Raw genomic sequence first — 115343 nt, forward strand, 5'->3', positions numbered from 1 at the left:
CACTTCCGGCAGGATAAAAAAGACCATAAACAGAGTAATGACGATAGGCAACCCGCGAAACAGCTCGGCATACCCCCTGGCGATGGAGAAAATCACCATTTGCTTGGAAGTCTGCATCACCCCTACCAGCACCCCGACAACCAGAGCAATCACAATACAACTTACGCTAAGCTGAAGTGTCTTCATCAACCCTTCTAACAGTAAGGGGAAGCTTGCTACTATGGTTTCCAGCGTTCTTCACCACCTTGTCTTTACTTTTTTTATTAAAATCCAGTTTTCGTTCAATTCTGCTAAATAGGAATGAGGTTCCCCAGATCAGAATTAAATAGATCGTCGCAATCGTGAACAACATTTCATAAGTTTTGAAATCATACGCGATCCGGTCCACGGCCATGAACGTCAGTTCCGCCACACCAATACCGGTCATATAGGCGGAGTTCTTCAAAACGGACACCGCGGTATTGGAGAAGGCAGGAAAGCTGATCCGAAACCCCAGCGGCACGATAATGTGCTGCACGATTTGCCGGCGGCTGAGACCCAAGGATTGCCCGGATTCAATGAGGGCTTTGGGCACGTTATCCGTACCGCTCCTGAAATTCTCTACTGCAAAGGCTCCGCCCCATAGGGATAAAGATAATATCCCTACCGTAACGGCTGACAATTTAATCCCGATCGCCGGCAACCCAAAATATAAGAAGAATACATGAACCAACAGCGGTGTATTCCGAATGACTTCCACATAAACCGTCACCAGATGGGACAAGACGGGAATCTTCAGGGTGCGAATCACCGCACCGCTGATCCCAATCACAAGAGACAGGATCATACTGATCACACTGATCCATAGGGTCATTTTCAGACCGGTAAGAAGCAGAGGCAGCGTCTGCAGGATATAAGCGAAATCGAAACTCAAATCACCTTCCTCCTTTCTTTTTCCTCATTACATCGCATTCCGGAGAAATTGTTTGGTTCGATCTTCCTTAGGATTCCCGAAGATTTCATCCGGGGTTCCCTGCTCGACAATGACTCCCTGGTCCATAAAGATAATCCGGTCTCCCACTTCACGGGCAAACCCCATCTCATGGGTCACAATCATCATGGTTGTACCTCTCGCAGCCAAGTCCTTCATCACATCCAGTACGTCTCTCACCCGCTCCGGATCAAGCGCGGAGGTAACTTCATCAAAAAGAATAACTTCCGGATTCATGACTAGCGACCTGGCGATTGCGACACGCTGCTGCTGTCCTCCCGATAATTGGGAAGGATAGCTGTTCTCTTTATCAAGTAAGCCCACTTGCTCCAGCAGCGCTCGCGCCTGGGGAAGTACTTCGCTTTTCGATTTCTTTTGAGCCTTCATCGGAGCAAGAAGCAGATTTTCCATGACCGTCATGTGAGGAAACAAGTTATAGCTTTGAAATACCATTCCGATTCGCTGCCTCACCTTTTGCAGCGCAGAAGGCGTGTTGAACTCGATGGGCTGGTCGTCAATGGAAACGGAACCCCCATTAATTCCCTCCAACCCATTCAGACAGCGGAGCAGCGTGCTTTTTCCTGATCCGCTCGGACCGATGATCACGATCACTTCGCGGGGAAACACATCAATATCCACACCTCGGAGGATCTGTTGATCTCCGAAGTGTTTTTGCAAATTGCGAATGGCTAATTTAGGTTTTGCTGCCATACAACGACCTCCTACGGAATTTATGGGCGAGGAATCATCTGCATCGGATCCAGATCGCCAGCTTTCGGCATGTACTTTTCAATCAAGACTTTGAAATGGTCCTCTTTTCTCATTTTTTCAAGCGATGCGTTCAAGAAGTCCAGCATTTCCGCATCATTTTTACGAACACCCATGGCCATCGGAGCAAAAGCCACTTGTTCTCCCACCACCGCATATTCCGGAGAAGTCTTCGTGAATTCGGACATCAGGACCGCATCATGGAACATCGCATCCCCTCTTCCGTCCTTCAGAGCCCGGAAGGCATCGGCATTGCTCTCGAGCTTGATCTGCTCAGCCGTTGGAACATTCTGTTCGAGGTAAGTGGATCCGGTAGAACCTTTAATGACAATGACTTTCTTACCGGCAAGGTCCGGGATCGCCTTGATCGGGCTGTCTTTCGGAACGACGGTCACTGCGCCTCCGTCAAAGAAGTTGGTCGTGAAGTCAATGACCTTCTTGCGCTCCTCCGTTACGCCCAACGTAGCGGAAATAAAGTCGATCTTTTTAGAATCCAGATAAGGAATACGATTCGTGGCATTGACAGGTACAAACTCAACTGCCTCAGGGTCACCGAAAGCATACTCGGCCATTCTCCGGACCACATCCGGCTCATAGCCGGTGTTTACCCCTTTTTCATTCAGGTATCCCAATGGGGGATAATCTATTTTTACCCCCACAACCAGCTTCCCTCTCTCCTTCACTTCGGCAGGCAGCGGAGGAAGATCACTAGCAGCCGTTGGAGGCGCATCCGGTGCCCCCGTCGAACTGCCTGTGGTTGGATTGGAGCCGCATCCGGCAAGCATCGCTACAATTGATGACACCATGACCATCATGGAAAGCTTTTTCTTCATTTCTTTTTTCATTTCTAATCCCTCGCATTCGTCTAATATTTTCCTACAAGACTCGTTTACGCTGAATAATGCAACCCCCGTTAGCACTTGAAAATGAGTTGATGGTCATTCTTTCCCGGTGAAATCCCCCCTTTCATTCTGTCGCGAATGCTCTTTCCAGTTTCTTGATTGATATCATTTTAAATAAAATATTTTTATTTATCTGAAAATATGGGATAGATCTAAATCTCTTAGCTTCCAAGCATCCTGAATAGGATTTAGAATCCATTATATCTAAATAATCATTTAGCGGTAAACTACCAATTCCTTTACTCACCAATGATCTCAATATAAACTTTCCGACTTTTTGGACCGTCAAATTCCGTGAAGTACACATCCTGAGCATCCCCTGATACGAGTTTTCCATCTTGGACGACAAACATACAGCTGTTGCCCGACAGCATCGATTTGAGGTGGGAAGGCGAGTTGCTGCCTGTCGCCCCATAGGAAGGCAGAAAGTGAGCATGAGCATATGGCGCGTCTTTCGGTATTAAACGTTCTAAGGTTTCTTCGATATCGGTTTCTACGCATGTCAGACCCTCGTTGACCATGATTCCTGTTGTTGTATGGGCCGTGATGACGGCCGCCAATCCATTCTGAATCCCCGACTCCTCCACAAAGCTTCGAACATCTTCCGTAATCTTGATCATTTGAAATTCTTTTCTTGTGTTTAGTACCATCACTTTGATTTTGACCATATCGACTATCCTTTCCATCCTAAGAATCGTTCCGCATTTCCTCCCAAGATTTTCTCTAGCGTTTTAGGCCGTAAATTCAGACTCCTTAAAGCAGGCAGCATCCTTTTCGCTTTAAAGCGCGGACTGTTTGTACCAAACATGACTTTGTCATTCAGGTTTCTCTCAATCCATAGCGGTCCCATATTCTTCGTAAACACCTGGTCGAAAAAGTCATGGGCATTATCCATGTGCAGCAAGGAGGTATCGGTATAGACGTTTGGATATTTGAGTAAGAGCATGATAGTTTCATGGATCCACGGCCATCCGAAGTGAGCCAGGCACATGCGCAAGGTTGGATAAGCCATTGCCACCTCCTCAAAATGTAGAGGGTGCGAATATTTGGCGGGAGCATCCGGTTCCCAGGTCATGCCGGCATGAAACATAATCGGCTTATCGTATTCGATGCATTTTTCATAGAGCGGTTTCAGGATCTCATCATATGGATAAAACTTTTGCTTCGAAGGGTGAAGCTTCAATCCCATTAACCCTAGTTCTTTAAACGCATAGTCAAGCACATCTACTGCATCACCACGGTACGGATCCACGCTCGCAAACCCGATAAACCGATGAGGCGCAAGATCGACGAGTGTCTTGATCTGTTCATTGGATACGATGTGTCCCCCTTGTTGAGTCGTAATGTCTTCTGGAAGGAGGATCGATTTATCTACGTTCATGTAATCCATTTCAATAAAGACCGATTCTAACGAATAAGGAGACTGTTTAAAGATTCCGAATTGCTCTTTGCGAAAACTCAGCTCCTCTTTATCCTCGCAAATATCCTTATAAAAGATCGGGTGTGTATGTACATCAATAATCATTTAGAAAACCACCTTCCGATGTTTCAACCTAAGTTTAATAAGGCTCAAATTTCATGACCACTTGGGAAGCCACCTTAGCCCCATGGTGCAAAGACTCCTGGATGGACCAGTTTTGGAGGATACCATACATGAAACCAGCACAGAAGGAATCTCCCGCCCCAACGGTATTAACCACTTCCACCTTGACAATGCCCTCCCTGTAGTACGATTCACCATCATAGGCAATACTGCCTTTCTCTCCCAGCGTCGCGATGACAACCTTGGGTCCTAGATCTTTAGCCCATTTCAGGTAATCCAAGATAAACTCATCTTCTCCCTTGTCATAGGAGAAAAAGGCATAATCAACAGAAGGAAGGATGGATTCAGGTATCTCATTTACCCTTACGGAAAAATCGAAAACAGTCAAAATTCCATGCTCTTTAAATTGCGGAAGAAGCCCCATAATCTTACCCGATAAATTGGTGTGTAGGACATCATGCTCCTTAATGAAGGCAATATCCTCATCCGTCAAGGAAAAACTACTCATGACCCCTTCGACCATTTCCTTATGCACCCGATCATTCCCATTCAGATCCATCTTGTAGATCGCGGTACTTCCCTTTTTAACATGAAGATGGGAGATGTCTATTCCCTCATTCTGTAACAGGTCTGCCATCTGCCCCCCATACACATCATCCCCAATGACACTGATCATGGACGTGTCTACACCCATTCGACTGAGATGGATGACAAAATCGACACTATTACCTGTAGGATAATGCTTGTTCAAATTTTCATAGAGATCAATGCAATTAAATCCCACACCTGCAACCCTCATAAAATCCTCCCTTCTTTCCATAAATGAACCAAAACACTAAAGCCAATTCACCACTTGCCATATGTTGTTATCATATCTTGTTATATTATAATTTATATCATCAAAACCAAGAGGCGTCAATCTATTTTTTAAATTTAAAGCGCTTGCAGTTGTTAGCTAATATAACATAACTTGCATTTTTTATTATCAAATCAAAAAGAACACCTATTTTGTAAGATAATCTCACAAAATAGGTGTTGACCCTAACGTCTATTTCTTTGTTCCATATCCGAACGCACCATAAGTCTGACAAGTTTGCGCTGCAGATTGGGCAGCCTGAAGTAACGCCTTTCTCATGTCCTGATGATCATGATACGACACGAGAAAGCCAGCAATAAACGAATCCCCCGCTCCCATCGTATCCACTACTTGAGCAGGCATTGGTGATTGTTCAAACCTCTCGCCCTTTTCTGAAAAAATTGCACTCTGCGCTCCACGGGTTACCCCTACGACTTGGACACCCCATCCATGGACTTCCTCGATTAACCTCTCAATATCCTCCAGTTCCATCTCACTGCCAGAAAAAAAAGCGTAGGTCAAATAAGGACAAACTTGCTCCAAGTAAGCCCTTGTCCATCGTTTAGGCGTAGAGAAATCATAAGAAATAGGTTGCCCAGCCAATCGGATCAACTCATGTTCGATATCACTATTGACACTCGTATGAATCAAATCATAGGTGCGAATATAATCGAGATCCTCCTCTGTAAGCTGAAGTTTCAAAAGGGACTGTACACGTTTCCCCCTATTGGTCCCTACAAACACGCGATCTCCTTCTTCATTGAGGGAAACGACAGCCTCTCCCGTAGGACCAAACACACGACGAACGCGTGTCATATCAATCTCTTCGAGGCTGGCCGCATGTATGATCAAGTCCGCCGCTTTATCATTTCCTATCATCCCAAGATAGGCACAAGCCTGAGCTCCATTGCGTTTAGCCAGCACACCTACATTAAAAGCGTTCCCACCTGGGTAAATCAAGCCTTGATCTTGATAATAATCCACTACACTGTCTCCAATACCGATCAACTTCATAAGTCACCCTCCTTTTTTAGAAAAAAGTTGTTATATCTTATAATATACTAATATATACCATCTGAAAAGATAGAAAATCAAGAAAATTTTCCAACAAAAAATCACATGCCTATAACCATCCGTTACAGTCATGTGATTTTTCAACCCTATTAAGTTTTCTTCCTCTTTACTTCTCCGTGCTATCAATGGTAAAGATGACTTTATTCGACATATATAACGAATAAGACAAATGAATCGGCCGATCCTCTTGATCATAGCTCAGTTTCTCCGTTGCAAAAAGTGGGGAACCGAGATCACAATGGAAAATATTCGCTTCATAGTCCGAGGCAAAATTAATCTCAAGCGTTCTGGAAGACCGTTTAATTTCGATGTTATATCTGTTTTTTAGAATACTATAAGTGGAAGGGGACTCCCAAATATGTTTTTCAATATTCGGTAAAAATTGGAGAGGGTAATACGAAGTTTCGATAATGAAAGGCTCGTCGTCAATAAACAGCAAACGATGCAGCTTAAGCAGCGATTCCCCTTCGAATAACTTAAACTTCTCGGCTAACGTTTCATCGGCTTGGATAATCGAACTAGATAAAATTTGCGAACCTGGTTTTTTCCCTGAATTCAACGTTAGGTCAGAGAAACTTCCAACAGAAATCAGTTCGCGTTTTTCCTTGGCTTGTTTGACAAAGGTGCCTTTCCCCTGATGACTGAAAAGGATTCCCTCATCAACCAAATCCGTGATCGCTCTGCGGGTCGTAATTCGGCTAACCCCATAGGTCTTGCACAACTCTGATTCGGCAGGCAATTGCTGGCCAGGCTTATATTTACCACGAAGGATATCTTCTTTAATAATTTGCTTTAATTGAATATATAAAGGATTTTGGCTTGAGTTGTTCAGTTTCATTATAAACCCCTATTCACCCACCTGGATTTTTTAAGAACCGACTCGTTTAGTCTGTCTCTATTAAGGATATGGTATATCTTGTATTATGTCAAGTTAATGAATTTGTAATATCCCCTTGTTACATTATTCGTTATCGGTAATGACTTTCGTTCTTTATCTTAAGAAAGGGTCGAGTAGAGTCAAGCCTTTCGATTCACGGGTGGAAGGAAGTGGTTCTCTCCTAGCAGGACTGTTACCAGTTTTCATTGGCTCGGAGTTCCTCACTACTGATACCTCTGACGGGAAGACCATGCCAAAAGATGGGAAGTCCACATCGCCGACAACTGACCTAGAGCGTTAAGAAGGTTGGGATAGGGTGGAAGTATAGTAGCGTGACCCAAGGAGGTCTCGTGGCTTCCTTGGAATTTTTTTCTAGGTATTCCATCACCAAGATCAGTCAAGGGATGGATGAAGAGGTGCGAGAAAAATAGCTATGGCGTAATAGAGAACGTTTCAGAAATTTGATAGTTTCCATCGTACACTCCATTCCATTCCATTCCACTACACTACATAACATTACATAACAGTACACTAAATGGAATGAAAAAAGTCCGCTTGGGTTCTTCCCCAAGCGGACATTCGACAAAATCCGGGGAGTGACAGGCACTCGCATTATGCACTAGTGCTTTTCAGGTACTCCTCCTGAGTATGCTCGCCCTTTTGAATCGCAGCGATGACTTTTTGCGTGGAAGGGCTCGTATGTTCTTCAAAATAGGGTTCGTAAGCTTCCAATGGGGGTTTTTTCGTTGCATAAACGGCAATTAAAACGCCTACAAACGCTACAGCTAAACCAATAATAAAAGGATTGGTTGCCCCCATTACCTTTGCGATGACATACACGGTGGAACCCAGGATAATGTTGGCATATGCACCCATACGATTCATGCGCTTCCAATACAAGCCTAAGTAGACGACAAAGAAGAAGGCTGCTCCAAACCCGCCATAGACGTAAGTGAATCCCATGGCTAGTAATACGGGCGGTTTAATCGCACTGACCACAGCTAAGATCCCAAGGGCATAAATGCAGAATCGAAGCTGTTTTCTTTCTGTCTCTTCACTTACTTTCTTATTAGGAAAAATGTTTTTATAAATATCATTGTACAGAGAAGTACCGCAATGCAGAAGCATGGAATTCGCCGTAGAGATGGCCGCTGCACATAAGGCGATCAAGGTTAAAGCACCAACCAATGGATGGGCGTACTCCATGATGACGATCGGCATGATATAATCCGTGGTTCGTCCCGCAGGAAGACTCGGAATGAGCGACTTCGCTCCTAGCCCAATCACGATTAAAGGAAGGAAAATCGCGATTAAAACAAGAACAGATAACATCATTTGCATAACCGCCACTTTGACACTTTTCGGCGCTAACATCCTCGTTACCCAGTGAGGCGATACGGCTGCCCCTAGCGAATTGGAGATAAAGATGGAGAACAGCGCTCCAATTCCAAAGGTACCCACCGGCGATAGAAGCACTCCTGCACTTAAACTTTCTCCCCCTTCGATCGTTGGAGCCGTTGTCGTGGCCAGGGTGTTATAGATATTTTCGAACCCTCCTGTAGCGGTCAAGACCGCTCCGGCTCCTAAGACTACCCCTAACACGATTAAGACCGAGTTTACTGAATCCGTAACAGCAACAGACCAGAATCCTCCAATGCTGGTGAAAAGTAAAAAGATGAGGAAGGCAAAAATAGCAATTTTATAATCAATCCCAGTGATAGTGGAGAATACAATCCCGAAACCGACAACCTGTAAATGGGTAAAAACGAAATATCCAATCAACATTAATGCTGCTACGAGAGACCTGATCGGACTGCTTTTCTTAAAAGGCTCATATCGCATTTGAACGTATTCTGGAAAAGTCCTAGCTGGTGTTTCCGGTCTTCTAATTTTATAGGCAACCAGCGGAATCAATGCCGTTCCAAAAAACCAGCCTGCTACCCAGCCAATGATCGCCGCTACGCCAGAGCTATAGAGATATCCAGGGACACCCATAACGGAAGCCACACTGACCCAGGTTGCGACCGAGGTCCCCACCCCGATCCAGAGACCCATCCGATGCCCACCTGTTGTAAAGTCAGACATCGACTCGACATTTTTCAAGCTTTGCAAACAGGTCCAGATGAGAAAGACCATATAAAATCCAAAAACAGCGAGATACCAATTCATGCTTCTTCCCCCTTTTATGACTTAAATAGTTTACCGGTTGCCCCCCAGCGCTTGACTCCCTTCTTTTCAATCCGATAGCAAAGGAAGGTTCCAAACCCGATGGAAAATAATATCGTAAATAGCCAGATAGAAAACGCTACCAGCATCATGATCACTCCTATTAAAGGGATAAAAGACTATTTTAATACAGCACCATACGATTTAAAACGGGCCAGGTTGGTGGTAAAATCAGGGACCGTTTTGGTATTTTCAGCTTCTTTTACGAACTGAACCACCAAATCGTTAAAAGGAGTTTTCACCCCACATTCTCTCCCCTTCTGACTAACGAAACCATTGATATAATCAATTTCCGATTTTCTCTGCTTTTCTAGGTCTTGCAGCATGCTGGCTTTGGTATTACTATGCGGTCCCCAAACCTCCTGGTAAAAATCCATTTTATTGGGGATATCCTGTTCGTCTTCGAGTTCAAGAAATCCAAAGTCTTTCCCTTGCATCAGTTCGAATTGAATGCCATGAGCACGGGCAACCTTTATCGTTTCATCGGCAATATGGGCTAAACTAAACATAGCAACTTCATTGGATAAAACCTCGCCAAAACGGCAGCCTAAAGCAGCTGACATCCCGCTAAAGGTAGCATTCATTAATAGCTTCGACCATTTGATTCCCATGATGTTAGGCAAGATTTCACAATGGCCAACTAAATCCAAAATTCTTTTGACCTCCACCAGGCGAGGAGTTATCGATCCATCCAATTCCCCGATGTCAAAGGCATAATTTTTTACCGTTTCCATTTCGGTGGCGAGCTCAGAAACACCCGGCCCGATCCACGCCGCACCAAATCCGACGACACCGCCAATGGTTCTGTCTCTTCCGATATAAGAAGCAACAAACTCCTCCGGAATGCCATTTTGCAGCGTACAAACGATACTATCGGAGTGAAGATGTGGAAGCAATTGGTCTAATGAAGTTTGGTTGTAAACCTGTTTGGTCAGCAAAAAGACCAAATCATACGTCCCCTCCATTTCATGGGGCAACAAGGCTTTTACCGGTACGCAAAGATCCATAAACCCCGTAATGGTGGCACCGGAACGATTAAGTGCCTCGACATGTTCCTGATTGATATCAATTAAATCTACGGCTTGCCCTCCTGCCGTAATCAAAGCACCGATTATGGTACCTAAGGAACCTGAACCCATTATCGCAACTCTCATGTGTGCTCCTCCTTGGATGTAATTAATTACTTAACACGGCACGGCTTGATTTGCCCAGCCCCAAAATCTCTCTTGCTTCGTTTGGCGTAGCCACTTCTCTTCCTAAAGTTCTAGATAAATCTACGATTCTTTCAACAAATTGTGCATTGGTTTGAGCTAATTCTCCCTGTCGATAGTAGACACTGTCCTCCATGCCGACTCGAACATGCCCCCCCAAAATGATGGACATGGTATTAATCGCTAATTGGTCTTTACTGGCCCCAATCGCTGACCAAGTAGCATCAGCTGGAATACTTTCGGCCAAATACATCAAATTCTTAGGGGTAGCAGGCATGCCTCCATGTACGCCCAGTACAAATTGGAAATGGAACGGCGGCGCGAGGAGGCCCTTTTTGACCATCCGCAAGGTATTGTGAATCATTCCAACGTCAAAGATCTCAATCTCAGGTTTGATCTGATACTCTTTCATCTTGATCGCTAATTGTTCCAAAAAAACAGGTGAATTTAGAAATACTCCGGATCCAAAATTCATGGAGCCCGCATCAAAGGTCGCCATCTCAGGCCGCAATTCGCACACGCGAAGCCGATCTTCATCCTTCATATCGATGCCGCCGGCCGTGGTCAAATTCAGAATGATATCACATTTATCCTGTATTCGATCCACCACTTCCGTATAGGTATCTAAGTTAAGGGTATTGTTTCCGCTTTCATCTCTCACGTGAATATGGGCGATCGCAGCCCCTGCTTGCCACGCTTCATAAACCGAATCGGCGATTTCCTTTGGGGAAAGAGGCACATAAGGGGTATGTTTACGAGTAGTTTGAGCTCCGGTGGGAGCAACCGTAATGATTAGTTTTTCCACGTTCATTCCTCCATTTGATCAATGTAAGTTCACAGTTTAGCGAAACGTTTCGATAAGGATTAAAAAAATATCGATAAGCTGATGATAACTATCCGTCCATTTTTTACTAGTTAACTAGTATTCTAGTCGTTTTAAACGGTAGAAACTAGTTAACGGAAGAATCGTTAGGATCATTCCACCTTTCACCCCAGCGAAACGTTTCGTTCATATCTGCTGTTATTATAAAATAGACCCGCTTCCAAAATCAATTGTTTTTTTTAAAATTTTCCCAAAAATGTATTGGTAAAAATAGCAAATAGTACTTCGGAAAACTTTCTTTCCAAGTACTATTTCCCACAGCTTTCACGAACAACTAAGGATGGAGTAAGGATGATTTGTCTAGCCCGCATTTCATTCTTTTCCTTGATCATCTCTAAAAGCAGCTCCATGGATAATTTACCCATATCATACGTGGAGTGATCGATACTCGACAAGGGAACAAGAAAATTTTCGGAGAAAGAGCTGTTATCATTTCCCATGACGGCAATGTCCTCTGGAACACGAATCCCCGCATCTCTTAGACCCTTGATCACCCCGAAAGCGACTATGTCACTTACAGCACAGATGGCTTCCGGTAACTTTTTCACTTGTGCGAGCATCTTTTTTACGTTGGCGTATCCTGACTCTAAGGAGTATTCCCCATCAAAAACGAGCATGGGATCCACATCCAATCCATGATGAGCCATACAGCTGATAAATCCGTCTTTTCTTTCTCTCGCCGTGTTGATTTCCAAGTTTCCTCCAAAATACGCAATTCTTTTGTAGCCTTGGGTTACTAAATGGTTCACAGCTAATTCAGAGGTGAGCGGATTATTCACACCAACAAAATGTTTATCATAGAATGGTGGTTTTCTATTAATCAACACATATTTTAATCCTGTTTTTTCAATCTCGATTAAATCCTCCGCTTTCGCGATATTGGCTAACAGAATACCGTCCACCTGTTTTTCCAGCATGAGTTCGAGGTAAGTCCTAATTCTTTTATGCTCATTTGAGGTATTACACAGGATGACATTGAAGTTATGGTTAAACGATACATCCTCTATCCCTTTGATCATGGGCGGATAAAAGGGATTTAAAATATCCGTCACGATCACACCCACCGTGTTCGTGCTCTTCTTCTTCAAACTCCGTGCTACGGCATTGGGCCTGTAATTAAGTTCCTCAATGGCCTGCATCACTCTTTTCGTAAGTTCCGGACTGACATAGGCCGATTGATTAATAACAGCTGACACGGTAGAAAGTGACACATTAGCTTTTTTAGATATGTCTTTCATCGTAGCCATTTAAAAACCTCCGTGCAAAACGTTTCGATAACTGTATCTATCATATATTTAGAACGATGGCAATTCAATGATCTTATCTATTTTTAGTAAGAAACTTAATGTAGATCTGGCTGCCTAAGCTCGGTTAAACTAGTTCCTTCCCCCTTTGGGAACTAGTTCCTTCACATCCAACCATCCTTCTTCAGTTGAATAAAATACAGGTTCAAACTCGTCCCCCCATTCTTTTAATAACTTGTTAACAATGTACTTCTTTGTTTCATTTTGAACCTTTCTGTTATCCTCTTTGGTTAAATTTCCGCTATGTTTAAGAATATTGTATAAATCTTCATTTACATAATGAAAATTACTTTGAGCAATCAATTTAAGAAGCAAATAACGATCCTCGTTTAATCGCCCACCTAGAGGGTCATCTGACTCAAAACCATTTACTTTTCTCACACTATCTGTTCTAAAAAAACGAGGGCTTAACATAGGCCCATAAAATAAAAAGTCATATTTATCTCGAAAAGGCCGATGGATTTCACGATGCGTAAGTATTAATTCGCCATCTAAAGATTCTCTCCATACCAATGCGTTAGCGCAAACAAGGGAGGTAGAAAGTGGTTGATTCTCCATTTCCTTTAACAAAATGGAAAGTGTGTCCTTTTCTATCCAGTCATCACTGTCTACCACGGTAAAGTAAGGTGTGTCTATAAGTTGAAGGGCCAAGTTTAAACTCTTTCCTACACCTTGGTTAATTGGACTTGAAATAGATCTAATCCGTTTATCCAACAAATAGTTCTGAATTACTTGCTCCGTATTATCAGTAGAGCCATCATTCATAATCAACATTTCCCATTTTTCAAAGGATTGTTCTTGGACACTTTCAATGGCTTTACTTATATATTTTTCACGATTATATACTGGAATGACGACGGTTACCTTACGTTGTTGCACTTTATTCCACCTCACTTTGAGATAATGTGTAGCCCAAACCTTATGGCACGATACTCAGGAACGAAACTATCAGGTTTGCCAAAGTTTATTCAATCAAGAATTGACACTCCATGAGCGAAGGTTCGCCATGGGGGAAACCAACTCTATCTTATCAAGAGAAACTGGTAAATTATATCGTTTTATGTAATTTTCAAAAATATATTGCTGAAACATGTTAAAAATTTAAGCAATGATGCTAACTCTCCCAAGAAAACTAATGTTGAATGTTGAGGAGACCCAGAAGAAAATTTGCAGGAATAATTATTATTCCAACCCGGATACTATAATGTTATTATACAAATCTAAAAATATAAAAGAGGTGTATCAGCATGATTGCCAAAAAAGATATCTTAGATAATGGTCCTTTTTTTCATGGTACTAAAGCAGAACTAAACATTGGAGATTTATTAGAACCACAACACATATCAAATTACCAAGATAAAAAATCTAACTATATATATTTTACTGCAACATTAGATGCTGCTAAATGGGGTGCTGAATTAGCAACCTCCAAATCAAAAGAAAGAATTTATATTGTAGAACCATTAGGTGAATTTGAAAATGACCCGAACGTAACCGACAAAAAATTCCCTGGGAACCCAACACGTTCCTATAGGTCTAAATCACCATTGAAGATAATAGCTGAATTAGGTACATGGGAAAGACATTCCGATGAACAAATAAATCATATGATTGCATCTATAAATAAGTTGCGTGAAGAAGGAAAATTTGTAATATACGATTAAACCATATCCAGGTTCCCGGCTTGAATCTGCTGGATTTCATCTGCTTTACTAAGGTAAAGCGCAGGTTCGCTATTTTCTTCAGTTTTCCTCTTTCAGTCCCCCTGTTCCAATGTGGCGTGAATTAAAAACTATGGACACAACTTGCCGAGGAGTGGCTGATTCAGGCATAGCCCCCTGCTCTTTTACAGCCGTAATTGAGCGTTATCAACAGATACAGGAGGATGACCCTGTACCCTAAACTTCCCTTCACGAAAAAAAAGGCAACCCATCTGACGGCCAGAAGGATTGCCCTTTTATGCGTGATTTCTGTTTTGCAACCTCAATGGCAAACGCGCTACTTGCGCTTTCGATGATCAATTATCCACCGTTTCGTAATGATGATTTTCAGGCCTTCTACCATCGTTTGGTGAGGCAAGCTGGGCAAGGCCTGCTTTTCAACGGCCATGGCCGTTGACGCCGGAAAATGAATGACCCCCCTATGATAGACAAATCGTTCCTCCGGATGTAATCTAAAACCGCGTATAGGGTATTATTGCAGATAAACGTACCAGCCGTATTTGGAGATGAACGATGGGATTTCTTGCTTTAACAAATTGTAAGTAATTTGCCGATTGGGAAGCGTAGAAAACAACCCATCAGGCCCCTCTTATATAAGTTTGCTCTACGAGCCTGGCGATCTAATATCTGTCCAATTCTACTTGGTGTAACAATAGCCTCCTCTTAAGAATAATACTTTGATGCAGGAGGTTTAATTTCACACTTTAAACTTTAGCGGAGTGAGGGACAGTCCCTAAGTAACTGATAAAAAAAGCGCGTAATCCACCGTACACCACTATGTTATAATAATGGTGTTATCGACTATCATAATAATAATATTGTAAAGGGTGGTGTGGACATGCTTACAAACATCTCTGAACTTGAAAAAATAGCAATACAGAGCTTATATCAAAAAATTAAAGATGAATTAAAAGTAAAAAAGATCATATTATTTGGATCAAAAGCAAGAGGAACCGATGAAAAGTATTCAGATATTGATTTGTTAGTCCTCACAGAAAAACCTAAAACAATAAATGATAGAGCAAAATTGTCTGATATATCGGCCGATATTAGTATTGATTATGGCGTTACATTAAGTTGCCTGTATTTTAATGATAAAGACTGGGAGTCCGGTGAGCATGTAAATCCCTTACTGAAACTTAATGTTGAAAGAGAGGGAGTAGAAATTGTCCTACAGTGAACAAGCAAGCAAGGCTATGCTACGAAAAGCAAAGGAGAAATTAGCATCAGCTAAAGATGACTATAAGAGTGGCAGGTATGATAGCTGTATTAGCAATTTATATTACTCTGCATTTCAAACGGTATCTGCTCTCTTAATTATAAGATGTGAATACGTAAATAAACATACGCATGTTAGAGGTTTTGTGAATAAAGAATTAGCTAACAAAGGGTTAATAACCAAAGAATCTGCCAAATTATATAATAAATTAATGGATTATCGATCAGATGCAGATTATAATAGTGAGGTTTTCTTTGATAGAAATTTGGCTGAAGAAGTATTAAAGGGTGTAGAACAGTTTAATCTTGAAATTGAGAAAATGATAGAGAAAGAAATAAGGACGAACTAAACTAAGAGATACAAAATGCAGGTTTAGTTACGAAGTGAATAATCCCCCTTCGGGTGTATACCTGGAGGGGGATTTACTTTAACATTTTAAAGAATCGTCCCCTTTAGCAAGGTGAAGCGTAAGCTTCACCTTCGCCCGTCGTCAAAATGATCTACTCTCTTTCCACCAACTCCAATTTCTCGCCGTTCGGGCCTTTCATAAACGCAATCTTCACATTGCCTAGTATGGTTCTCGGGGCCCTGTCCACTAATTCTGCCCCTAACTGCTCTAAGCGATTTAACTCGGCCTCAATGTTCGTAACACGGAAGGCTAAATGATTAACAAGCCCTTCAGAACTCTCGATGGATGGACCGCAGACGAGTTCCACTTCTACTTCCGGAGACTCCTCAAAATAAAGAAAGCACAGCTCCACCTGAGGCGAAATAAACTCCCTTCTCCTCACTAGCAACCCAAAAGCCTCTTGATAAAAATGGATGGATCTTTCCATATCCTGTACAAATACCCCTACGTGTTCTAGTCTTTTTATCATCTTCATTTCTCCTTCCATTCAGATCGTAACCAATGCCCAAAAGTGGTATGTGGAAGAAAGACTTAAGGGTACAGAACTGTCCGAGCTGCCTATCTTATCCGTTGGACTGGACCGATTGCCCTCAAAGATGCAGCTAGCTTGTATATTTACTCCAATACAGTAAATATGACAATAATACCCATCTTACCCTTCCCTTTCCACTAACTTTTCCTTATTATACAATAATAAGATGACATGCTCCATCTTGGACTAGCTATTATGTCTACCCTTGGAATCGGCATGGAATATGTTTTATTTTCATTTTTATGTTTCATTAATCCGATCCTCGCGATTATATTGGGGTATACCGGATTGGGCCTTAAACGACTTGACTCATAAACTTTAATGAGAGAAAGCGTTAATCTCTTCCATTGCTAGAAGATTCTTTAGAGCTTATAATCTCTCAACGGAAAGAAAGAATAGAGTTTCAAGAAAGGCGGAATAGGGGTTGGGAGTAAATCATGAAAGAGAAAACCTGCAACGCGGTTTAGAAAGCAGGCACATCCAGTTCATTGCACTGGGTGGTGCGATTGGAGTCGGCCTGTTTTATGGTTCAAGTGCAACCATTCAAATGGCTGGTCCATCCATTTTGTTCTCTTATTTGGTTGGAGGATTAGTTATTTTCACCATTATGAGAGCACTGGGAGAAATGGCGGTAGATGAACCGGTTGCAGGTTCATTTAGTTCATACGCGAATCGATATCTAGGTCCGTTTGCGGGTTACTTAACCGGCTGGACCTATTGGTTTATGTGGGTTATCGTTGGAATGGCAGAAATAACCGTCGCGGGTGTCTATGTGAACTACTGGTTTGCGGATATTCCCCAATGGCTAACCGCACTGGCTGTCCTGATGATCATCACCATGATAAACCTTGCGAATGTAAAAGCATTTGGAGAGTTTGAATTCTGGTTTGCGCTGATTAAGGTTGTAGCCATTATCGGAATGATTCTGCTTGGATTAGGAATCATCTTCCTTGGAATAGGAAACGACGGCCAGCCCATCGGTTTCGACAATCTCTGGACTCATGGAGGATTCATGCCCAATGGACTCTACGGTATTTTCATGTCCTTGGTTCTCGTGATGTTTTCCTTCGGCGGGGTAGAACTGGTTGGAATTACGGCAGGCGAAGCCAAAAATCCCCGAAAATCGATTCCAACAGCCATCAATAATATCGTCTGGAGGATCTTAATTTTTTATATTGGTGCATTAGCAATCATGATGATTTTATATCCGTGGAATGAGATCGGTACAAACGGCAGCCCCTTTGTGTTGATTTTTGATAAAGTTGGCATCCCTAGCGCGGCTCATCTCATTAACTTCGTTGTCTTAACAGCAGCCTTATCTGCTTTTAATAGTGGATTATTCAGTTCGGGAAGAATGCTGTACAACTTATCGCTGCAGCATAACGGTCCGACATATTTCGGACAGCTTCACAAGAATGGAAGTCCGAGACGAGGTATCCTGTTCTCGTCCGCATTTTTATTAGTGGCTGTCGTTTTGAATTACCTTGTGCCTGAAAAAGTGTTTTTGTATATTTCTTCCGTCGCCACGGTTGCGGTGATCACCAGCTGGACGATCATCCTGCTTGCACAATTGAAGTTCAGACAATCAAAAACAAAAGAAGAAATAGAAAAACTAGCATTTAAAATNCTATCCCTGCAGCTAACGGTCCGAAATATTTCGGACAGCTTCACAAGAATGGAAGTCCGAGACGAGGAATCCTGTTCTCCTCCGCGTTTTTATTAGTGGCCGTCGTTTTGAATTACCTTGTGCCTGAAAAAGTGTTTTTGTATATTTCTTCCGTCGCCACGGTTGCGGTGATCACCAGCTGGACGATGATCCTGCTTGCCCAATTGAAGTTCAGACAATCAAAAACAAAAGAAGAAATAGAAAAACTAGCATTTAAAATGCCGTTTTATCCTATTTCCTCCTACTTGGCCCTCGCTTTTTTAGCGCTTGTCACTGTCTTAATGGCATTTATGGCGGAAATGCGAATAGCCTTAGTTGTAGCGCCTATATGGTTTATTATCCTTTATATAGGGTATCAAATGAAAAAAAAGGATTAAACAGAGCGTTCCATGGAAAAGAAATCGTGGGATAAAGGGGATTCATGAGCTGAGGGGCCGATTTTCATCGCGACCCTTCTTTTCTTTGTTTATTTGATCTTTATTTCTACGCCTCCACTGACGAACGCATCACGATCCGTTGTGCTAAGGGTATACAACTATTGGCGCCTGCATCTCGGAACCAATTCTGCGTCGGTACCCGGTCTCGCCCAGCTCCATAAACCCTCCGGGACCCTCCAATCTTTGTATCACTGTGAACAGTATTTTATCGAATACTGCAAACCCGAGGTAGGCGCATTGTTTTCCTTTCGTCGAGAACTTTGAAGTTAGAGTCATCCTTAGTTATTTTCGTCTATCTCTATCAAACCAATCAAGTGCCTTGTCGTACCCTTCATAGGGATTGTGACTTTCATTACGAATCATTTGAAATAAATCCGAGATAGTCTTATCTAATAATTTCCCCTTATTCTTTGAAAACCATCGTTCTCTTTCCTTCATTAAGATTCTAAGTATTAGTCGCTTCTGCTCATGGTTAAACATATACTCTCCCCCACTCCTGATTCTTCCGATTAATAAAAATTCACTCTAAACCTCGCATAATACACTTCTCCATGAGCATTAATTCGAGAAGTAAAGTTCCATGTCCTCCCTCCACTTAGAGATTCGTAGAGATATCTAAGCCCCTTCCAAGGAAGGCTTACATCAGCTGCTTTTCTAATATAATTCACCTGTTGAGCGAAGAGGAAGAATAGACAGTTTCGTTAGCAACAGAAGTGTCTATGTGGAACTTCATTACTGTAAATAGCTTTACTAAAGGTATCCTGGATAATGGGGGATTCAACAACCCATCAACGAAAACATTGCTTATGGAGCCTGAACAGCAAATTCCTTTATTACAAGCGCATTAAATATCCCAAGGGAGGCACCATGAACATTTACCATAAGCATGACTACACTATAGGGTTATAGATTACTTTTTAGTTAACAACAAATTTTTACTGTAACTATTAATTGAGAAAATTTTTTTAATATAGTTTTTGGAGGGATCTATTAGATGTTTACTCAATGTGACGCTATAGTTGATGCTTATATTAAATTAGGCGGTACAAGATCTATCGAGGAGATAAAAGAGTGGGTTAGTCAGAATTATACTGAGAGCTGGAAAGATTTTGGCACTACTGTTCCTAATGCATCACAATTCAGAGAGGAAATCAAACAACTAATTAACAATGCCAAAGCAGAAGGCAAAACCTATATTGATATTATTTCTGGTGAGGTACATCGAAAATTAGGTGGGTATCCATCGAGCAACCATAGGATGGCTACTTGCTGTGAAGTTATGTATTCTATGATGAAACCTACTGATCAAGTTATATATGCAATTCAAAAGGGTAAAGGAGCTCGTTTAGTTATTAGATATAACTCCATGTGTGAGATGAATTTTTAGTTGATCAAGTAACTGACAAAAAAAACGCGTAATCCGCTCCCTCACCTCCATTCTAATTAATCAGTATTTTTACCAATAAAAATGTTTTTTCTTTCAAAATATTCATCTATGATTTATTCAATATCTAAAAATCGTAAGGGATGCCCCATTTGATTTTCCTTTGTATCATTATAAATCAATCGAAGCTCGTCTAGATCTTCAATATGATCCATGATTCCTGAATCTAGAACATCCTAACGTGTAATTTTAGGTGTTTATTTTTTGCAACAATAAACCTTCCTTCCCATAAGACTATTAATCTACTATTTCTTTTAAAATAAATAACCGCCTCCACTAATAGGAAGCGGTTTTGGTTATAAAACTTACTTATTCTTTGCAGCAGCTACTTCTCTCCAACTGGCAATACGTTCTTGTTGTTCTGCAAGAATTTGACGCATATAGTCAATCGATTGACGTGTAATACCATCTGGATTTCGATCACGACGTGGGAATCCAACTTCCATAGATAACCAACCATCGTATCCAATCAAAGCAAGCTCATCTACAGCACCTCTAAAATCAGTATGTGTACCAGGTGCATCACGGTTAACGTCTGAGATGTGAATGTAAATCAAGCGATCTCCTGCTTCGTTAAATTGTTCTCTTACGTCATCACCTCTATAGAAAATATGGATAGTGTCAAGCATTACCCCAGCAACATCTGATTCTACACCTGCATCTTTTATTAAACGCAGGGAATCACCTGCATGTTCAATTACATCCGAAACTTCAGAAGTTGGTTCTATTGCAAGTTTAACTCCAAGAGGACGAGCAACATCAGCACATTTTTGAAGTGCCTCTACTGCATAGTTCCATGCTTCTTGACGAGGTTGTTTATAACGCTTCCAACCTGGTAACCAAATTACATTTTCACACTCGAGATCATGCGCCATTTGAATACACTCAGAAATGTACTTAAAGCTTGCATCACGTTCTTCTTTATCCGGTGAGGCTGGATTATATCCAGGTCCACCTCCCAGTGCTGGACATAAAGCCGAAACTTCCATGCCGCGTTTTTTTACATACGATAGAATTTGTTTTCTTCGAGCTGGACTTGTTTGTTCTGGGAATCCATGAGGAGCGGCAGCACCAATTTCGATTCCATCGTAACCCATTTCTGCCAACGTATCCACAGTATCTTCTAATGAACGACAAGGCATCCAACCAAAAGCAGAACCATACAACCAACTGTTAAAAGAAATTTTCATAAATAATTCCTCCTCTATAATTTAATGTTTTTATTATAAAATTCATTGAAATCAATCTGATTTCCACCATTTTTGGTAGACTCAACTGCAGCTAATACTAATCCCATACTTCGAAGGTTGTCTTTACCATGGGTTTCAGGCTGTCTATTTTCCTTAATGGCTGTAACAAATTCTTTTACTGTACCCCATCTTTCTTCTTCATCAACGGCTTCAAGAGGAACTTCTAAAATATCATTATCTTTTTCCAATGTTCTTGCTCTGAATACTGTTTCACCAATAATGTTACCCTGAGGATATAAAAGAACACGATTGTTGTCCCATAAAATCGAGGCATGTGTCCCATGAATTTCCCATGCTCCATCCCATCCAGTATGTGGTCGTCGAGAAGTCCAAGATCCTGTATAGGAGATCATTGTGCCGTCTTTGGTTTCAAATTCTACGAATGCTGATGCATTTCCCTTAAACCAAGTCCAACTAGAATTGAAGCTGCGAGCTCTAACATAATCTGGTTCAATTCCAAATATACCGCGTATATAGTCAAAATGATGTATCGACATATCTACAATGAGAGGCTCTTCCATTTCTGCGCGGAATCCATCGAATGGAGGGGCTTTTCTGAAACGACCATAAATGGCTTCAATTTTTCCAACAGCTCCCTCTTCAATTAAGCGTTTTACAGTACGAGGACCTCGTCTGAAACGAAAACTTTGTGTTACCATGACAAATCTATTGACTTTCTCTGCTACTTCAACCACTTTGTTAGCGGCGCTTAAAGTTGGGGCAAAAGGCTTCTCTATCATACAATGGAGACCCGCTTCAAGCGCTTGAATAGCTACTGTCTCGTGCGCAGGAGGCGGAACAACCACAAGCGCTGCATGTGCATCCACGACTTTCAGAGCCTCTGTCAAGGATGTAAATCTTCGCTCTTTAGGAAGTCCGACTTGATCGCCCACGGTATGCAGTGTTTGCTCATTTAAATCGACTAGTGCGACCAACTCAGTCCAAGGAGAATTTTTAATTACACTCGCCCATCCGCCGCCCCAAAAGCCAGCACCAATTTGGATAATTCTCATCGATTTCCAACTCCTTTCTAATGGTGTTAATAAGAAAAGTCTTATAATAATTAGGAGAACAGTAGATAGCTCCCCTAAAAACTATCAACGGTAAAACTATTATTTTTTCATTTTTGCGGCCATGACATTGCCCCATAGATTTGGATCATCGACGTTATTTTTGTCAATGATCTTTGGTTCAAGTTTTGTATCTTTTGGGTAAGACTTATCCCCATTAAAGTACATGGCCATTCTTTCCATTCCTAATTTGCCCATTTCATTGGCGTCTTGGTTCAACGATACGTCTTGAATGCCCTCGCGGATACGTTCCAAGCCAAGCGGAGTTCCATCAACACCAACCATGACGATATGTCCGGGTTCTCCAATCTTTTTCAATTTGTCCAGCTTTTTAAGAGCGGAGACGACACCTCGCAACATTTCATCATTCGCTGAGAAAGTACCGACAATATCATTGTGGGCAGTAAAGGCGTCAAGTGTATTAGAGAATGCCTTGTCGGCAACCCATTCATTGTTCAACGTAACCACTTTCATATTAGGATATTTCTTCATGGCATCATTAAAGCCTGAGCTCCTTAGGTCCGCACCGGTAGCTCCAACCATTCCACGCTGTTCCAGAACCGTCCCTTTTTCACCGACCGCTTTTGCTATATAGTCTGCAGCCATTTCTCCAGCCTTGTAGTTGTCATATCCGACCCATGTTTCATATCCCCCATCCAACGGCTGAGCTTCTACGGCGAAAATTGGAATTCCCGCTTTATTTGCAGCCTTAACAGATGGACTGATTAATCTGCCGTCAACGGCACTAAGTAAAATCGCATCAGGTTTTGTAGCGATGATATTTTGCATTTGAGTCGCTTGTTTGTTGGCATCAAGATTTGCGTCAAACACCTGCAACGCCATGCCATTTTTGTCAGCAATTTCCTTAGATGAATCACTCAGCATCACCATGAACTCAAAACCTAACCCCATTAAGGAACTGCTGACCTTTTTGTCATTCGACGTTTGTTCAGCGCTAGGCTGCGTTTTCGTATTGGATTCGCTTTGAGCTGTACTCTGTGCTTGCTGTTGAGTGTTTGAAGTCGATTGCTGTGATCCACATGCTGTTAGAGCCAACGTAAAACTTAATAAAATACCGGTAATCCCTGAAAGCTTCCTCATCATTTGTCCCCCTATATTTTTAATTTTGTGACTTACACTATACTGCGTTTTTTTGTTCAGACTTGGAAGGAACATTTGTAGTTGCTTCACTTGTATTTCTTTTCATTCGGCTCATGTTTTTTGTGTTTTTCCGCTGGCGGTAAATATCGAGAGCGGCCGCGATCGCGATGACTACTCCTGTGAAAACTTTGTCATAGTTAGGTGGTATAGAAAGAAGGACGATCGCATTAGATGCCATGGTCAACAACAGAACTCCTAACACTGTCCCTATTACATTTCCTTGTCCACCAAACAAACTTGTACCCCCTATAACCACAGCAGCGATTACAGTCAGCTCCATACCTGTGCCAATAATCGGGCTTCCTGATTGTAGACGAGCTGTCATCATCAGTCCACCGATGGCCGCGGATAGACCGGAAATAATAAAAGCAATGATAATGACGCGATCTGTCGGAATTCCGGCCATACGGGCAGCCATTTGGTTTCCACCCACTGCATAAATCTGCCTTCCTAAACGAGTTCTGGTTAATGTAAAATAACTGATTATCGTGAGTACTATGGCAAAGGGAATAAATACCGGAATCCGGTCACCAAAAATCTGTGCATTTCCGACTGTTTCAAAAATTTCAGGGACTGGGATAATGTTTGTCCCTCCAGAATATACATAGGCCAGGCCACTAGCCAAACTTAAACTTGCAAGTGTGACGATCAGCGGCGGCATTTTCAATTTGGTGACAGCAAGCCCATGCACAAGACCGAATGCGATACCAACGAGTAAAGTAAAGAGAATGCTAAACGATGCGGGTAATCCACTATTTACTGATAGCCCTACAGATAAACATGAAGTAAGCGCAATCAAAGAACCTACTGATAAATCAATCCCGCCAACAAGGATTACAAACGTTTGACCTAAAGCCACTACAGCCACAATGGTCGATTGGTATAAAATATTTACTAGGTTATCGCTTGTGAAAAAATTATCAGACGAGATGCTTAATGCGATTCCCATGACAAGAATGGCAATCAACAAACCTTGCAATTCTACCAACTTACGCACAGAATTCGCCAACACTCCCGAACTCTTATTCATTTATATGGTTACCTCCTCTGCCGTTGCATATCTTATCACCTTTTCTGGAGAAAGATCAGATCGTTTTAATTCGCCAGAAATCCTTCCCTCTCGCATGACTAAAACGCGATCACTTAACAAAAGAACTTCCGGCATTTCAGATGTTACTAATAATACTGCTACGCCAGACTCCGCCAAGTCCCCAATTAATCGATGGATTTCAGCTTTAGCGCCAATATCAACCCCTTTTGTCGGTTCGTCTAAGATTAAAACTCGGGGCTCTCTGGCAAGCCATCGTCCAATCACAACTTTTTGAGCATTGCCGCCCGACAGTGTCATAATGTTAGCTTCTATGGATGGAGCCTTGACTTTCATAGCTTCACTATGCTTGTTGGAAATCTCCACCTCCATGTCAGATTTAATGATTCCTTTAGGCGCAACTTTGTCTAATAGACTTAAGGTAAAGTTTTCTCTCACCGTCAAGTTTCCAGCAAGGCCTTGCCCTTTCCGGTCCTCCGGAACAAATCCTATTCCTGCTTTAACGGCGGCACCTGGATCATTTCTAGGAAGCTGATCTCCATTCATTAGAACCTCTCCAGAGTCATAATCATCGATACCAAAGATACATCGTACGAGTTCGGTACGGCCCGCTCCGACCAGACCGGCTAGCGTTAATATTTCTCCCTCACGCAAATTGAAAGATATATCTTGTAAAACCCCTTGTTTGAAGAGGTTTCGCACTTTTAGAATTTCTTTGCCCGGTATCCTTTCTACGAGAGGTAGCTCAGGCACGTCCGTATTGACCATCATCCGCACAATGGTGTTTTCATCAAGATTTTGGATATCATCGGTTCCCACATAGCATCCGTCTCTAAAAACAGTTACTCTGTCGCAAATCGCAAATATTTCTTCTAGCCAATGTGATACAAATATGATGCCAATCCCCTTACTCTTAAGATCCCGCATTACATTAAACAATCTTTCAATTTCTCTTGGGGATAACGATGTTGTAGGCTCATCCATGATGATCACTTTGGCATTTTCAGACAACGCCCTCGCGATTTCGACTAACTGCCCTTCAGCTGGAGTTAGTTGATAACCCAATAAATCTAAATTCAGGCCAGGAACGACCGTTTCTATAGCACGAATGGCTATTCGTCTGCATTCATCATCCGAAACAACACCATATCTCCCTACCCATCGACCCAGCATAATATTGTCAATGACATTCATATGAGGAATGAGATTGTGTTCTTGATGAATCGTCGCTATGCCAGCATCGTGTGAGGATTTTGGATCATGGAGACGAATCGGTTCGCCGTTCATTCGGATTTCACCTTCGTCAGGAGCATGATATCCGGATATAATTTTAATTAAAGTGGACTTTCCGGCGCCATTTGCTCCAAGCAGCGCATGTATTTCTCCTGGCTTTAGCTCAAAACTTACACCATTTAATGCGACGACCCCTTGAAATCGCTTATGAATGCCATTGGCTTTTAATAAAGCCATGAGATCACCTCCTATTCATCATAATTTATATGTTCCTTCCAGTCTCCTTTCCTTTGTCATTTTAATATCACATCGTTTTTTTGTTGTTTTCTTCTCTTCTATAAGATACCTCATTTTTTGTATAATAAAAATAAACAAAATTGCTGTAATTATTACACTTTTTTGCTGTATCTGTTTTCCATAAAGTCTGATCGCGAGAAATGATAAATATGCCTAAACAAGCAAAGAAGAAAGTAAAAAGAGCTCTAATTTTAGAGCCCTTTCAGACAGTCAATTTTTATTAAGTTCCAGTTTCATTTCATCCTATAGCATATTTTTTTCAATTAGATATTTACGTCGATAAACGTCCAGCAGAGCTGCAATAAGGATTAGGGATGCGGTCACAAATGTTTCCCATGCAGGAGGAACACCCAGCAAATTTACTGCATTTGCTACCAGCGAAATCAGAAAAGCCCCCAATACGGTTCCAGCAACATTACCTTGACCTCCAAATAAACTCGTTCCCCCAATAACAGTTGCCGTAATAACGGTCAATTCAATCCCTCTGCCGGCATTTGAACCCGCTGATTCCAATAGTGCGGTCATAAATATACCCGCAGTCGCTGCCATCAATCCTGAGATTATAAAAGAAAATATAATAATTAGTCTTGTGCGAATACCTGCAAGTCTTGCTGCATCTTCATTACCGCCTGTAGCATAGACCGCTCTTCCAAATACCGTATATTTCAATATAATATGTGCCATTAATACTAGTACAGCCACAACAATGATCAAAATCGGAATACCAAATAGCCTGTCATTAGCAAGAACCACGAAACTATACGGTACCGGTGTAATGTTGGAGCCATTGGTATACATGGTTACAATTCCCCTGGCCATGCCCATTGTAGCTAAAGTGACAATCAGAGGAGGAACATGAAATCTGGATGCCATGATCCCATTGAATAAACCAAATGCAGCACCGATTAAAAGTGAAATGAAAACTCCTAAAATGACAGGAACGTCATGATATACAATAGTTCCCAAACCTATTGCCGCCGAAACGGCCATCACCCCGCCTACAGATAAGTCGATGCCTCCTGTCAGCATGACAAAAGTAACTCCAACTGATAGCGTGATAAGAATAGCAGATTGAATTAGCAAATTAATCAGATTCGTTTTCGTTAAAAATACTGGAGACAAAAAACTAAGAATAACACAAAAAACGATGATGATGAAAAATAAACCCAGGCTGCCTATATACTGTTTGATCATTCGATGAACATAATTTTCATTATCTTCAATTGGTATAACATCTGGTTTTTGACTGCTATGGTCGTATTCAAGTTGTTGATATCGCAACCCTTAACACCCCTTTTCCCATGGCTTCTCTCCTTTAAAGATTATTAAGCATTGCCTTAAGGCGCATTCATTAACTGGACAATCTTTTGTTCAGTCAGATTATGATTTGGCAAACTGCCAATCACGCATCCTTGATTCATGACTAAAATGCGATGACACAAGCCTAATAACTCTTGTATATCTGAAGAGATGATGAGAACTCCTTTTCCTTGTTCAGCAAGCTCATGAATCTTAAGATATAAATCGCTCCTGCTGGCAACATCAATTCCTTTAGTGGGCTCATCCAGCAAATAGATTGCGCTGTCTGCCATTAACCATCTGCCCAACATCACCTTTTGCTGATTACCGCCACTTAGATACTTGACCTTTTGGTCCACATGGCTCAATTTAATGTCTAAATCGATAACGTTCTGCAATGATTCATCCATTTCTTCGTTGACTTTAACGAACTGCCATCGGTTTAATTTTTTCAAACTGGATATGGATAGATTGTTTCTTACGCTCATGTTCATCATCAAACCAGAAGTTAATCGGTTTTCATTAACATATCCAAATCGTTCATTGACCGCCTGAATGGGATGATTAAAAACAACTTCCTGTTGTCTCCAAAAAATATTACCAGAATCTCTCTGCTTATGCCCAAAAATTGTCTTTGCCAGTTCCGATTTCCCAGATCCGGCCAATCCAGCAATACCAAGAATTTCCCCTTCATACAATGTGAAATTTACATTATTAAAAAGTGGCCTTTTTGTAAGATTTTCCACTTTCAACAATTCGTTTCTGCTAGATTTCAAAATAGGGGGAAAATATAATTTAGCGTCCCTACCGAACATCAGCTTGACCATATCCTTTTCGGGCAAATTTTGGACATCGCTTGTGACAATATGTTTACCGTCCCGCAAAATCGTTACCCGGTCACAGATTTTTGAGATTTCATCTAGCCGATGAGAAATATAAATGATCCCTACTCCTTGACTTTTATACATGTTAATCAGTTTAAACAAATTAATTCTCTCATTTTCAGTTAAACCTGCCGTAGGCTCATCCATAATTAGGATTTTGGATTTCTGGCAAATAGACTTTGCAATCGAAATTAAATACTGCTCATGTTGAGAGGTATACCTTACAAGCTTGTTTGGGTTAATAGATACGCCCAGCAGTTTGAGAATTCTCTTTGCTTCCCAATTCATCTTCAAAGAATACACGAATATTTTTAGTAATCTTGGTTCCGTTCCCAAAAAAATATTTTCCGCGACACTCATGTCAGGTATTAAGCTTGGATTCTGGTGAATTACAGAAATCCCCAATTTCTTGGCATCTAAAGGCGAATGAATGGCAACCTGACGATCATTTAAATAAAATTTCCCATTATCTGGTTCAAGCATGCCAGAAGCAATATGCACTAGGGTTGATTTCCCTGCTCCATTTCCGCCAATTAAAGCATGCACTTCCCCAGATTTCAGTTCAAAATTGACTTGATCTAATACTTTATTACCAAAAAATGATTTACTGATATTCTCCATTTTAAAAATCATGTTGGAACCACCCATTTTAATATGAGTTATTATATCCTTAAGTTTAATCAATAAATATAAAAAGTAAAATTATATTTATTGTTAAAAAATTATGCATTCTTGCTATGTTTATAGTTTTCCCTTGAATTATTCTCATAATTTATTATATTTAATACTAATGAACTATCTCAATTATTGATTGTGGAGGTATAGCAATGTGCAACAATTACCAATATTGTTAGATACTCCCCGATTAGAATCCATTATCGAATTAAATAACAATAACCAACAGACCAAAAATAAAACAATCCATAAACATGAAAGTACAGAAATTTTTTTTATTCAAGAAGGAAAAGGTCAATTCCTAGTAGGCCAAGAAATTATTTCAGCGAAAAGAGGAGACCTGGTTCTGATTCATCCTTTTGTAGAGCATGAAACAATCTCATCAGTTAATGATTCTATTAAAGGTTTCTCACTCACCTTTACCCATTTACATATTTCAGAACTTCCTAAAGGCCATTTTAACCTTGAATCTTCTCCTGTTCTACTTGGAGCTCAAACCAACCACATGGCGATCAGTAAATATTTGGAGGATATTCATACAGAACACCAGGATATGACATTTGGTTCACAAGAGATTATCAACTCTCTGTTAACTGCATTTATTATATTAATTCTCCGCTCCCTGAATGATAATACGAACAATCATTCGAACATATCAATATCAGAAAAAGCAATAAAATATATCTCCCAAAACTATAATAAAGATCTGTCACTAAGCGAGTTAGCCGATGTCATTTTTGTAAGCCCTTACCATTTAGCTCACACATTTAAAAATGAAATCGGTATTTCTCCAATACAGTATCTGATTCAATATCGCATAGATGAAGCCAAGAAAATGCTGCTGCACTCTAATCTATCAATACAAGAAATCTCTTACAAAGTTGGTTATCACAATGCTACCTACTTTAATTTAATATTTAAAAAAACAACAGGGCTTTCACCTGGCAAATTCAGAAAAAACAATAGATAAAATAGTTTTATGAATACATTTTACCAAAAAATCTTCTACTCGTTAATTCATAATATGGACACTAAATAAGACCCGAGTTTCCTTAGCAGTGGAATTTCGGGTCTTTAACTTGTCTTATTTATCCCTTTACAAATACGGTTTTAATAGCAGTAAAAAATTCTTATTTGCTGGGTTAATGCTTGGATCCACTTAATTTGTGGATGAACCAACCCATTGACCGTTAATAAAGTTTTGGTACGTCTTAACCAAAACATTTTTACAATATAAAACAATGTTCTGTATTAACGCTAGGAGATAGAATCCATTCAACTAATCCTGCATTTCTCAACTTGACTGAAGATCTACTGGCCCAGCCGTCCAACAGCGAAAAATATTAAACTGCAACGGACTGACTTACCTGGCTCTTAACCGGATTCTTCAGGATACCAATACCATTAATTTCTATTTCAATGAGATCGTTATTTTTTAAGGTGAACTCATTAGGAGGAACGATGCACGTTCCTGTTAGCAATACCGTACCATCAAATATTTCATTATCCAGTACCAAGTAAGAAACAAGTTCTTTGAATTTACGCTTTAATTGATTTGTATTTGCTGTTCCCTCGACAACTCGCTTTCCATCGCGATAGATACGGCAAGTGATTTGGAAATCATAAGGATTCTCTACCGTTTCTGCCAAACGAATAGATGGTCCAATAGAGCAAGAACGTCTCCAAATTTTTGCTTGAGGTAAATAAAGCGGGTTTTCTCCTTCAATATCTCTGCAGCTCATATCGTTTCCTATTGTATAACCAACGATCTTCCCTGTTTTTGTAATAACCAAACCAAGTTCTGGTTCAGGTATCTGCCAGTTAGAATCACTTCTAATATAAAGATCCTGGTTCGTACCTACTGTACGAGCTGCAGTTGACTTAAAGAATATTTCCGGACGTACCGCATCATAAACTTTATCATAGAACGTGGTCGCATCTAACTTACCTGCTGTGGCTTCATAGTTTCGTGCATCACGACTTCTTTCATAGGTTACTCCAGATGCCCAAACTTCAGGTGCTTCAATTGGAACAAGAAGCTGCAGCTCTTCGGCATTAACATCCAATGGATTCGAAACAGCGATAACCCCTTCGATAAAAGCACGCGGTGTCGTGTTTAGTTCTTCAGCTTGATTTACTAGCTCCATAAAATCTTGTTGAGGAAGTACATAAACTTTAGAGTCATCAGTTAGAGCAGCAAGGATAGGAATCAATTTTTCATTAAGAAAACGAATAATACGCATAGTAAACCTCCCCTTTCTTTCATATAAAACTAAGTTTTGTATAATAGATAGATTTATTAGGATAGTCTAGAACCATACCCCATTTGTGCTGAGATTTGTTCGCCCGCTTTTATAAATAGTTTAAGAAGCTCATGCAATTTATGGTCATCCACCCGAGAAACAAGGGTTGACATACCAATTGCCGCGATAACTTCACCATTCCAATCTCTAATCGGTACAGCAATACAATAAATGCTAGGTTCATTTTCCTGGTTATCTATAGCATAACCCACTTCACAAACGTGATTTAATTCTTGTAAAAACTCTTCTTCACTCAAAACAGTGTTCCCTGTCAATTTTTGATATACATACCCATCCAAAATTTTACTACGTTCCTCCGGTATACGAAAAGCAACCAAGACCTTCCCCGCAGCAGTGCAGTGTACTGGAAAACGGCTTCCAATACGCGAATACAACATAACCTCCATCGTTCCTTCCACTTGATCCATATATACAACCTCTTTACCGTCTAAAACAGCTAGGTGCGTTGTTTTACCAGACTTTCTAGATAATTCCACGAGATAACTCTTAGAAATCTTTTGAATATCCATCCCATGGATAACAAAATTCCCTCTTTCAAACAATTTCAGGCCAAGCTTATATCTACCGTTTTTTGTATTCTGTTCAATATAGCCCCTCACTTGCAAAGTTTTCAATAGCGAATGCACCGTACTTTTATTCAAATTCATCCGTTGGCTGATATCTGTAATTTTCAGTTCTGTTTCATGTTCTTTAAACAAGTCTAAAATATCAAGTGCTCGCTCAACAGCTTGTATAATCGGCATATTCCGCCTCCTTTACCTATTGGACTTTTTAACCTAGTCCTAAACCAGGAGGAATCGTTCACACATGGCAACTACATTCATAATATGAAATATTTGAAAATTGAAAACTCCAGTGGGGAATTTGTATTGTAAGGAACCCTCTTATGAATGAGCTTTGAACCGCTATCTTCTCTCACTGTAGAAATATCCTTATATTAATAATTCATTTCCTAATCGGCATATCTGCATTTTATGCAATCGAACCATCTGTCAACGGTCATTCAGATACTCCATCAACGGAATCGGGCAAGCTGGCACCGCCAAGCCAGGCGGATAGCGCAGCGACCAGTGGCGTGTGCTTATTAAACAGATTGGCAAGAACGCTCATGTGATGTGCGCCACGCACAACAACCATCGATGCGTGGTCCCGCTGGGCTAACTTGCGCGACAGATCATGAAACACGGCTGTCTCCTTCTCACCGACGATGAGTGCTGTCGGCACGCGATGCGCTATATCATGGATCGTCCAGGCAGAGATTTCGGCTTCGGTCAGTGCCAGTTCATCCTGCAGGAAAGACATGCTGACCAGGTTCAGATCGAACGCCCCGCTCACAGCAACAACGGCAGCACAGTAATCAGCCACGTCACGCGATTGGATCGCGGCCAGTGCCAATTGTGCGCCTGCGGAATGACCAACGAGGCAGACCTTTGTTCGTTCTGGCAAGAGAGTCAAGAGGTGGACAATTGCCGTCCGCACATCGCTGACTACATCTGCCATTCGGACACCTGGCATCAGTCGGTACTCCACGTTCGCAACCGTTGGGCCGAATGCCGTTAGGCCGGGCAGCACACAACGGTGATCCTCTGCTCGCAGCGCACGCCAGTACCCGCCATGCACAAAAACGGGGACTACAAGCCCTGAGTTGCTTATCTCCCCAACCTCCAGCCATTGGCGCGGATCGTCGCCATATACATGGCTAACTAATGGCGATCGCTCCGACACCGCCCGACTCCGACTTTCCAGGCATTCGAGCCACACTCCAAAGTCCGGCAGAATTTTCGCCATCCGTAACTGGCCATCCCAGTAATCCCGGCTGTGCAGCACGTTCATCGTCCCACTCCTGTTGGTAAAACCCGCCGCGGAGCGGCGGGAAATGCGATAAGTCTGTACATTGTTTCCTCCCTGACATGTTTGATATCTCTTGATTATTAAGCTATGGAGATCAAGCCCTGACGTGTCTCTACGTTGTCGCGGGGGTCCTTCCATATCTTTCCGTCCTTCATGATCATGGCCAGGTTGCTGCGATCTTGGAGAAGTGATACATCCTTGGTGACATCCCCTCGAATAAGGAGCATATCAGCAAGAAACCCTTCCTTTATCTGTCCCAGTTCTTCTCCCATGCGCATAAGCTGTGCGCCAACGCTTGTAGCACACTTCAGCGCTTCGACCGGCGAATAACCAAAGTACCGAACGAAATGTTCAATGTCCTTGGCATTTTGCCCCATAGGCGTAATTGTAAAGCCGTAGTCACCACCTACCACGACTCTGATACCGCGCTTACGAATTTCATGATAAGTCTTACAGGTGGCTTCAAACTTACGAAACAGCCCCATGCTCTCAGCCACTTCTACCGGCATACCGCCCATAGTACTGTTGTGAACGAGACCAAAGGCTGGCCCTACAAAGACGCGATCCTTCACAGACTCAAGCATGTCGAGAGCTTCTTCATCGGCGAAATCACAGTGATAAATACAATCTACTCCGTGACGGACAGCCATCTTAACACTCTGCGAGGAACGGGCATGGGCTGCAACTATTTTGCCGAAGCGATGACCGACTGAAACAAACGCAGCCAATTCCTCATCCTCGAGAGGCGTGATCTCTGCCCGGGCATGGCTGACGAATTCGTCACCCGAGATATTGATCTTTAGAACATCGACACCATCACGGATGCATTCCCTGGCCACGCGGCGAAATTCGTCCGCACCGTTTGCAACCATGCCAAAGCTCTCCTGATAAATGTGCCTCTTGCGCTCGTCACCCAGACCTGCTGTGGTCGTAATCTCGGGGCTTCCAGCCAGCATCCGGGGTCCTTCGATTATGCCCGCATTGATTGCATTGCGGGCAGTGACGCCCAACATTGGCTTTGCCGAAGCGGCTTCAAAAATCGAGGTAAATCCATGACTGAGAAGCAGCTTCAGGTTCTGTGCTGTCAACAGCATGTGCTCCTCTGGGCAAATCAAGCCCAGTTCTACATTCGTGCTGATACCGGTAAAACTTGGGTGGCAATGTCCCTCCACCATACCAGGCATCAATGTCATGCCAGTTCCGTCTATGTGATCAGCGGGCAGATCGGAAGGCACTTCACTTCCGCGGATTACCGATTCGATTCGGTTGTCTTTAACGATGACGGTGGCAGGGTAGGACGCATCAGAAAGCCCGTCCCAGACTTTTGCTCCGGTAATGCAAATGTAGTTCATAGTATTCATTCCTCCTCTATAATTTTTTTGTTAATCTATTCCAATCTACTGTAATAACCATTTGATTCTTCTATATATAAAATACCGCATTTCCTATTTAATAAAAATAAACAATATTGCGATAATTATTATGTATTTTGCTATTCTTTTTTAGTTAGTTCAATAGCTATTAGATCTGTCTTCTCGATACTAAAAAAGAAGCACCTCCTGCGCTTCTTAAAATCGGAATAAATCCGTTAATGAACTGCGGTCGAGTAGAGGCAAGCCTCTCGACTTGCTCCCCCTCTCAGAACCGTACGTGAGTCTGTCTAACAATTAGTTTGAAAATCACTAAAAGCATGAAATTCTAGGGGATATTCTATAAAAGTAATTCATTCCACTTAATATAGATGCCAGATCCCCTTTTAATTTCCTTATTAATTCCTTAACTCCAATAATTTTTATTAATCTTTTTATATTGTAGGCAAGACAAATAAAGCTTACCTCAGTGCTTACTGATTCAAGCCCTCTAGTTAACAAATATGTATAACCAAAGTGTCGTTTAATGGTGCCGAAAGGGTGCTCTACAATGGATCCCCTTTTTAGGTAAATATCGTTTTTCTTCAGGGTGTTTGCCGTTATGATTTCAATAACTTCTTCTTCCTTAAGCCTTGTAACAGATCTCCCACCTTTAGAGGAGGTGCAAGAATCTTTTTTCCCACAATTCATGTAATCTTCACACGTATAACGTTGGTGGTCTTTATCGTTCTGCTTTCCATTCCATTTAAACTTCAAGGTATAACCCATCGGGCATGTATATACGTCATTACATTTGTCATACTGGAAGTTTGTTTTATCAAAACCATTTTGTACTTTTTCTTGCTTTCCTTTTTGGGCTTTTATCAAGAGTTCTGTTTGTTCATCTACTACATCAAGAATTTCAGAGGCATTTTACGTGGTCGGTCATGTATTCTATGATGAAACCTACTGATCAAGTTATATATGCAATTCAAAAGGGTAAAGGAGCTCGTTTAGTTATTAGATATAACGTCTAATTTACTTGCTAAAATGCTGTACCATAAGAAATCTACTCCTTCCCTATGTTTAGTGACAACAATAAATTATGGGGAGGTGTGGCATATGAGTGCGAGCTATATTTTGATTTAACAAGCGGTTCTATCTCAGTACCACTAACTTTCACCCTGTACCGGTCCCCTATCAGAACCGCTATTTCTTTTTGATTTAACAAGCGGTTCTATCTCAGTACCACTAACTTTCACCCTGTACCGGTCCCCTATCAGAACCGCTATTTCTTTTTGATTTAACAAGCGATTCTATCTCAATACCGCTAACCTTGACCCTGTACCGGTTCCCTATCAGAACCAATGCTATTCCTTATGATTACAAGCCGTTCTAATTCAATATCGCTAACTTTCACCCTGTACCGGTTCCCTATCAGAACCGCTATTTCTTTTTGATTTAACAAGCGATTCTATCTCAATACCGCTAACCTTGACCCTGTACCGGTTCCCTATCAGAACCAATGCTATTCCTTATGATTACAAGCCGTTCTAATTCAATATCGCTAACTTTCACCCTGTACCGGTTCCCTATCAGAACCGCTATTTCTTTTTGATTTAACAAGCGGTTCTATCTCAGTACCACTAACTTTCACCCTGTACCGGTCCCCTATCAGAACCGCTATTTCTTTTTGATTTAACAAGCGGTTCTATCTCAGTACCGCTACCTTTCACCCTACACCCGGTTCCCTATCAGAACCAGTGCTAATTCTTATGGATTGACAAGCCGTTCTATCTCAGTACCATTAACTTTCACCCTGCACCGGTTCCCTGTAGAACCAGTGCTATTTCTTGTGAGTTACAAATAGTTCTATCTTAGTACCGATAACTTTGATTCTGACCGGTTTTCTATCAGAACCAGTTCTACTTCTTGAGGATTTACAAGCCGTTCTATCCCAGTACCGATAACTTTGATTCTGACCGGTTTTCTATCAGAACCAGTTCTACTTCTTGAGGATTTACAAGCCGTTCTATCCCAGTACCGATAACTTTGATTCTGACCGGTTTTCTATCAGAACCAGTTCTACTTCTTGAGGATTTACAAGCGGTTCTATCCTAGTACCGATAACTTTGATCCTGACCAGTTTCCGATCAGAACCAGTTCTATCTTGTGATTCACAAGCGGTTCTATCCAATACCGCTATGCTTGGTCCGTCCCCCACCTTCTGCCGCCCCAGCTTTAAACCAGTCACCCAACAGAACCAGTTTCCAATCAGAACCAGTCTCAATTAATCATTAAAGATCTTTATTTATTATTGATAATTAATAAATAAGATAGATAGATATCATCTTCCTCTTTCACCACTCGACAAATTTCGGGTGGTGACAGGCACTCTCCAAAAATGTGCATTTTGGTAATGTAATGCACATGTTCGTGTATGGATTGAGTCGGGCTTCTCACGTATCTTAGGGTTATCGGAAGGCGGGTGACGAAGGTATGGACACGGTCGGGCAAAGGATTCGCAAACGGAGAGAAGAGTTTGGATGGAATCAGGAGAATTTGGCAGAAGAGGCCGGGATTCATCGGAACACGATTGCCAAATATGAAAACGATTCAAACGTTCCGACAGATATTTTCATTTTATGCCAATTGACGATAGCTCTTCGAGTTCCCCTTGAATACCTCCTTACCGAGGAATGTTTGGACATTCTGTCAAAGAACCCCGCTCACCTTGCATCCAGAAGGTTTGCAGAGCAGCTTAACACGGCCGAGAAGATTGCTGCTGTCGAGCAGATCATACAAGCCACTACCGCGTTTCATCCCCCGAAATAACATCCTATCAAACCATTGGAGGCCTCATTATGCTAACATCCCCCGTAATCCCCCAAATCCACTCGATTATGGTGAGTGATTGGCTCCCTAAGCTGGGTGAAAAAGCCTTTCTCACCTGGCTTCGCTTACACAGCTGGAAAAAGGAGACAAGCTCCCCTGACACCCCTTTCTCCCTTTCCCTTTCTCTCAACAAGATTATTAAGCAACTGAAAATGGGAAAAAACACCTTCTATGAAAAAGTACTTCGCCCTTTGCTCCATTTTGGCCTGATTGAACTCAAACCCAAAAATGAAGCTCAAAAAGAAACTCATCTCATTATCTATTCCTACCCAGAAAACAATCCAGAAAATGCGCATTCGGTTTTACAGGCATCCCATAACCTTGAACCCGAAGCTCCACAAGCGGTTCCCTCCGATTACACCTCTGACCATGATCATCAGCCATATCCTCCTGAAGATCAGGAGGACCCTCAGGAAAACAATGAAACCACACCTGTTCTACCACCCGAAGAATTCCCATCTGAAGAACTTCCACTATGTATCGAAGAAGCCATGAATCAGGACCACCGACTTCGAGAAAGGTCAAACGATATCATCCAGGTCTACCACCAATGTCGAGCAGATCCCCGATTTGACCTTCAGCTCTTCCACAAGAAATTGATCACCTGCATTAATTACTCCCATGACCCTAAACGATTTGGCGCCTATCTGTTAAAAGCCATTCATAACGAATGGAAACTCCCACAGCATTCTATATCTCATCCCATCGTTCCTTTTTCCCCATCCCCCTCCACCCAACAACGCCCCCGTGATGTTCCGGAATGGGTTTGGAAACAGCAGCAGGGTCTAACCCCGCCGAATACGGATAAGCTCAGTCCCGAACAACAGGCTATTGCAGACCGGCTTCTCCGCGAGTTGGGGGAGTTGGGTTGAGACCGTATCATTCTCATTTTTTATATAACGGTAACTATCCATTCAAATTTTTACACACAAAAAGGAGGAGCTTTCATGTTTAACTCATTGAAAACCATTAAACCAGCCATTACCACTATTCTGATCCCAGACTGGGTTTGGAACCATCAAGAAGGGAACACTTTGCCCAGCCTCGAACCACTAAGCCCAGATCAACAAGCTATCCTTAATCAGCTTCTTCTTGCATTGGAGGAAATCAAATGAACACACCCCTAACATACGGCATTCAATGTTGTCCGTACTGCTTCTTAACGGTTGCTGAATTCCTAAATGGAAGACAATATGTCCTATCGCCCGATCACATGGATTTTGTCCATGATTATTGCTTGGCGCCTTTATTACAAACGGAATGGAAGGTTATCTGCATAGGAAAGGATGATGCTGCATGCTAATCGAATGGAAAGGAAGCCCTCACTTTACCCCTCTAGTTCGTCCCCACCGTAATTTACCCGAACCTCCTCTAATCGTCCTTCACACAATGGCTGGCTCATTAGCTGGAACACTCGCCCATTTCCAAAGTCCTCATTCTCTCGTCAGTAGCCACTATGGAGTCGGCCGGAAAGGGGAAATTCATCAGTATGTGGATGAAAAGGATGGCGCCTGGACGAATGGAAGAGTGAACAAGCCATCCGCAGACCAGATTATCCAAAGAGGCGGCAACCCTAATCGATATACAATCACGATTGAATTCGAGGGAAAAGACCGAGGCGGTGCCATTGATGAACCCCAGTACCAGGCAGGACTGTGGTTGATCAAACAGATCGCAGCTCGGTGGAAGATCCCTTTAACCCGAGATTACATTATCGGTCACTACGAAATTGATTCGGTGAACAAGCCGAGCTGCCCCGGTCCCTTTTTTCCATGGAGCCGTCTTATGAAAGATTTGGAGAGTACACTACCAATGGTGAGCATCTGTCACCAAGGGACGCCCATTGCCATGGGATACTTAGACAGCGGAACCACCTATGGTCCCATCCGGAAAATTGCTGAAGCCCTGGGGTATACGGTGAAGTGGGATGAGCTTAGTAAGAAGGTGGATTTGAGTAAGTGACTTCTGAACTTGTAAACTGATCATCTGGATAGTTATTGTTGTATTCACGACTGGTGTATTCACGACTGTTGCATTCATGATGGTTGTATTCACGACTGTTGCATTCATGATGGTTGTATTCATTAACATTGTATTCATGAAATTTGTACTCAAAAACAATAAAATTTATAAATTTATTGTTTACAAAAAGCGTTGAACATGCTATTATAGAATTATCAAAGAAAGGAGGTGAAACAAATGCTGATAACCAAAGACGTTAAGGAAATCAAGTTGATCTTCATCAGCGGAATGGATGAAGATGGTAAAGCCATCCGCAAGTCCCGCACTTACAGAAACGTCAACCCCGCTAACGCCACGCTTGAAAATGTCCACCTGTTCGGACAAGCCATGGCTGCTCTTTCCGAATGGCCACTCGACCAAGTTATCCTGACCAACTCCCAAGAGATCATCGAAATCATGTAGAGTGCCTGTCACTCCCCGAATTTCCCCGGAAATTGTCGATGACTCCCCAGACAGTGCCCCGCTTTGATCCCCCCATGAAAGGAGGTGTACATAATGCCTCGTGAACTCAATGAATCTCTCATCTCCCTGTACTTCAACAAGACAGATGGCAAGACCTTGAAGCTCGATGTTCCAGCTCCAAAAGCTGACTTAACATCCGCTTCTGTCAAAACTCAAATGGAAGCCGTCGTAGCCATCGGTGGATTGTTCGATATCACATCCATTAAGGATGCCGGAATCACTCAACGATCAGTCACAGACTTCGCCGTAGAAGAATAATAGAGTGCCTGTCACTCCCCGAAATTTGTCAAAAGCCCCTAAAGGGACTACAATTGCTTCTGAGCACGAGTAACTCGACAGTTCAGAAGCAACAGAAGAAGGAGGGAAACCCATGGAACAGTTGGACATCATCCCACTGATCGGTAATCTGGGTTTCCCCATTTTTGTTTCCTGGTACTTACTCACAAGGGTCGAGAACAAGATGGATAACTTAACCGCCTCTATCGCCGAGATGACCAAGGCGATTCATAGGTGGAAGGAAACATAGAGTGGTGGAAACCCTAAACACGAAAAAGGCCTGATCTACATCACAAGAGGATGTGAATCAGGCCTTTATAGCATACATACGTTTATCGACTAGCTTTGTTTTCTTAAGGCAGTAATTTAATTGAAAAACACAGCTCTAAGTAAGGCCATTTCGGATTAATATGAACAGGACTTCTGGGAGCTACCCTTTTGCAAGGTGAAGCGTTAGATTCGCTGTCGACGGGCGATTACATATTTCAACCGTAATTTGAACTGAATTAAGTTTCCATGAATAATATAAGTAGATAAAGTATAAAAATAAGAAAGTCAGGTGCTCGCTACACCTGACTGTGCAATTACAGGCCGCATGAAGAGCGGCTGAGCTAAGTTAAGTAGTATTTTAAAAGAAGTAACTACCCCATTATCCTTTGGTCGAGGTCAGGGCGGTTACTTATTCTTTTTACGACGATCATTACAACAATTGTTAAAACTCCTATCAAAACTAAATTTGATGTGAGTGCTATCATTATTGCTTCATACGCCGTCATGTTACCACCTCCCTTCTATAGGGAAGTGGCCAACCGCCCACCCTGCATTATGTAATTGCTTCTCTTATCCTAGCAAATTTCTGCAGTCTATCTGCTCCTTAAATTAAATAGATCGTGACATTTTTTAGAGTAACAAATATCGGTTTTGAAACGATATTAGAACGACAATAACCTCCCCAATCAAGAAATTAATCTTGATTGGGGAGGTTTACTTTCATACTTTAGCGGAGTGAGGGACAGTCCCCTACCTGGGGGTATCACCCCCGAGCCGGACATTAAAGAACAGCAGGACTGTCCCTTTTCCAATGTGGCGTGAATTAAATTCTTATTAAAAATTACCTATCAAACTATGGACACAACTTGCCAAGAAGTGGCTGATCATTTAGGATTTATCAAGGAAGAAACCCCCGGAATTAAATTTTAAATCCTATATTAAACACAATTAACTTATAAAAGAAAAAGATTTTAGGTAACTCTTAAAGAGGTCTCCTAAAGTCTTTTCTTGTAAAGCCTTTGCTTGTTGAGCATAGCCCCCTGCTCTTTTACAGCCGTAATTGAGCGTTATCAACAGATATAGGAGGAGACTCCGTACCCTAAACTTCCCTTCACGATAAAAAAGGCAACCCTTCTGATGGCCAGAAGGATTGCCCTTTTATACGTGATTTCTGTTTTGCAACCTCAATCGCAAACACGCTACTTGCGCTTTCGATCATCAATCACCGTTTCAATGATGATTTTCAGGCCTTCTACCATCGTTTGGTGAGGCAAGCTGGGCAAGGTCTGCTTTTCAACGGCCATGGCCGTTGACGCCGGAAAATGAATGAACCCCGCTATGATAGACAAATCGTTCCTCCGGATGTAATCCAAAACCGCGTATAGGGTATTATTGCAGATAAAAGTACCAGCCGTATTGGAGATGAACGAAGGGATTCCTCGCTTTAACAAATTGTAAGTAATTTGCCGATTGGGAAGCGTAGAAAACAACCCATCAGGCCCCTCTGGATTAATCCTTTCATCAATGGGCTTTATCCCTCGATTGTCGGCAATCGGGTCTTCCCCCATGGTGTCCTTCATATTGATTCCAATTCTCTCTGGGGTGATTGCTGTCCGGCCTGCATAGAGTCCGCATGAAATGACAGCATCAGGGGAAATTCGCTCGATCTCTCCTATGATTTTTTCTGCACATTCATCATAATTTACAGGAAGCAAAACGGTATAAATTTCCGCTCCTTCAAATTCCTCTTTCCCAATATCCTTTAGAATTGCTTCGGTGGGATTCAATCCCATCCCGCCAAACGGCTCAAAGCCAGTCACTAAAATTTTCACAATGAACACCTCACTTTTTCTTAGTTAGAAATATGAAAGGAAGGACAACCACCATACCAAGGCTACCTAAGATTGCATAAATGAACAGCAGGTACATCGTCTCGGCAGGGATAGGCATAACGGCATCTTGGTTAAAAGAAGCGACGATATAAAACACGGAATAAATCAAAACAGCAAGAATCGTTCCTTTTACAACTTTAGGCACTTGTTTTCCCTCCTCTTTCGGATAGCCCGGCTTCCTGATTTTTTGCCATGTAGGAAACACCAACAATCACAACGACAGAAATAAGCAATGAGAGCAGATTAGCTAACGGGCCGGATTGATTTAAGATCATAAACCCACCAATCCCGATGCTTAAGAGCATGGACCAGAAAGCCCCGTTAGAAGTAGCTCCTTTCCAGACCAACCCGAGGTAAAGTGGCAGGATTAGCGCAATGTTCACGGCACTGTTAATGACCAGAAGACCTAGAATGCTTGTAAACTTTAGGGCGCCTACGATCCCGATCACACCGAGGAAAATCTGCAACCCAAAGCTTAAGAACAGATTTTGTTTGGATGTCAAAGGTTTTTTCACATATTTGTTAATGATATCAAACTGTACGATCGATGCTACATTATTAACTGTCGCATCACCGGAGGAGAATACCAGGGCCATCCCTCCCAAAAGGAATAACACGGCTGCCCAAGTTGGAAATAGATCCATGACCAATCTGGTGGCTGCTTGACTCGGGTCAATGCTCGGCATCAGCATGAACGCTGCCATCCCCATGATTCCGGAACCTACGGCAAAAGGAGCCCAGGTAGGGCCGAACCACCAAATGGCCCGTTCAGCAGACTTGCTGTCTCTAGCCGAGAAAATTCTCTGCCAAATGACCGGAGATGCAATGGTCAAGGCAGTTAGTACAAGGAAGAAGTCTACCATATTTAAGGGACCCCAAGCTAACATGTTTAACTTTTCTTGGGGCAATCTGGAAACAAAATCGGTAAATCCGACATTTTGAATCGTAAGGATAAGAGCTACGATGACAGACAAACCAGCCAGTACGAGCTGATAGACATGTGACCATACCATCGCCTCGAAACCGCCCAGGGCAGTATAAAGAACGAGGACAATTCCACCTATGATAGTCGCTGTGGCGGTATCAATATTTAACAGCGAAGAGAGAACAATCCCGATCGCCATGACAACGGAAATGATGTAGAGAATGTTTGAAATAAGTACAATAACCAAAGATGCTAAACGCGACTTCTCGTCATACCTCTTGCCTACATATTCTACAATCGTGACACCGTTTGGCATGGATTCCCGAATTTTAGAAACAATATTGACTGGCCATACAAAGAAAATGACTGGAACAGCAACCCCGATGGCATACCAGATCGGCCCTGAAATTCCATTCCGGAATCCACTTTCCGCTGCAGCCAACAAGGTATAGTTGCTCGCCCATGCTGCAACAAGTGTTGCCAACAGGTGCCCGACACCAAAGTTTCGGGTTCCGACATATTGGCTTTCCTGCAAACTGTTTCCCTTATTTAGATTCTTAATAAAGTTAATCAAACCCCAACCGATTAATATGGAAAAATAAATCCCAACAACAACAGCGACTTCTGTTCTCATGCCTCTTCTCCTTTCAATTTCTACTCCATTTTAGACGGAATCCAACTGGCTCACCTTGAAGCCAAATGCCTAGATTTCCTGGCTGAAATAACCGGGCAAAGTCCAAAACATAGGGACTATTCACATGGATGCAGATGGTATCTGCTATCGCCTCGGACAAGCCATTTTTTAACGTTTCATCACCAGTAGAGAAGTTTTTAACGAATATTCAAACACTTCCCCACCATAGGACCCCTTTCGTTTTTATCAAAAAACTCTTCCAAGGATTGAACCATGCGGTAAGCCTATGTTTTGGTCATATCGCTGACTTCCACAACTTGGTGAACACTCATGATTTTCATTGACTTTGAAAATTTCTCAATCCTCTTTGTTCCGAATTACGGAACTGCTATTCTGAATTTTATTTTGTTTGTTGGATTTATTATAATAGTGAAAAACTAAAATGACAACGCTTTTTTTTAATTTGCTTGAAACTAACCCGAATGGCCCCCTGACAAAACAAGATCATTCCCTTTCTTATGAATAATGGATAGTACTCACAAAAGAAAAGAACAACCTGGTGTAAAGCACCTAGTTGTTCTTAGACTATGCTTGTAAAAGCTATTGTTTATTTTTGCTATCATGAGGGACTACAACTAACGCACTTTTCGTTACAGAATTTGGCTGTATAGGTTATGGTATAAATTCTACCATTTCTTCTTCAAGCTAGCGCAAGGCTGATCATGCTAATAGTCACTCCATAAGATATACCACCAAATGGTTCTCAATAGTATTAGATAATTACATTCGTTGAAGAGAACAGCAATACCCAATCTTTGTTCTTCACCGATCGACAAAATTCGGGTGGTGACAGGCACTCACACTAAAACACGGGGGGTGAGTTCTTGTTTGATGACGTCGGCGATTCCGTTTACGTATTGCTTGAGGTCATCTTCGTTGGGACCTTCGGCCATGACACGGATGAGGGATTCGGTTCCTGATGCGCGAACGAGGACTCTGCCACTCTCCCCTAGTTTTTCTTCAACGGAGCGGATGCTTGCTTGAATGGATTCATTGGTGTCCCATCCGGTTTTATCTTCTACCTGTACATTAACCAAAAGTTGAGGATATTTTCGCATCTGGGAGGAAAGCTGGGATAGTGACTTTCCCTCCGCCTTGATGACATCTAACAGTTGGATTGCCGATAACATGCCATCTCCTGTGGTATTATAGTCCAGCATAATGATATGACCGGATTGTTCTCCACCCAGGTTATATCCTCCGCTCATCATTTCCTCCATCACATAGCGGTCTCCTACCTTGGTTTGCTTTGCTTCTAATCCGTTGGTTTGCAAAGCCTTAAAAAAGCCTAGATTACTCATGACCGTAGAAACGACGGTATTGTTCTTTAAACGGCGATCTTTGGACATAGCGGTAGCCAGGATAAATAGGATTTGATCCCCGTCGACGATATTCCCCTGCTCATCTACGGCAATGAGACGATCCGCATCCCCATCAAAAGCCAGTCCCAAATCGGCCTTCTGCTCTACAACTACTTTCTGTAGGTGTTCAGGATGAGTTGATCCACAACCTTCATTGATATTAAAACCATCCGGTTGATGAGCAAGAACAACCGTCTCCGCTCCCAAATCACGAAAAAGCTGGGGAGCAAGAGCATAAGCTGCACCATTTGCACAATCCAGTACGACCTTCAAACCATGAAAAGTATTGTTAACGGTAGTTTTTAAATACGAAAGATATCTCTGTCCACCCTCACGATAATCCGTAACCGTACCAATGGCCGCTTCAACCGGACGAGGAAGCTGATCCTCTTCCGCATCCATTAATGCCTCAATGTCTGCTTCAAGTTCATCCGACAGCTTAAATCCATCCCCACCAAAAAACTTAATTCCGTTATCTTGGAATGGATTATGAGAGGCCGAAATCATCACTCCTGCATCCGAATCTAATGAACGAGTCAGAAAAGCAACACCTGGCGTGGAGATAACACCAACTCGAATGACGTCAACTCCAATTGAAAGTAACCCAGCTGCTAAAGAAGCTTCCAACACGTGTCCGGATATACGCGTATCTCGACCAATAATAACCGTTGGTCGTTTGCCCTGATTATCTTTTGTAAGAACAAATCCTCCACATCGCCCCAATTTAAATGCTAATTCTGGAGTTAATCCTTTGTTTGCTACGCCTCTTACTCCATCCGTTCCAAAATATTTGCCCATTTTTTCTCTACTCCTATCTATCTATTATCTAACATTGGTTTTCCAAAAAGCTTTAGAATCTCTCATCAACTACATTACATCATAAAAAAGTTATAACATTATTAAAATTTAAAGACTAAAATTGGATTTTTTTAATCTCGCATAATTTCTGTATCCGTGAATAAAAATTTGAGCCATGGTCAATAATCTCCCACTGACAACACTCCGTCCATTTCGAAATATTTGCTCATTTTTTCTCTATTCCCTATCAATTCAGGTCTGTACCGTGGCCGTGAACAGTTACTAGAGTGATCAAAACTGAAACTATATTCCATAATCAATAAAGGAAAGAACGCTATTTGTCCTTCCCTTTGTTTAAAATGAAATTCAACTCATTATGCACTAGAGACAGATCCTCCTCCGGTATTACTGTCTGCAAACGATGGCTGTCCCAATAAACATGAGGAGTTTCGATACTTTTCAAATGATTGAGGTCGAAAGATTTCAAACTCCACATCAAATTTTTGATTTGATCCTTTGCCAAGTCAGTTTGAATATGCTCAGCCATAGTATCCATCAGATCAAAAATTCTTGTAGCACTCGACCAGCCCGCTAATTTTTGGACAATTGCTTTAATCGCTTCTTGTTGTCTTCGATTCCTATCAAAATCACTGGAATAATAGTCAACTCCCCGATCATCATGCCGATGGCGGATCCAATCCAACGCATTCTCTCCATCCAACTGCTGTAGGCCGGCACGCAGATTGATATGGGTATGATCTGTCGGATCATTATAAATCAAATCTCTTTCTACCTGGACCGTAATTCCACCTATTTCATCAACAATTTCTACAAAACTATTGAAATCTACTACTATGTAATGGTCAATGGGGATCTTAAAAAGGCGTCCAACCGTTTGTTTGGCCAAGGTAGGACCGTCCGTATCGGGAATCTTTCCTAATCTCTCTTCTTTCCTTCTTAATTGATCTCCCACATTAAACACGCTGTTCACTTTGAGCTCCCGGCTAACTTCCGGTACCATGACTTTGGTATCCCGAGGAATTGAAACCATCGAGACCTCTTTTTTCGCTGGATCAATGGCAGCTAGTATCATAACATCGGTAAGATTCGTTCTCGTCTCCGGCCGAGAATCCCTGCCCATGATTAGAACCGAAAAGGATTTTGTTTCGTTCGGTTGCTCCATAGCATGTTTTGACTCATAGGAAAAAGATCTTCCTTCCGTTTGATAACCCGGCTTTAAAGAAATATGATCCAATGCTTTATCGACCCGCCAAGCTGCATATCCGAGGGTGCTGGTGCTCACGATGAAGGAAATAAGAATAAAGTTAAAAATGAAACTCCGGATCCCCTTCTTTTTTCTCCTTCTCTTTCGTACTCTTCTTCTTTCACCTCTTACCTCTATAGGTAGTTGATTGATGTCTCTCGTTAGGAAATCCACATTAGAAAAATTCCTTTCATATATTTTGGGGAAGGAGGTTATTTCGCGAAAACATGGTTACCAATGGTGGCCGTTGCTGTTCTAGAACGCATCCATTGACTCGTAGATATTTTGGGATTATAAAATAGCGTAGCTCCCCGAGTAGGGTCATTCCCCTTTAAGGCCTCTTGTACAGCCTTGATTGTATCCGAGCTCGGTGATATACGGTAAATTAGTTTACTCGCAACCGGTGAAAATTGGTAGTGATCAACCCCGTTTTTATTTGTAACCTGGAAAATCACATCCTTAATCGTATCAGGCCAATCCGGACTTTTTACGCGATTGAGTACAGTGGCTGCAACCGCTACTTTTCCCTCATAGCTTTCTCCCCTTGCTTCCGCCTCGGTTATTCGATAAAGCCAATTTAAATCACTGTCTTCAGTCGCATGGGACGATCTTGATGATGCTGTTGGATATTGAATGGACACCTGAGAGAGCTTCGGATTATAGGATACTTTCATGCCAAGCTTCTGAGCAACATAACGAAGAGGGATATAGGTTTTACCATTTCGGTTTACCGTTGGTACAGCAAGATTGTCCCGCTGCCATTTGTCCGTTTCCTTGACGAAGAATTCGGCATAACTTTTGCCCGATGGGAGGGTAAGAATCCTCCCATTCCGCTTTAATTGAACGGATTTAGACCGATCACTCCAGTTTACCGCTACACCGGTATGTTCAAAAAACCTGGAATGTACCATAGTACGACCTTTTTGGATAAAACTCACCGTTTTTACAGGGACTCCATTGATCATAATAGTAGCTTGAGCTGAATCGGCAGCCTGTGTCATACTTGGAACAAAAAAAATGGAGAAAACAAAGGATAGGAGGAAAGTAGATCTTTTCTTCATGGTAGAATCCTTTCTAAAAAACTGCACTATGTATGAATTTACGGAAGATGTGAAAGAAAGTGCCTAACGATCCATACAGTGATAAGAGCACATTTCCTGCAAGCGTCTTCATAATATCAAATAATTATGACCATTCTATTAACTTTTTTTAAAAACCTTTGACCTTGTCTGAGAAAAAAAGATGACTAGTCCTATTTTTGAAAAAAAAATGAAGACGTTCATAGAGGATTGTACTCTGACAGAGAAAGATGAGGAAAGATGAGGAAATATGGGATTGTAGAATGGGTTAAAAGCAACTTACTACCCATTAACAGCTATTTAATGGATATCAATATCCATATTTAAAAAAATTCCTCGTTATCAAATAACGAGGAACATCGAGGAAAATAAATAAAGGTTATGAACTTGCAAAAACAATAATAATATACCGTTAATTTTTGACCTTTCTGTTATCAATAGTTTAATAATTTTAGGTAATTTCACTTCACATTTTGGAAATCAGCTTGGTGCTGACCAGACATCCCTTGCGAATGGATCGGTTGGTTGCTATGCTGAGCAATCCCTAAGTGGAAGGATTCAATAAGTTTCGGAAGTTCTAGTACCTATAACATACAAAAGCCTTGAGAAAAAGCAAATTCTCAAGGCTTTTGTGTTTTATTAGGCTGTTTCTTCTCCGTTAACGGAACTCTTTAAACTCTTACCGGCCGTGAAGGCAGGGATTTTGGATGCTGCGATCTCAATCTCTTGACCTGTTTGTGGGTTGCGACCTTTACGTGCGGCACGTTCACGAACTTCAAAGTTACCGAATCCGATTAACTGTACCTTTTCTCCCTTTTTCAAGCTGTTTTCAATGGCCTCGAATACCGCATCCACCGCTTTTGTGGCATCTTTCTTGGTGATTTCAGCGGTTTCTGCTACGTAGGCTACTAATTCCGTTTTGTTCATTTTTAACCCTCCTTATGAAAATATGGTTATTATTATCAATATAATGAAAACTAGTATTCGAGAGCAAGGGATTCTTAAACGAAATTCCTTTTCCTTCACTGGATTCCAAGATAAAGGATCTTCTACAATTAAGGTGGGTATTATCATCATCCCTCCATAGTGCAGCTTCAGCCCCCTATTTTAATACCTACTAGATTATGTATTACTATTATGGACAAATCAATAGTTTTTTAGACATATCAACCGGCTTAGTCCATTTGCTTCGAGCCATTTTTTATATTACACTTTATGCAAGGCATTACATCTAATGAACAGACATCAACTACAACCGATAAGGAGTGAAGTTCGATGCAAGCTGACATGAAGATGGAAGATGTTTTGGCGAAGTTGAGGCAGTTGAAAGCAAAAGGGGAATCACTAAGTAAAAAGAAAGTAAAGCAATCTGATCCTGTATTAATGAGAAATGCACTGTTTTACTTTCCGTCATGGGAACATGCATTAGAGAAAATTGACGCATAGATTAATATAAATAAAGGATACCCATAGCTCAAAAAGCTAAAGGTATCCTTTATTTGTATTTTGGTAACCCTTTATTGTCTATATCGAATTTTTTAGTTCCGATTGAGTTTATCTACAATTATCTTGACAAATTACTAGTTATTTAGACATGTCAACCGCAGTAATTTGTCTAACTGTTCTATCTATTCATAACGAATTTGGTGCATTATAATAAAATTTCCTACGCATGTATTCCAAGAGAATCATGGTTGCCTGCCAGGAATGGCGGGTTAATTTTTTCATCTTAAGTACCCGAAAGCTCAATAGACATGTATAAGGGGGTTCTATGCGTAATCTGAAACAAGAAACCGTAAACTTACTTTTAAGAAATAAGGGATTTAAAAAGATCGGGGAAAGTGATGATTTGATAACTGTAACCTTTAAAGATAAAGTTACTTATTATATTGGGGATCTAGGCTGGTCAGCCTACATGGTACATTCGGGAGAAACACATTATGGATTAAATAGCCAACCTGCTAGAATATATGAATTAGCTTACCCCTATTGGGATGAATAGAAGAGGGAATTCAGGAATCGTTATCGGTAGTCCCGAAAATAAGTTACTTTTTAAAACAAAAAATAATAGAAAAGATGCAAAGGGATGAGATCTCTTTGCATCCTTATGACGCTCGGCGCTAGCCATCCCCATCTATCAAGAATTTCTCCTAATAGCATGGTTATCGTTGTTTTTTAATAAAACATTCTTTGAAACGGTTTATGTCTGTTGGAATTTTGGCTGCTCTTTTAATCACTGTCATCTTAGAGAAATAGGCTAAGTATATAATTAATGGACCATTCTAGAAGGAATTCTACCATGGGACCGCTCATTATACTTACCCATTAACGTATGGCGCTTTTAGTGGGGACAAAATATATCCTTTATATTTTTTATCTGTCCATCTATTAACTGAGCTCCTCTTTTACTATGGGTCTGGGTTGATAATGATGTTGCAAAATCTCATACACCTTTCCGCAATAATGACATTTAACTACATATAATGTGCTTCTGTAGGCCTCTAATATATCTGCGTAGACTCCATCTTCACAGAACCTACATTGTATGACCAAATTGATTCCTTTCAACGGTGATCACCTCATTTTTCCTATCCTTGTAAACATATCATTAAGATTCTGAGTGTTTCCATACTTCAAATGACAAAGCTGATGTTCTTATATGTTCCTTATCTTTAATGCCACATTGTGGGATTATTTTAAAGATTATGCATATAAGTGTAATTTACACCTATATGCATAATCTTGTCAATCGTTTCCCCTATTTATCTCATACCTACATCTCTGCCCTTTGTAAGCGAAGGGTCTATCCGAAGCCACAGTAGATGGCAGGAGGGGAGAAAACTCTTAATCAGGAAGAGCAAGCTATGCGTGATTTGAAACAAAAAACCGTAGATTTATTGGGCTCTTCGCTATTTAGTATGGGTACACCAGTTTTGGAGAGTAATTTGCTAGGCGGCTTGACATGGAGCCTCTGCGGGCATGATTCCTTATGAACGCAGGCAGCTATTGGCTTCATCAGACAGACCAGCCTATCATGCCCGCCACTCCATGTAAAGCCTTAAAAACTAGCTACCCACAGCGAATAGCGAGGAGGCAGAAGTTAAAACACATCAAATATATCAATGAGAAAACGATAATATAATAAGATTACAAAACAACGGTTTTGTAATCCTAGTTGAATGACAAATAACCTCCCGCATCAAGAGTTGTATTCTTGATGCGGGAGGTTTACTTTCATACTTTAGACATTAGCCGAGTAGCGGAGTGAGGGACAGCTTCGCCTTCGACGATTATTTGAACGCTGCTAAGTTTCCGTGTATAATATAATTAGATAAAACCAAAGAATAAAAAGAGTCAGGTGCTGGTAACACCTGACTGCGCAACTACACGCCGCATGAAGAGCGGCTGACCCGAATTGAATAAGTTTTAAGCAACCGAAAAAAGTAACCTATCCTATTCCATTGGCCGTGGCGGGACGGTTACTTTTTTCTTAGTACGACGATCATTACAAAAATTGTTAAGACTCCTACCAAAACTAAATTTGATGTAAGTGCCATCATTATTGCTTCGTACGTCGTCATTTTACCACCTCCCTTCCATTAGGGAAGTGGCCAACCGCCCATCCAGCTATATGTAATTGCTTCTCCTATCCTATCAAATTTCTCTCCCTTAGTCTATCCGTACCCAATCCTCCTACCATTTATTAAAATAGTTTTGATAAGGTGAAGTTTAAAATTGAGTTACAAAAGATCGTTTTTGCTTCTCTGTCAGAACGGCAAATAGCCTTCCACATCAAGAGTTGTATTCTTGATGCGGGAGGATCTACTTTTACGCTCTAAACTTTAGCGGAGTGCGGGACAGTCCCAATCACGAGGTAAAGCGCGAAACGCTTTGCCGTTGGCGATCACTAGTCAGTTTATAACTAGTGTTTATCTATCATTTCTTTGGCTTAACGAACACTAGCCTTTAATATGATTTCCTCTAATTTCTCAAGTGGAATGTTATACTGAATTGCTATTTTACTCATAACATCTTTTTCGTAAGCATCAGAACGATCTCGATTTTCCTTAATCCACTTTATTACATCTTTTGTATCCAAAGGCATTTCTTCATGTATGGGACTTTCTTTACTATCCATTAATACCTTATAAGCAAAATAAAGATCTAATTCTTCTTTCGTAGGGTAGTTTTCGTTATCCTTAGGAAGTTTTCCGGTAAGTGCCGAACCCATATGATAAACAAATTTATGTTTCGAATAATCTCCTGTCTTAACATGAATAGCGTCTTCCCACACACCATTTGGAGAATATTCAACTTTTGCTACCGTATAACCATTATTTATCTGCCTTCCATCATCTATAAACCAAAGAACCATTGCATTAAACTTTTTTTCTTTCTTAGCCTTTTCCACAACCTCATTAGCGATCTTTTTAATTTGTTCTTCAGTTATCATTGGGTCCGTAACAATCCAATACTCTAACCGAACAGCATTACCCACGCTTAAATCACCAATTTTTCCAATCTTGTATTGGAGCATTTCTGTTTGTGGTGGAGTTTCTCTTTCTGGTTGCTTTACGGCTTCTTTGTCTTGTACATCAGATTGTTGTTCCTTATTTGCATTAGCTTCTGTTTCCGCTTTTTGATTAGCAGGAGCAGAAGCTAATATCGCATTTTCCTGTTGAGGTTCACTACTATTGGTTGAAATAGCTATGAGAAGTACGAATAAAGCCCATAGCGTACCCAACCCTCTACCTACACTACCTAATTGCTTCCATTGAAACATAATCATTATGTACGGAATAGATAGCCAACCTAAAATCTTTAACCATTTCATAGGAATCATCCTCTGCTGAAAGAATCTAGTTGGTATAGTAAATCATATCATCCACTGCACCTATATACTATATCTAAAGACATTGTTACACAAACTTTGTTTATAATAGAGATTCTGTCACCATTCGCGGAAGCCAGGTAATCTTGCTGGCATAATTTATATACTTTCCACATTACCAAGATAAAATGGAATAGAAGAAGGTACTCTATCCCCGCCTGGTACATAAAATGGGCCTATCAGAACACCCTTAGTAAATATCTCACATCCTTAGGACAGATTGGAAAGAGCATTAATAAAATCTGATAAGTCCTTATCGTTTCTTTTCGCCCTATTTCCTTTTTTTCCTGTCACAAGTTCATGAACAATAAGAATGGCTTGTGTTGCTCCATACTTTTTAGCTTCGATTAATGTGCCAGCCATTGCATGAAGCAACTGATACCTAAGATTAGAGACTTCAGTATGACCGAAAACGGCCAAAGAGAGTTGATTTATCCTGGAACTTCTGCTATTGCTTTTTACGCGCACCAAATATTTACCTATAAGCTCCCCAAAGGGTTCATCAGTCTTAGCTTCGATTGATATTACTATACGATCTTGCTGAGTTTTACCAATCAAAATCATGTCATGATTCCGACCATTCCCTCTAAAGTTATCAAGGACAGTCTTCTTTTCAGGAATCGCCTCTTCAACTTCTAACCTTCTTGTAACTTGATGGGATTCGAGTAAAGTTAATAATTCATCAGGTAAGTGTGCCTTACCAGTTCTAAACCAAGCCTTCGCAAACTCTTTTGCGCTTCTTCCATCTTGCCATTGAGTCTTCTTTGCTGGTGGTGAATATTGTAACCAGGCCTCAATACTATCTATTAGCTTTCCTTCACTAGATTTAATGATCATTGTAATCACCCTTTATGATCCATAGACTCTAGAAGTCTAGCACCACTCCATAAAATCCGATTTATTTTCAACACTTCTGCTAGTGAGTTAAGATCTATGGTGTCCTCCATTATGGAATGTACCAAGGGTCTTGTACCCATTCTCCGCATACCTGTCTTTGACCTGGCCCTAAGTCAACATGAAACCAGATAACACACCGTTTATTATTACTTATTAAAGTCTCAAACGTTACTTTTTGATGATGTAAAATGGTCGGCTTAATATATTCCTTATTCATGGCATCTCCTTTGATAAAATTCATTTAATTCTTATTATAGAACAAATATTGTTCTATTAAAAGAATAAATGAACCTAGAAAAGTTATCCATATTCCTGTACCTCTCACAGTAAATGGATATCAATAAACGACTGCGCTTCAAGTAATGGAACATCGCATACGTTATATTGATATGTTAAGACTCTCAGTATCTACTTTCATCTAAGATCTGATTTATTCTTTTCTCCGGGAACGACGTCATCTTCATATGCAATTGTCGAAAAGAAAGTTGGATTTGATTCTAGTCAAATCCAACTTTCTCTCTTATAAGAAGGAGGGGGTGCCTAGGCCGAGCTCTTCTGAGATGTCTTTGGTGAGTTTGGAGAGTGCTCTCTTGTCCAGGTCGTTTTCTTCAAGGTAATTGGTAGCAATCATTTGCTTGATCTCTTCTTTGCTGCTAAAAAGTGTACCCTGGTAGAGGTCATAAAGTTCATTTATTCTATCTTCATTATAAATGATTGATTTTTTTATGATATCACTTACGTAATCCTTGTGTGTTTGGTATAGTTCGGTTAGTTTAAAAACCTTGACGTTATTAAATGCTCTTTTGAGAAATGCTTTGTTCTGTCTAGCTTCTTCCGATACTTTGAATTTAATATTATATTTTTCTGGCTTTCCTAGTATAAAGTCCATTGCATTCTTTTGGTTACCGCTATACAGCTTAATTGTAAATTTAATTTTGTCACCGAAGCCCTCCATATACGGATGCAAGTGTGTGTCTAACTTAAACATCGTCTTGCCTTTTAAGCTAGAGTTACATGTATTGCAACTAGGGACTAGATTATACAAGGAAACACCTAAATAAGGGTACGTTGCTCTGTCAAAGAAATGGTCCAATGCTGGACGCGTTTTTCCACTCTCAGTAAGAATGGTAGAAGTATACATCCTATTACAATATGGACATACCTGTACTTTCAATTCTTTGACCAATTGGTATGCCCCCCATTTTTCCGGATCATTCTTAGAGGGCTTTCGATCCCGAAAATTTTCGTACTTAAATAACTTCTTCTTTAAAGTCTCTTTGGCCAATTTAACCTCCCTTCCGTAATATTGCTCAACATAAAGGATAATATCATTTAAGACTGACGGCTCCCCTATTACCACTTTGTCTATGTTAGCTCTAAGATATCTATATAACGCTCGTACTGGAAGATCAGGCTCATTCTTTGATAGATCCTCTAGCTCCGGAAAGAACGTATCCTTATAGTAGCGCAGATGTTTCTGCGTTAAACTTGCAAGGTTTGCCCTTCCGTCTTTATTGATCTGAATCACTCGGCTTCCCCTCCTTTTCTTTTCTTAGAAGCTCGACTTGCCTTTCCAATTCTTCTATTCGTCGGTTTATATCCATCATCTCAAAAGGTATTTTATCCTTGACCATCTGCAGAAGTTTATTCCTAATAATCGGTTCACCTATAATGTTTATCATTTTTTCCACTTCATGCCGCTTCTCAATTAATTGCGATCGGCTAGAATTTATGATGAATTCAATCAAACGATTAATCTTCTCTTTTGCAAATTCACCTGATAAACCATTCTGCATGAAAAAAGAATCCACAAGCAAAGTATGAATGTTGGCAGCAAAAGTTTGTTTATGTTCCTCAAGACCAGCAACTACAGTCCTTCCTTCTGCATCTTTTTTTAGAAATATCACATGGGAGCGAGGAAGATCCGAGAGAATAAAAGGGGAGTTAGAAGTAATAATTACTTGGATACTTTTGCAATTAGTAAATAGCTTTGGAAGAAATGAAATCAATATTTGTACAAAACTCTTCTGCCATTGAGGGTGAAGGTAGAGCTCCCCTTCATCTATCAAAACAGTTACTGAATATGTAGAATTTTTATCCTCACTTATTAAGTTTGAAACAGAATTGAATCTTGAATAGATATTTAATAATGCGTTTTCACCTGAACTAAGATTACGCCATTGAAAGTCTAGAAATCTGTTGAAAACAAAAGACCTTTTATAGTTTGCTATAAACTTTTTAAACTCTCCAGGGCTTTTCGAACTGGCATCATTTAATAGCATTTTAAACCCTAGCCCTTCCATATCTATATCCTCTTTTTTGACAGAGACCCGAATAAAATCTATAATCCCTATAATTCCCTCGATGCGACGTATCACCGATTCTCTGTCGGCACCTCTTTTTTCCTGACCATAGAGAGACCTAAAAAAAGAGTTGATCTTGTAATAGATATTTCGGCCTCTCAACCGCTGAACCTTTAATACTTTACCCTTTAATTTGAGAGCCTTAATATAGTGAGTATGTTCATATAAAAAGTTAATAATCAATGTCCTGTAAAAGTTATTTAAGAACCAATTATATGGGTTTCTTTGAGAACTCTCCTTCTTAAGCGCTGCAAAAATATTCACGAGTAAGTTCAAATAATCAGGATAATCCCTTTTAAGCGTTTCTATCAGCTTGCCTTCTATTGGAAGTCTTCGTGGAATAACATAAAGTTCATTAGGTATTTTAAAAGGAAGAAGATTATCTTCCCAATAGAATTTCTCTATAAATTCTATTTGCCTATATAGTTCACTTAACTTATGGATCTCAACTTCACTTGCTCCTGGATCAGCAATATTCAAACGAATATCTTCCTTTAAATCGGATTGAACGAGATGATTCGTGGATATATTAGCTAAATTCCCACCTTCACTTTCTTTACGGTGATCAAATACATTTGAAAAAAAGACAAATAAGCAATTATTCAGCTCTGGAATGAAAGGATAAGTAATAATACCATCATTCTGCGTCTCTTCGTACGTATGGATTTGAAATCCATACTCTGCATAATTTCCTTTTTCTATGGCTATCCCTGTATGATGGTATACGAGATGTCTACCAATGTTATCTGACAAAATGATAATGGCTTTATGTTGAACTCCTCCCATATCAGTAACCAATTCATTCTTTATAAAATCTAATATAGTCGACTTACCACTTCCGTTTTCCCCTACAATACCTGTAACATTAGAGATCTTTCCCTGAAAAAAACCTTCAATATAATGTGGATTTTCCTCCATGGAAAGCTCCTTTAAATGAACGTCATAATTAAAAGAGTACTTACTACTAAAGTTGAATCCTTGTTTTCTGATAACTCCATAATAATCCTGAATCCATAGGTATAATAGTTCCATAAGTTGCCCCCCAACTCTATATAGATATAAGGAATATTTTCAAAAATAACTGAATATGAATTCAAAAAAGTGGAGCCGACGTACAAACTAATATAAATAACCACTACTTGCACATTGTAGTGGTTATCCAATCTTAAGTATAACTGTTTTGTTTCCTGTTAAGTATGTAAAATCACTATCTAAAGTTGCTAAATATGAATATCCATGCTGTTCTGCAATTGCTAAATGTAGCGCATCATATATATCTAACAAGAAATTAGTAGATAGTCTACTCGCACCAATTTGAGATATAAAATCTGAATTAAGAAAATCAGTTTCAAAATTAAATGACTCTTGCAGATCACGTACAAATGATTCATATGCATTAATCGCACTATCATAATATATACTTAAATTTACCCTATGTTTGTTGGATACTTTTACAATCTTAATTATTTCCATAACGTCTATATGATAAGGTTTTTTCTTATTGACAATCCGTTCTAACTTATCTTTACTAACCAAGCCTCTAAGATAATTTGCAGTTGAGATGTCGCCAATCTCCAACGCCTCTTCATCTGATAGAACTTTTCTTCTGGTTGCCATTAAATGGGAAAGTTCTAGAACACGGATTATTCTATTTTTAAAAAGGTTAAACACAACTTCAGAATAAATATGATTACTTAGTCCAATTTTATCAATTCCCATATCATACCACTGCATTACAAGATTAGATACATCATTACATCTAGGATGCTCTTCATCTAAGAAAGCCAAAATAAAACAAGCATCAAGGTAAATAGACGCTTGTCGGAAATTTCTTTCTAGACATTCATCGTAGCTCAAGATAGATTGCATGTTTTATTTTCCCTCTTTGTATATATCGGTTAACAATATACCTTTGGATTTAACAATTCCTAATGACTTTCTCCATTCAGACAAAGTCATTTCTTTTCCGTCTTTTATAATTTTCCGATCATTATTAGTAAAAGACATAGGTGTAGCAACCATATTTTCTTCCTCCCTTTGGTTCTTATCGTCATTATTTCCATCCACTTCCATCACCCCCAATCTATTATTCTATGAATATCATAGATACAATAGGGTGTCGAAGTCTTACACAATATGGAAATGATGTCGTCTATTTAAGTCGATTTATAGTATCATATATCCCCATAATAGCATATATTGCCAAATTTGTCGTTAAATTTCGGAATAAACTGTTGAAGATATGGATATGATCAGATACTTCTACCTTACTCCAAGTTTTCATATTCTCACCTCTCCGTTAAGATCTGAGTATCCTAGCCATCTCTGGAGCAAGGAAGTGTCAAATAACCCTCCTATCCCAAAAATAAGGCTCTACATTCATGTTACCGGATATTTAGCGAATATTCGTTCCTAAATGATCACTGCAAAAACTATTTAGTCATTTAACTAACTCCTACTTTTCGACCAAATTCGATCTAAAGGAGTCCAGTCTCTTTAGTTTAGTCCTATTCTTGTTGGTAACATCTCCATTCTCAATCAAAAATTTCCAAGTAAATTCTCTAGATCCTTCACAAGCTGCTCATATACCTCCTTATATAGTAAATCTTCCGTTCCTAAGTAGCTCCCAATAAGTGTACCCCCACCAGTAGTTATTAGGTCAAAATCACGTCCAAGTTCTCTCAATTGTCTTCTAATTCTTTGGAACTCTTCTGTATGAGCTTCATAAGACTCTTGGAGCTCTTTATTATTAAACTGGACATATGTGGTATTATCCTCACCAACAGGTACTGGCTCCCAAGTAAGATTCACATATCCTCCGGCATTACCATCCTCATTATCTCTTTTTAGATAAACAGTTGCATGAAATCTAACAGGACCTACCTGGTAAAAATATAATTGATGCTTTAGATTAGGAAAACAAGATTCCACAAGCTGTCGGTATGACTGCTGAAAATAGTCATAAAACTTTCCCACTCTAATACATAGTTGTTCATCACTCCAAATACTCCAAACATAGCACTCGTTATCAGGAATGTCTTCCCAACTTATGTTAGGTGGTGGAAGCAAACAATCTTGGATATTAACTCTTTGTTCTTTCATACGAAAAAGATAAAACAGCATAAGTGGAACATTTATTTCTTTGATAACACCACTTGGGTATTGAAATCCTCGAATATTTGAGTACTTCTGCAAAACAGTAATAATTTCTTCAATTTTGTGGGTATATAAAGATAATCCGACCATATCTTTCGGGATGGGAAGCAATTTCATTGAAGATAAGTTATTTAGTACATTTTCCACATATTCACAACCGAGAGCATGATCTTCCCCCCAAAAGATCATGCGTCCTTTAATAATTTTGTTAAGCTGCCTTTTGACTGCAGCTAATGCCACTTCACGAGCAGAATCAATCCCTAACGCAGACTGTCTAAGATCGTAAAACATATATTCATCATTAAATGCTAATGAAATGGGAACAATTTCGGTCACCCCATCTTTAGACGGAAAACCAATCCTAGGGCTTCCTCTAAAAGTACTCACCTGAATAATTGGTTGTTCCGAATCAGAGGGAAGAAGAAAAAAATGATAGTATACTGCCGGTATAGTTGGATCCATGCTTCCTTCAATTGCCAGATTATAAGCTGAATCTTCACTATTTTCAGTTACTTTCCAAGGATTAAATGCGTCCATCAATAGACTGAAATGGCTTTTGATAATTCTATAATAACTAGTTTTGACCTGTTCTAAATATTTCATCACATAATCACGTGGCCAGTAACATTCAATCTGTTCATCTCTTTTAAATCTTCCTTGTAGACAGAGTCTAAACAAGTACAAATTATTTTCCTCAAGATAATCCAAAAGGAGAGATTGGCGATCCTCTTCACGAAGTATACCTGCCAAAAATACAAAGGATTCCTTATAAGACCTATTATTATGGTGATTTTGAATAAACTCCATTATTTCTTCTTCAGGCTGGTTAGCATAATATAATGCCACATAGTATTCATGAAAAGATGGGTGGTAAAACTCCGGCCCATAACGATCAAGACGTAAAATACCGGAATTCAGTAAATACTCATTTACATCCTCAAGTCGATCGAGTGAAAAATAGGTGCAGATTATTTCGTTAAAAATATGATGGTCTCCCCCTTTTCTAAAGGTTCTTACTGCATATCCACTAAGGATTTTTTCCTTAGTAGCCTGACCCAGAAGATTGTCAGATAGAGCCTTAGACTTATTCCATTCAGACAGAAGAAATCTAGTATAAATTGAATAAAGTTCGGCTCGGTTATTCGGCAATTCGCCATTTGGAGAGTGCTTCATCACCTGTACCGTCATATAAAGAAATAAGGGATTTTGGACTAAATTGGCTATGGAAGACCCCACCCGATATAAAAATCGGTTTTCTCCTAATACATCCTTTGCATAATTCTCAACCTGGTCATTCGTTAAGGGATCAAGAGTACATGTACTGAAACGTTCCCGTAATTCTTCGTGGTATCTATGAATTCTGCATGTCACTATTATATGTATTCCTGGAATTTGTGCATATTTCAATAACTCTTGGTAAAGAGTATCAGCAGAATCCATAACCTCATCCAATCCGTCAACTAAAAGAATATAGGATCCTTTTCTAAAATCTTCTGCCACTGCCGAAATCGTTATAGTGGGTAAAAGAGGATACAATTCATTATAGATTCCCTCAATAATACTTTTAAAAGATCGATTCCAGTACTTTGCACTAAGAAAAACAGGAATAGGAGAAGAAGATTTGACCACATGAGAATTTAATAACTCCCTAGCAATCATCTGTAGCAAATAAGTCTTTCCACCTCCTGGTTCTGCAAGTACAACCACTGGATTTTGGGCTTGAAGAAGCCTAGTATAAGGCTCTGACCAGAAGGATTCTCCATCTATCTTTCCGCTTAATTTAATTGGAAAGGCGAAAGAGGTCCTATTCTGATTATTACTCAGAGTTCGAGCCAATGCGTCCTGGAGTTGGGCCCCCAACCCGATAATTGAAACATTGATATAGTCTTCATAAATCCATTCGTGATCCAAAATTCTTTGATGCTTTTCACAGTATTTCTCTACAACCTCTCGATTTAGCCATTGATTCATAACGTGCCAATACTTCGGCAATTCCTCTACTCTACATTGCAGTATTAAAGTATCGTTAAAATTGCTTTCAACAAGATATGCAGCAAATTCATTTCCATTTGTAATTACGTAGAATGGGGCTCTTGCCCACATGGAATAGAATTCCGCCTGACCTTGTGCTTCCATTGACTCTGTCGGTTTCTTCAATTCAACAATTAAAAGGGAATGATCTTTGACCCAATGCCGTTCTTCTCTCGAGCGATGTTTATTATATTCACTACTGTTAAAATATAAAAGATCAGCAAATTTCGTGTTCAGTTGTTTACGACCATCATAACCATAGATAGGGAATTCTTCAGCCCTATTGTAATCCGAATACCCTAAAGCTTGAAAAATAGGAATAGCCACTTTGGTTCTGACTTCTGTTTCTGAAACAATATGATGTTTTTGAATTTCTTTGATAAGCACCTCTATATCCATGGTAAAGCCTCCTACTGAATATTAGAATCGCACTATACGTAACCCTAAAACACTGTTCGTAAAATCTTTATCAAATACCCCTAACAAAGACTAATGCCCTTATTCCATAATACAAAATTAGAAGGGTATATGTTCTCTTTCTACTAAGCGGTCTCTTCAAGTTATGTGGGCGCTACTAAGAAACGATCACATTCCATGAATTCAGTATCACTAAGATATTGTCACAATAGGATGTCGTCACAGAAAAGTCCAATCCCAACTTCACCACAAACACTCACTAGGCATACAACTCACCTAACCTTCTTCAACCTTTCCTTCCTCCAACTTGCTATCATGTCTTGTGTATGTGCACCATTTATCAACCGGATATTTAGAGCTTTCGCTGCTTCTTGAGCAGACTTCGTGAAATGACTAGTCGTTACGATCCATGCATCATAACACTTATGTACCTGCTTACCTGCCTTTAAGCGCAAAACAATGTCGTTACCAACATCCTGTTTCCACCTTTTGCATTGAACGGCAATGGTATAACCTTTTTTATCTCTCAATATTAAATCTACCTCATGATCACCAGAACCACCTATTCGCTTTACTTCATATCCTTTATCTATGTAATACATCTCCATTAATCTCTCAAAGTCTGTTCCAGATAAATCATCAACTTTTGCAATTAACAACTCTTGATCTGTTAACGCTTTTTTCAACAATTTCCCTGAGGCCTTTTTTTGCTCTTTTTTTTTCTTTGATTTAGTTCTTCTATTTCTAGTCCAAACTGCCCCAATCAATTCGGCGGCAACCATACATAATAACAAGAGTGTTAACAGGACGAAAAAATTATTACTTTCTAATATGTAAAAGTAAAAGGATAAGGATGCAATTACTAATAAGCCCCTAGATAAATTAACAACATTTCTTCCTTCACTCCGGTACGTTCTCGCCATAGCTAACCTCCAACAAAGTGGTGAAAATATAATGCTAAATTTGTTCTCATTAATGCCCGTATGACTTCCACTTCATTTTTTTTGCATAAATTCAACTTAACACCCTACAATACTGAAAATCATTCTCTTTCATAAACCAAAATAAAAAATATCACCGCCCTCGACAAAATCCGGGTGGTGACAGGCACTCTCTCAAAAACCGAGGGCTTGCTTGACTTGGGACATGGCTTGGCTTTTGGATTTGTTTAGTTCTGCGTAATATGAACTCCTTAGACTATCTACGGTATCAACGGGATAATGATGTGTCTTGAGTTCGTTTTTCATTGCCTGTAGGACTTGGTTGACCTTAGCCTGTGATTCTTCTTCAAGGGTGGTTCCCCGCTGGGCATATTTGTTATAGATAGCGGTTTTGGATTGGGCGTTGGCTTTAATATCGGCAAGTGCACCTTGATACAGTACTTGTAATTGACTCTTGTAATATCCTTGTAAGGCTACAAGTTCTTTCGTGTATTTGGCTTTAATTTGCTCTTCCGTTGGCTGATTAGATGCTGCTTGGATTGCACCACTAGTTTGTAGAGCTACCTTGTTAATAGATGTTGCAGGGGGTTGAGCTTCTGTAGAGCCCCCCATAGCAGGTACCTGATTGGAAGACTCCACTTTTCTTGATGTCTCAGTCTCTTTTGGTTTCAACTCCACTACTTCCTTTACTGCTCCTCTTGTTTCTGGTGGATTATGCTTTTCCGTTGCACCCATACCTTCGGCCTTCTGCAAGGAAAGGGATGGTTTATCCCCATCCGACGAACAGCCAGTGATCACTAACATCATAGACAATAAAAGAATTCCTATTCCATTTCCTTTTTTCATAGGCTCTCCTTCCTTTACTCATACCGCAAAGCATCAATCGGCTTAATCCGCATGGCTTTCACCGCTGGGATAACCCCAAACACTAACCCTAAAGCAACAGAAAAAACTAAGCTAATGCCCACCATCTCGTAAGGTAACTCAGTCGAAATCACAGGAAAATAAGCATGAAGCATCTGCAAAAGCCCATAGGTTGAGGCCAATCCGATCAGACAACCGAAAAAGCTGATATAGGCTGCTTCCGCTAAAAATTGAAGAAGAATATGCCACCACCGGGCGCCTACGGCTTTCCGAATCCCAATTTCACGCGTTCTTTCCTTTACCGTCAGCAGCATCACATTCATGATCCCAATGCCTCCAACCAAAAAGGAGATACCGGTAATCCCTATTGTAATTGCTGTGACTAGTTTCATAATGGTATCGATCAGATGTAAGGCCTCATCTGGCTTCAATAAATTAAAATCCTTTGTTCCGTGATTTTTCACGATAACCCCGTCTATTTGCTTTTCAACCTCCTCTATTCTCTCGGTCGTAGTCGATTTAAAGAAGATCATCGAGGCGTTTTGCAAATTTGCCGTATCGCTCACAACCTTATAAGGAGCATAAGCGCGCTCATTAAAATTAAACCCGATTAGCTGTTTTTCCTTTAATACACCGATCACGGTGAAGTCTAATCCTTTGATGTTTATCGTTTGGCCTACAGCCGGGTTCTCGCCAAACAGGGCACGCTTCGCTGTTTGGCCCAAAACCACAACCAAGGCTTCCTCTTCTTCATCTTGTGCGGTAAAAAATCTTCCTTCCTCCAGCTCCAGCGTAAAGATCTCGGCATAATCAGTCGTTGTTCCTGTATAAATCACCTCACCATGAGCACCCGACATCCTCGCCGCGGTGATGGTTTCAATTTGTGGAGCGACGGCTTCCACATCCGGAACTTGCTCTTTCACATCTTGGGCATCTTGATACGTTAAGGTGCTAGAAATAGAGGTAAAGGAGAGAAAACTAGACAGATCTGCCTCCATTGCCCGATTGTTTAGCAGCTTCCCTGGTACAGCAACAATCTGCTGAACGCCTACTCCCTGAATTTGTCCAACTAAGCTTGTTTTGAAATTGTATAATACCGTCACCAAAAAGATGACCAACAAAGAACTAATCGCAATCCCTAACATAGCCAAAAATGTACGAACCCGATAATTCCATAGTCCACTCCACGCCATCCCTAACGAATGAAAGAAGCTCATCGAACCGAACCTACTTTCTGCTTCAAATTCGGCTCAAGCCACTGTCCATTCCTCATCGTCATCACTCTTTGAGCAACCTGGGCTACCTCCAAATCATGCGTAACCAGAACGACCGTTTTTCCTCTTTGATGGAGCGACTTGAAAATCTGCAACACATCTTCCTTAGATTTTTGATCCAGGTTTCCCGTCGGTTCGTCAGCTAAAATCAGATCGGGATCCGTGACAATCGCACGAGCGATGGCGACCTTCTGCTTCTGTCCACCGGATAAATTGATAATAGGCTCCTTGGCCTTTTCCAGCATCCCCACTTGCTTCAATGCCTCTTCCATTCTGTTATTCCGTTCTCTTCTGCTCACATTGGTATAAAGCAGAGGCAAGATCACGTTCTCTTTTACACTCATCCGAGGGATCAGCATAAACGACTGAAAAACAAATCCTATTCTATCATTGCGAAACATGGCTTGCTTATTGCTGCTAAGATTATTCACCTGAGATCCCTCAAAACTATATTCTCCAGAAGAAGGTTCATCTAGCAATCCTAGTATATTTAATAACGTCGATTTTCCCGAGCCTGAAGGCCCCATAATGGAAATAAACTCACCTGCAGCAATATGTAAGTCTATCGATTGAAGAATCGAAACAGGAGTGCCCCCCTGAGTAACTTCTTTCGTGATACCGGATAATCGAATCATGTTGGTCCCTTCTACTACATTTTGTTATTCGTTTATTATACCAGAATGTACTAGAATGCTAAGCTCTTATGCATAAAAGGGAATTCCGGTGACGAGCACCGGTTTTTTCTTAGGCTCTGCTTGTTGGTGCGGCCGAGTTTAAAATTTAGAATATCGCCAACATTTTCTGCGAGTGGCAAGCTACTAGCCTCACTACTTGCATTACTAGCTAATTTTGTCGTTAAAAACAATGAACTTGATGACAAGCTTCGTCTAACTTCTCCTTCACATTCTGTTAGAATGATGAAAACTAAGATTGAGGTGATAGCTATGTTAAGGGGTTTTCATGACTTACTTGATGAGCATTTTGGTCCTAGAAAGGCATTGCATTCTGTGGAATGTCCTGTTTGCGGAGCTGACGAGGTTTACTATCTAAATGAACAAACTGGAAAGCAAATTGGTAGAGCATGTGAAGGCTGTTACTTTATTCAAAAGTTTAACTTTTAACTTATGCTTTTCTTTTATTGCCGGCAATAAAGCACCTTATCCAGGTGCTTATTAAATCTCAATATCCATCACAATACTGTCCACTCTTCCTACTTCTCGAATGAAAGACGCAACGGCTCGATGTTCCAGATGAGGCCCATAGTTCTCTAAAGAAGCCTTATCTATGAACCTAGCAGTCAACATTACTTGATAGCCCTGATGATGAACAGAAAACGTACGACCCGCTTGAACGTCAATAATCCCAGGTATTTTCCCTTTTAATAACTTAAACTTGTTACAAACTTCGAGCATCTGTTCATCCGTTGTCGAATCACTAAATTTAACTATTACGACATGATCAATCATTTTCATCCTCTTTTCATCAAAAGTGTTACCTTAAGCTTCATAACCTTTTATGGTATATTAAGGTAATGAATAACAACATCCAAACGCGCAAAAGAAAACATCCTTCCCGTCGACAGTACTTTCGCCAATTACGTTCCACCTCGCAAAAACGACTAATCCAAACCTTGTTGTGGATTATGCTCTTGTTTCTATTAACGTGCGTAAGCAGCCTAGAGCAATTCCTTACTCACCAAACCCTTTCCTTTACGTTTAATCGCAACCCAAATTTCCTAGAATTCTTCAACATTGACTTTCGTATTACCCATCAAAAGTGGATCATTATTAAATTGGGCCATTTCACTGGTTTTGCCATCCTCTATTTCTTATTATGGAAGTGGAATCGGAAACCAGGTATTTCCTTAATAGCAGCTACAATATTAGCCATCCTCACGGAAGTCCTACAGCTCTATTTTTCTCGGGATGGGCGGTTACTTGATATCGGAATAGACTTCGCAGGGATCATGCTTTCTTTTTTGGTCATAAAAAATTTTCACAACGCAAAATCAAATAGTAGAGAGAAGTCTCCTTCACACAGTAGTTAAATAGGTTATTTCTTTATGAAGAGCCCTGATTCCTTGTCAGGGCTTCTTCATGATCATTAAAATGCCTTCATCCCATCGACATAATTCGGGTGGTGACAGGCACTCTATACCATAACGGGAGGAGTGAGTTGTTGTTTGATGACTTCGGCGATGCTGCTAACGTATTGCTGAAGGTCTTCCTCATTAGGACCTTCGGCCATGACGCGAATGAGGGATTCGGTTCCTGATGCCCGGACGAGAACTCTGCCGCTATCCCCAAGTTTTTCTTCCACTTCGTGGATGGCTGTTTGGATGGTTTCATTGGTATCCCACCCCGTTTTATCTTCCACCCGTACATTGGCTAAGAGTTGAGGATATTTACGCATCTCAGAGGCTAGCTGGGATAATGACTTTCCTTCCGTCTTAATGACATCCAACAGCTGAATGGCGGATAACATTCCATCCCCTGTAGTATTATAGTCAAGCATAATAATATGACCGGATTGCTCCCCACCCAAATTATAACCACCGCTAATCATTTCCTCCATGACATAGCGGTCTCCTACCTTGGTCTGCTTTGCTTCTAAACCGTTCGTTTGCAAAGCCTTATAGAAGCCTATATTACTCATTACCGTGGAGACGACAGTATTATGCTTCAAGCGAAGATCTTTGGACATCGCCGTAGAGAGGATAAATAGAATCTGATCTCCATCTACAATATTCCCCTGCTCATCCACTGCAATCAAACGATCGGCATCGCCATCAAAAGCCAGTCCCAAATCTGCTTTTTGCTCCACAACGACCTGCTGCAGGTTCTCAGGGTGAGTAGATCCGTAACCCTCATTGATATTGATCCCATCAGGCTGGTAAGCAAGAACAACGGTCTCCGCTCCCAGGTCACGGAAAAGCTGCGGAGCAAGCGCATAAGAAGCACCATTTGCACAATCCAAAACGACTTTCAAACCATGAAAAGGATTTTTCACCGTTGTCTTTAAGTAAGAAAGATACCTTTGTCCCCCTTCACGATAATCCATAACCGTACCAATGGCAGATGCAACAGGCCGAGGAAGCTGATCTTCTTTTACCTCTATTAACGTCTCAATTTCAGCTTCCATCTCATCCGACAGCTTAAATCCATCCCCACCAAAAAATTTAATTCCGTTATCTTGGAATGGATTATGAGAGGCCGAGATCATCACCCCTGCATCCGCATTGAATGAACGAGTTAAAAACGCAACACCCGGTGTAGAAATCACCCCTACTCGTATGACGTCCACACCAATAGAAAGCATTCCCGCTGTTAAAGAAGCTTCTAACATATGTCCGGATATCCGGGTATCTCGACCAATAATGACCTTTGGTCGTTTTTTCATATTGCTCTTGGTAAGAACATATCCTCCACATCGCCCCAATTTAAATGCTAGGTCTGGGGTTAACCCTTTGTTGGCTACACCTCTTACTCCGTCTGTTCCGAAATATTTGCCCATGTAGACTCTACTCCTATCTGTTTATTTCCTATCATTGGTTTTCATAAAACACTAATAAAAAAGAGCCTGACAGCTTTTTAAACTGTCGGGCTCTTAAAAAATACACTCTTAAACCTCATTATCTTATGGTGTCGTGACAGGCACTCTTACGTCGTCATATCCGTTAGGATTTTTGGATTGCCAGTTCCAGGAGTCTCGGCACATTTCTTCGATTCCTCTTTTAGCTATCCAACTTAATTTTTCTTTAGCTTTAGATGGATCTGCATAGCATATGGCGACGTCCCCAGGTCTTTTATCCACGATGCTATAGGGAACCTTTCTTCCCGATGCTTTTTCTAATGCTACAACCAGTTCTAATACAGAGTATCCTCTTCCGGTTCCTAGATTATAAGCATCAACTCCACTAGTTGATAGAACCCTCTCTAAGGCTTTCAAATGTCCATCCGCCAGATCTACAACATGGATGTAATCTCTTACACCTGTCCCATCCATAGTTGGATAATTATTACCAAAAACCTTTAGTTCATTTAACTTTCCAACTGCTACTTGAGTTATGTAGGGCATTAAGTTATTTGGGATACCATTAGGATCTTCTCCAATAAGACCACTAGAGTGAGCACCAATAGGATTAAAATAACGTAAAAGAGCTATACTCCATTCATTATCAGAACGATGTAAATCTCTCAGAATCTCCTCGATCATCTGTTTGGTTTGTCCATAAGGATTGGTAGCATTCAAAGGAAAGTCTTCAGATATTGGAACCCGTTCTGGTGTTCCATACACAGTTGCTGAAGAGCTAAATACTAACTTTTTCACGCCATACTTCTGCATTAATTCACAAAGAATAAGAGTTCCTGTAATATTGTTATGATAATACCTCAAAGGCATCTCCACCGATTCACCAACAGCCTTTAGCCCTGCAAAATGGATAACAGCATCAATATTATTTTCTATGAATATATTTTCTAGATCTTCACGATTTAGAAGATCGTATTTATAAAAGCCAAATTCCTTACCTGTAATTTCTTTTACTCTATTCAAAGATTCAGGCTTACTATTCGTAAAGCTATCTACTACAATTAGATCATATCCTGCATTTAACAATTCCACACAGGTATGACTACCAATATAACCTGCTCCTCCGGTTACTAATATAGCCATATTTCACCTCAAATTGATTAAGTGTAAACATTTCTAATTCGTTTCTCTTTAAATAGAAAAAGCAACCCTTAAAAAAGAGTTGCTTTCGCGCTTTACACTTTAGCAGAGTGAGGGTCAGTCCCCTTTCACGAGGTAAAGCGCGGAGTGCTTGCCGATTATTGATCAAAAATAGAATCAACCACTTGTCCATTCGTTATATCAATCCCCAAAAAAGTTACTTCTTAACCTGCAATGTCTATTATTTTCTCAACGGTCTAACGTTTGCTATTACAAAGGTAATCAGCAATTATTACTGAATGCCCTGCTTCCAAAAGATCAACACTAGTGTGTGATTCTATATAGCCAGTTACTAATATATTCATAGTTAAGTATCTCCTCTTCTGTAAATTGCTATATAAAGACTTACTCTACATTATTATAATCTACTAACATCTGAAGACTATCTTCTTGCAGTCTCTGGTTTAAAAACCAACAGCTTTTTGCAGTTGATCTGTTGAAGCATATGTAGCTTGTACATCGCCTGGCTTAACCAGTGTTCAAAGATCTTTTAAAATTGCTCTTCTTTGCCTAGAGCTTTAATCAAAGTCTGTTTTAACGTTTCAATATACACCATCAATTTCTGAATACTATTATTTAAAATATTAGAGACTTTATGTTGAAACAACAGGTGTGCTTTGTTAAATATCTACTCTTATTTCTAACGGCTTATTTCTTTTACGTACCTCGATTATTTCCTGTTCTCCTGGAGGGCGGTTGTCCTTTTCTTTAAAAAAATCAGATTGACGGAATTGTGTAATCCATTTATCTACTGCAGAAGCTGTAAGATCACATTCGCGGACAATCTCTTAGAGGCTTTTTCAGTTTTCATATAGAGCTACCACTTGTTTTTTGAACTCTGTTGAAAACGTTCTTCTTGTTTGGTACATGGTAGTTTCTCCTAAACTTGTTTTGTGTTAGTCTACTTGCCCTTAATTTGATTCTCCTCTAAGTGTAATCTATCCACTTACATTGAGATCTGGAATAACAGAATTGTTATGATGGTGTTCAAGAAGAAGTAAAGAAGAAAAGAAATGAAGTTAATTACAAGTGGTTTTATGGTATAGAAACAAAAAATATCTACCTCTTTCCTTTTCTACAAAATATTCAAAACTTGCAAAGCTGCAAAAGAAAAGGAAATGAGCAGCAACCAAAGAAACTGCTTCACTGCTCTACCTAAGTTCCAGGGAGTCGCTGTGTGACCGGGAGTTAATTATTCTGGCATTGTTCCCTTTTCAGTCTTTTCCTGATTAACAGATAAATTTCTTTAACCTCTTCTACTTTCATAAAGTATATTAATAGTAGGTACATTATAATACTAAAACAAAAAGTCAATAGTAATGTAATATTTACTTCTATCTTATTTACGAGTATTTCATAAAATAGATACGATAACAAACCTGTAACACTGGAAGCAACCACTATTTTAACAAATGAATAAAGTATTTTTTTCATTCCGAAAGGACCTACTTTTTTTCTTAAATTGTAAAATAATAGCATAGTGCAAACTATTGCTGATATACTGGTGGCTAGTGCAAGTCCACCTATACCTAAAAACTTGGAAAGCACTATATTTAATATTATGTTCAAAACTAAAGCAATAGCTGCATTAATCATTGGAGTTTTCGTATCATGTAAAGAGTAAAAAGCCCTTGAGAGTATTTCTCTAAGACCAATACCAATCATGCCAATTGAATAAAAGAATAATGCACTGGCTGTTAGTTTTATTGCATTTTCATCGAATGCCCCTCTACCTAACAATAATCTAATTATTGGCTCAGCAAAAATCATAGACATAACGGTTGCAGGAATAACTAATAAATTAATATATCCTATTGCTTCTAACATCGATTTTTTTATCCCAGATAAATTACCTTTGTTTGCCATTTTCGATATTATAGGATAGATAGCTACTGCTATGGTAGAAACAAATAAACCTTGAACAAAGCCATTTAGTCTATATGCATAACTTAATGCTGAAATTCCTCCAATTGCAATATGTGATGCTAGAGTCCTATCAACTAAAGTATTAATCTCTACTATTGACATACCAATAATAATTGGCATCGCAGATCTTGCCATATTTCTGATAGATTCATCTTTTATATCAATTCTAAAATTATATTTATATCCATTCTTATATATAAACGGTATTAATAATAATAATTGAGAAGCTGTTGCTATAACTGTACCTATTGATAGTAATAATATATTTGTTTTTGAACTAACAATAATTGACGTTATTATTATAAGATTCAATGGGAAACCAATCATCCCAGTTATGAAAAAACTTCCTCTTATTTGCAGAAAACTATTGAAAATGTATATTAAGAAAGTAAAATATACACCAATCAAACTTATTTTAGTAAATTTAATTGCTAAAATAAGAGTCTCACCTTGAAATCCTGAAGCAAATACTTTTACAATTGTATCAGTAAAAGTTAACCCTATTATTATGATTAGAGTACAGAAAATTAGAATTATATTTATTAAGTTATTAGTAAGCCTGTTGGCTGCTTTAATTCCATCTATACTTTCAACTTTTGTATACATTGGAGTGTACCCTGAAGATATACCTGTACCAATAATAGAAACTAATATTGTTGAAATAGTTAATGATATGAGGTATGCATCACTAATATTAGAGGCTCCATAGAAATAAGATAAAGTAATGTCTCTAATAAGGCCAAATGATTTAGAGATTATTGTTAATACCATTAATACTAGTGCTATCTTTTTCATTTCTAAAACCTCTTTTTATCCATGACAATTAATTTTAGATAACGTATTCAATTAATTGTTAAAATTTTATATATTTTATATTACTATCATCAAGAAAAAAGCCACATCTATAGCGAGAGCAAGTCATTCATTCTTTGTATATTCTATACTATACCTATATAACAACAGTAACATCAGATAAAATACCTCATTTAATAATATTGATAAAGAGAGCATTTGAATAAAAGTAGCAACAAAAGTTGCTAAAAGAAATTTTGTTGCTTTATTATATTTAAATATTCTTATACAGAAAATTAGTATTAAAATCCACAATAAGATAAATACACTGAAACCCATTAACCCTGCTTCGGAAAGTACCTCGAGCATAGTATTGTGTATATATACTGAGTTTCCATAATTTATTGCATTATAATCTAAAGTTCCATTTAATCCTGTACCCATTATTGGATTATTTATGAAGGTTTCTACTGCATTCGTCCAGAGAGTTATCCTGCCACTCCCTCCATCATTAGAAATATTTGAAAATCTACTTCCAATAAAGTCCATGTAATTTACACCAAACAAAGTTATAACATAACCTATTCCAATGAATATGAGAGATATAGCCAAGAAACTCTTAAACTTCCCTTTGCGTTTATCTCCTAAAATAAACATTAATAGAGATGTGATGAAAATGGCAATATATGCCCCTCTTGAAAAAGTTAGAATAATACACATTGTGGTCAGCAAAAAGCCAATTTTATTTCTTGTAGTGGATATGTTATACAAATAGTAAAAAAAGTATAGGGTCATAAAAAGCACAAATATATTTGGATCCCCTGATGCTGTACCAATCAATCTCGGTATTGACCTATCTATCATTAATCCATGATAAATTACGCCATTCCCAAAAAAGTTCATCCCAGTCTCTACTATTCCGATAAGGTAATATACTAGGGAGGCAGAACTTCCAATTATGCCAGAAATTGATATCATCCTTTGCAAATCCTCAATTTTACATAGGATTATTAAGCCTCTTGTTGAAAAATAAAACAATAATATAATAAAAAAGGCAAAAATAAAACGCAAATGTTTATCAGGATAATTAAACTGTAAAGCAGAGGCACAATAAACCAAGATAAAAAACATCATTAACATTTCGAAAGGTAATAATTTACTAAATCTTGCGATACTAAATAGTAATAGAATATTTAAAAAGGTAAGCATTATATATGGTTTTAAAGCAAAACCTATATTCAAATAGAATCCCCCAAAACATAGAGAGACTATTATTAATTGAACAAAAAAAGGGGCTATTTTCGTATCCCTCAATTGATACACTTTTTCCACTCATTTCTTTTAAAATAGTACACGGAAGATAAGAAAAATTAATTTACTTAATATTAATTTTAAATTGTATAACCTATTAGACTATTACGAAATAATAATAACGGTTTTACTATTTTTTTAGATTTATAATTCATAGCCCCTTGATACATAAACACGCATTAGAAAGGACCAGTATTACGCTTTTCAATAGTTATATTTCTTTCCATGTAAGATGTAGTAGCATCCTTTCAATTAGCTCTATATAATATTAAGCTTAACTCCTTCCTCAATAAAAAAATTAACCAATTACTATAGTTTCCTATATACTGCTATTCCTTCTAGCATCCACTGCATAGCTTGTTGAAAGGACACAGTATTTGAATATTTCTTTTTATGACGAAATGCGAAATATAGACAATATCCTATTGCAAAATATTTTGTCATTGCTGCATACACAGCTCCTTTATCAACAAAATACTTCTTATTATACCCACTAAACCAGGAAGATGTTCCGTCCTCATCCTCAATGTCTGCTATTACTTCTGTCCAAGCATATACTCTCAATCGCTTGTTAAAGCAAGTTGATAAAAATATTGAGTCCTCACCACTACTAAAAAATGATGAACCGGCACCAAATAATGTTGGAAATCCGATCTGCTCTTTTATAATTTTCTGTCTCCGAAAAGCAATACGTGCAGAGCCATACCTCATTGAATTAAATCTGTGTAGTCGTTTATTTTTTTTGTTGTGATATCGATTACTTTTGTTTCCTATAGATGCAATATTAAATGCAATAATAGCTGCGTCAGGATAAAAACTGAAAGCATTTCTTATTATGTCAGGATACCCTGTTCGCAATTGTTCATCATCATCCACAAGAATGCAAATATCACCACTAGCCTTTGAAAGTGCCAAATTTCTGCTCCTAGATAATCCCCTCTCATTAACGCAAATCCATTCTACGCGATATCCATTATAATCAAAAACATCATACGCATAATGATCATCTTGGTTAACTATAACTGCATCCGACTGAATATTTAATTTATCCAACAATGAGTAATCCTTTTGATTCATTGTTGACACAAGAATCTGTACTTTCATTTCTTCCTCCTCTTACTTCCTTAGTGTATTGAACTATTCGTAAGCTATTTTTGTAAAATGTCATTTGTATAAATACGTTAACAATAAAATACAATTGGACTACCTAGTAGTTTCACAATCCAATGAACTTTTCCAACTGATAAATACTAATCACCAACACTATTAGCAGAAATATGTCTCCGTCTAGTTGTGTCTAACTTCATCATAAGCCATGGACTTAAACATCCTCCAAAGAGCATTAACTTTCTATAAATTGATATTTCTCCATTAAATGTGAATTTTAAAGAATTATGTCTTATATATGATTTCCACCTTTGATAATCCTTCAAATACTCTTTTTCTAAGCGATTAGACTTGATTTTTACTAATGCGCCTAAACTAAAAAGACATAAATGTAAGTTAAGCATTGTATTGACTTTTGGGCTGTTTATTATAAGTTGCTTCCTAATGTTTTTAAGTGCTTTCTCACCGTTATATAGTTTATTAATATCGAATTTTGTTGTTGCGGAAGCTTCATTGTTTCGTCTGTAATAGTAAACTTTACGATTTCCAACACCAACAGATTTAGATATTTGTGAAACAGTGGTAATAAAAGTCAGTCCTTCGCCATAAAATAAATTAGTCGAAAACCATATATTGTTGTTAACAATTAAACTTCGTTTAAAAATTTTATTCCAACAACCCACAATAACATCTGGTGATATAAGTAGTGCTGTCGCATCTTCTGGTTGTAATTTCTCTATATATTCACTTTGAGTTTGCTTTTCACCACTCTTGGTATAGCAACATTTTGAAAGGCAGAATTCTGAGCCTGTATTTTCAATTAGACTAAGCATGTACTCAACATAATCCTGTGCAATAAAATCATCTCCATCCACAAAAACCAAATAATCTCCCGTCGATATTTCAATCCCAGTATTTCTTGCAGCACTAACCCCGGCATTTTTTTTGTGTATAACACGCACTCTGCTGTCTTGTTGAGAAACATTATCTATAAGTTGTCCTGTTTTGTCTGTTGATCCATCATCCACAACAATTACTTCAATATTTGTATAGGTTTGCTCTAATATGGATGAAAGACACTTTTCTATATACTTCTCCACATTATATGCTGGAACGATTATCGAAACCAGGAACTTTGAAGTTTCATTAATTAAATTACCTATCATTTTTTCCCCTCCATCTACTGCAGCGCATTTTTAAGGTACTCCACAGCTTTCTTCCTTTCTTTCTCAAGGACAACTTTACTTTTACTGTAATCAATCGGTGCATCTAATAACTCCATGTTTGGATTAAATCTCTCTTCTAATGACACCAATTTCAGGAATGAATCCAATCGAGATGATTGTTTTCCAGCAGAGCCATATTGTCTTTCAAATGTATAAAAAGGCACTTCATAATTAACTGCAAATGCAGTCCCGTGAAACGAATCCGTGCAAACGTAAGATGCATTTTTAACATACTGGACAAACTCAACAGGTCCGGCATCTGGCGCAATATCCAACCAATCAGTCACTTCTCTTTGATAAGGAAGGGCTATTACCTTCAGTTTATTTTTTTGAGCTAATTTCTTGATACACTCTTTTGCGTAATCAGATGGCTCATTCAAAAAGTACGCCAATATATACTTTTCACTGTCTGACACAGCTTCTTGTAATTCTAAATATTTATCCCACTTTATTCCATCTAGCAACAGCGTAGGATCAATCAAATGAGCAGCATCCTTATTAGTCAATTCTTTAATTATAGAAACACCAGATTCTTCCCGCACTGAAAGATTCGGGATATCCATAATGTATTTTGTGATAATATTCTTATTGTAATCGGCAACTTTATCTCTTCCAAAACTTGGAGCAAAAGCAATTCTTTTCTCTTTAGGCGCAAATCTTAAGTAATACTGCGGATCTACATATAATGCTTCTGCATTCCAAATCTGATCACTCCCGCACAAAAACGCCTTAAAATCATCACTCTTTGCAAGACGCTTTAATTGATTCCATGTACAGTGGTATGGTTGGATTTTCTTTAGTCTAAAATTTTTGAATAATTCTTTTGAATGTTCGGAATAGGGTTTGCTCATATTATCACTATAAACGTTAACTCTTTTTTTAATATTATGCGGTTGTCTCAAGAGCCTAACAGCAATAACAGCGACTTTCTTTAGTCTTACATCCCTTCCTTTGATAAGACTGCCTTTTAATGAAATATTGATTCCCTGATATCCCAGTTCATTCAAAATCACCTTACTTGCATATGCCTGCAATGCCGATCCATAATTAAATCCAGTGTGTACAGTAGATATTCCAATTTTTTCCATAACCTTCTCCTCTTGACAACCGATTCGTCGAAATTTTTTTTATATTCAAATAGCTGTTTATTGCCTCTATTTTTTCCATCTTCGCTTGATAGAGTCTGCCCTCGCCAGTATGCAACATCACATTCCGAAAAATTAGATAATTTAGCCTTTGTCTTTATAGACCCTAACATCAAATCAAATTTATCCAGAACGTCATTTGCATCAATCACCAATTCCCGTCAGATAATTTTCTATTGCTAAGTGTAATGATGAAAATTAGGTTATTTTTGCTACTTCCTATTTATAAATAGATTTATAAATTTTGTAGGTGAAGACATTAAAGAAAGACATGAGTTTTTAATCATGGAAAAATACTTTTTCTTCCGAAACTCTGCATAAGCTATAACAGCATAGTGTCTCATTTTTACATATCTTTGTTCTTTTGGTGTTAATTTATCGAAGTATTTCTTTTTATATTCATATAGTTCATTCTCGCCTTTTATTTTTCCATCTCCACTAGATAACCCGTCTGTTTCACTGTGAACATAAGCTTTAACCTCACATCCAGGCAAATAACTGAAAATCCCTTTCCCTGCTATTGCCTTCTGCATTAAATAGAACTCATCTCCAACATTAATTGAAGAAAACAGCCCAATATCTATCAGATATTTCTTTTTAAACATCATCACATCTGTTCCTGTCATATGATACATTAGATGATATCTCATTAAACTTTCTGATGAGAAATCTTTAATATAGTCTCTAATACGTTTTTCAATTAGCTTATCCTTTTCATCATAGAGCCATAAGTCTGTGAGTGAAAAATCTGAACCTTCCTTAGTCATATGCTCAACTTGTTTCTTTACTTTGTCAGGTAAATAAATATCATCATCATCTAAAAAAGTTACATACTCTCCTGTAGCTAGCTTAATTCCAATATTTCTAGTTTCTGCAGACCCTTTATTATTCTTGTTTTGGGTATAGATAATTTCAAAATTGTCTAAGTTCTTCATACTGTTAACAATCTTATCGATTTCAGTATTCCATTCAGCATCAGCGTTGTCATCAACTACGATAATTTCAAAATTAGAGTACGTCTGTGTAATTAATGATTGTAAAGCTCTTTTCAATGTTTCTTTTCGTCTATATGTTGCTACAATAATTGATACCTTAGGGGAGTTATGCGATGACATATCTTTCTCAATATGAATCATAGTTGTATCGTTCATTTTGAAATCCCCCCTATTGTTTCACTGATTCTGTATTAGCTTTTTTCGTTCCTGTCCCACCTTCAACAACACCATCACTTTTAACAACACTTATGATGGTTCCAAAGAAGCACTTAACATCCATCCAAAGACTAATTCTCTTAACGTACTCACCATCTAACTTAGCCTTTACCTCAATCGGAAGTTCATCTCTACCATTAATTTGTGCCCAACCTGTTAGTCCAGGAGGTACGTCATTAGCATCATATTTATCCCGTTCAGCGATCAAGTCATACTGATTCCAAAGAGCAGGGCGTGGACCTATAATACTCATTTGACCAACAAAGATATTCCAGATCTGTGGAAGTTCGTCAAGGGAAGTCTTTCGAAGAACCTTGCCAACCTTGGTAATATATTGCTCTGGATTTTCCAATAGATGAGTGGGTTTATCCTTTGGTGTATCAATCCTCATAGTTCGGAATTTTAATATATTAAAGTGAGTCTTGTTAATCCCTACACGTTTTTGTTTAAATAAAACCGGTCCTTTTGAGTCTAGTTTAATTGCTATAATTAGAACAATAAATACTGGAGATAATACTATCAAACCTATGAAAGATAAAACAATATCGATTAATCTTTTAATTGTAAAGTACATTTTTTTTACACCCCAACCTTTACAAAACTATATTCTACTAATTCCAATTCATTTGAATATACAATACCAACGTCAACTTTCTTAAGTCGTTCCACTTTGCACCTTGCTTTTACAATAGCACCAGAATTAATATGTACGCCTTCACAAATATAAGCGTCATGATCTACTAACGCATATACTAATAATGCACCCCTTTTCTATAACTGCACTGGTATTAACAACAGCCCTTGAACATAAGATTGAACCTACTCCTATTTTGGCTGATGGGCTTACATATGCAGTAGGGTGGATCAATACTGGAAGTTGGAACCCTGCCTCGGTTATTTCTTTTATCCATTTCATTCTTTGATTATTGTTGCCAAAAGCTACAAAGGCATATGAATAATCATTAATGTATCTCTTTAGATCCTTGCATCTTCCAATTGCCGATTCTGAGTTATCATCTAGAGATTCGATTCTTTCAAAACAGCCCATTGCTTCCGCAGTCTCTCTAACTACTCTCCCGTGGCCACCCGCACCAAGTATTAAAAGATTATTAATCATCTTTTCCACTCCATTTATTATGAATATACTTTAGTCGCTTAGCACTTATCTGGATCCCAACCTTCTTTCCTCCAACCAACTACTAACCCACTAAATCTTAATGAAGTAAAAAAAAAGAGCCTCCTCCATAAAGAGGCTCTTCATCCTTACTTCACCAAACTTTCATTTACAAGTCCTTGTAAATACTCTATTAAATCTGCTCTTAGATCATCCCTCTTCAAAGCAAACTCCACCTGCGTCTTAATAAACCCTAACTTCTCCCCTACATCATACCTCGTCCCATCAAAATCATAAGCATAAACCGCCTCAATCTTATTCAACTCCGCAATCGCATCCGTGAGCTGAATCTCCCCACCAGCACCGGGCTTCTGATTATCCAAAATTTCAAAAATCTTCGGACTCAAAATATACCGTCCCATAATCGCTAGATTCGAAGGAGCAACTTCTTTCTTCGGCTTCTCCACTAAATTACTTACCGTGTAGAAACGGTCATGAATGACCTTAGCATCCACAATGCCATATCTCGACACCTCATCATCCGATACATGCTGCACACCGATAACCGAAGCTTTATAACGATCATACTGCGCAATCATTTGCTTCAAACAAGGTTTGTCCGATTGTACGATGTCATCCCCGAGCAATACGGCAAACGGTTCATTGCCAATAAACTTCCTTGCACACCAAATGGCATGCCCTAATCCCTTGGCTTCCTTTTGACGGATGTAATGAATATCTACCATTTTGGAAGATTTCTGTACTTCACTTAATAAATCCATCTTCCCTTTTTCCAATAGATTCTGCTCTAACTCAAACGAGTTATCAAAATGATCTTCAATCGCACGTTTTCCTTTACCAGTCACAATAATAATATCTTCAATACCGGATTCCACGGCTTCTTCTACGATGTATTGAATCGTGGGTTTATCTACAATCGGCAGCATTTCCTTGGGCATAGCCTTGGTCGCTGGCAAGAACCTTGTTCCCAAGCCCGCTGCGGGGATAATGGCCTTTCTTACTTTCATCGAAAACTCTCCTCTTAAATCTATTTATTTCATCACACTTACAAGCTTCTTCTTCACTTCCACCCGATTATTCGCCAAATCCAACAACCGCTTCTTCAACTCCTGGGTTTCCATATGAACATTCTCAATGACTTCGTGTATTTCTTCTATATATAAGTTCGATGTTTTTCCTATGTAAATCTTGGGGTAGACCTGATGATCATGGACTTCGTTTTCATTCAACAGCTCTTCAAACAATTTCTCTCCTGGCCGGATCCCAGTAAAGCGAATCGGGATTTCTTCCTCGGTATACCCCGACAGCTTGATTAAATTTTTGGCTAAATCGACGATCTTCACCGGTTCCCCCATATCCAAGACGAAGATTTCTCCTCCTTGGGCAAGGGCTCCGGCTTGGAGCACCAATCGAGAAGCTTCCGGTATGGTCATGAAGTAGCGTTTCATTTCGGGATCGGTGACCGTTACCGGCCCACCTTTTTTAATCTGCTCTTTAAAAAGAGGGATGACACTTCCGCGGCTTCCTAGGACATTTCCGAATCGAACGGCCACGAAGCGCGTAGCACTTCGCTTATCGAGGTCTTGGATGATCATCTCGGCTAAGCGCTTGGTCGCTCCCATGACATTAGGTGGATTGACGGCTTTATCCGTTGAGATCATGACAAAGGTCTGAACTCGATGAGTATCGGCGGCATCGGCGACATTTTTCGTTCCCATGATATTGTTTTTCACGGCTTCTTCCGGGTTTCGTTCCATTAAGGGAACATGCTTATGAGCCGCGGCATGGAACACGACTTGTGGTTGATGTTTAGCCATGATGCTGAACATCTTGTCACGGTCCTGAACATCGGCGATTTCGGTGATGTACTCGATATGATGGACGTTATTCCCTTTTAATTCTAATTCAATAGAATGAATACTGTTTTCTCCATGCCCGAGCAAGATCACGGTTTTGGGAGAGAATTTGGATACTTGTCGGCACACTTCGGATCCGATGGACCCTCCGGCCCCGGTGACAAGGATGACGTTCCCTTGGATATATTGTTCAATCGCATCGGTATCGAGCTCGACGGGTTCTCTTCCCAATAAGTCCTCGACCTGGACATCTCGGACATCACTGACGGCGATTTTTCCGGTCATTAAGTCTTCCAGCATGGGAACGATCTGAGCTTTGGCACGGGTTTTATTGCATTCTTCTACTATGCCATTCAAGGACTTCTTGCTTAAGGATGGGATGGCGATAATAATGTTCTGAATCCCTAATACCTTAACCGTTTCTTCGATCTTTTCTCTTCCTCCGACCACGGGAAGTCCGAGAATTTCTAACCTTTGCTTAGTCGGATCATCATCGATAAAGGCCACCGGATAAATCTCGACATTCGGGTTGTGCTTGAGCTGTCTGGCGATCATGGTTCCCGCGGCACCAGCTCCCACGATCAAGGCTTTTTTCTTATTCGTCTGGTCGGTTGCGACATAGCTATCCCGGTACAATCTCCAGGAGAAACGAACCCCTCCGATGAAGATGATGTGCATCATCCAGGTGATGATCATGGCCCGGTAGTAAAGTTCTTGTACGAGGATCAATTGGATAAGCAAGGCAAGAAGAATGGAAAACGTCACACCTTTAAAGACGGAAATTAATTCTCCGACACTCGCGTACTTCCATACTCGTTTATACAGCTTATACCGATTGGCAAAGAAGTGATGTCCAAAGAAAAGCACGAGGGAGCTGACGCCGATGACGAAACCCGGTCTTTCTCTGGGAACTAGAATATAATGGCTTACATAGATTGAACTTAATACGATCAATGAATCGATCAATATTAAGGTAAGCAGACGTCTCTGGTAGGTCACACTAACCTTCCTCCTCACGAAAAATCATATCTATTTCTTTTTTTCTGTCGGAATCATAGGGTTCACAAAGCAGTTAGAATCGCGATAGAACCCTTAATTCCACCATCTGACTTCCATGACAAATGGCCTAGCTAAGGACTCTATCGTAAAAAGAGTTAAAACATTGAAAAAACAAACAACTTTAAGTATAATGATAAAGAAAGGGTTTTCACACCCTTTCTTTTCTGACTTATTATGTATAGGGCATCTAACCCAACCTCACACCACACCTTCGACAATCCAAGTCTAAGGTAGAGGATCTACCCACAGCGTGATCGAGTGCCTCTCTTGATAACGGTAAGGAGACATCACCGTAGCTATAAGGCTAAAAAATTCCAAACCACTTCTTCTTATACTTCTGCACAGGAATGAGCTCGCAGTCCTTCCCCGCGACCACCTTCTCTGCGTATTCGCAATACAGATCCACGTAATCCGCTCCGAATCGCTTCGATAGCTCGTTATACGCCTCGCTTAAAATCACACCACGGCTGCCGGTGTTATGAGCATCACTGGCAATAAAGTGGACCATATGGTGCTTGATCATGTCTTGGCTCAACCTTTGAATTTTCTTTCCAAACTTTCCGACAACACTGGCTGCTGTCAATTGAGCCATGGCACCCTGTTTTACAAGCCGATAAAGCAAGTTAATATTTTCACTAATCTCTTTATTTCGCTCCGGATGCGGGATGATCGGGATGATCCCTTGCATCTGAAGATTAAAGACGAGTGATTCCATATACCGCGGAACATGATCTCGCGGCAACTCTAGTAATATGTATCGTTGACCTTGGTTGTAAGTTAAAATTAGTTCTTGCTTGAGATCTTCCACTTCACTGCCATTTACCCGAAGTTCCATGCTAGGGAGGATGGTCAAATCGATCCCTTGTTCCTTTACTAACGCTTGAACTTCTTGGCAGCGGGCTAAGATCCGCTCCGGAGGATTCGTATACGTGCCATCCTTATGATGAGGAGTGGCTACGATGGTTCGGATTCCATCCGAAACGGCTTGCCTGGCCATCGAGAGTGTGTCTTCTGGAGTCTGTGCCCCGTCATCAAGACCAAATAAGATATGGGAATGAATGTCGATCATGGGTATTCTCCTTAGAAAACTGGGTTAGCGTCAAGCCTTATGAAGGCGTTGGCGGCATCCTATGAAAATAGTCCTATCAAAGTCCATTATATCGACAGCAACCCTGGTTTACAACTACTATTTTTTCCATTTCGTGTCAGTCCTTGTCGAATAAAACAATAAAAAAAATAGAAATGTCGAAGCATTTCTATTTTTTTCGGGCACCGTAGTAATAGTAGTAGTAACTATCCCCTTGCATCTTTTTGTTATTCAACACAACGCCAAGAATATTGGCTTTAACATTTTGCAGCTGGGTCTTGGCCTTTAAGGCTACATCCTTGTTGGTGGTGCCTGAATCCACGACAAGAATCACCCCATCGAGCTTCGATGCTAGGATCTGCGCATCCGCTACAGCAATGACCGGTGGTGTATCGAATAAGACTTGGTCGTATTGTTCAGAGACCTCTTGGATAAACCTTGTCATCGCCTTGGAGTTTAATAATTCTGCAGGGTTTGGCGGAATCGGACCTGCTGTAATGATATCTAAGTTCGGAATTAATGTTTTCTGAACGACATTGGCCATGGATTCTTGTCCGGCTAGGACTGTAGTCAGCCCCAAGCGATTGGTTAGGTCAAAAGTATGATGAACCGTTGGCTTACGTAAATCCGCATCGACGAGAAGCGTGCGTTTTTCGGTTTGGGCCGTGACCACAGCAAGGTTCGCGACGGTCGTTGATTTCCCCTCAGAAGGCCCGGTACTCGTGACCATGATGGCACGAAGATCGGTATCCACTCCAGCAAACTCGATATTCGTACGAAGGGTCCGATAAGACTCAGAGATGGGCGACTTCGGGTTCGTTAGGGATATCAGACTTCGTTTGACTTTTTCGATGATCTTAGACTTCAACTTGCTTCCCTCCCGCTGGCGACAAGGCGGCCTCTTTTTCCTCTTGACGATAATCAATCTTGGCAATAGCCCCGAGAACGGATAAGCCTAATACTCGCTCAATGTCTTGTTCGGTTTTTAGTGTGTTGTCTAGGTACTCCAGCAAGAACACCAAACCAACCGCGGTCATCAGACCGACAACAAACGCAATCACCATATTCAATAGCGGCTTCGGCTTCACCGGGGAAGGATTGACTCCTACTTTCGCCTCAGCAAGCACTTGTACGTTATCGACATTCATAATCTTAACAATTTCTTCTTTAAACGTATTCGCAATTCCATTTGCTATATTCGCCGCAGCCATTGGATCCGGATCACTGACCGTAATCGCCATGACTTGAGAGTTTTGCACTGCGTTAACCTTAATCTTTGCGCCTAGTTGCGATGCCGTCATATCCAGTCCCATATTGGTAATGGTCTGCTCCAGGATTCGCGGACTTTTAATAATGACATTATAGGTCTCGATTAACTTGAGATTCGACTGGATATCATTCATCGTAGGAACAAACATCTCATTCTTGCTCTCACTCTTATTCACCAGCAATTGAGTCGATGATTCGTAGATGGGCGTAATCACAAAAAAACTAATCACCCCACTCGTCACCGTCGCAATAAACGTAATCCCTATAATAATCCAAATCCGCTTCATGAGAATCTCAAATAATTCTCTTAGTTCAATGGTAGTTTCCTGCTGATCCATCGGTTTCTCCCTTACCTATGTATTATTTAGAGTGCCTGTCACTCCCCGACTTTTGTCGATTGGAGTACCAATTATTATAGCTTTCATTATACGACTTTAATAGAGTGCCTGTCACTCCCCGACTTTTGTCGATTGGAGTACCAATTATTATAGCTTTCATTATACGACTTTAATAGAGTGCCTGTCACTCCCCGACTTTTGTCGATTGGAGTGCCAAAAAAACCCTAACCCTCTCAAACTCTAGCCCATAAGACCTACTCTATTAAACACCTTCCAAATTATATCCTAAATAGACAATTGTATCCATAGGAAAATAAAGAGAGTGCCTGTCACTCCCCGATTTTTGTCGATGCCGTGACTTATTAGAGCTTCTTATTTCTTAAACGATTATGCTCTGTTTTTTTTGATATTCAACCATATCCTTAGTCTGAGAATTTCTCTCATACGCAACTGTTAAGCTTAATGATCACGGTAATGAAATAGGAGGCACCTATTATTTTCACAGGTGCCTCCATTCAACATGTTGCCTCAATATGGGTCTATCCTTCAGCCGGCTATCAACAAGGCCAACAAAAAAAGCTTACATAATAGAACCGTTTCTGTTAAGCCACGAACGAATCCCTTACGTCAAGGAACCAGCTTTAACAGAAACTGCGTGCAGAGGATTTCGAACTTGACCAAACTCAGAGGCATGTGGACGATCATCATCGTCATCATAGCCGTAATCGATCATCCGATTGCGGTTAAGGCATAGCTTCGTGAAGCTAGGTTTCAGGAGGTCAAACAGGCGGAATCGATCTTGCAGTTGCGGGAATCTCGCTTGATAGTGTTCAATCGATTCTCTCAGTTGCTTCCAGAACTCTACTTCGGAATACTCATAATAGGTATGCAGAATATCTGCTAGATAACGCAAATGACAGACAAAGAGGCCGGTAAAAATAAACTGGCACAGCCCTTCAGGAGCCTCGCTGCGAAGGACGGGCTTCAGCGCTTCAGGTAGGGATTGCAACTCCGGCAACGGCTCCTGACTCACATTCACATCGTCCACAAAGTCCTTCATGGCCAAGCGATGCGGGGCAGCGTCCTTTAAGATGAGAACCGTATTCTGCCCGTGCGGTGAAAAAACCGTGCCATATTGATACAAATAATGAAGCAGCGGAGGCATCACCACTTGAAACAGCTTTTCTACCCAAGCCTCTGGACGTAAGCCCGAACGTTCCATGAGCGAAGCGATGAATGGCTTTCCTTTCCCATCCACGTGCAGCAGCGAGGCTAACGTAATCGCCTGTTCTCCCTCTTCCAGGAAGGAGTAGATGCTTTCTCTCCATATGCAGCCCAGCATTTCCAAGTATTGATAAGGGGCTCCCTTCAGCTTCGAATAATACGGATGATCAAAGTTGATGCTGGCCACCTCACCCGGCAGGATGACCCGGCATTCATCCCGCAGAAACGGATCGTTGTCGCGAATGGAGTGAATGTATTCCGTAATGGTCGGCGCCACCACCGTACGCTCTCCTGGCAATCCGCGATACACCAGGGTATTGAGAATGCTCATCGGCAATTTCACATGATGCTTTTCCTTATGGGACAGGTTGACAAAGGTTCGAACCGACTGCTGAGGCAAATAAATATCCAATCCGGCTCCAAGCGGCACCATCGCCTTCTTCGCTAATTCTCCCGGGAAAAAGGGAACCAGGATATTTTCCCACTGCCAACGATGCACAGGCAGGAAGAAATACTCCGCGTGATTCAATCCTTGCGTTTCCAGCTCTTCTTTAAATAAACGGACCTGCTCCTCTCCTAATTCCTGATGAACCAGTTTTTCATGGTTTAAGCCCGCCACCGCCTGATAGCTTGCGAAATCGTGATGAACGGCCACCCAAAAAAGCTGAACCGGCTTCTTTTGCTCCGGTGCATAAGCCAAGTAATCGGGGTAGCTAAATCCAATCCGCCCCTTATTATAGGTAATCCACGGATGACCCTCCATCTCCCCTTCGAGCTCTGCATAGTCGAGCTCGGCCAAATCCAGCTCCTGCTTTTGCTTCTTGGCGAGAATGTGCGCATCAGCCAGCAGCGTATTGTTATATTCCTTAATCAGATGCCCGGTGGTCAGCGGCTTCATTCCGACGGTTTCCTGAATATCTAGAATAAACTGCAGCGGATCAACCGCCGTTTCCCATTTGCCTTCCGCATAACGAAGGATGGTTTCAGGGTAAACATGATAGCTGTCCATCAGGCGATCTTCGGCCTCAAATTGATATTCGACCCGCTCCTCTGCCTTCAGTTCAAGCCGGTACACCTTGCGTTTCCCTTTGACTTCCATCACTTCCGGGTGGATGATGTCTTCGTACATAAACTCGGACAGCATTTTGGTTAACAGCCTTACCCCCGCTTCCTCCCAGATTTCCGGTTTCAACGCATCGCGCAATTCCTTCATGTTTTGCATAGGTTACACTCTCCCTTTTTTATTCATTAAGTACCTTCCTATCTTGAACCGCAGGCTGACGCTCCCGGCCAAAAAGGATCCATCGGGCCAAAACGAGATTGATCAAGCCGATCACGGCCGCAAAGATAAGCGGAGCCGCCAGGCTATAGGCGGAAACCCATGATGAGGCCAGCAAGGGCGCCGACAGCAGACCCACATTCTGAAAGGATGTAGCCACGGTATAATTCAAGTGCAATCGATCTTTGCTTTGCTGAAACAAATAAATCTCTAATGCCGCTTGCGAAAGCGCAAGGACAAAGCCGTATAGCACCCTCCCTGCAAAGAGAAGCAGCAAGCTGTGGGTGATTCCCTGCAAAAACAGACTTCCCGCCAATACGCAGCCAGCCAGAAGATAAACCAGGGGCAGCCGCTCCGGGATGCAAACCGTTCGGATGAAAGGATAGGCCACCATCGCCATCACGCTGGGAAGCAGGAAAAACCAGCTGCTTTCCGCTAAAGACAAGCCAAAATCGTTTACGATATAAGTGGTAAAGTAAGGGCGGACCACATTATTGGCGGTGTGGAAGGTGAACATCACCAGCCCTATCGCCAGCATGAACCCGATCGAGCCACCCTCCACTCCAGAAGAACGGTTTTCCTTTCGCTTTTTGAAGGACACCTCCCGCAAGGTCAGCCAACAAAGGAGCCACAGGGCAAGATCACCTGCCGCCAACCCATAAAACAGGTGTAACGGGTGTTCCAGCTTCATCAGCCAAGCCCCTGCTAGGGTCGCCAGGATGATCGCAGAATGAAGAACGGCATAGTAACAGGCAGCAATCGAAGCACGCTGCTCCTTTCCTCCCCATTCGATCAGCAGGGGATAGATCAACAAGAAGCTGCTTTTGCCGATGAGCAACAGTACGGTAAACACCAAAAATTGCTGGGCGTTCGCAGACGCCCCCATGCCGATCAGCATGAACACAGAGATCCATTGACCCGCGTAAAGCAGGTGCTTCACTTCATAGTGCTGAGCCAGCCATCCCCATAAGGGCGCTGCGATAACGACGGTCAGACGGGCCGCAAAAATATAGGTCCCTGTATATTCCAAGTCCTTGATATCAAATACTTTTTCAAAAAACTGAGGATAAAACGGTGACAAGGCCACTTCCGCAAAGACAAAATAAAACAGGCAAAAAAACAAGACGACTTGAATTCTTTGGGTATTCCTCATCGCTTCCTCAGACCCCAAATTGGGTAAATACATGGCGGCGACGGACGGGGTATACCTCCCGGCCTGCCAGCTGATTAAGAATCACGGAGTTACGATAAGCACCCAGTCCAAGGTCAGGAGCCCCTACGCCATGCGTGTGCATTTCCCCATTCTGAATAAAAATCTTATTCGCAATCTCCTCCGTCAATTGGAGCTGATAATCGCCTGATACAATATACCTGCCGAATTCATCCCAACGAATCAGAGATCTCAGATCCCTCAAGCACGCGGGCACCACATGGCGATAACCGGTCGCGGCCACGATGACCTCACTCTCAAGCTCAAACCACTCATCCTGTTCCCGCTGCAGGCAAGTCAGCTGATATCCTTCTTTCCCCTCCAAAGCTTGAACCTCAGTCACCTCGGTCAAGGCCATCAAGCGAACCGGCGGCTTCGCTCCCCCCACCGAACCTTCATAAAGAACATCATAGATGTCCGCAATGGTCTTGGCGCTTATCCCCTTGTAGAGCAGATCCTGCTTCGGCAGCAGGCAGTCTTTTTTCTCTTGCGGCAACTGATAGAAATAACGGGTATAGTCCGGCGAAAAGTGCTCGAGTCCCAGCTTGGAATACTCCATCGGGAAAAACCCCTTGGAACGCGTGAACCAGTCCAGCCGATACCCGTAGGTCGACTGCTCCTTGAGCAGTTCCAGAAAGACCTCTGCCGCGCTTTGCCCTGAGCCGACCACTGTAATCGACTTGGCGAGTTGGCAGCGTTCTTTGCGGGTTAGAAATTCCGCTGAGTGGAAGACATCCTCCGTAGGATGCGAGGAGAAGCCATCGGGCAAATACGGCACACTCCCCACCCCTACAACCAAATGCCGGGCCTGATAATACTGCCTTTCTCTGCTATGGATATCCAAAGCCTCTACTTGAAAGTAGCCGGATCCATCCGCTTCCTTTTTCCGCTGCACCCCGACCACTTGCTGGCCAAAGCGGCAGCAACTCAATTGTTCCGCTACCCATTGGCAATAATGATTGTATTCCCTGCGCGGGATGTGGAACCGTTCGAGAAAATAAAATTTGTACAGCCGCTCCTGCTCGTGCAGATAATTCAAGAAGCTGTATCGGCTCGTCGGATCCGCCATCGTCACGGCATCCGCAAAGAAGGGAACCTGAAGGGTGGTTTCTTCGATTAACAGACCGGCATGCCATTGAAAATGCGGCTTCTGTTCCAGAAATAAGGCATCCAGTCCTTCCACGGGTTCAGCTAAGGCGGCCAACCCGAGATTAAAGGGACCAATCCCAATGCCGATTAGATCATACATCCTGCCACCTCCGTTCAAACGTTTCTCGATGGCAAAACATCAGCAAGCCTCGCTTATCTGGCAAACGAATCTCTTTTTCCGGCTGGAATCCGCACTTTTTGAAAATGTGGATCATTTTTTCATTGCGAATATCGGGCTCGGTCACGATCTTCTGGGTAGCCGGGTGACGAAATTGAAAAGCTGTCATGGCTCTTAATAGAGGCAGGGCATAACCTTTCCCGATAAACTCTGGTGGCCCGAGTAAAAGATGAATCCCTTGGTCTCCCTCATCCGTCTCATAATGACCGGCGATAATGTCATCCTTGGCCCAATAAGATTCCCAATAGCTCATCGGTTCGCCGTCTAAGCAGCCGATATACAAAGTTTGATGAGAATCGGCCAGCAGCTTTTGCAGATGCTGCTCGTATTGTAGAAGGGGCATGTTTTGCCTCCAAAAAGGAATCACATGCTCTTGATGATGCCAAGAATGAAGCCTGTGCAGGTCTTCCTCTAAGGTTACTGGGCGAAAAGCAATGTTAATGGGCACTGCCGATCAGCTCCTTTTGCTTCAAAGGATTATCGATGTGGACATAGACGGATTGCGTTTCCAGCGATCCCACCAGTTCATCCATATCATGAAAACGGGTAAGCAGATTCGCTTTGCAGGGAAGCTGGTCTTGCGTGAGTAAGCTGGTTACTAAGGCAGAGGACGCGGCCCCTGGAATCTCCAGCGTCTCCAACGCCTTCCTTAGCTCCTGAAGCAGCTCTTTTTCATCGGCGACCCCGCCCGTCCCCAAGGCATTAATTAAGCCAAACAGATGATTGAAAAAGAAGTAATAGCGCAATCGCTCATCGGCAATGGCATCCGAGCAAACCGTATTGCTTTTTTCGCTGATGCCGGGCAAGATCGCCTTCAGCTGGTCATGATACGATTGGCAGTAGTAATACCCCTGATTATCCCGATAGTAAAACTCCGCCGGATAGCCTGCTCTCAGCTGAATAATGCTGTTTTGCTGATGGGCTTCAATGGCAATTCCATAGGTGAAATACAGCCACATGATGGGCTTTAGCGAGAGCTCAAGGTATTTCTTGAACCAATCCCGGCTGACTTCTTCGGTTGATCGTCCCTCTTTTTCCGCCAGCTGCTTGATGATTTGGGCCAAGCGGGAAGTATGGCCCTCGATGGAATCCTGGCACAAGGCGGCAATGGGCGTCGCATTGCTTTCTTGACCCCTTTTGAAGGGGTTCTCCCGCAAAATCACTTCAAATCCCGTTTCCTTTTCCCCCTCGATCTCTAACGTCATGAACGCCGGATCCCCAATAATCCGAAAATGAGGATGGGCCGCGTTCAGCTGCTTTCCAATTTCACTTTCCATAAGCTTCTTGATCTCTACGCCCCGCTCGAGCTCCTGGTATTTATTCACGCGGATAGAGTTGGTGATTTTGACGTTCAATGAAAATTTGATCATATAGTCCGATTCCGGATGGTACACGGTTCGCACGGAAGAGGTCGGATAAAACCCTCTGCCCTGCAGCCCAAGATCTTGCAGCAAACCGTCTTGCAAGAGCTGTTGCACCTTGGGCTTTCGTTTCACATACTCTGCCTGCCAAGGATGAAGGGGAATCAGGGCATAGGCATCGTCTTTGCTATACGCCTCTTTAAAGTCATCTGCTATATCCGGATCCTGCTTCACGAGCTGCTTAATGATATCGGAAGTCTGCTGCTCTGATGCCGATCCCTGACATACGATCGAACGATGAGCCCGAAAGTAATACAGGGGGAATTTCCCTTTAAGCTCTGGGGAGTAAGCGGGAACGTCCCAGTCCGCTATCCCCTGACGACTTTTCGGAGTCGGATGCATCAGATGCCCAAACAGCAAACTCTGTTCTGCCTCAATAAATTCCAGATCCCATTCATACAGCTGCTGGGCGTCCGTGATTCGTTCACGAATAAATTGCTCGATACTCTGGCAACTGAGAATTACGCGCATCAGGAGCTCGTCTTGATGAGACGCCTTTTTGTTATGAATAATGCTCAATTCCTTATTCACCAAGCAGACTAAAGTCATATAATCCAACTCGAGGAAACGAGGCTGCCCGGCGACGGAATAGAACATAGGAAACCCAAAAACATGTCTCCCCGTCATGGACCAATAGCGCAGCGGGAGATAGAAATCTATCCCTTGGTGGGGCAGCGGGCTATGCAGCCATTGCTTGGCCAGCGGCAGATGATCCCTGAGATCATCTGCGATCCTCTCGGCCTCCAGAAGCTGGGTTTGACCTGCTTCTCTCAGATAGCAATTCAGAAAGCTTTGTATCGTGGCCTGTTCGGCAATCTGCTTTACATTCATGTTCATTCCCCCATTCCTGTTTCTATCTGTTCGCCTATTTTCTTCACCCGGCTCAGGATATCTTGAATGTCCTGGATCGACGTACGCAGATTCAGCAGCGTGAATTTCAGGCAAACCCTTCCGTTCACCCGCGTCCTGGCCAATACAGCACGGCCTTCCTGCAAGAGGATGGAACGGATGAGCTCATTAACCCGATTGGATCGCTCCTCCCTCTGTGGGACGTAACGAAAAACCAGCGCATTCATTTCTGGTTCATTCACCAGCTCAAAGGCCGGATCTTCTTTGATTCGTTGAGCGGTCTGGGCCGCTAGGTCGATGGTATAGTCAATCATTTCACCAAAGAGCTTTCTTCCTGTCGCTTGAAAGGACATAAATAATTTCAAGGCATCAAAGCGCCGCGTCGTTTGCACCGACTTGGTGACAAGGTTCGGGATGCCGGTTTCCTCATCATCCTCCGGATTCAAATAATCGGCATGGAGCTTGATATATTCGAAATCATTGCGATTTTTCAAAAGGAAAGCTCCGCAGCTGATCGGCTGATAGAATAATTTGTGAAAATCCACCGTCAGCGAATCCGCAAGATGAATGCCCCTAATCTTTCCGCGATGCTGTTGGCTTAACACCAAGGCTCCCCCATAGGCCGCATCCACGTGATACCACATCTGGTGCTTCATCGCCCGTTCCGCCAATTCCTCCAGCGGGTCAATGCTGCCAAAATCGGTGGTTCCCGCCGTAGCGACCAAGGCAAAGGGTTGCAAGCCTTGATCCCGCAATTCCTGCAGGCGAGCATCAAGGTCCTTTACGCACATCCGATGCCGCTCATCGGTTTCCACTGAGATCACTGCCTGATCCCCCAACCCTAGCAGGAAGGCGGATTGGCGAACCGTAAAATGCGCTTGTTTAGAACATAGAATCCGAAGCTTTCGAGCTTCCGGCGGCAGCCCATCACGCTGTGACTGCCAGTTGAACCGATGCTGGAGGTACCGGTCGCGCGCCAAAAGCAAACCCATAAAATTCGATTGGGTTCCCCCGCTGGTAAAGACGCCGTCTGCCCGTTGGCCATAGCCAAACCTTTCGCACAGCCAATCCACCATTTTTTGCTCCAACAGGGTTGCCGAGGCGCTTTGATCCCAAGAGTCCATGGACTGGTTGCTCCCGCTGATCATGACTTCCGCAGCCAAGGCTGCCGTCATGGGCGGGCAATGAAGGTGAGCCAGGCAGGACGGATCGGATACGACGATCGAATGCTGCAGCACCACTTCACCAATTGCGCGGACCAAGGTCTGCATGTCGCTTGCTTCTTCCGGCAATACCTCCCTAAAGGCGCTGTCGAGCAGCTCGGATAGATCTTGGGGAGACACCCCGCTGAACGGCCGATGGCGGTTCGAAAACTCACGCAGCAGAGCTTCCTGCGACCACTTCATCGCATGGCGATAGTACGCTTGACTTTCTTCCCCGCCATGCAAAAACAAACGGGTAAAGGCTGGCTTTTGCGGGGTTGAAATGGCCATCGATTCCAAAGCCATCAGCGCACCTCCTGAACGGCTTTTTGACTGTTGCCAACCGAGGCTTCTGCTTCCTTTACGGCTTCACAAAAGATCTCACTTATGGTATCGACCTGTGCAGGGGTGACGATCAAAGGCGGCAAAAACCGAACGACACTCCCGTGGCGGCCTCCCAGTTCAAGGATCAAGCCTCGCTTGAAGCATTCCTTTTGGATGGAGCTGGCTAATTCGGGATACGCGGGATAGCTTCCGAGATGATCGGCTGGCTTCTCTTTATTCACAATCTCTACTCCTATCATCAATCCTCGGCCCCGAATGTCACCTATAGATCGGGATTGCTTTTGAATCTCCTTTAGCTGGCGCATTAATCTCTTTCCGTTCAAATCCGCCTGTTCCGCCAGATGATTTTCTTTGATGAACCGAATCGTTGCCAACCCTGTCGCCATCGCCATTTGATTCCCGCGAAAGGTCCCTGCGTGGGCACCCGGGGTCCATTGATCCAGCTCTTCCCGATAAACCACGACAGCTAATGGAAGGCTGCCTCCTATGGCTTTGGAAAGGACTAGTACATCCGGTTCGATCCCCGCCTGCTCAAAAGCAAACATCTTCCCCGTCCGGCCCAATCCGGTCTGAACCTCGTCAATGATCAGTGGAATCTCCTTTTCCTCGGTGATTCGGCGAATCTCTCGCATCCATTCATCCGGTGCCGGAATGACTCCTCCTTCTCCCTGCACCACCTCCATTATCATCCCCGCCGGCGCAACGACCCCGCTTTCCGGATCGTTCAGCAGCCTCTCGATATAGGAGCTCCCTATCCGTGCCCCCTCTTCCCCACCGATCCCGAATGGGCAACGATATCCATACGGATAGGGAAGGAAATGCACATCTGGCATCAGGTTCGCAATCGCCTTCTTGGGTCCCAAATTCCCCATAAGACTCAATGAACCATGGGTCATGCCGTGATACCCGCCTTGATACGTCATGATGCTCCTTCTACAAGTTGCCGTCTTCACCAGCTTTATAGCAGCCTCGACCGCATCGGAACCGGAAGGGCCGCAAAACTGGATCCGCGCCTTTCGGCTGAATCCAGCCGGCAAGCTGGCGAACACTTCTTCCACAAATTCCTCTTTGATCGGCGTCGTCATGTCGAGGGTATGCAGCGGCCTCTTGTCGTCCAGCACCTTCTTGATCGCTTCGATTACAACAGGATGGTTATGACCTAGCGCTAATGTACCTGCTCCCGCCAAACAATCAATGTAGGTCTCCCCTTCCACATCCTTCACATGAATCCCATCCGCTTCACTGATGGCAATCGGAATCCGCCGAGGATAGGACCGCGCATTGGACTCCCGCCTGGCTTGGCTATCGAGATACTCCCTGTTTGTTACATAAGGAATCATAAACTCTTACCTCCTTCGAATTTTTTTTAATAATAATTATCATTATCATCCATTGTTGGAAGGACTAACCCATTACTCTAGTAAATTGCACGCAAAGCATACATCAGATAGATAGAGTTGGATTTATGATGTAGGGTAGACGGCCTTAGAAACCGCGTAACTTCCCCCTGTACGATGATTTTGTAGCTCTCTAATTACGATAATGATAATTAATATCATAATCACGTTAATAATATTGCATGTAATGATAATCATTGTCAATATAAATGGAGAAAATTGGGCCCTTTTTACTAGTGTAGGAAGAGTGCCTGTCACTCCCCGATTTTTGTCGATGCCGTGCAGGATAGAATAACGTAAGCCGAACTCCTAAAGGGATGTTCGGCTAACGAAACATTGTCATTGATTCTTCAGTCCAATGGATTCGTTCAATCCAATAGATTCATCGATTCTACACAACCACTTATCTCCGCAAACCTGCTCCTTAAACATCCTAACAGAGGTATGGCTTTGCTTAATCCTTCATCCGTGGGGGCGGGCATATTTTCATGTTTGATGGAATTGGCTAAAAAGAAGCATCCAAACTCCTAGAAGGATTGCTTCTTCTGAACATTTTATTTCTTATGTAAAAAAATCAAAGGAATTTGAATTGACTTTATTTATGTATAGCTCTATGTTAAAATTATGATAATAATAAAAGAGCTACAGATGCGGGAACATCTGTAGCTATGTACAAATCGATACCCACAAAAAGGGATCGGCTCAATTCTTGGAAGTAAGACCTCCTAGCTGTCAGGCTCAAGGGAGGTCTTACTTTTTGTCTATTGACAGCAGTGTGATAACAACTAAAATAATCGTTGCGATCAAATGACCAAATCCGTTTAGTAGATTCAGCGCTTCATATACTGTCATAATTCCCACCTCCTTCCACCAAATGATGGATAACAGGAAGTGAGCCACCTCACCTTGAGTGAGCTATTCGATTATGTACAAGTGAATTATACCACAACAAGCTTATGTGAGAACATACATTCTCGCTTTCGATCATGAAATGGCCGTAGTGCTTTATATCCAAAACACCATTTAGGCTAATATTCGTGCAAGCCAAATAGAGAGACCACTGTCACTCCCCAATTTTTGTCGATGCTGTGCAGGCTAGAATAACACCAAAGAAAGATGCGCTTAATTCCACATGTTTCTATTCATTTATCTATGTTTTTACACATTGTTTATACAAACCTCTTTGAAAAATGTGGTAATCTAGACTATAAAACTAGCTAACTTTACGAAATGAATAGCCCTATCCTGTAGTATTTACACTTCCCTTATTTCCTTTAATCAGATTTTCTAATGAGAGGAATTTACTACCTGCCACGGCTAAGATTAAAGATAATCCTAAAATGGCTAAATTATATGAATATCCACCTTTACCTGTACCTAAGAAACCCATTTGATAACGAACAAATAGAATGGCTCCGATCATTAGTATTGTGGCAATCATGGCAGACCCCTCTACAAAAATGCCCAACAATAACCCGATACCTGCTACAGTTTCCATAACGGCTGTAACATACGCCATAAAAGCTGGAAGTCCAGCAAAATCAACAAATATCTTTTCCGTTGCTTGCATGTTACTCCATTTTTGAATTCCGTTTGCAAGTAAGATTGCTCCTAGTATAATTCTTCCAATGAATAACATCCATTCCAAACGATTTTTCACTCTCTCTACAACTCCTTCTCTATTCATTAAATTATAGCTTGGATAATATTAACATAAATGGAATGTTAGGCAAATTAGTAGAAACCCTTGTTTGATGATTAAGTATTACAGTATACTCCCTCTATGACGAATCGGATCTCCATTTTCCTCTTGTTTTCTTTAATTTTCAATAGGTTTATTAAGAACCATAAAGTTCAATTAAATTAACCAGGAGCCGGCAACCAAACTAAAAACTCTAAAAACATGGTTACATCACAAATAATAAGGAGCGTAAACTGGTCATATCACCTTCGACCATCATCACCTCCCTCACGCATAAAAAATAGTAGAAGACAGTTAAACTCTGACCACCTTCTACTATTTTTTCTCCCTATTTTGCCGTCACAACCTCCGTCTATGAAACAAAGTAAAGTCAATAATCAACGGCTTGTATCGCTTACGTCTTCCGATTTTGAAGAGGAAGCTTAAAACGATATCGATCCCTTTGGTCATAAACTCCAGCACCACTCATTCATCCGCCGATAAAGTCTATAACGACGTAAATAAGACCACATAAGGAATTACTATGAAGTAGCCTTACTCGCGTCATCTTTAGCCGAATGAGACCAAACTGCCCAGCCAAGTCTAATGTAGATTAGACCCCATATTAATGCGAGATAATCCCCAACGAACGGAATAAATACCATGAAGACAAATAGGATCATCAATCCCGCGGCCCAACTAGGCAACATTTTAGCGCGTAAAGTAACATAGCCCAATAAAACATAACCTACTGACATGCTTATCATCATTAGCATCCGAATGAGGACAATTGGACCTGTAAATTCTTGATCCAAAATCTGTGGATTGTTCAACTCGGTATTAACAAAAAGAGCTACGGCTACCATCGTGCACACGAGAATATTTCCTAATACGCTAATAAAAAATGCGATAAAGCCCAGCAAACCCGTTTTTTCCGCTTGGTAGAGATAGATTCCGACTGTACCAAAGATGATGAAAATGGAACCTGTAATTCCTCCAATGAGGAGTGCTGGCGTATTATCCACCCCCCACGCTAACTCTAACGGAGTCATGGCGGCCCTGCACAAACCTCCCAATACAGCAAATAAACCAAGCCAACGAATGCAAGTAGTTAACGACATGGTTCACCTCCTTATCCATTCACTACAAGCATATTCCTAAGACCCGGATAAATTCCTAGAGAGTGCCTGTCCTCCCCTAGAGAGTGCCTGTCACTCCCCGATTTTTGTCGATTCAAAAAACCTTTGATAGCTATTTGAATATGAATGCAGTGATTTATTAGCATAGACGAAAAAGAACCCTGGGATATCCCGGGTTCTTCTTGCATTTCTATTCGTCTGTATTCTCATGATCTCAATATGCTTATCGTTTTCATTGATGCTTTGCCCGCGCTTCCCCTTCCTTCACATTGCTCTCCCCACAGATTTTCCTGCAAATCGCTGGTAAATGGCATCCGCATACTTATAGCGGCTAGGATAATCAGGATTACCAGCACGTTCAAATGATTTCTCAAATACTCTTACTGCTTCATGAGTATTCATTTTCTTGAATTTTTCCATACCACCGAGACGATCCAAAAGTTTCTTTTCATAACCCCTATTTAACTCATACCAGATGTACCAAAGTTGAAAATTTAACGACCATGGGTCCTTACCTTCAGACTGAGCTTTGCTCACTAGTTGATTCCAACGTCCCCGCGGTCCCTTTTCCCACTGAGCAAGTCCTCGTCCAGGTCCACCTCTGAGTTGTCTTTTAGTCGGGTCCATTCCAGACTCCTGTTGTAGGTTACCCATGATACCCGCTGTTGCTCCATCTGAAAATCCTAATGATTTAAAAAAGTTCCAAACTCTTTGATGGTTACTATTAATCCAAGATACGTTACCAGGACCATTGCTTGGTTTGGGCCCTCTGGCACTAGGGATCTTAACCTTAGATCGAACGGGCAGATTCTTTGGGTTAATCCCTGGATTTGCTTTTTGGATCGCACCTAAACTCACTTTATATTTTTGCGCTATCGTCCAGAGGGATTCACCTGGTTGTACCAAATGCTCGAGCACTTGAGGAGCGGGTGCAACAGGCCCTCTGGCACTAGGGATCTTAACCTTAGATCGAACGGGCAAATTCTTTGGGTTAATCCCTGGATTTGCTTTTTGGATCGCACCTAAACTCACTTTATATTTTTGCGCTATCGTCCAGAGGGATTCACCTGGTTGTACCAAATGCTCGAGCACTTGAGGAGCGGGTGCAACAGGCCCTCTGGCACTAGGGATCTTAACCTTAGATCGAACGGGCAGATTCTTTGGGTTAATCCCTGGATTTGCTTTTTGGATCGCACCTAAACTCACTTTATATTTTTGCGCTATCGTCCAGAGGGATTCACCTGGTTGTACCAAATGCTCGAGCACTTGAGGAGCGGGTGTAGCAGGTCCTCCGGCACTAGGGATCTTAACCTTAGATCGAACGGGCAAATTCTTTGGGTTTATCCCTGGATTTGCTTTTTGGATCGCACCTAAACTCACTTTATATTTTTGCGCTATCGTCCAGAGGGATTCACCTGGTTGTACTATATGCTCGAGCCCTTGAGGAGCGGGTGTAGCAGGTCCTCCGGCACTAGGGATCTTAACCTTAGATCGAACGGGCAAATTCTTTGGGTTAATCCCTGGATTTGCTTTTTGGATCGCACCTAAACTCACTTTATATTTTTGCGCTATCGTCCAGAGGGATTCACCTGGTTGTACTATATGCTCGAGCCCTTGGGCCCCTCCCCCTCTAGCCGTGGCGTATACAGATGCTCCTTGAGTAGGTGTGGAATCAACGAAGCCAGCAAATCGTCTAAAATACTCTTCTCTCTGCTTTAACCCTCTTAGTGCCGGATTTATCACTTTAGTTACAGCTCTAACCGATGCTCCGGAATCAATTAAAGCATTGATATTGTTTGCTTTCCAAAAATGTCCTGCGCTGGCCCAAGGATATTTTTTCGAAACATACTCGACCCCTTCCATAACGCGTGGGTCATTCAATTCATTTGCAAGTTGTTGATAATTCCATCGCCCCGTAAGTTGAAGATAGCCGGCACCTTTATATTTGGGTCCATCTCCAGGTTTTACATTGCCAAGTTTCCTTCTGTATTCGTACAGCGTTCCATCAGCAAGTTCTTTAGTCCATTTCCCCAGTCCAGATTCATGAGCGCATTGACTAAGAAAATGTCTTATTCTTGCTGGAGTATTGATTTGATATTTCTCTAAAGTTAGGTTTAAATCCCGTACCATGTCCTCATTTACATTTACCCATCCAAACTTTTTAAGCTGCTCTGCTGTTACTCTTATTGCTGTAGCAGTTGCCATTCATCCATTCCCACTTTCCGCTTTGTATATGGATCGACTCCAACTTGACTCAACCATCCATATTTTTAGTAATGATGAAAGAAATATTTAGGCAAATGTAACACCAGTTATGTAAATTTTTGTAAAAAAGATTAAGATAACGAATTTTTCAAAACAAAATAGAAACAATAGTAACATGAATCCTCAAGGACAAAGGAGATATGGGGTTATGTTGGAGGGAGATAATAAAAAGTTAGGGCTGGCACTTTCCGGAGGGGGATTTCGTGCCTCATTCTATCATCTCGGGGTTCTTGCAAGGATGGCTGATCTGGGTTTGCTTCGGCACGTGGATGTAATATCCACCGTATCGGGGGGGTCCATTATCGGGGCCCTTTACTATCTTCATGTTAAAAAATTGCTCGAGGAAAAGGAAGATAGCCGTATTAAAGATGAGGATTACCAGGATATTATTGGAAGGATTGAAGTTGACTTTCTCCGGGTTGTTCAACGGAATTTACGTTTTCGCACTTTTCTCAATCCCTTAAAAAATTTAAAAATGAGTCTGCCCAACTACTCCCGGAGCGACTACATTGGAGAACTTTATGACAAATTTTTGTATCGGCATGTTCTGGACCCTGACAATAGAGAGCCGATAAAAATGAAGGATCTAAAAATAATACCTCTCGGTGAGGGACCTTCCTTCGACCCATCCGAAAGAAACAAAACGAGAAAAGCAAAAGTACCGGTTCTTCTCCTAAACGCTACAATCTTAAATAATGGACACAACTGGCGTTTTAGTGCAGAAAATATGGGTGAATCAAACGAGCCCAATGAAACAATCGATAAAAATTTTAGACTTAAAAAAGCGGAATCCTATGAAGATCTTTACAAACATGAAGATATTGAACTGGGTTTAGCCGTTGCTGCCTCGGCATGTGTGCCAGGCATTTTTGCTCCCCTGGCTATTAGCGATCTTTACGATGATGAGGTCCGTGTACAGCTGGTTGACGGCGGTACACATGATAATCAAGGGATTGTTGGCCTGCTGGATAAAAAATTAAATTGTACGCATTTTATTATCAGTGATGCATCATCACCGATGAAAGACGAAAAGGAACCTGGGGTACAAGTACCTCACGTTATAAATCGAACGAGCAGTATCCTCTTTGATCGCATTCGCGATCAGCAGCTGACAAGACTTATGAAGGAACACTCCCAAAATGTAGTCCTTTTGCATCTGAGAAAAGGATTACCCGTAAGGGAAATTTCCTATTTTGATAAATACCATAAACTTCAAAGTGAGACCGTACTTAATAAAGCCGAACCGCCTTGTCAGGCTTTTGGAGTCAATGAAGAGGTCCAGGATCTTCTATCGAGGTTCCGTACGGATCTAGACTCTTTTTCGGAGATCGAAGCGTTTTCTCTCATGTTAGATGGCTATAAAATGAGTGATTATGAAATCAACCAGACGAATATCAACCAATTCGTCACCAATACATCCTTAAGGGCAAAGCATTACCAATTTTTTAAGATCGATCAGTGGATTTCCTCTCCCATCGTTGACCCCCTTTATGAGAGACATCTCGAAGCCGGGAGTAAACCATTCTTTAGAGCTGTAAGATTAAGTCGATCAGTAAAGATTATCATTACTGTAGTTGTTGCCCTTATCTTTGCAGCCTTAGTTGCCAATTACCATTTTGGATTCACTCAATGGATGAATGAGCCGATTAAAAAGGGAAATATACTGCTATTCCTCTTCCTTATCATGATCGGTTTTAGTTTTTATTTGAGCAGAAATGTTTCTTACCAAAATTCCATTGCCCAATTTTTGTTAAACGGATTGCCAGCCGCACTCATTTCGTTGATATGGTCTGTCTTTATTGGATTTCATCTTCTTACATTTGACCGTCTATTTTTGCGCTCAGGGCGTCTTGAAGTGTTGGAGAGGGCACAAAAAAAATCAAAGGATTCACTGCTGAACCATCTGGGTAATCCACCTACTCCAGCCTATGTCAGCAACCCTTTATTATTTTCACAGAAGCCATTCAAGGAGGAATTCGCTATGGACCCCAAGCTCCTAACCCAAATTATCAAAGTAGGCGTTAAATCTAAAGGCATAGATACAATCGAGAAATTATTTGCAGGAAAGGGAAAGGAAGAAATTGCCGAGGAACTAACAGCATTAAGAAACCGGGTAGAAGATGTTTTAAGTCAACTCGACACAAACAGTCAAGTTAAAATGAATACTTCAAATGAACCAAGTCAAGAAAATATAAGTTCAACTATTGAAGCTAATGAATTTAATATGAATTCACCCATGGATCCAAGCCAAGAAAATATGAGTTCAGCTTTTGACCCAAGTGAAAATAGTATGAATCCACCCATGGATCCAAGTCAAGAAAATATAAGTTCAGCTATTGAAGCAAATGAAAATAATACGAATCCACCCATGGATCCAAGTCAAGGAAATATGAGTTCAGCTTTTGACCCAAGTGAAAATAATATGAATTCTTCTAGTGAACCCAGTCAGCAAAAGATGAATTCATCAATTGATCCAATTGAACATAATGAACTTTTTGATCAAATGCAAGATGTTATTATACGTGCAAAACTGCAAAAATCAAGAACAATCGTACAGCTCCAACAAACAGTTCAGGAAATGGCAGATATGTTAGTTAATGTAGAACAAACGGTTCATCAAACCAAACAAATATTAAAAAATATGGAACAAGCACTTGAATCCATTAATACCTTAAATCGTATTACTTATCAAATTAATGAGTCACAACAGATGCTGCAACCTTATCCGCCTATACAATAGCAAATTGGAATGAAACAGCACCCTAGGTTAGGGTGCTGTAAATATTTGGACCTATTTTCTTATCTCACCACTCATAGGTAGGTATTCACCCAATTGTATATGGACAATTGTCTAGAAAGTATACATCTAAATATAATAACTTAGAAACTAAGGTTACTTAGGAGGAATCTACATTGAATCGAGACAGTTCTGAGCAACAACCCATTATTAATCAAGTTCAATATTATCCAGTTCCTGGACCTGGACCTCAACCTTGGGCTCTCCCTTACCAACCTCTCTCTTATCCCTATACCCTTCAACCTCAGCCGCTTCTACCTCTCCCTTATCCCTATGCCATACCGCGACCTTATTATCCATTTTTTGCTGGTTACTGTGGTCTTCCTGACGATGACTGTACTAGAGAATGCATGCAATTTCGAATCCCTTGTTTAAACTGCTGCTTTAGATGCGGATATTGCTAACAGAAATGTTGAGAAAAACAGGTCCCGGGCATTTGGCTTAGCGAATTTGGGGTGCGTAAAGAATTCATTCATTTGGTGCACTATATCAACTACTGGTCTCATTAGGACAAACGTTACTTTCATAATGACTGTGGAGGTATAATCCTGTGAAGCAAAAAATGGCTTCTAAATTACAGAGGGACTCCATACTCTTTGGTAACGGGAGAATGTCTCAAACTGAACTAAGTGACCTATGGAGGGGTGTTATTTGGGATTAAAATCATACCTTGCTAGCCAATCTCGAAAACCAGAGGGCTTCATCGGTAAGTTAATGGGAAAATTGATGAGCAAAATCAATTCAGAAATGAACGAAAAGACGATTCAATTGCTCGGTATTGATGAGCAAGATTATGTGCTAGAAATCGGCTTCGGAAACGGTAAGTATATTGCAGAAATTGCACAAAAAGTCAAGGGGACTCATGTTTTTGGATTGGACTTTTCCGAAACGATGGTACTGGCTGCAACCAAACTCAACAAGGCTTTTATAGAGCAAGGGAGAGTTCGTATCGCACAGGGGGATATTGGAGAAATTCCATACAACGATATGATCTTTGATAAAATATTCACAGTTAACACGATTTACTTTTGGCCTGACCCGAATCTAGCACTGCGCGAATTAAAACGAGTGCTTAAACCAGGGGGCAGATTAGTCATTACATTTCGTTCCAAAGCCATAATGGCGCAAAGAGCATCCGCTGAATATGGGTTTTCTTTGTATACACCTGAAGCAGAGGAAGTTGAAAACTTACTGAAAGAAGTAGGTTATTCGAGTGTCAGCATCGAACATTTTAGTAACAAGTCAATAGAATATTATTGCGTAGTGGCTGAGTATTAATTTACCCATCTCCTTTGGTTGAAAGCGTTAACAAAACTATTAATTCATGTTATACTAATAAAGCAGTGAATTCTTGAAGGAGGAACTCCAATGTCAAAATGGAAAATTCAAAGTACAAATCCATCTCTGCCATCTGACCTTGAAGAACTACTTCAGAAATTCGATTCTATTAAGATTGAAGAGTTTGCTAAGGATCTTCTCAGAGGCCACTATGAAGAGCAATGGGAAGATGCGGTTTAATAGATCATTTCACCCTCTACTTTGATAGAGGGGTTTTTTAATTTTGATTGGAATGGCTACGATTAAAGCTAACTGAAAAGGAAAAGTATCAGTATTTAAGCATTGAAAAAGGCTATGAAGGAGAGCTGAAATTTGACACTTTCAAATTGAAACATTATTTATACTGGGGTGTAATCACCTTTACGGATATAAAAAATAATGAAGGTGATTATTATGCCGAGAAAACGGGTCGCGAATACAAGAATCCCCATTTCCCAGCTAAAGCGCAGCGAAACTCTATTCCGCCAACTGCTCCAAAACCTCTAGCAAAATTACATTGTCGAAGCATCTTATATCAAGCCCCCACGGATCTCCCTATTATTTTATAAACCCAAGTCAATCACTTCTTGAAAGATTTAAATCAAACCCTTCCATGTTGAATGATAGTCACAAAAAACTAGCTGCGAGGCGGATGTAAATAAAAGGACAGTTTGCAGGATTTTAAAGAAGAACTATAAGGCATGGGGAAAAACAAGAGATACTTATTATGAATAATCTGGATGGATTCGGACTCCCCCACACCTTTTTCTCTCTCCCTTGTCCGTATCACCCCTTCATTCGGACTCCCTCCCCGAACATTAGCAGTATAGTATCAGTTCGTGTAAGTAGAGAAAGAGCATTAGACCCAGCTACTCCTCCAGAGATTCAAATCCCTCGGTAACAACGTGCTTCGTGTCGTTATTGAAGGTGATACAGATAAAAATACGAAACGCATTGTTGTACCGTTTAGCACCGTCGTTGGTAGTTAAACATGAAGAATCTATCAAGGTTAAATAATAAACTAAGTAAATATCAAAAGTCCTCAACTGTACACCAGCTGAGGACTTTTTTACTCACAGTCTTGCGATAAATGATAATGTTCAGCTAATATAGCAAACCCGATTAACCATTTTGGCCCGGTAAGGTTGTGTTTCCGTTATAGCGCCCTGTGTTCTCATTATTCTCAACGCTTCTATTTATGGTTGCACGATCTTCTGTATCACCGTCGCTGCTTCCGCCCGTGTCAGTACACCCTTCGGTCGGAAGGTTTGATCTGGGTACCCGTTGATAATAGAGGCTTGGACGACGGCGCCAACTAAGCCATTGTTTCCTATCTGGGCTTGATCGGTAAATCTCACCAATGCCCCTGCCGCCGGTGATAACTTCTGCGCCCGAGCCAGCATAATAGCCATTTCTTCTCTGGTAATGGGCTTGCGTGGCTCGAAGGATCTCCGGTATTCACCAGATAGGATGATCCCCTGTGCTACAGCTGTCTCCACAAATGGGTTGGCCCAATACCCCGGCTGCACATCCTGGAACGTCGCTCCCCCAGCAGCTAACGAATAACCCTTCGCATTCACCAGCATCGTCACAAACTCTTCGCGATTCACCTGGCGTTCCGGGAGAAAATTCCCATCCTCATAACCATTTACGATGCCTCTCTCTAGCAGCTGGTTGATCGCTGGCTTAGCCCAATGAGAGACAATGTCGCCTAAGGTTAAGGACACATGCTCCATATAACGGTTGTTGATATAAACCGAGTAGTCTTGGTTAGGGGCAACGTTTCGAAAAGTAGCCCGCTGATTACTCGATGTCGCTGTATGAACGGCTACCCCATCTTTCTTCAACACCACCTCGACAGGCCCGGTGGTTCCACTCCAGCGAAGCTCGATCGTACGCTGTGGCAAGTTTTTAGCAGCGGAAAAGTTCGTCGGCTTATTCTTCATCTCCGTACGAACCGTTTGGATAAAGACTCCATTAATATACACCCGGTATTCCGTATCCTCTTGCAAGCTGGTAAACGCGATACTGCTGCTCGTCGTCGACTGATCGAACAACGTTTGATTCGCTGCATTCCGCAGTTCTACACGCGCGGTGCCGGTGGTTCCCTGCCAGGTAAACTCGGCAGTCGAGTCCGTCCGGCTCTTCACCGTGAAACCGCGAACCGTTTGCCCGGTGGTAAAGCGATCCACATAAACGCCCGCAATATAAACGTTGTAAGTGGAGCTAGAAGATAAGCCGGTAAAAGTTACGGCTCGATTAGACGTACTTTTGTAGTCATCCACCGAATCTCGGTCGCTTCGCATGAGCTCCACGCGAACGCTTCCGGAGGTTCCTGTCCAGGTTAACTCCGCACTAGTCGGACTGAGCACCTGGACTTTAAAGTCCCGAATGGTGGCGGTACCCGTTAAATCGCGAAGTCGGAAGGAATCGAGGTACCGATCATTAATATAGACATCGTATCGTGTATCATAGGATAAAGCGTGAAAAGAAATCGTTCGGCTACTCGTCCATTCGCTTTCCTCCACCGTATTCCCCCGTTTAAGCTGAACCAAAGCACTACCGGTTGTCCCGGACCAAGACAGTTCGACTTGAGATAAGCTGCTTCGTTTCATGACTAAATCTTTCGCTTGTCCTGATCCCGAGATTACCGTGACCTCACAGGTGGCGGTCTTTCGGCCATTGTCTACGGAAGCCGTAATCGTGGCCCGACCGGCAACCACAGGGGTAAGCACCCCATTCACCACCCGTACAATAGCCGGATCACTAGACGTCCAGGTGACGGTGCGATTCGTCGCATTCGCAGGGGTCACCGTCGCTGTCAACGTCGTAGTGGCCGTCCCCGTGTTCAGGGTCAAACTCGAGCGGTTTAACGTAATCTGACTAACCGCGACGCCCGTTACCGTGACTTCCGAGGTTTTGCTAAAGCCCCCATCCGTACTGGTCGCTATAATGGTGGTTGTGCCCGCAACCAAAGGCGTCACGTTTCCTTGCTGGTCTACTTGAGCCACCTCTGGCTTGGTACTCACCCAGTTTACTCCTTTATGGGTGGCATTCGCTGGTTGAACCGTTGCCGTCAACGCTTGAGGAGAAGCTCCTGCTGTCAGGGTGAGCGTCGCTGGGGTCAGTTGAATCCCCGTCACAGGCCCATAAACCTCCACCTCTCGAAAAGCCGTCTTTCCCCCATCCATCGTACTCACAATAATCGTCGCCTTCCCCGGAGCAACTGCTTCCACCACACCAAGGTCCACCCCGTTGACGGTCGAAACCGTTACCTTCGCTACATTCTCATTCGTCGACGACCACCGTACCCTTTGATCCGCCTCAACCGGTAGCACCTGCGGCGTCAACGCAAACGAACTCGGCCCTGAACCCTGCCCATTGACATACAGCATTGGCACCGTCGCCGCATCCAACCTCACCTCCGACACCGCCACCGCAGCCGAAGCAACCGAAGAAAACAACGAACCCCTCAACCCTATCAAACTCGCATCCTCACCCCTCAACCCCGAGGGCTGAAACATCCAACTAAAACACAACACCACCACAACCCAACATCCTAACCACCAACACCTACCAACCCCCATCCCTCTCACCCCCACGTTTTTAGAGAGTGCCTGTCACTCCCCGAATTTTGTCGATTCCACTTTTTACTTTATTTTACCATATTCTAGAGGGGGTGGACGACAAAAACACCCGATCTCCCTCGAGAATCGGGTGTTTGGCTTCTCATTTAATTAGACCTAGCCATGCCTCAAGTCGGTCGCTCGAACACGTAAGCACCTTTAGTAATATAAACGAAAGTTTAGATCTGAAATAGGAGAAAAGCGCATAGATTATTAAAAACGCCGTCGAGATGTGGATTTTTCTAAGGAATGGAACCCCGATCTTCTTCGTGAATTAAATAGCGTTCGGTGTATTGATTAAAGGTGGTGTTCTGGCTGATGAAATTATTGAAGAGGGTTGTGTTAATCTTTTGTTTCGCGATCTCTATCGGTTTCTTTTCGTTTCACTACCTTACAGAAGGCAGGGTTCCGGTAGCGGACTATATAGGAACGGCTTCCGTCTTCTTTTTTTATTGGCTAATCAGTAAATTGTTTGACAAGATAACTCAACTCGAGGAAGCGAAGCGGCTGCTGTTGGAGCAACGTTTGGAGGAAAGTGAAAATCGGTATACGTCCCTGTTTTTAAATAATACGGATGCCGTTTTGTCGTTTGATTTGAAGGGAAATCTAGTTCAAACCAATCCGGCTACGGAGAAAATAACCGGATATACCCTGGAGGAACTTCAGGAGATAGGAATTACCTCCTTGATCCTGTCAGATAATGTGGGGCGCAAACTCAGGAAATTTAGTAAAACCATTAAAGGGGAACCGCAAGAAGGTGAACTCTGCATTGTTCATAAAAACGGCAAGACGGTCCATATCAACCTCAAAATGATCCCCATCGTTATGAATAATCAAATTACAGGTGTTTATGGCATCGCCAAGGATATTTCCGAATCCAAACAAACGGAAGAGCTGATCCGCCAATCCGAAAAACTGGCTGCTGTCGGGCAATTAGCGGCTGGCGTGGCCCATGAGATTCGGAATCCTTTAACCACGATCAAAGGGTTCATCCAGTATCTAAGACCTAAAATTGGCCCCTATCATACCGATATTATGTTAGCGGAATTAGATCGGATCAACTTTATTGTAGGTGAATTTTTGGTCCTGTCTAAACCACAAAAAACTCAGTTTAAAGAACATCGTCTGGAAAGCATCGTGGAAAACGTCATCCTTTTCTTGGAGTCCCAAGCGAACTTGAGTAAAATCCAATTTATTTCCCATTTCAACACCCAGGCTACCGTTACATGTGACGAGAACCAACTTAAGCAAGTGTTCATTAACCTTTTAAAAAACGCCATGGAATCGATGCCTAACGGGGGTCAGGTCCGTGTAGAACTCAAAGCCGCGAATGACAATTTGGCATGCGTTCGCATTCAAGACGAAGGCTGCGGCATCCCCGAGAGCCAAATCAAGCGACTCGGAGAACCCTTCTACACCACAAAAGAAGACGGAACCGGCTTAGGCCTTATGGTCAGCCAGCGCATCATCCAAAACCACGGCGGGCACCTCATCATCGACAGCCAACCCCACCAAGGCACCACCGCCTCCGTCTTTTTGAAGAGTGCCTGTCACTCCCCGAATTTTGTCGATGCCGTGCAGGATGGAATAATTTAAGCCGAACTCCCAGAGGATGTTCGGCTTATTTAAACATTGTTATGTATAGCTATAGGTTATAGTTAAGTTAATTTATAAAAGAGCTCAAGATACTGTAACATCTGTAGCTATGTACAAATTAATATACTTTGGTGTGGGATAGAGCTGATAACAATCCATGTGCACACCGCCCAAGTATTCATTCTACACTTGAGAAGCACTCCCTTACATGATGAGTTGAAAAACAAGGTGACCACATTTTAGATATGTCTAATATGTAGTCACCTCTAATTTTCCTGAATCTCTTTTAAATTAGGTCTCGATAAATCCCTGGAATAAAGGAGTATCAGACCCATAAAGCCCAATTGCTCTTATTTAAAAGTTTCAAACCTTAAACTACATCTATAGTCCACAGAATTTCAGAGGGCTTCACTTCGACAACCTCTTCCACCCAGCCAAAATATGATCATGATGCTCATAAACCGCCTGTAACGTCTTTTCCCCATCCCGCATTAAGAAGGCATCAAGGATCTTCTTATGCTCGTTCAATGCTCTTTCCTTTTGCCCTTCTAAATCAATCAGAGAAGACTGAAGTTGAGCAAAAAGGATTTCAATCGATTTTAAAATACTCGTAATCATAGGGTTTCTTGTAATCTCCGCGAGCTTATAATGAAAAAGCCGGTCATAATAAATGAACCTGGAATCATCGTCAAAATGCTGCTTCATTTGCTTATACAAGTCCGCCAGCTCTTGAAGATCCTCCTCATTGGCTTTTTCAATCCCCACACTAACAGAATAGATCTCAATCATCCTTCTCACTTCGGCTACATACTCCATCGGGCTTTGTTCGGAGGAAGGGGAGCAGACATACGTCCCTTCCCCGTGCTTCAGCGTCACAACCCCCAGCGTCTGCAGCTCTTTCAAGGCTTCTCGAACCGACGAACGGCCCACCCCGAATTGCTTGGCCAGCTCTTCATTCGGGGGAAGCTTGGAACCAGGAGGAAAATGGCCTTGATGGATATAGGAAAAAATACTTTGCATCACTTCTTGGGCGAGAGTGCCTTTTTGTATTTTGATCAAGCCATTTCATCCCTTCTATATTTAGTTTCGGTAGTATTAGCTTATGCTTACTTTACTAGATTAGGAATCCATAATACGAGAGATGGAAAGAAAGTAATCAACATCAGAGTCAGTAGCAAAGGCAGATAATACGGGAGCACTTCCTTCAACACCTGCTCAACCGGAGTTTTAGCAATCTCGCTGCTTAAAAACAAAGACATGCCCATCGGCGGTGTAAGGAGTCCAATCATCAGATTAAAGACGATGATCAGCCCCACATGAACCGGATCGAAGCCTTGTGCCACCAAGGCAGGAACCAACAACGGCGTTAGAAGAAATAGAGAGGCAATCGTTTCCAAGAAGCAGCCAACAAGCAGAACGATCAAATTGACGATCAATAATAAAATAATAGGATTGGACTCAAAGAGCTGCAGGAATCCTCTGATCATCTCAGGCACCTGCTCTACCGTAATGACCCAACTGAACAAGGCCGCGCTAGCTACCATAAATAAGATGACGGCTGTTGACTCAACGGCTTCTATGGCCGCACGGAAAAACTCTTTTAAGCTAAACTCGCGATAAACAAAAAGGCTAATGATCATAATGTACACCACCGTTACAACGGCGGCTTCCGTAGGACTGAAATAACCCAACAGCATCCCAGCAATCAGAATAACCGGCGTCAGTAAAGCTGGAAGGGCACGCAGGAAGGAGTTTCCGATCTCCTTACCCGAGCTTCTCCCACTCTTGGGAAAATTCCTCTTCTTTGCAATCCAAGCGGTCAACAGCATCAGCGATACCACGGTAAGCAAAGCAGGGACGATCCCTCCCAAGAGCAAAGAAATGACGGACGTCTGAGAAAGGACACCAAACATAATTAACGGAATGCTTGGCGGAAAAATCGGGCCAACAGTAGCCGAAGCCGCCGTAACCGCGGCCGCATACTCTTTCTTATATCCGTTTTTATGCATGGCGTGGATGAGCGTCCTCCCCACTCCCCCAATATCGGCGAGAGCGGATCCTGATGTCCCCGACATGATCAAGCTGGAGAAGATGTTCACGTGCGCTAGCCCGCCCGTAAAGTGTCCAACAAGGGTTTGGGCAAAGGTAAAAATTCGGGTCGTAATGCCCGTCGTATTCAGCAGCGAGCCAACAAAGACGAAAATAGGGACGGCTAACAGGGTAAAGGAATCCAGGGCATAGGTCATGCGCTGGGCCACAACGGAAATAGGGATATCTTGAATGATAATGTAAAGAATGGAGGGAAAAACCAAGGCTATGCCTATGGGTACACCGAAACCCACGAACAGGAAAAAAAGCGCTAGTACAAATAGTCCCATCTTATCCTTCTTTTCCTTTCATCATAATATAGAGCTGATAGAGATAAGCGAAGCCCATAAGCAGCATACCAGCGAGGATCGGAAGGAAATACAGAGGCATGGGGATGCCGGCAGCTGAACTTTTTAAGCTCCAGATCTTTTCTAGGTATTGGACAGCCGAATACGCGACAGAAGCGGTTACGAAGAAGTTTACGAGCTGGATAACCAGCCCTGTTATCCACTTTCCCCTGCCTGGCAGCCGGTTATAGAAATAATCAATTCGAATATGCGTATGGTGCAGCACCCCCCTGCTCAGGATGAGAAACACCATCCAAATCTGAAAGAAACGGGCCACCTCATCTGGCCAAGTGAGGGGAACACTGAGCCATCGGCATACAATCTGCAGCGAGATGAGCCCTACGATGAGTAATAAGCACAAAACGGAAAGATAAATATCAAGACGACTCAATACACGCACGATCACGGCTACCATCACCCCCATACCTCTAGTTAATAGTAGGGCCAGAACGATCTGGCCCTATGCCTTAGTTTCCTGCCAGCGACTTGATTCGAGTAATGTAGTCATTCCATTCAGGGAATTTACGCAGTACTTCTGTACTTACGGCTTGCTCAAAGGCTGCATTATCCAGTCCTTCCGCGTCCGTTATCACGTTCATTCCTTTCTCCTTCAGCTGCTCCAAATTCGTCTTTTCTTCCTCCAGTCCCCACTCGATGCTTTTTTGCGTCATCTCTTGAATGGCCTCTTCGATGATTTTCTGATCCCCTGGTGCGATCTTCTGCCAGCTCTGCTCATTAATATGAACCGCTAGAAAAGCGAGCATGTGATTCGTCATCATCAAATAGTTTTGAGATTCATAGAAGTGATTGTTCAAAATCGTAGTCAGTGGATTTTCCTGTCCGTCTACCACTCTTGTAGCCAGAGCCGTCGATAGTTCGGAAAAATCTACCGGAGTGGGTATTGCCTTCATGCCTTCGACCATGGTGATCCAGAGCGGAAGGGGAATGGCCCGTATTTTTTTGCCTGCCAGATCATCTGGCTTATACACCGGAATATTCGCTGTGAGCTGTCGATAGCCGTAATAATTGGAACCAATAATCCTCATATTAGCTTCCGCCACCAGCTTCTCATTCAGCTCCTGCAAAACGTCCGAGGTGTTCGGATTCATGGCTTTGCTGGCATGCTCTACATCCTTATACAGGTAAGGAACATTAAACACCGCCAGATCCGGAAATACCTTGGCAACCGCCGCAAAATCATTGTGGCCCATTTCGATCGTGCCCGCTTTAACACCTTCAATCATCTCATTAACGGATCCAAGCTGAGAATTCGGATAAACTTTAATTTCGACTCGTCCCTCTGTTCGCTGGGCTACCTGTTCAGCTAAACCTGTGGCAAATCTTCCTACAATGGTATCTGGTGCATTAGGGTGGGCATATTTTAGGACCATTTTTTCTGTTGGAGGTGCAGGCGGAGAAGTAGAATTGCCAGGACTAGGCTGGGTAGATGGGGTGGAATTGGAATTGCTGCATCCCGTGATAACGATGGCCAAGCTCATCAAGATTGCTATGAGAGATCTCATCTCAAGGCCTCCTTCATTTTCTGTCAAAGCAGGATTACTCGCTTCTCTGCGGCTGATCGTTGGGCGGCGTCAATGATCTTTAATTGCATGAGGATTTCTTGCCCGGAAGCCATGGGTGTCCGATGCTCCCGAATGGAATCAACAAATTCCTTCATTTGTACGGCAAAATTGTGGGGCAGCGGTTCCCCTGTCATGACCAGATCTCCCTTGATGTAGAGATCGGTTTCCGCCGTACCGATAAAGCCAATATGATCCCCCGTTTGGGTAAAGTAAATCGAACCCTCTTTTCCGATAATGAGCCCCTCATGCCTCGAAGGTCTGTTATTTATGGAAAGGAAGTTTGTAGCATGCGTGCCATCCTCAAACCCAATGACAATGGTCACATCGTCATCCCCTTCAAAGTCGGGATTATTGGAACAGCCTTGGGCATAAACGGAAACCGGACGGCGATCCTCTAACATCCAAAGGGTAAAGTCGATACTGTGTGACCCCAGCATCGGATAAACTAAACCTCCGGTTGCCTCTTTGGACTGCCACCATTTTGGCGCTACATTTACGTCAAAATAACAGGCAAAGGTATAGAGGAGATTATTCACTCTCCCAATTTCGCCAATCCGCTTCTTGGCCTCTTGTAAGGCTAAGAAAAAACGTCGGCTCTGGGCTACCATCAGGTTAACGCCGTGCTTCTCGGCGGCATCCACCATACTTTGACCCTCAGCCACGGTGTTTGCCATGACCTTTTCAACCAGTACATGCTTCCCGGCCTCACAGGCCTTTATGGTGATCGGCGCATGCAAAGAATGAGGGAGGCAGATCACGACAGCATCGATCTGGGGATCCTTCAAGGCCTCATCCACACTGAGGTAATAAGGGACACCGTATTCTTCAGAAAATGCTTTCGCCAAGTTTTCCTGCACATCCACGACCGCAGCGAGTTCACAATGGTCAGGCCAATAGCGAATGCCATCGATATGCGTACGGGAAACCCTTCCTAAGCCAATTACGGCAATTCTCACTTTTGAATTTGTCATTTCGCACCCTCCTTTTAGTCTGGTATCACAAGTATCTTAATGTGGTCTAAATTCTCATTAAAATCCCTCATCGCTTCCTCGATTTGGGACAGAGGATAGCTTCCCGTAATCAACGAATCAATGTCAATCATCCCCTTGGCTACCGGATTCATTAAGCGAGAAATCCACCGCATTCTAAACTCCGGTCCCCGATGCATAAAAGCCGGAAATCTCGCCTGTATGGAGTGGTGA

Annotated in this window: 104 protein-coding genes and 1 pseudogene (2 of these 105 running past the window's edge); 23 read left to right on the top strand and 82 right to left on the bottom strand. The window is 41.5% G+C overall.

The genetic code is table 11. The annotated features are described in order from the left end of the window. The 15 genes from EIZ58_RS25230 to EIZ58_RS25295 all read right to left on the bottom strand — a co-directional run. Positions 1–186: the start of an amino acid ABC transporter permease gene (locus tag EIZ58_RS25230; RefSeq protein WP_134703745.1), read on the bottom strand. 423 nt of this gene lie to the left of the window's left edge; 186 of the gene's 609 nt are visible here — the first part of the coding sequence; its start codon is at positions 184–186; the stop codon falls past the left edge of the window. Continuing rightward, a complete protein-coding gene (locus tag EIZ58_RS25235; RefSeq protein WP_134703746.1) occupies positions 167–913 on the bottom strand; it encodes an amino acid ABC transporter permease in 747 nt (248 codons plus the stop codon). Before EIZ58_RS25235 ends, EIZ58_RS25230 begins: the two co-directional genes overlap by 20 nt. Before the next feature lie 27 nt (positions 914–940). Beyond that, on the bottom strand, positions 941–1681 hold the full coding sequence (locus EIZ58_RS25240; protein WP_134703747.1) for an amino acid ABC transporter ATP-binding protein: 741 nt from the start codon (positions 1679–1681) through the stop codon (positions 941–943). A gap of 20 nt (positions 1682–1701) precedes the next feature. After that, on the bottom strand, positions 1702–2583 hold the full coding sequence (locus tag EIZ58_RS25245) for a transporter substrate-binding domain-containing protein (RefSeq protein WP_134703748.1): 882 nt from the start codon (positions 2581–2583) through the stop codon (positions 1702–1704). A gap of 296 nt (positions 2584–2879) precedes the next feature. Beyond that, the gene (locus tag EIZ58_RS25250) at positions 2880–3326 is read right to left on the bottom strand and encodes a secondary thiamine-phosphate synthase enzyme YjbQ (protein WP_240689417.1); all 447 of its coding nucleotides are present in this window, start codon (positions 3324–3326) and stop codon (positions 2880–2882) included. After that, complete coding sequence (locus tag EIZ58_RS25255) at positions 3314–4165, bottom strand: amidohydrolase family protein (RefSeq protein ID WP_134703750.1); 852 nt, start codon at positions 4163–4165, stop codon at positions 3314–3316. Before EIZ58_RS25255 ends, EIZ58_RS25250 begins: the two co-directional genes overlap by 13 nt. Before the next feature lie 34 nt (positions 4166–4199). After that, a complete protein-coding gene (gene frlD, locus EIZ58_RS25260) occupies positions 4200–4982 on the bottom strand; it encodes a fructoselysine 6-kinase (RefSeq protein ID WP_205672340.1) in 783 nt (260 codons plus the stop codon). A gap of 249 nt (positions 4983–5231) precedes the next feature. Then, positions 5232–6053, bottom strand: coding sequence for a PfkB family carbohydrate kinase (locus EIZ58_RS25265; RefSeq protein WP_134703752.1), 822 nt, complete (start codon positions 6051–6053; stop codon positions 5232–5234). 166 nt (positions 6054–6219) lie between these two features. Beyond that, complete coding sequence (locus EIZ58_RS25270) at positions 6220–6951, bottom strand: GntR family transcriptional regulator (RefSeq protein ID WP_134703753.1); 732 nt, start codon at positions 6949–6951, stop codon at positions 6220–6222. 651 nt (positions 6952–7602) lie between these two features. Next, positions 7603–9159 carry a sodium:solute symporter family protein gene (locus tag EIZ58_RS25275; RefSeq protein WP_134703754.1) on the bottom strand — a complete coding sequence of 519 codons (1557 nt, stop codon included), beginning with the start codon at positions 9157–9159 and terminating at the stop codon, positions 7603–7605. 14 nt (positions 9160–9173) lie between these two features. After that, a complete protein-coding gene (locus EIZ58_RS34945) occupies positions 9174–9305 on the bottom strand; it encodes a hypothetical protein (protein ID WP_255438409.1) in 132 nt (43 codons plus the stop codon). Between the two features lie 30 nt (positions 9306–9335). Next, positions 9336–10370: a ketopantoate reductase family protein gene (locus tag EIZ58_RS25280; RefSeq protein ID WP_134703755.1), complete on the bottom strand. Its 1035-nt coding sequence runs from the start codon at positions 10368–10370 to the stop codon at positions 9336–9338. A 22-nt stretch (positions 10371–10392) separates the two neighbouring features. Then, positions 10393–11232, bottom strand: coding sequence for a beta-keto acid cleavage family enzyme (locus EIZ58_RS25285; RefSeq protein ID WP_205672342.1), 840 nt, complete (start codon positions 11230–11232; stop codon positions 10393–10395). A 326-nt stretch (positions 11233–11558) separates the two neighbouring features. Then, positions 11559–12557 carry a LacI family DNA-binding transcriptional regulator gene (locus EIZ58_RS25290; protein WP_134703757.1) on the bottom strand — a complete coding sequence of 333 codons (999 nt, stop codon included), beginning with the start codon at positions 12555–12557 and terminating at the stop codon, positions 11559–11561. Between the two features lie 129 nt (positions 12558–12686). Continuing rightward, positions 12687–13493 (bottom strand): glycosyltransferase family 2 protein, encoded by an 807-nt coding sequence (locus tag EIZ58_RS25295; protein ID WP_167577953.1) that lies wholly within the window; start codon positions 13491–13493, stop codon positions 12687–12689. Positions 13494–13861: 368 nt separating this feature from the next. Here EIZ58_RS25295 and arr point away from each other — a divergent pair, with 368 nt between their 5' ends. The 3 genes from arr to EIZ58_RS25310 all read left to right on the top strand — a co-directional run bounded on the left by arr (position 13862) and on the right by EIZ58_RS25310 (position 15903). Then, on the top strand, positions 13862–14278 hold the full coding sequence (arr, locus tag EIZ58_RS25300) for an NAD(+)--rifampin ADP-ribosyltransferase (RefSeq protein ID WP_134703759.1): 417 nt from the start codon (positions 13862–13864) through the stop codon (positions 14276–14278). 895 nt (positions 14279–15173) lie between these two features. Further along, complete coding sequence (locus EIZ58_RS25305) at positions 15174–15515, top strand: nucleotidyltransferase domain-containing protein (protein ID WP_134703760.1); 342 nt, start codon at positions 15174–15176, stop codon at positions 15513–15515. After that, a complete protein-coding gene (locus EIZ58_RS25310) occupies positions 15502–15903 on the top strand; it encodes a HEPN domain-containing protein (protein WP_134703761.1) in 402 nt (133 codons plus the stop codon). The genes EIZ58_RS25305 and EIZ58_RS25310 overlap by 14 nt, the downstream gene beginning before the upstream one ends. Before the next feature lie 151 nt (positions 15904–16054). Here the strand turns inward: EIZ58_RS25310 and EIZ58_RS25315 are convergent, their stop codons facing one another. Continuing rightward, positions 16055–16432: a VOC family protein gene (locus EIZ58_RS25315; protein ID WP_167577954.1), complete on the bottom strand. Its 378-nt coding sequence runs from the start codon at positions 16430–16432 to the stop codon at positions 16055–16057. 487 nt (positions 16433–16919) lie between these two features. On the opposite strand from EIZ58_RS25315, the pseudogene EIZ58_RS25320 reads away from it, so the two are divergent. The 3 genes and pseudogenes from EIZ58_RS25320 to EIZ58_RS25335 all read left to right on the top strand — a co-directional run. Continuing rightward, positions 16920–18119: pseudogene (locus tag EIZ58_RS25320) on the top strand (amino acid permease); the annotation flags it as partial. A gap of 74 nt (positions 18120–18193) precedes the next feature. After that, a complete protein-coding gene (locus EIZ58_RS25325; protein ID WP_240689427.1) occupies positions 18194–18538 on the top strand; it encodes a hypothetical protein in 345 nt (114 codons plus the stop codon). Positions 18539–19592: 1054 nt separating this feature from the next. Further along, positions 19593–19985: a hypothetical protein gene (locus tag EIZ58_RS25335; RefSeq protein WP_134703765.1), complete on the top strand. Its 393-nt coding sequence runs from the start codon at positions 19593–19595 to the stop codon at positions 19983–19985. A 362-nt stretch (positions 19986–20347) separates the two neighbouring features. Here EIZ58_RS25335 and EIZ58_RS25340 read toward each other — a convergent pair whose 3' ends face one another. From EIZ58_RS25340 to EIZ58_RS25370, 7 genes are all read right to left on the bottom strand, one after another. Beyond that, complete coding sequence (locus tag EIZ58_RS25340; protein ID WP_134703766.1) at positions 20348–21232, bottom strand: sugar phosphate isomerase/epimerase family protein; 885 nt, start codon at positions 21230–21232, stop codon at positions 20348–20350. Positions 21233–21246: 14 nt separating this feature from the next. Next, the gene (locus EIZ58_RS25345) at positions 21247–22305 is read right to left on the bottom strand and encodes a Gfo/Idh/MocA family protein (RefSeq protein ID WP_134703767.1); all 1059 of its coding nucleotides are present in this window, start codon (positions 22303–22305) and stop codon (positions 21247–21249) included. A gap of 99 nt (positions 22306–22404) precedes the next feature. Continuing rightward, positions 22405–23463, bottom strand: a complete 1059-nt coding sequence (locus EIZ58_RS25350; RefSeq protein ID WP_167577955.1) for a sugar ABC transporter substrate-binding protein — start codon at positions 23461–23463, stop codon at positions 22405–22407. Positions 23464–23500: 37 nt separating this feature from the next. Further along, positions 23501–24532 (bottom strand): ABC transporter permease, encoded by a 1032-nt coding sequence (locus EIZ58_RS25355; protein WP_167577956.1) that lies wholly within the window; start codon positions 24530–24532, stop codon positions 23501–23503. A gap of 21 nt (positions 24533–24553) precedes the next feature. Then, positions 24554–26041, bottom strand: a complete 1488-nt coding sequence (locus tag EIZ58_RS25360; RefSeq protein WP_134703770.1) for a sugar ABC transporter ATP-binding protein — start codon at positions 26039–26041, stop codon at positions 24554–24556. Between the two features lie 303 nt (positions 26042–26344). Then, on the bottom strand, positions 26345–27382 hold the full coding sequence (locus EIZ58_RS25365) for an ABC transporter permease (protein WP_134703771.1): 1038 nt from the start codon (positions 27380–27382) through the stop codon (positions 26345–26347). 56 nt (positions 27383–27438) lie between these two features. Beyond that, positions 27439–28917, bottom strand: a complete 1479-nt coding sequence (locus EIZ58_RS25370; RefSeq protein WP_167577957.1) for a sugar ABC transporter ATP-binding protein — start codon at positions 28915–28917, stop codon at positions 27439–27441. Between the two features lie 196 nt (positions 28918–29113). Here EIZ58_RS25370 and EIZ58_RS25375 point away from each other — a divergent pair, with 196 nt between their 5' ends. Continuing rightward, complete coding sequence (locus tag EIZ58_RS25375) at positions 29114–29929, top strand: AraC family transcriptional regulator (RefSeq protein WP_167577958.1); 816 nt, start codon at positions 29114–29116, stop codon at positions 29927–29929. Between the two features lie 373 nt (positions 29930–30302). On the opposite strand, the gene EIZ58_RS25380 is transcribed toward EIZ58_RS25375, so the two are convergent. The 6 genes from EIZ58_RS25380 to EIZ58_RS25400 form a co-directional block, all read right to left on the bottom strand. Further along, entirely contained in the window at positions 30303–31202 is a 900-nt protein-coding gene (locus tag EIZ58_RS25380) for a fumarylacetoacetate hydrolase family protein (protein WP_134703774.1), read from the bottom strand. A gap of 56 nt (positions 31203–31258) precedes the next feature. Then, a complete protein-coding gene (locus EIZ58_RS25385; RefSeq protein ID WP_134703775.1) occupies positions 31259–32026 on the bottom strand; it encodes an IclR family transcriptional regulator in 768 nt (255 codons plus the stop codon). Positions 32027–32282: 256 nt separating this feature from the next. Beyond that, entirely contained in the window at positions 32283–33071 is a 789-nt protein-coding gene (locus EIZ58_RS25390) for an alpha/beta hydrolase (RefSeq protein ID WP_240689418.1), read from the bottom strand. Beyond that, positions 32983–33195 (bottom strand): hypothetical protein, encoded by a 213-nt coding sequence (locus tag EIZ58_RS33845; RefSeq protein WP_167577960.1) that lies wholly within the window; start codon positions 33193–33195, stop codon positions 32983–32985. The genes EIZ58_RS25390 and EIZ58_RS33845 overlap by 89 nt, the downstream gene beginning before the upstream one ends. A gap of 19 nt (positions 33196–33214) precedes the next feature. Continuing rightward, positions 33215–34486, bottom strand: coding sequence for a metal-dependent hydrolase family protein (locus tag EIZ58_RS25395; RefSeq protein WP_134703777.1), 1272 nt, complete (start codon positions 34484–34486; stop codon positions 33215–33217). Between the two features lie 330 nt (positions 34487–34816). Continuing rightward, complete coding sequence (locus EIZ58_RS25400) at positions 34817–35371, bottom strand: transposase (protein WP_134703778.1); 555 nt, start codon at positions 35369–35371, stop codon at positions 34817–34819. Between the two features lie 1611 nt (positions 35372–36982). On the opposite strand from EIZ58_RS25400, the gene EIZ58_RS25405 reads away from it, so the two are divergent. From EIZ58_RS25405 to EIZ58_RS25435, 8 genes are all read left to right on the top strand, one after another. Beyond that, positions 36983–37318: a helix-turn-helix domain-containing protein gene (locus EIZ58_RS25405; protein ID WP_134703779.1), complete on the top strand. Its 336-nt coding sequence runs from the start codon at positions 36983–36985 to the stop codon at positions 37316–37318. 29 nt (positions 37319–37347) lie between these two features. Continuing rightward, the gene (locus tag EIZ58_RS25410; RefSeq protein WP_134703780.1) at positions 37348–38250 is read left to right on the top strand and encodes a hypothetical protein; all 903 of its coding nucleotides are present in this window, start codon (positions 37348–37350) and stop codon (positions 38248–38250) included. Between the two features lie 75 nt (positions 38251–38325). Beyond that, positions 38326–38493: a hypothetical protein gene (locus tag EIZ58_RS33850; protein ID WP_167577961.1), complete on the top strand. Its 168-nt coding sequence runs from the start codon at positions 38326–38328 to the stop codon at positions 38491–38493. Continuing rightward, positions 38490–38681, top strand: coding sequence for a hypothetical protein (locus EIZ58_RS25415; RefSeq protein WP_134703781.1), 192 nt, complete (start codon positions 38490–38492; stop codon positions 38679–38681). The genes EIZ58_RS33850 and EIZ58_RS25415 overlap by 4 nt, the downstream gene beginning before the upstream one ends. Beyond that, the gene (locus EIZ58_RS25420; protein WP_134703782.1) at positions 38675–39340 is read left to right on the top strand and encodes an N-acetylmuramoyl-L-alanine amidase; all 666 of its coding nucleotides are present in this window, start codon (positions 38675–38677) and stop codon (positions 39338–39340) included. The genes EIZ58_RS25415 and EIZ58_RS25420 overlap by 7 nt, the downstream gene beginning before the upstream one ends. 237 nt (positions 39341–39577) lie before the next feature. After that, positions 39578–39802, top strand: a complete 225-nt coding sequence (locus tag EIZ58_RS25425; RefSeq protein ID WP_134703783.1) for a DUF1659 domain-containing protein — start codon at positions 39578–39580, stop codon at positions 39800–39802. 93 nt (positions 39803–39895) lie between these two features. Continuing rightward, entirely contained in the window at positions 39896–40120 is a 225-nt protein-coding gene (locus EIZ58_RS25430) for a DUF2922 domain-containing protein (protein WP_134703784.1), read from the top strand. A gap of 112 nt (positions 40121–40232) precedes the next feature. Further along, positions 40233–40388, top strand: coding sequence for a YvrJ family protein (locus EIZ58_RS25435; protein WP_134703785.1), 156 nt, complete (start codon positions 40233–40235; stop codon positions 40386–40388). Between the two features lie 1219 nt (positions 40389–41607). Here EIZ58_RS25435 and EIZ58_RS25440 read toward each other — a convergent pair. From EIZ58_RS25440 to EIZ58_RS25470, 7 genes are all read right to left on the bottom strand, one after another. Beyond that, positions 41608–42240: a pyroglutamyl-peptidase I gene (locus EIZ58_RS25440; RefSeq protein WP_167577962.1), complete on the bottom strand. Its 633-nt coding sequence runs from the start codon at positions 42238–42240 to the stop codon at positions 41608–41610. A 10-nt stretch (positions 42241–42250) separates the two neighbouring features. Further along, positions 42251–42445 carry a hypothetical protein gene (locus EIZ58_RS25445; protein ID WP_134703786.1) on the bottom strand — a complete coding sequence of 65 codons (195 nt, stop codon included), beginning with the start codon at positions 42443–42445 and terminating at the stop codon, positions 42251–42253. Continuing rightward, entirely contained in the window at positions 42438–43859 is a 1422-nt protein-coding gene (locus EIZ58_RS25450) for a sodium:solute symporter family protein (RefSeq protein WP_134703787.1), read from the bottom strand. The genes EIZ58_RS25445 and EIZ58_RS25450 overlap by 8 nt, the downstream gene beginning before the upstream one ends. Before the next feature lie 857 nt (positions 43860–44716). Beyond that, positions 44717–46078, bottom strand: a complete 1362-nt coding sequence (gene glmM, locus EIZ58_RS25455) for a phosphoglucosamine mutase (RefSeq protein WP_134703788.1) — start codon at positions 46076–46078, stop codon at positions 44717–44719. Positions 46079–46412: 334 nt separating this feature from the next. Then, complete coding sequence (locus EIZ58_RS25460; RefSeq protein ID WP_167577963.1) at positions 46413–47381, bottom strand: LCP family protein; 969 nt, start codon at positions 47379–47381, stop codon at positions 46413–46415. Between the two features lie 173 nt (positions 47382–47554). After that, positions 47555–48403, bottom strand: coding sequence for a cell wall hydrolase (locus EIZ58_RS25465; protein WP_134703790.1), 849 nt, complete (start codon positions 48401–48403; stop codon positions 47555–47557). Positions 48404–49060: 657 nt separating this feature from the next. Beyond that, entirely contained in the window at positions 49061–49348 is a 288-nt protein-coding gene (locus EIZ58_RS25470) for an HU family DNA-binding protein (RefSeq protein WP_134703791.1), read from the bottom strand. 348 nt (positions 49349–49696) lie between these two features. On the opposite strand from EIZ58_RS25470, the gene EIZ58_RS33855 reads away from it, so the two are divergent. Beyond that, positions 49697–49867 carry a hypothetical protein gene (locus EIZ58_RS33855; RefSeq protein WP_167577964.1) on the top strand — a complete coding sequence of 57 codons (171 nt, stop codon included), beginning with the start codon at positions 49697–49699 and terminating at the stop codon, positions 49865–49867. A 325-nt stretch (positions 49868–50192) separates the two neighbouring features. Continuing rightward, positions 50193–50423 (top strand): hypothetical protein, encoded by a 231-nt coding sequence (locus EIZ58_RS25475; protein ID WP_134703792.1) that lies wholly within the window; start codon positions 50193–50195, stop codon positions 50421–50423. A gap of 1947 nt (positions 50424–52370) precedes the next feature. Here the strand turns inward: EIZ58_RS25475 and EIZ58_RS25480 are convergent. The 12 genes from EIZ58_RS25480 to EIZ58_RS25540 form a co-directional block, all read right to left on the bottom strand. After that, positions 52371–53255, bottom strand: a complete 885-nt coding sequence (locus EIZ58_RS25480) for a hypothetical protein (RefSeq protein ID WP_134703793.1) — start codon at positions 53253–53255, stop codon at positions 52371–52373. A gap of 267 nt (positions 53256–53522) precedes the next feature. Next, positions 53523–54149 (bottom strand): DUF6946 family protein, encoded by a 627-nt coding sequence (locus tag EIZ58_RS25485; RefSeq protein WP_134703794.1) that lies wholly within the window; start codon positions 54147–54149, stop codon positions 53523–53525. A 580-nt stretch (positions 54150–54729) separates the two neighbouring features. Next, positions 54730–55737 (bottom strand): hypothetical protein, encoded by a 1008-nt coding sequence (locus EIZ58_RS25490; protein WP_134703795.1) that lies wholly within the window; start codon positions 55735–55737, stop codon positions 54730–54732. Further along, positions 55721–57604, bottom strand: coding sequence for an AAA family ATPase (locus EIZ58_RS25495; protein WP_134703796.1), 1884 nt, complete (start codon positions 57602–57604; stop codon positions 55721–55723). Before EIZ58_RS25495 ends, EIZ58_RS25490 begins: the two co-directional genes overlap by 17 nt. A gap of 123 nt (positions 57605–57727) precedes the next feature. Further along, positions 57728–58429 carry a PIN domain-containing protein gene (locus tag EIZ58_RS25500; RefSeq protein ID WP_167577965.1) on the bottom strand — a complete coding sequence of 234 codons (702 nt, stop codon included), beginning with the start codon at positions 58427–58429 and terminating at the stop codon, positions 57728–57730. Between the two features lie 15 nt (positions 58430–58444). Continuing rightward, on the bottom strand, positions 58445–58639 hold the full coding sequence (locus tag EIZ58_RS25505) for a hypothetical protein (protein ID WP_134703798.1): 195 nt from the start codon (positions 58637–58639) through the stop codon (positions 58445–58447). Positions 58640–59110: 471 nt separating this feature from the next. After that, on the bottom strand, positions 59111–62158 hold the full coding sequence (locus EIZ58_RS25510; RefSeq protein WP_134703799.1) for an NACHT domain-containing protein: 3048 nt from the start codon (positions 62156–62158) through the stop codon (positions 59111–59113). A 290-nt stretch (positions 62159–62448) separates the two neighbouring features. Then, entirely contained in the window at positions 62449–63099 is a 651-nt protein-coding gene (locus tag EIZ58_RS25515) for a restriction endonuclease (protein WP_134703800.1), read from the bottom strand. Positions 63100–63291: 192 nt separating this feature from the next. Further along, complete coding sequence (locus EIZ58_RS25520; protein ID WP_134703801.1) at positions 63292–63963, bottom strand: hypothetical protein; 672 nt, start codon at positions 63961–63963, stop codon at positions 63292–63294. A 14-nt stretch (positions 63964–63977) separates the two neighbouring features. Further along, on the bottom strand, positions 63978–65198 hold the full coding sequence (locus EIZ58_RS25525; protein ID WP_134703802.1) for an ABC transporter permease: 1221 nt from the start codon (positions 65196–65198) through the stop codon (positions 63978–63980). After that, positions 65195–65890 (bottom strand): ABC transporter ATP-binding protein, encoded by a 696-nt coding sequence (locus EIZ58_RS25530; protein WP_134703803.1) that lies wholly within the window; start codon positions 65888–65890, stop codon positions 65195–65197. Before EIZ58_RS25530 ends, EIZ58_RS25525 begins: the two co-directional genes overlap by 4 nt. Before the next feature lie 537 nt (positions 65891–66427). Further along, complete coding sequence (locus EIZ58_RS25540) at positions 66428–66721, bottom strand: Dabb family protein (protein WP_134703805.1); 294 nt, start codon at positions 66719–66721, stop codon at positions 66428–66430. 65 nt (positions 66722–66786) lie between these two features. On the opposite strand from EIZ58_RS25540, the gene EIZ58_RS25545 reads away from it, so the two are divergent. Beyond that, a complete protein-coding gene (locus tag EIZ58_RS25545; RefSeq protein ID WP_134703806.1) occupies positions 66787–67302 on the top strand; it encodes a VanZ family protein in 516 nt (171 codons plus the stop codon). A 104-nt stretch (positions 67303–67406) separates the two neighbouring features. Here the strand turns inward: EIZ58_RS25545 and glmM (EIZ58_RS25550) are convergent, their stop codons facing one another. The 26 genes from glmM (EIZ58_RS25550) to EIZ58_RS25680 all read right to left on the bottom strand — a co-directional run bounded on the left by glmM (EIZ58_RS25550) (position 67407) and on the right by EIZ58_RS25680 (position 100727). Beyond that, on the bottom strand, positions 67407–68768 hold the full coding sequence (glmM, locus tag EIZ58_RS25550; RefSeq protein ID WP_134703807.1) for a phosphoglucosamine mutase: 1362 nt from the start codon (positions 68766–68768) through the stop codon (positions 67407–67409). Positions 68769–68891: 123 nt separating this feature from the next. Continuing rightward, positions 68892–69929: a UDP-glucose 4-epimerase GalE gene (gene galE, locus EIZ58_RS25555; protein WP_134703808.1), complete on the bottom strand. Its 1038-nt coding sequence runs from the start codon at positions 69927–69929 to the stop codon at positions 68892–68894. Positions 69930–71174: 1245 nt separating this feature from the next. Then, the gene (gene murJ / locus EIZ58_RS25570; protein ID WP_134703809.1) at positions 71175–72707 is read right to left on the bottom strand and encodes a murein biosynthesis integral membrane protein MurJ; all 1533 of its coding nucleotides are present in this window, start codon (positions 72705–72707) and stop codon (positions 71175–71177) included. A 123-nt stretch (positions 72708–72830) separates the two neighbouring features. Continuing rightward, the gene (locus tag EIZ58_RS25575; RefSeq protein WP_134703810.1) at positions 72831–73946 is read right to left on the bottom strand and encodes an O-antigen ligase family protein; all 1116 of its coding nucleotides are present in this window, start codon (positions 73944–73946) and stop codon (positions 72831–72833) included. A gap of 378 nt (positions 73947–74324) precedes the next feature. Beyond that, positions 74325–75119: a glycosyltransferase gene (locus EIZ58_RS25580; protein WP_134703811.1), complete on the bottom strand. Its 795-nt coding sequence runs from the start codon at positions 75117–75119 to the stop codon at positions 74325–74327. Positions 75120–75265: 146 nt separating this feature from the next. Beyond that, entirely contained in the window at positions 75266–76288 is a 1023-nt protein-coding gene (locus EIZ58_RS25585; protein ID WP_134703812.1) for a glycosyltransferase family 2 protein, read from the bottom strand. Positions 76289–76302: 14 nt separating this feature from the next. Next, on the bottom strand, positions 76303–77436 hold the full coding sequence (locus tag EIZ58_RS25590) for a polysaccharide pyruvyl transferase family protein (RefSeq protein ID WP_134703813.1): 1134 nt from the start codon (positions 77434–77436) through the stop codon (positions 76303–76305). A gap of 269 nt (positions 77437–77705) precedes the next feature. Continuing rightward, positions 77706–78644 carry a glycosyltransferase family 2 protein gene (locus EIZ58_RS25595; protein ID WP_134703814.1) on the bottom strand — a complete coding sequence of 313 codons (939 nt, stop codon included), beginning with the start codon at positions 78642–78644 and terminating at the stop codon, positions 77706–77708. Positions 78645–78657: 13 nt separating this feature from the next. Next, a complete protein-coding gene (locus tag EIZ58_RS25600) occupies positions 78658–79278 on the bottom strand; it encodes a sugar transferase (RefSeq protein ID WP_134703815.1) in 621 nt (206 codons plus the stop codon). A 156-nt stretch (positions 79279–79434) separates the two neighbouring features. Then, complete coding sequence (locus EIZ58_RS25605; protein WP_134703816.1) at positions 79435–79821, bottom strand: PglD-related sugar-binding protein; 387 nt, start codon at positions 79819–79821, stop codon at positions 79435–79437. Between the two features lie 146 nt (positions 79822–79967). Next, positions 79968–80846: a UTP--glucose-1-phosphate uridylyltransferase GalU gene (galU, locus tag EIZ58_RS25610; protein WP_134703817.1), complete on the bottom strand. Its 879-nt coding sequence runs from the start codon at positions 80844–80846 to the stop codon at positions 79968–79970. 24 nt (positions 80847–80870) lie between these two features. Continuing rightward, positions 80871–82694 (bottom strand): polysaccharide biosynthesis protein, encoded by a 1824-nt coding sequence (locus EIZ58_RS25615; RefSeq protein ID WP_134703818.1) that lies wholly within the window; start codon positions 82692–82694, stop codon positions 80871–80873. 364 nt (positions 82695–83058) lie between these two features. Beyond that, positions 83059–83823 (bottom strand): tyrosine-protein phosphatase, encoded by a 765-nt coding sequence (locus EIZ58_RS25620; RefSeq protein ID WP_134703819.1) that lies wholly within the window; start codon positions 83821–83823, stop codon positions 83059–83061. 187 nt (positions 83824–84010) lie between these two features. Next, positions 84011–84709, bottom strand: a complete 699-nt coding sequence (locus tag EIZ58_RS25625) for a CpsD/CapB family tyrosine-protein kinase (RefSeq protein ID WP_134703820.1) — start codon at positions 84707–84709, stop codon at positions 84011–84013. Next, positions 84699–85448 (bottom strand): YveK family protein, encoded by a 750-nt coding sequence (locus EIZ58_RS25630; RefSeq protein ID WP_134703821.1) that lies wholly within the window; start codon positions 85446–85448, stop codon positions 84699–84701. The genes EIZ58_RS25625 and EIZ58_RS25630 overlap by 11 nt, the downstream gene beginning before the upstream one ends. 622 nt (positions 85449–86070) lie before the next feature. Then, positions 86071–87894: an IucA/IucC family protein gene (locus tag EIZ58_RS25635; protein WP_205672344.1), complete on the bottom strand. Its 1824-nt coding sequence runs from the start codon at positions 87892–87894 to the stop codon at positions 86071–86073. Between the two features lie 19 nt (positions 87895–87913). Next, positions 87914–89137, bottom strand: coding sequence for an MFS transporter (locus EIZ58_RS25640; protein ID WP_205672346.1), 1224 nt, complete (start codon positions 89135–89137; stop codon positions 87914–87916). Next, complete coding sequence (locus tag EIZ58_RS25645; RefSeq protein WP_134703823.1) at positions 89112–90410, bottom strand: lysine N(6)-hydroxylase/L-ornithine N(5)-oxygenase family protein; 1299 nt, start codon at positions 90408–90410, stop codon at positions 89112–89114. The genes EIZ58_RS25640 and EIZ58_RS25645 overlap by 26 nt, the downstream gene beginning before the upstream one ends. Then, positions 90403–90936, bottom strand: coding sequence for a GNAT family N-acetyltransferase (locus EIZ58_RS25650; protein ID WP_134703824.1), 534 nt, complete (start codon positions 90934–90936; stop codon positions 90403–90405). The genes EIZ58_RS25645 and EIZ58_RS25650 overlap by 8 nt, the downstream gene beginning before the upstream one ends. Beyond that, positions 90926–92740 carry an IucA/IucC family protein gene (locus EIZ58_RS25655; RefSeq protein WP_134703825.1) on the bottom strand — a complete coding sequence of 605 codons (1815 nt, stop codon included), beginning with the start codon at positions 92738–92740 and terminating at the stop codon, positions 90926–90928. The genes EIZ58_RS25650 and EIZ58_RS25655 overlap by 11 nt, the downstream gene beginning before the upstream one ends. Positions 92741–92742: 2 nt before the next feature. Then, complete coding sequence (locus EIZ58_RS25660) at positions 92743–94266, bottom strand: pyridoxal phosphate-dependent decarboxylase family protein (RefSeq protein ID WP_240689419.1); 1524 nt, start codon at positions 94264–94266, stop codon at positions 92743–92745. Then, entirely contained in the window at positions 94266–95645 is a 1380-nt protein-coding gene (locus EIZ58_RS25665; RefSeq protein WP_134703826.1) for an aspartate aminotransferase family protein, read from the bottom strand. Before EIZ58_RS25665 ends, EIZ58_RS25660 begins: the two co-directional genes overlap by 1 nt. An 807-nt stretch (positions 95646–96452) precedes the next feature. Beyond that, positions 96453–96554, bottom strand: a complete 102-nt coding sequence (locus tag EIZ58_RS34595) for a putative holin-like toxin (protein ID WP_240689420.1) — start codon at positions 96552–96554, stop codon at positions 96453–96455. 388 nt (positions 96555–96942) lie between these two features. Next, on the bottom strand, positions 96943–97362 hold the full coding sequence (locus tag EIZ58_RS25670) for a DoxX family protein (protein ID WP_167577966.1): 420 nt from the start codon (positions 97360–97362) through the stop codon (positions 96943–96945). Between the two features lie 563 nt (positions 97363–97925). Then, entirely contained in the window at positions 97926–98504 is a 579-nt protein-coding gene (locus EIZ58_RS25675) for a hypothetical protein (RefSeq protein ID WP_134703828.1), read from the bottom strand. A 282-nt stretch (positions 98505–98786) separates the two neighbouring features. After that, positions 98787–100727, bottom strand: coding sequence for a phage tail tip lysozyme (locus EIZ58_RS25680; protein ID WP_134703829.1), 1941 nt, complete (start codon positions 100725–100727; stop codon positions 98787–98789). A gap of 208 nt (positions 100728–100935) precedes the next feature. Between EIZ58_RS25680 and EIZ58_RS25685 the strand changes: the two genes are divergently transcribed. Next, positions 100936–103527, top strand: coding sequence for a patatin-like phospholipase family protein (locus EIZ58_RS25685; protein ID WP_167577967.1), 2592 nt, complete (start codon positions 100936–100938; stop codon positions 103525–103527). A 207-nt stretch (positions 103528–103734) separates the two neighbouring features. Here the strand turns inward: EIZ58_RS25685 and EIZ58_RS33860 are convergent, their stop codons facing one another. Continuing rightward, a complete protein-coding gene (locus EIZ58_RS33860; protein ID WP_167577968.1) occupies positions 103735–103884 on the bottom strand; it encodes a hypothetical protein in 150 nt (49 codons plus the stop codon). A gap of 351 nt (positions 103885–104235) precedes the next feature. Between EIZ58_RS33860 and EIZ58_RS25690 the strand changes: the two genes are divergently transcribed. The 3 genes from EIZ58_RS25690 (at position 104236) to EIZ58_RS25695 (ending at position 105470) form a co-directional block, all read left to right on the top strand. Further along, positions 104236–104862: a class I SAM-dependent methyltransferase gene (locus EIZ58_RS25690; protein WP_167577969.1), complete on the top strand. Its 627-nt coding sequence runs from the start codon at positions 104236–104238 to the stop codon at positions 104860–104862. A gap of 90 nt (positions 104863–104952) precedes the next feature. Beyond that, positions 104953–105102: a hypothetical protein gene (locus EIZ58_RS33865; RefSeq protein WP_167577970.1), complete on the top strand. Its 150-nt coding sequence runs from the start codon at positions 104953–104955 to the stop codon at positions 105100–105102. Positions 105103–105149: 47 nt separating this feature from the next. Then, a complete protein-coding gene (locus EIZ58_RS25695) occupies positions 105150–105470 on the top strand; it encodes a hypothetical protein (RefSeq protein WP_240689421.1) in 321 nt (106 codons plus the stop codon). Positions 105471–106097: 627 nt separating this feature from the next. Here EIZ58_RS25695 and EIZ58_RS25700 read toward each other — a convergent pair. Next, positions 106098–108365, bottom strand: a complete 2268-nt coding sequence (locus tag EIZ58_RS25700) for an S-layer homology domain-containing protein (RefSeq protein ID WP_167577971.1) — start codon at positions 108363–108365, stop codon at positions 106098–106100. A 480-nt stretch (positions 108366–108845) separates the two neighbouring features. Between EIZ58_RS25700 and EIZ58_RS25705 the strand changes: the two genes are divergently transcribed. Beyond that, the gene (locus EIZ58_RS25705; RefSeq protein WP_134703833.1) at positions 108846–110123 is read left to right on the top strand and encodes an ATP-binding protein; all 1278 of its coding nucleotides are present in this window, start codon (positions 108846–108848) and stop codon (positions 110121–110123) included. A gap of 408 nt (positions 110124–110531) precedes the next feature. On the opposite strand, the gene EIZ58_RS25710 is transcribed toward EIZ58_RS25705, so the two are convergent. The 6 genes in view from EIZ58_RS25710 to EIZ58_RS25735 are tightly spaced (at most 52 nt apart) and all read right to left on the bottom strand, a layout consistent with a single transcriptional unit that may run on beyond the window. Next, positions 110532–111182: a FadR/GntR family transcriptional regulator gene (locus EIZ58_RS25710; RefSeq protein ID WP_134703834.1), complete on the bottom strand. Its 651-nt coding sequence runs from the start codon at positions 111180–111182 to the stop codon at positions 110532–110534. Positions 111183–111229: 47 nt separating this feature from the next. Next, positions 111230–112501: a TRAP transporter large permease gene (locus EIZ58_RS25715; RefSeq protein ID WP_134703835.1), complete on the bottom strand. Its 1272-nt coding sequence runs from the start codon at positions 112499–112501 to the stop codon at positions 111230–111232. Position 112502: 1 nt separating this feature from the next. Continuing rightward, positions 112503–112973 (bottom strand): TRAP transporter small permease, encoded by a 471-nt coding sequence (locus EIZ58_RS25720; RefSeq protein ID WP_240689428.1) that lies wholly within the window; start codon positions 112971–112973, stop codon positions 112503–112505. 52 nt (positions 112974–113025) lie between these two features. Next, entirely contained in the window at positions 113026–114081 is a 1056-nt protein-coding gene (locus EIZ58_RS25725) for a TRAP transporter substrate-binding protein (protein WP_134703837.1), read from the bottom strand. A gap of 23 nt (positions 114082–114104) precedes the next feature. Continuing rightward, on the bottom strand, positions 114105–115112 hold the full coding sequence (locus tag EIZ58_RS25730) for a Gfo/Idh/MocA family protein (protein WP_134703838.1): 1008 nt from the start codon (positions 115110–115112) through the stop codon (positions 114105–114107). A gap of 14 nt (positions 115113–115126) precedes the next feature. Further along, positions 115127–115343 carry the 3' end of a zinc-dependent alcohol dehydrogenase gene (locus EIZ58_RS25735; protein WP_134703839.1) on the bottom strand. The gene runs 770 nt beyond the window's last position, so only the last 217 of its 987 coding nucleotides appear in the window; its start codon lies beyond the right edge, outside the window; it ends in the stop codon at positions 115127–115129.

Source organism: Ammoniphilus sp. YIM 78166 (assembly GCF_004522215.1).
In the GTDB taxonomy this organism is placed as follows: Bacteria; Bacillota; Bacilli; order Aneurinibacillales; family RAOX-1; genus YIM-78166.

Excerpts from the sequence above, each read along its gene's own strand:
- EIZ58_RS25240 (WP_134703747.1), bottom strand. The coding sequence starts at position 1,681 with ATGGCAGCAAAACCTAAATTAGCCATTCGCAATTTGCAAAAACACTTC.
- EIZ58_RS25245 (WP_134703748.1), bottom strand. The coding sequence starts at position 2,583 with ATGAAAAAAGAAATGAAGAAAAAGCTTTCCATGATGGTCATGGTGTCA.
- EIZ58_RS25250 (WP_240689417.1), bottom strand. The coding sequence starts at position 3,326 with ATGGAAAGGATAGTCGATATGGTCAAAATCAAAGTGATGGTACTAAAC.
- EIZ58_RS25255 (WP_134703750.1), bottom strand. The coding sequence starts at position 4,165 with ATGATTATTGATGTACATACACACCCGATCTTTTATAAGGATATTTGC.
- frlD (WP_205672340.1), bottom strand. The coding sequence starts at position 4,982 with ATGAGGGTTGCAGGTGTGGGATTTAATTGCATTGATCTCTATGAAAAT.
- EIZ58_RS25265 (WP_134703752.1), bottom strand. The coding sequence starts at position 6,053 with ATGAAGTTGATCGGTATTGGAGACAGTGTAGTGGATTATTATCAAGAT.
- EIZ58_RS25270 (WP_134703753.1), bottom strand. The coding sequence starts at position 6,951 with ATGAAACTGAACAACTCAAGCCAAAATCCTTTATATATTCAATTAAAG.
- EIZ58_RS25275 (WP_134703754.1), bottom strand. The coding sequence starts at position 9,159 with ATGAATTGGTATCTCGCTGTTTTTGGATTTTATATGGTCTTTCTCATC.
- EIZ58_RS34945 (WP_255438409.1), bottom strand. The coding sequence starts at position 9,305 with ATGCTGGTAGCGTTTTCTATCTGGCTATTTACGATATTATTTTCCATC.
- EIZ58_RS25280 (WP_134703755.1), bottom strand. The coding sequence starts at position 10,370 with ATGAGAGTTGCGATAATGGGTTCAGGTTCCTTAGGTACCATAATCGGT.
- EIZ58_RS25290 (WP_134703757.1), bottom strand. The coding sequence starts at position 12,557 with ATGGCTACGATGAAAGACATATCTAAAAAAGCTAATGTGTCACTTTCT.
- arr (WP_134703759.1), top strand. The coding sequence starts at position 13,862 with ATGATTGCCAAAAAAGATATCTTAGATAATGGTCCTTTTTTTCATGGT.
- EIZ58_RS25305 (WP_134703760.1), top strand. The coding sequence starts at position 15,174 with ATGCTTACAAACATCTCTGAACTTGAAAAAATAGCAATACAGAGCTTA.
- EIZ58_RS25315 (WP_167577954.1), bottom strand. The coding sequence starts at position 16,432 with ATGATAAAAAGACTAGAACACGTAGGGGTATTTGTACAGGATATGGAA.
- EIZ58_RS25335 (WP_134703765.1), top strand. The coding sequence starts at position 19,593 with ATGTTTACTCAATGTGACGCTATAGTTGATGCTTATATTAAATTAGGC.
- EIZ58_RS25340 (WP_134703766.1), bottom strand. The coding sequence starts at position 21,232 with ATGAAAATTTCTTTTAACAGTTGGTTGTATGGTTCTGCTTTTGGTTGG.
- EIZ58_RS25345 (WP_134703767.1), bottom strand. The coding sequence starts at position 22,305 with ATGAGAATTATCCAAATTGGTGCTGGCTTTTGGGGCGGCGGATGGGCG.
- EIZ58_RS25350 (WP_167577955.1), bottom strand. The coding sequence starts at position 23,463 with ATGAGGAAGCTTTCAGGGATTACCGGTATTTTATTAAGTTTTACGTTG.
- EIZ58_RS25360 (WP_134703770.1), bottom strand. The coding sequence starts at position 26,041 with ATGGCTTTATTAAAAGCCAATGGCATTCATAAGCGATTTCAAGGGGTC.
- EIZ58_RS25370 (WP_167577957.1), bottom strand. The coding sequence starts at position 28,917 with ATGATTTTTAAAATGGAGAATATCAGTAAATCATTTTTTGGTAATAAA.
- EIZ58_RS25380 (WP_134703774.1), bottom strand. The coding sequence starts at position 31,202 with ATGCGTATTATTCGTTTTCTTAATGAAAAATTGATTCCTATCCTTGCT.
- EIZ58_RS25385 (WP_134703775.1), bottom strand. The coding sequence starts at position 32,026 with ATGCCGATTATACAAGCTGTTGAGCGAGCACTTGATATTTTAGACTTG.
- EIZ58_RS25390 (WP_240689418.1), bottom strand. The coding sequence starts at position 33,071 with ATGGCGAAAATTCTGCCGGACTTTGGAGTGTGGCTCGAATGCCTGGAA.
- EIZ58_RS33845 (WP_167577960.1), bottom strand. The coding sequence starts at position 33,195 with ATGTCAGGGAGGAAACAATGTACAGACTTATCGCATTTCCCGCCGCTC.
- EIZ58_RS25395 (WP_134703777.1), bottom strand. The coding sequence starts at position 34,486 with ATGAACTACATTTGCATTACCGGAGCAAAAGTCTGGGACGGGCTTTCT.
- EIZ58_RS25405 (WP_134703779.1), top strand. The coding sequence starts at position 36,983 with ATGGACACGGTCGGGCAAAGGATTCGCAAACGGAGAGAAGAGTTTGGA.
- EIZ58_RS25410 (WP_134703780.1), top strand. The coding sequence starts at position 37,348 with ATGCTAACATCCCCCGTAATCCCCCAAATCCACTCGATTATGGTGAGT.
- EIZ58_RS33850 (WP_167577961.1), top strand. The coding sequence starts at position 38,326 with ATGTTTAACTCATTGAAAACCATTAAACCAGCCATTACCACTATTCTG.
- EIZ58_RS25415 (WP_134703781.1), top strand. The coding sequence starts at position 38,490 with ATGAACACACCCCTAACATACGGCATTCAATGTTGTCCGTACTGCTTC.
- EIZ58_RS25420 (WP_134703782.1), top strand. The coding sequence starts at position 38,675 with ATGCTAATCGAATGGAAAGGAAGCCCTCACTTTACCCCTCTAGTTCGT.
- EIZ58_RS25425 (WP_134703783.1), top strand. The coding sequence starts at position 39,578 with ATGCTGATAACCAAAGACGTTAAGGAAATCAAGTTGATCTTCATCAGC.
- EIZ58_RS25430 (WP_134703784.1), top strand. The coding sequence starts at position 39,896 with ATGCCTCGTGAACTCAATGAATCTCTCATCTCCCTGTACTTCAACAAG.
- EIZ58_RS25435 (WP_134703785.1), top strand. The coding sequence starts at position 40,233 with ATGGAACAGTTGGACATCATCCCACTGATCGGTAATCTGGGTTTCCCC.
- EIZ58_RS25450 (WP_134703787.1), bottom strand. The coding sequence starts at position 43,859 with ATGAGAACAGAAGTCGCTGTTGTTGTTGGGATTTATTTTTCCATATTA.
- glmM (WP_134703788.1), bottom strand. The coding sequence starts at position 46,078 with ATGGGCAAATATTTTGGAACGGATGGAGTAAGAGGCGTAGCAAACAAA.
- EIZ58_RS25465 (WP_134703790.1), bottom strand. The coding sequence starts at position 48,403 with ATGAAGAAAAGATCTACTTTCCTCCTATCCTTTGTTTTCTCCATTTTT.
- EIZ58_RS25470 (WP_134703791.1), bottom strand. The coding sequence starts at position 49,348 with ATGAACAAAACGGAATTAGTAGCCTACGTAGCAGAAACCGCTGAAATC.
- EIZ58_RS33855 (WP_167577964.1), top strand. The coding sequence starts at position 49,697 with ATGCAAGCTGACATGAAGATGGAAGATGTTTTGGCGAAGTTGAGGCAG.
- EIZ58_RS25475 (WP_134703792.1), top strand. The coding sequence starts at position 50,193 with ATGCGTAATCTGAAACAAGAAACCGTAAACTTACTTTTAAGAAATAAG.
- EIZ58_RS25480 (WP_134703793.1), bottom strand. The coding sequence starts at position 53,255 with ATGAAATGGTTAAAGATTTTAGGTTGGCTATCTATTCCGTACATAATG.
- EIZ58_RS25485 (WP_134703794.1), bottom strand. The coding sequence starts at position 54,149 with ATGATCATTAAATCTAGTGAAGGAAAGCTAATAGATAGTATTGAGGCC.
- EIZ58_RS25495 (WP_134703796.1), bottom strand. The coding sequence starts at position 57,604 with ATGGAACTATTATACCTATGGATTCAGGATTATTATGGAGTTATCAGA.
- EIZ58_RS25510 (WP_134703799.1), bottom strand. The coding sequence starts at position 62,158 with ATGGATATAGAGGTGCTTATCAAAGAAATTCAAAAACATCATATTGTT.
- EIZ58_RS25515 (WP_134703800.1), bottom strand. The coding sequence starts at position 63,099 with ATGGCGAGAACGTACCGGAGTGAAGGAAGAAATGTTGTTAATTTATCT.
- EIZ58_RS25520 (WP_134703801.1), bottom strand. The coding sequence starts at position 63,963 with ATGAAAAAAGGAAATGGAATAGGAATTCTTTTATTGTCTATGATGTTA.
- EIZ58_RS25525 (WP_134703802.1), bottom strand. The coding sequence starts at position 65,198 with ATGAGCTTCTTTCATTCGTTAGGGATGGCGTGGAGTGGACTATGGAAT.
- EIZ58_RS25530 (WP_134703803.1), bottom strand. The coding sequence starts at position 65,890 with ATGATTCGATTATCCGGTATCACGAAAGAAGTTACTCAGGGGGGCACT.
- EIZ58_RS25540 (WP_134703805.1), bottom strand. The coding sequence starts at position 66,721 with ATGATTGATCATGTCGTAATAGTTAAATTTAGTGATTCGACAACGGAT.
- EIZ58_RS25545 (WP_134703806.1), top strand. The coding sequence starts at position 66,787 with ATGAATAACAACATCCAAACGCGCAAAAGAAAACATCCTTCCCGTCGA.
- glmM (WP_134703807.1), bottom strand. The coding sequence starts at position 68,768 with ATGGGCAAATATTTCGGAACAGACGGAGTAAGAGGTGTAGCCAACAAA.
- galE (WP_134703808.1), bottom strand. The coding sequence starts at position 69,929 with ATGGCTATATTAGTAACCGGAGGAGCAGGTTATATTGGTAGTCATACC.
- murJ (WP_134703809.1), bottom strand. The coding sequence starts at position 72,707 with ATGAAAAAGATAGCACTAGTATTAATGGTATTAACAATAATCTCTAAA.
- EIZ58_RS25580 (WP_134703811.1), bottom strand. The coding sequence starts at position 75,119 with ATGAAAGTACAGATTCTTGTGTCAACAATGAATCAAAAGGATTACTCA.
- EIZ58_RS25585 (WP_134703812.1), bottom strand. The coding sequence starts at position 76,288 with ATGATAGGTAATTTAATTAATGAAACTTCAAAGTTCCTGGTTTCGATA.
- EIZ58_RS25590 (WP_134703813.1), bottom strand. The coding sequence starts at position 77,436 with ATGGAAAAAATTGGAATATCTACTGTACACACTGGATTTAATTATGGA.
- EIZ58_RS25595 (WP_134703814.1), bottom strand. The coding sequence starts at position 78,644 with ATGAACGATACAACTATGATTCATATTGAGAAAGATATGTCATCGCAT.
- EIZ58_RS25600 (WP_134703815.1), bottom strand. The coding sequence starts at position 79,278 with ATGTACTTTACAATTAAAAGATTAATCGATATTGTTTTATCTTTCATA.
- EIZ58_RS25605 (WP_134703816.1), bottom strand. The coding sequence starts at position 79,821 with ATGATTAATAATCTTTTAATACTTGGTGCGGGTGGCCACGGGAGAGTA.
- galU (WP_134703817.1), bottom strand. The coding sequence starts at position 80,846 with ATGAAAGTAAGAAAGGCCATTATCCCCGCAGCGGGCTTGGGAACAAGG.
- EIZ58_RS25620 (WP_134703819.1), bottom strand. The coding sequence starts at position 83,823 with ATGATCGACATTCATTCCCATATCTTATTTGGTCTTGATGACGGGGCA.
- EIZ58_RS25630 (WP_134703821.1), bottom strand. The coding sequence starts at position 85,448 with ATGGATCAGCAGGAAACTACCATTGAACTAAGAGAATTATTTGAGATT.
- EIZ58_RS25635 (WP_205672344.1), bottom strand. The coding sequence starts at position 87,894 with ATGCAAAACATGAAGGAATTGCGCGATGCGTTGAAACCGGAAATCTGG.
- EIZ58_RS25640 (WP_205672346.1), bottom strand. The coding sequence starts at position 89,137 with ATGTATTTACCCAATTTGGGGTCTGAGGAAGCGATGAGGAATACCCAA.
- EIZ58_RS25645 (WP_134703823.1), bottom strand. The coding sequence starts at position 90,410 with ATGTATGATCTAATCGGCATTGGGATTGGTCCCTTTAATCTCGGGTTG.
- EIZ58_RS25655 (WP_134703825.1), bottom strand. The coding sequence starts at position 92,740 with ATGAATGTAAAGCAGATTGCCGAACAGGCCACGATACAAAGCTTTCTG.
- EIZ58_RS25660 (WP_240689419.1), bottom strand. The coding sequence starts at position 94,266 with ATGGCTTTGGAATCGATGGCCATTTCAACCCCGCAAAAGCCAGCCTTT.
- EIZ58_RS25665 (WP_134703826.1), bottom strand. The coding sequence starts at position 95,645 with ATGATTCCTTATGTAACAAACAGGGAGTATCTCGATAGCCAAGCCAGG.
- EIZ58_RS34595 (WP_240689420.1), bottom strand. The coding sequence starts at position 96,554 with ATGACAGTATATGAAGCGCTGAATCTACTAAACGGATTTGGTCATTTG.
- EIZ58_RS25675 (WP_134703828.1), bottom strand. The coding sequence starts at position 98,504 with ATGTCGTTAACTACTTGCATTCGTTGGCTTGGTTTATTTGCTGTATTG.
- EIZ58_RS25680 (WP_134703829.1), bottom strand. The coding sequence starts at position 100,727 with ATGGCAACTGCTACAGCAATAAGAGTAACAGCAGAGCAGCTTAAAAAG.
- EIZ58_RS25685 (WP_167577967.1), top strand. The coding sequence starts at position 100,936 with ATGTTGGAGGGAGATAATAAAAAGTTAGGGCTGGCACTTTCCGGAGGG.
- EIZ58_RS33860 (WP_167577968.1), bottom strand. The coding sequence starts at position 103,884 with ATGGATAATAAGGTCGCGGTATGGCATAGGGATAAGGGAGAGGTAGAA.
- EIZ58_RS33865 (WP_167577970.1), top strand. The coding sequence starts at position 104,953 with ATGTCAAAATGGAAAATTCAAAGTACAAATCCATCTCTGCCATCTGAC.
- EIZ58_RS25705 (WP_134703833.1), top strand. The coding sequence starts at position 108,846 with ATGAAATTATTGAAGAGGGTTGTGTTAATCTTTTGTTTCGCGATCTCT.
- EIZ58_RS25715 (WP_134703835.1), bottom strand. The coding sequence starts at position 112,501 with ATGGGACTATTTGTACTAGCGCTTTTTTTCCTGTTCGTGGGTTTCGGT.
- EIZ58_RS25720 (WP_240689428.1), bottom strand. The coding sequence starts at position 112,973 with ATGGTAGCCGTGATCGTGCGTGTATTGAGTCGTCTTGATATTTATCTT.
- EIZ58_RS25725 (WP_134703837.1), bottom strand. The coding sequence starts at position 114,081 with ATGAGATCTCTCATAGCAATCTTGATGAGCTTGGCCATCGTTATCACG.
- EIZ58_RS25730 (WP_134703838.1), bottom strand. The coding sequence starts at position 115,112 with ATGACAAATTCAAAAGTGAGAATTGCCGTAATTGGCTTAGGAAGGGTT.